This window comes from Bacillus sp. SRB3LM (genome assembly GCF_015712745.1).
Taxonomy (GTDB): domain Bacteria; phylum Bacillota; class Bacilli; order Bacillales; family Bacillaceae_G; genus Bacillus_A; species Bacillus_A thuringiensis_K.
Genome location: NZ_VWVQ01000008.1, coordinates 57,672 through 173,014, shown reverse-complemented (window position 1 = coordinate 173,014; position 115,343 = coordinate 57,672). Strand labels below are relative to the sequence as shown.

Genomic DNA, 115,343 nt, shown 5'->3' with positions numbered 1-115,343 from the left:
TACATAACAATGTTTTTCGTGGCGATATCCTATGGATTAGGGCACGTGTATTCGCATCCTATACTAACTTTTTTAAGCGGAGCATGTATGGCGTTTGCGCTTCTTGTCCACCTTTTCTCAGTTTGGATCGTGAAATTTCAATTAAATATTAGTGAAATAGAAGAAGGCACTTTCTAAGTGGCCTTCTTTTTTTAATAATATTTTCGAAGTTCTTGTAGCAATTTTTCAATTTCGCATTCGGTTTCTTTACATATAGACAGTGTGCGTAGTCTGAAAAATAAGCTACGTAAGAAAGATTTTATATTTCCGTATAAGTACTCATACGATTTAATATGTAATGTTTGTTTTTGGACGGATAATTGAGCTACTAAATCATGAAGGGCTAATATGAGTACTTCTTCTTTTAGACCATTTTGTAGCATTGCGACAATCGGATAAACGAGGCGCTCGTCTTCTTCATATTTGTAATAAATAGAATGGACACAAACTTTGTTTAATAAAGTTTGTAATATTTCTTCGTAATATAAAGTTTCCAGTTTAGGACTACGAATAAGCGCCTCAAATGTATCAGAAGCGTGAGCGATACTATGTGCCCAGCCGTGGTCTTGCACATATCCGCGGAAATCATGCTCGTTGTTCATATATAGAACTAATTGATCTTTTACATGTAAAAGATCAGCCTGTGATAAGAAATTATGGTTTGTATCGGCATCAATAATGAGTGTAATTAATAATGTTGTAAAGGCGCGGGTAAATACCGCATCTTCGTCATCCGAATGAATTTTATACAATAAATATTTGTCACTGATGCTTTCTGATAATAGTTTCTGTAAGTGTGTGTGTGAAATATAGTCCTTCTTGATTAGGTGATAAAAAGTAGAGTAGATAAGTTTATCTCTTAAATAACTATCAGTATCCCCAATATGCTCCAGCATACTGGAACTTAAAGGATCGATATTGAGGACATTATTGATTACGTAATTATTATTACAAATTTCTTCTAACTGTTGTTGTAACATATAAACCTCCTATTTTAGAAAATTCTGTATTTTGATAGTATAATAAGAGGAAGAAATAGACAATAAATAAATGCTTTTGAATGGAGGGGCATGATGAAGAGAGCATTATTCTTTTTCATTAGTATTTTCTTTTTAGGGAGTTGTTCGATTTGGTATGTTACTTTTTCTAGCGAGAGCAAAAGTTGGACGGGACAATATAAGGGCCATATTAAGGACGACAGTGAAGATGGAGTGTTTACGTTTCAGTACAAAGGCGGAGATGGGAATACAGAATTTAAAAATTTAGAGATTGCTATTAATGGAGCCTTTAGCACAATGACACAAACGTCAGAAAGTCATAAAGGAGCAAAGATTGAAATGAAATCATCTTGTGTAAGTTGTGCGCCTTTATCTAAAGATGAACCGATAGAGGTTGTGATTAAATGGGATGATAAGTATGAGGAGAAGATGGTGTTAAATTTGAAATAGCCTAGAGTAAGGAGTTAAAAATGAATAGGCATATGAAAAAATTAATGTTTATAAATGTATTTCTAATCATATTATCAGCGTGCACTACAAAACAAGTAGAGGTAAAAAAAGTACCTGAAGAAGGGTATGTCATAGTAAGAAATGACACGGTATTTTTCGTCAGTGATAAAACGTTTGAAACAAAAATAGAGTTACAAAATTATATAGAACAACAAATGAATAAAGAGTATCCATCACATATAGTTTTGAGCTTTAAGGATAAACGTGCATATAATCAATTAAAAACAGGGGATAAAATAAAATTATGGTCTTCTCAAATGCTTGAAAGTTATCCAGCAAAAATGATTGTAGAGAAATTTGAAATAGTAGAGAAATAGAAAAAGGCAGCAATCAAGCTGCCTTTTTTCTTATTTTACAAATTGTAATTCTTTCGGGAACTTCGTTAAAATTTCTGATCCGTCTTTTGTGATGTAAATATCATCTTCAATACGAACGCCACCTACGTTTGGTACGTAAATACCTGGCTCGATTGTGAAGACCATACCTTCTTTTAATGGAGACTCGTTACTAGCTTTTACATCTGGATATTCGTGTACGCTAATTCCAAGTCCGTGACCAAGGCGGTGCGGGAAGAAGTCACCGTAACCTGCATCTGCGATAACAGAACGAGCAGCATTGTCGATTGCGCCAAGTGTAACACCTGGTTTACATGCTTCAACTGCTTGTAGTTGTCCAGCAAGTACAGTGTTGTAAATACGAGTTTGCTCTTCGGAAATCCCACCGAATGCCACTGTACGTGTAATATCAGAGCAATAACCATCAATGATTACGCCTAAATCAAATAGTACGAAATCGCCGCGTTTCATTTTGTTTGCGCCAGGAATACCGTGTGGAAGAGCTGAGTTCGCACCTGCTAATACCATCGTATCAAATGACATTTTATGTATGCCTTTTGTTTTTAATTCGTGTTCAATAATTGCTAATACTTCTAGCTCGCTGCGGTTTTCTTTAATTGCATTTACACCAACTTCAACAGCATAGTCCGCCATTTTAGCTGCTTCGCGTAAAATAGAAAGCTCTTTTTCATCTTTAATTAAACGAAGTTCACGAACTTTCTCTTCAGCTGATTTGAAAGCTGCATTTGGGAATAGTTTTGTTAATTCTTCGTAGCGTTCTACGTTTAAATGTTCTTTTTCAATTGCAACTGCATTTGCATTGATGCCGCGGTCTTTAATTGCTTTTGCAATCATATCCCATGGTCGATCAGTGTCAGTGAATCCGATAATTTCATGTGCCCAGCCAGCGTTACGAGCTTGACCTTCTTCCATTTTAGGACAAATTAAAATAGGTTCTTTTTCTTGGAATACAAACATACCAAGTAATCTTTCATGTGGTTCACAGTGGAAGTTTGTCATGTAGAAAACGTTCGGTGTAGAAGTTAAGAACGCAGCTTCTATGTTTTTTTCTTTTAGCCATTGCATTAAATTTTCTAATCTAGCATTCATCGATTGGCACCCCCGAGATATTTAATTACAAATATAACTTTAACTCGGAAGAAAGCGTTATGACAAGTAAATAGATGTTAGAAAAGACAGGGGATTCAAAAATCATGTAGAATAAAAAGTGAGAATGTGAATAGGGGAGGAATGTAATAATGAAAGTATCTTATCATGGACATTCAGTTGTGAAAATTGAGGCGAATGGAAAAGTTATTTTAATTGACCCGTTTTTAACAGGTAATCCGAAAACAGATTTAAAAGCTGAAGATGTAAAAGTGGATGCAATTCTTTTATCGCATGGACACGGTGATCATGTTGGAGATACAGTAGAGCTTGCGAAGAAAAATAATGCAGTTGTTGTAGCGCCATTTGAATTAGCAACATTTTTAAGTTGGCAAGGTGTAAATACACACCCGATGCATATTGGTGGTTCACATGAATTTGACTTCGGAAAAGTGAAGTTTACACAAGCATTCCACGGCTCTAGTTATATTGATGAAGAAAATAAGACGATTACATATACAGGTATGCCGGCAGGTATTTTATTTACAGCAGAAGAGAAAACTGTATACCACGCAGGAGATACTGCACTATTCTCTGACATGAAGTTAATTGGGGAATTAAATAAAGTTGATCTAGCATTTTTACCAATTGGTGATAATTTCACAATGGGACCAGAAGATGCTGTACTAGCGGCAAAATGGATTAATGCGAAAACTGTTGTACCGATGCATTACAATACGTTCCCAGTTATTGAACAAGATCCATATCAATTTGTAGAAAAGCTACAAAATTGTACAGGGAAAGTATTAGAAGCTGGAGAAAGTATTACACTATAGAAAAGAAACCCTTCATTTGAAAAGAAAAGTGAAGGGTTTTTTACGTGTGTAGGACAGCTTTTAATGCTTGTATTTGTTTTGGTGATTCTTTTCTTTTGGTAAGTGGTTGTTCAGGTGTTTCATTCAATTCTATTGCAACCTTTTTCCCATCTACGAAAGCTAAAAATACAGCACCTACAACCTCTAAAAATTTTTTCATCATGTGTTCGCTCCTTTGTTTTATTTCTTGTCTTAATTGTATAGGTAATCAAGTGTACGAACTATCGAATGAGATGACGATAGCATTACATTGTTGTAATAGAATGACTGGTGGAATGTAAGAGTCATTTTGTTATAAAAAAAATAGTACAGGTATGCAAAGAGAGAGTGTAACAGTTTTGAAAATATAGTATACTAAAAGTACAACACATGAAGAATTTAGGGAAAAGAAAGTATGGTGAAACCATTTGGCTACCAAGCATAACCAAATTTTAGAACATATTAATAGCCTGCCAGTAGGCCATAAAATTTCTGTAAGACAAATTGCGAAAGATTTGAGTGTAAGTGAAGGGACCGCTTACCGTGCAATTAAAGATGCAGAAAATAAAGGATATGTTAGTACAATTGAACGTGTCGGAACAATTCGAATTGAACAAAAGAAGAAAGAAAATATCGAAAAACTGACATATGCAGAAGTCGTTAACATTGTCGATGGTCAAGTACTTGGGGGCAGAGAAGGACTACATAAAACATTAAATAAATTCGTAATCGGAGCTATGAAATTAGAAGCGATGATGCGCTATACAGAAGCTGGGAATTTACTCATTATTGGTAACCGTACGAATGCACATGAATTAGCGCTAGAAACTGGAGCTGCTGTATTAATTACGGGCGGGTTTGATACGGAAGATCATGTGAAGAAATTAGCAGACGAATTAAAGCTGCCGATTATTTCAAGTAGCTACGATACATTTACGGTTGCAACGTTAATTAACCGTGCAATTTATGACCAACTTATTAAGAAAGAAATTGTACTCGTTGAAGATATTTTAACGCCAATTGAAGAAACGTTATATTTAAGGCCGAGTGATACAGTACAGCAATGGCATGCGTATAACGAAGAGACAATGCACGGAAGATATCCAATCGTCGATGAAAATAACAAAGTGCTAGGAATCGTAACTTCAAAAGATATGATCGGTGTAGCGAAAGAAACACCAATTGATAAAGTAATGACAAAACACCCAATTACAGTGAACGGTAAAATGTCTGTCGCGGCTGCGGCACGTATGATGGTGTGGGAAGGAATTGAATTACTTCCTGTCGTTGAGGAAGGAAATAAGCTGCAAGGTATTATTAGCCGTCAAGATGTACTTCAGGCACTGCAAATGATTCAACGTCAGCCACAAGTTGGAGAAACAATTGATGATATTGTAACGAATCAATTTATGACGCCAAAAGAAGCGAAGAATGAGCATCTATATCAATTTTCGGTGACGCCACAAATGACGAACTCAATCGGAACGTTATCGTACGGTGTATTTGCAACAATTGTGACAGAAGCGACAAATCGCGTCATTCGTGCGCAAAAGAAAAGCGATTTAATTGTTGAAAACTTAACGATTTATTTCGTAAAGCCGGTTCAAATTGATAATGTTGTATCCGTTCATCCGAAAGTATTAGAAATTGGGCGTAAATTTGGTAAGGTCGATGTAGAGGTGCATCATGAAGGTAATGTTGTTGGAAAAGCATTACTTATGGTTCAGTTAATCGATAAATAAAAAGATGGGACAAATCGTTTTGATTTGTTCCATCTTTTTTGCTGTTTTACATTTGAAAGGCATGATTTTAGATGGGAGTTTTAGTGGAATATGTATGGGATGGAGTGGAAAAGTAACGTAATAAAAGACAGAATAGCAATTCAATTCCGTCATATATTGTGTTATGATTATATTGTAAGAAAATGGATTTCTGAAAGGTGGTATGCATTATGTCGTCAGCCGTACTCTTTTTTTGTAGTATCGCACTATTTTACTTTCTTGTAATGATACCGATCCAATATTTATACTTACAAGGTTTACATGAAAAAAAGGAAAAGACAGGATTATCTCAGCGAGAGCTATATGAAAAAATGTCTTTTGGAGAAGAACAATTACATTTTCACGTACAAGGTAACCCATTTAATATACCATCTGCGTTTGTTGCATATATGATTTTGAAAGTTAGGGGACGTAAAAAAGCATCACAATATTGATGCTTTTTTATGTTGCTTCATAGACTTCGGCTTCTTTAACTGCTAATGGTAAGAAATGTTTGTATTGGCGAAATCCATTAAATACACTTGCACTACCAAATAGAATGAATAAAACACCAACGATAATACGAGCGGTTGAAAGTTCTAAAAAGAATTGGTTTATCCCGAAAAATAAAACGAATGAACCGAGTGCCATTGCGGATTTTCCTGAGAGCCAACCTTTTTCCATTGGGCGGTTTGTACGAAAGTATTTTGTTTTGTAAAAGATGTACAACATAAATGAGACGATAATACAGAAGACTAATACTGGCATAATGAACACTCCCATCGCTTTGTGAAAAATAATAGAAAAGAAAAAGAAATATCTAAACTTTCTAACTTTTATTATAAAGCAATTGTTCGCATGTATGAAATACTTTCCGTTATAATGGAGGATAAAGTGAAACTTTAATTAGTGTGGGGATGTTTCCATGCGCTAATGATTAGCCCCATCCATTGGGCTTTTACTGCACGTTAAAGTGAAGAAGTTGATTAAAAAGGAGATTATACATATGCATGAGCAAATTTTAGGAGCAATTAAAGAGTTTGATACAATTATTATTCATCGCCACGTGCGTCCGGATCCAGATGCGTTAGGTTCACAGGGTGGTCTTGGTACAATTCTACAAGAATCGTTTCCAGAGAAAAATATTTATACGATTGGGTACAATGAACCGTCACTAGCATACTTACGAGTAATGGATGATATTGAAGATAGTGTATACGAAAATGCGCTTGTTATTGTTTGTGATACTGCGAATCAAGAACGTGTTGACGATCAACGCTATACAAAAGGGAAGATGTTAATTAAAATTGATCATCATCCAAACGAAGATCCATATGGAGATATTACGTGGGTAGATACGACAGCGAGTTCTACAAGTGAAATGATTTATGAGTTTTATAACTATGGAAAAGATAAGGGGTTAAAAATAACAAAAGAAGCAGCCCGCCTTATTTTAGCAGGAATTGTTGGAGATACAGGTCGTTTCTTATTCCCAAATACGACAGCAAAAACACTTCGTTACGTAAGTGAGCTTGTTGACATGGGTGTGAAATTCACAGATTTATACAATGAAATGTATAAGACAAAAGAAAAAATTGCTCGTTTAAACGGTTATATTTTACAAAACTTTACGATGGTAGAAGAAGGAGCAGCTTACATTAAATTAACGAAAGAAGTACTAGAAGAGTTTGATGTACTTCCTTCTGAAGCATCTGGTGTTGTTGGAGCGCTTGGCAATATTGATGGATTAAAGGCGTGGGTTCTATTTTTAGAGGAAGACGACGTAATTCGTGTTCGTCTTCGTTCAAAAGGACCAGTTATAAACAAATTGGCAATGCAATATAACGGCGGAGGGCATCCGATGGCTTCTGGTGCCAAGGCATCTTCTTGGGAAGAAGCGGATCGTCTTTTTGCTGATTTACGTGAGATTTGTAAATAAGAGACTATATGTTAGAATGAAAAGAAGGAGCGGCGCTAAAGCCCTCCTTCTTTATTTTTCTTTCTCTATAGTTATGCTAATTTCAAGCACTGTATCAAAAGATATTGTATCGACTTTAAAACGGTATAGCCGATCGTAATGTTTGTACGTTTTATTTTCGATTACCTTTTTTAGCAGGTCTTTATTTTTTGCGATACTTTGAATGTTTTTCGTTAAAAGATGCTGGAGATCATTATGGATAGATGTAGTCATATTTTCGAGTGTAAGATTGTCTAAATCGTATTTTTCTCGATTGATAAGTTTTATTTTAATCTCTTGAATGGTTAAGAGTCGTTTATTTTCAGTGTTCAATTTTTCTTGATCTTCGAGAAGGACGTGGAGCTTTGCTTCTTGTTTTTCTATAATTTCTCTTTGTTCTGCTATTTTACTAGCTTGTTCTTCTTGAAAAACACCGTATATGTACAAAAAAATAAACCAGCTCAACACGCCTCCAACAGCAGCACCAGCTAATACTAAATACCATCTTTTTGCTGTATTGGCACTTGGTACTCTCATACATGTTCCTGCGTTAGCCATTTAATAATAATGAGACCTGTTTGCATACCACCAGTTGCGAAAAAAATAAGGAGAATTTGTTTTACGATATCTTTCATATCTCCGCCAAAGAAACTTCTTTCAAAGCTATAAAAGGTATCGAATGTTCCACCGATTGCTGCAACGAGTGCCCAAATTCTTAAATTTTGGGCGAATTGATTAATGTAAGTTAGAGCTGGTTTTCCGATAAGAAACGCACCAAATCCACCAATTAATGAACCGCCAAGTATAACCCCAAAGGCAATAAAATAACTAATAATAAGCAGAGAGAAAAAAGTATGTTCTCTTACATCCATCGTCATTCCCCTTTCTTCTTCATATATATGGACAAAGTATAAGAAGTATGTTTTGATTTCCGCTTTCCTCATCACCTATAATAAAAGTAGTCAAATAGGTAAAGAGAGGGTACAACAGTGAAGTTTGTGCATTTACAATGTCAAACCGTTTTTAGTTTATTAAAAAGTGCTTGTAAAATTGATGAGCTTGTAGTCAGGGCGAAAGAACTCGGTTTTTCATCGCTGGCTATTACGGATGAAAATGTTATGTATGGCGTTATTCCGTTTTATAAAGCATGTAAGAAACATGGTATACAGCCTGTTATTGGATTAACCGCTTCTATTTTTAGTGAAGAAGAAGAAAGGTCTTATCCGCTTGTATTACTTGCTGAGAATGAAATAGGCTACCAAAATTTATTAAAGATTTCTAGCAGTATTATGACAAAGTCCAAAGAAGGTATTCCTAAGAAGTGGCTTGCGCATTATGCGAAAGGATTAATTGCAATTTCACCAGGTAAAGATGGCGAAATTGAGCAATTATTACTAGAAGACAATGAGAGTCAGGCTGAAGAAGTAGCTCGCACATATCAAAATATGTTCGGTCATTTTTATATGAGTTTGCAGCATCATGCGATTCAAGATGAGTTGCTTTTACAAGAGAAACTACCTGAATTTATTAGTAGGGTTAATATTCCAGTCGTTGCAACAAATGATGTGCGCTATATCAATCAAAGTGACGCGCTTGTTCATGAATGTTTACTATCTGTTGAAAGTGGAACGAAAATGACTGATCCAGATAGGCCGAGGCTGAAAACAGATCAGTATTATTTAAAGTCATCGGATGAAATGGAAGCACTATTTTCCCATGCGCCGGAAGCAATCAAAAATACAATAAAAATTGCAGAGCGTTGCCAAGTAGAAATACCGTTCCATGTAAATCAACTTCCGAAGTTTCCTGTTCCGTCTAATGAAACGAGTGATATATACTTGCGTCGTGTTTGTGAAGAAGGTTTGCGGAAACGATATGGTGCTCCGAAAGAAGTGCATATAAAGCGTTTGGATCATGAATTAAATGTTATTTCTCGTATGGGATTTAGTGATTATTTCCTCATCGTATGGGATTTTATGAAGTATGCACATGAAAATCATATTCTAACAGGACCAGGTCGTGGATCGGCAGCTGGTTCACTCGTTTCATACGTATTAGAAATTACAGATATTGATCCAATTGAATACGATCTATTATTTGAAAGGTTTTTAAATCCTGAACGTGTGACGCTTCCTGATATTGATATTGATTTTCCAGACGTAAGACGTGATGAGATGATTCGCTATGTGAAAGATAAATACGGTCAGCTCCGTGTTGCGCAAATTGTAACGTTTGGTACGCTTGCAGCAAAAGCGGCAATTAGAGACATTGCCCGCGTAATGGGGCTTCCGCCGCGAGATATTGATATATTTTCAAAACTTATCCCATCAAAGCTCGGTATAACGTTAAAAGATGCATATGAAGAATCACAATCACTTCGTGAGTTTATACAAGGGAATCTTCTACATGAGCGTGTGTTTGAAATCGCAAAACGTGTAGAAGGTTTACCACGTCATACGTCTATTCATGCGGCTGGTGTTATTATGAGTCAAGAACCGCTAACAGGCAGTGTAGCAATTCAAGAAGGACATAACGATGTTTATGTTACGCAATATCCAGCCGATGTGCTAGAAGAACTTGGGTTGCTTAAGATGGACTTTTTAGGATTACGTAATTTAACGTTACTTGAAAATATTATAAAATTTATCGCGAACAAAACAGGGAAAGAAATCGATATAAGAAACTTACCTCTTCAAGATGAAAAGACGTTCCAATTATTAGGGAGAGGGGATACAACAGGTGTATTCCAGCTTGAGTCAGGTGGTATGCGAAATGTACTTCGCGGGTTAAAACCGAATGAGTTTGAAGATATCGTAGCTGTTAACTCGTTATACAGACCAGGACCGATGGAACAGATACCGACTTTTATTGAATCGAAACATGGAAAAAGAAAAATTGAATATTTACATCCGGATTTAAAGCCAATTTTAGAAAGAACATACGGCGTCATTGTATACCAAGAACAAATTATGCAAATTGCATCGAAGTTAGCAGGTTTTTCGCTCGGAGAAGCAGATTTACTGCGCCGTGCGGTGAGTAAAAAAAATCGTGATATTTTAGATCAGGAACGTAAGCATTTCGTCCAAGGATGTTTGCGAAATGGATACGATGAGACATCCGCAGAGAAAATTTATGATTTAATTGTAAGATTTGCGAATTACGGTTTTAACCGAAGTCACGCTGTAGCTTACAGTATGATTGGATATCAGCTTGCCTATTTGAAAGCGAATTATACGCTGGAATTTATGACGGCATTATTATCAAGCGCAATTGGAAATGAAGATAAGATTGTACAGTATATACGAGAAACGAAGCGGAAAGGTTTTCACGTTTTGCCGCCGTCTCTTCAGAGGAGTGGTTACAACTTCCAAATAGAAGGGAATGCGATACGTTACAGTTTACTTTCGATCCGAAATATTGGAATGGCTACAGTGACGGCATTATTAGAAGAACGAGAGAAAAAAATGTTCGAAGATTTATTTGAGTTTTGTCTCCGTATGCCGTCAAAGTTCGTAACGGAGCGTAATTTAGAAGCTTTCGTCTGGTCGGGATGTTTTGACGATTTTGGTGTTTCGAGAACGAATTTATGGAAAAGTATTAAAGGGGCGTTAGAGTACGCGAATCTCGCACGTGATTTAGGAGATGCTGTTCCAAAATCGAAATATGTACAAGGAGAAGAGTTATCTTTTATTGAACAACTAAATAAAGAGAAGGAAGCACTTGGCTTTTATTTATCAAGTTATCCAACAGCGCAGTATGTGAAGTTAGCAAAAGAATTAGAAATTCCATCTCTCGCTCAGGCGATGCGAAACAAGAAAAAAGTACAAAGAGCGATTGTGTATATAACAAGTGTGAGAGTGATTCGTACGAAAAAGTTTCAAAAGATGGCATTTATTACATTCTGTGATCAAAATGATGAAATGGAAGCGGTCCTCTTCCCGGAAACGTATATACATTTCTCGGATAAGTTGCAAGAAGGAGCAATTGTTTTAGTTGACGGTACGATTGAGCTAAGAAATCATAAGCTGCAATGGATTGTAAATGGACTATATCCGCTAGAGGAAATGGATGTTTATGAAGAAAAGAAAGACGCATCTGTTTACGTGAAATTGCCATCTCAGTATGAGAAAAAGCTTTTAAATCAGGTTACGAAAATATTGTTCGACTATTCAGGTTTTGCGAAAGTACTAATTTATTATGAAAAGGAACATAAAATGGTACAATTATCTCGGAGTTTATCGATTCATCCAAGTGAAGAATGTTTAGGAGCACTTCGTGAAATTGTCGGGGAAGAAAATGTAGTTGTGAAAATATAATGGACAATTTCCCTACACTTCGATTATTATAGTAGTAGTGTTCGTGGTCAGACCACTTGGAGAAATTGATATCAGCAAGAATAATTTGAGGAGAGTGGATAGTTTGTCAACACTTCGTGAAGAAGCACTTCACATGCATAAAGTGCATCAAGGAAAATTAGAAACTGTATCAAAAGTAAAAGTAGAAAATGCAAAAGATTTAAGTCTTGCATATTCTCCAGGGGTTGCAGAACCTTGTAAAGAAATTTATGACGATAAAAGTAAGGTATATGAATATACGATGAAGGGAAATATGGTAGCAGTTGTGACAGATGGAACAGCTGTACTTGGTCTTGGTAACATTGGACCTGAAGCATCTCTTCCAGTAATGGAAGGTAAAGCTGTATTATTCAAGAGCTTTGCTGGTGTAGATGCATTCCCAATTGCCTTAAATACAAACGATGTAGATAAAATTGTTGAAACTGTAAAATTAATGGAGCCAACTTTTGGCGGCGTTAACTTAGAAGATATCGCAGCACCAAACTGCTTCATTATTGAAGAGCGTTTGAAAAAAGAAACAAATATTCCTATCTTCCATGATGATCAACACGGAACAGCTATCGTAACAGTAGCAGGTCTTGTAAATGCACTGAAATTAGTTGGAAAGAAAATGTCTGACATTAAAGTTGTCGCAAATGGCGCAGGTGCAGCAGGTATTGCAATTATTAAACTTTTATATCGCTATGGTGTACGCGACATTATTATGTGTGACCGTAAAGGCGCAATCTATGATGGTCGTCCTACAGGTATGAATCCGGTGAAGGATGAAGTTGCAAAATATACAAATAAGAATCGTATAGAAGGTTCTTTAGCTGATGTTGTACAAGGTGCGGACGTATTCATTGGTGTGTCTGCAGAAGGTGCATTAACAGAAGAGATGGTTCGTACAATGAATGACGATGCGATTATTTTTGCAATGGCGAATCCAGTTCCAGAAATTATGCCAGAATTGGCAAAAGCAGCGGGCGCAGCTGTTGTTGGAACAGGTCGTTCTGACTTCCCGAACCAAGTAAATAATGTACTAGCGTTCCCTGGTATTTTCCGCGGTGCACTTGACGTACATGCGACACAAATTAACGAAGAAATGAAGATGGCAGCTGTACAGGCTATTGCTGAGCTTGTAGCAGAAGATGAGTTAAATGCAGACTATATCATTCCGGCGCCATTTGACGCGCGTGTAGCGCCTCAAGTAGCGGCTTACGTTGCAAAAGCAGCAATGGAGACAGGAGTAGCTCGCCGTCAAGTAGATCCAAATGAGATCGCTGAAAAAACAAAACAATTAGCGCTGATTGGTAAAGAATAAGCGAGGAATTTCCATTGACATCATCAAATACAAAAGTATATCTCGAAATTGTAAAAAAAATCCGTTCCATTATGGAAGAGGATGGTTTGGTAGCAGGGGATCGTTTGCCGTCTGAGCGTGAGTTAAGTTCACGCTTAAACGTAGGACGTTCCTCTGTAAGAGAAGCATTGCGTGCTTTAGAACTGGTAGGATTGATTGAAACGAGACGTGGTGAAGGGACGTTTATTCGAAACTTTTATGATAATGGTCTTGTACAATTAATTGCTCCGTTCTTATTGCAAGATGAGAAAACAATTCGTGATTTATTACAAACGAAACGATTACTTGAGAAAGATATGATTCGAATTGTATGTAATTTACCGAAAGAAATGTTTTCTAAAGTACTAAGTAGATTACACCAAGTACTTGAAGGAAATGAAAGCTCAATCCCAACGCTTCATCAAACGTTCTTTAAAACCCTTATTGAACAAGTCGATAATTATTTACTATATCGCATTTGGATGATCGTAAATGATTACGTAGCAACTCTTTCTTGTAAAGTTTCAAGAGATTCTATCAATATGTATAGAAAGCTTTATGCTACTTTGGAAGAAAAACAAGAAAATGATGCACTAAAAATTTACGATGAATTAGTAGAGAATATACAGTTTCACTCGTAATGTATAAAATTTGTCGAAATGACCATGACACGTTATGACAAACATTCTACCGCATAGCGGTTAAAGTTAAACGTAAAGAGTGAGGTTATTAGACAGATTGAGAAGATAAGGCTAACATCAAACTTTGGTGTTAGCCCCATTTTCTTCTTACGCTAACCTTAGCTCTCAACGAAGGGGGTCAAATTGTGCTAAGAGATTTATTCGTGAAAAAGAAAAAGTACGCTGCAATACCTTCAGAACAAGTACGAAAAGATGTACCAGATGGCGTTATGACAAAATGTCCGGAATGTAAAAAAATCATGTATACGAAAGAACTTCTAAAAAATTTAAAAGTATGTGTGAATTGTGGATATCATCATCCTATGAATGCATGGGAACGTCTTGATAGTATATTGGACGAAGGGTCATTCCGTGAGTATGACAAAGAAATGGTTTCATTAAATCCACTCGAGTTTCCAGGTTATGAAGAGAAACTAGAGAGCGATCGTAAGAAGACTGAATTGAACGAAGCGGTTGTAACTGGTGAAGGAACAATTGATGACATGCTTGTTGTTGTTGCAGTAATGGATTCTCGTTTTCGAATGGGGAGCATGGGCTCTGTGGTAGGAGAAAAAATCGCCCGTGCGGTTGAAAAGGCGTACGACTTACAAGTTCCATTTATTATCTTTACTGCTTCGGGTGGTGCCCGTATGCAAGAAGGTATATTAAGTTTAATGCAAATGGCAAAAACAAGCGTAGCTTTGAAAAAGCATAGTAATGCAGGAGGATTATTTATTTCTGTTATGACTCACCCAACGACGGGCGGGGTTTCAGCGAGTTTCGCTTCACTTGGTGATTATAATCTTGCAGAACCAGGTGCACTTATCGGATTTGCTGGTAGACGTGTAATTGAACAAACGGTGCGTGAGAAACTACCAGAAGATTTCCAAACAGCAGAATTCTTACTAGATCATGGTCAATTAGATGCGGTGGTGCATCGTGATGATATGAGAGAATCACTTCGCAAGATTTTAGAAGTTCATCAAGGAGGGGAAATGGCTGTATGGCAGAGCTAGAATTTGAAAAACCAGTTGTTGAGCTAAGAAATAAGATTCGTGAACTGAAAGACTATACGAAAAACAGCCAGATGGACTTCAGTGAGGAGATTCGTATTTTGGAAGAAAAGCTAGAAAATTTAGAGGAAGATATATACGGCAATCTGAAAGTATGGGACCGTGTTCAAATTGCTCGTCATGCAGAACGACCGACAACGCTCGATTATATTGAGCACTTATTTACTGATTTTTTCGAATGTCATGGAGATCGTCTATTTGGCGATGATGCAGCGATTGTCGGCGGCATTGCGAAATATAAAGGGATGCCTGTAACTGTAATTGGGCATCAGCGCGGAAAAGATACGAAAGAAAATATTCGCCGTAACTTTGGAATGCCTCATCCAGAAGGATATCGAAAAGCATTACGTTTAATGAAGCAGGCGGAAAAGTTCAATCGTCCTATTATTTGTTTTATTGATACAAAAGGAGCTTATCCTGGTAAGGCTGCTGAAGAACGTGGTCAAAGTGAAGCTATCGCTCGCAATTTATTTGAAATGGCAGGTTTAACGGTACCTGTTATTTGTATCGTTATCGGCGAAGGTGGTAGTGGTGGTGCGTTAGGCCTTGGAGTTGGAGATTACATTCATATGCTAGAAAATTCCACTTATTCTGTTATTACACCAGAGGGTGCAGCGGCAATTCTTTGGAAAGATGCAGGAAAAGCAAAGGAAGCTGCAGAGGCAATGAAAATTACAGCAGCAGATTTGAAAGAATTAGGTGTAATTGACGAAATTATTCCAGAAACAAGAGGTGGAGCTCACCGTAATATTTTGAAACAGTCAGAAAATATAGACTTAATGATTCGGAAAACTTTTGAACAATTAAACGGAATTTCGAAAGATGAATTAATCGAAAAACGTTATGAAAAATATATGAAAATTGGGCAAGTTTCGTTTTCAAACGCTTCCATTTGGATAAAATAAGAAAAGCGTGCGTTCCACTTCGCGAATGCACGTTTTTATTATGAAAAGACACATCTTCTCCATTGTATTTTTATATTTTTTCGTGTTATTTTATTATAAGGCAAATAATCTTTATGAGGTGAGTACAAATGAAACGTATTGGTGTATTAACAAGTGGTGGAGATTCACCTGGTATGAATGCTGCCATTCGTGCAGTTGTTCGTAAAGCGATTTTCCATGATATTGAAGTATATGGTATTTACCATGGATACGCTGGATTAATTTCTGGTCACATTGAAAAATTAGAACTTGGTTCTGTTGGCGATATTATCCACCGCGGTGGTACAAAATTATATACAGCAAGATGTCCTGAGTTTAAAGATCCAGAAGTACGACTAAAAGGTATCGAGCAATTAAAGAAACACGGTATCGAAGGACTTGTTGTTATTGGTGGAGATGGTTCTTACCAAGGCGCTAAAAAATTAACTGAACAAGGATTCCCATGTGTTGGTGTACCAGGTACAATCGACAATGATATCCCTGGAACAGACTTCACAATTGGTTTCGATACAGCTTTAAACACTGTTATTGATGCAATTGATAAAATTCGTGACACAGCTACATCTCATGAACGTACATATGTTATCGAAGTAATGGGACGTCATGCTGGTGATATTGCATTATGGGCTGGTTTAGCTGATGGTGCGGAAACAATCTTAATTCCAGAAGAAGAGTATGACATGGATGATGTTATCGCTCGTCTGAAGCGTGGTAGTGAACGTGGTAAAAAACACAGTATTATCGTTGTAGCTGAAGGTGTTGGAAGTGCAATTGACATCGGTAAGCACATTGAAGAAGCAACAAACTTTGATACTCGTGTAACTGTATTAGGTCACGTACAACGTGGTGGATCGCCAAGTGCACAAGACCGTGTATTAGCAAGTCGTCTTGGCGCAAGAGCAGTTGAATTATTGATTGCTGGTAAAGGCGGACGTTGTGTAGGTATTCAAGATAACAAACTTGTTGATCATGACATTATCGAAGCGTTAGCTCAAAAGCATACAATCGATAAAGATATGTATCAATTATCTAAAGAATTATCCATCTAATCGGCGTAATGTCAGATATTTGGGAACGGTTTCATAATTTTCGGAGGTGCAATATGCGTAAAACTAAAATTGTATGTACTATAGGTCCTGCTAGTGAAAGTATTGAAAAATTAGAGCAATTAATCGAAGCAGGTATGAACGTTGCTCGTTTAAACTTCTCTCATGGTAGCCATGAAGAGCACGGAGCTCGTATTAAAAACATTCGTGAAGCTTCAAAGAAAACTGGTAAAACAGTTGGTATCTTACTTGATACAAAAGGTCCAGAAATCCGTACTCACGACTTCGTAGACGGACAAGCTGAGCTTGTAACAGGTGCAGAAGTAGTTCTTTCTACTGAGCAAGTATTAGGTACTGCAGAGAAGTTCTCTGTATCTTATGCTGGTCTTTATGACGATGTAGACCCAGGTTCTCGCATTCTAATCGATGACGGTCTTATCGAACTAGAAGTAATCGAAAAAGCTGACGGAAACATCCGTACAAAAGTTCTTAACAGCGGAACTGTAAAAAATAAAAAAGGTGTTAACGTACCAAACGTAAGCATTAAGCTTCCTGGTATCACTGAAAAAGACGTAAAAGATATCATCTTCGGTATCGAGCAAAAAGTTGATTTCATCGCAGCTTCATTCGTACGTAAAGCGTCTGACGTATTAGAAATCCGTGAATTATTAGAAGAGCATAACGCTCAATACATCCAAATCGTACCAAAAATCGAAAACCAAGAAGGTATCGACAACATCGATTCAATCTTAGAAGTTTCTGACGGTTTAATGGTAGCTCGTGGTGACATGGGTGTGGAAATTCCACCAGAAGAAGTACCATTAGTACAAAAACGTCTAATTAAAAAATGTAACGTGTTAGGTAAACCGGTTATTACTGCAACGCAAATGTTAGATTCTATGCAACGTAACCCACGTCCAACTCGTGCGGAAGCAAGTGACGTAGCTAACGCAATCTTTGATGGTACAGATGCAATCATGCTTTCAGGTGAAACAGCTGCTGGACAATACCCAGTAGAAGCAGTAACAATGATGGCTAACATTGCGGTACGTGTTGAAAAATCATTACAATATGAAGATATGTTCAAAAAACGTATTAAAGAGTTCACTCCAACAATTACAGATGCAATTAGCCAATCTGTTGCGCATACAGCACTTGCTCTTGATGTAGCTGCAATCGTAGCTCCAACAGAAAGTGGATATACTGCAAAAATGATCTCTAAATACCGTCCAAAATCTCCAATCGTAGCTGTAACATCTGACGAGCAAGTAGGACGTCGTCTTGCACTTGTTTGGGGTGTACAAGCATTTATGGCTGAGAAGCGCGCAGCTTCAACTGACGAAATGTTAGATACAGCAATTCAAACAGGTATGGATGCAGGTCTAATCGGACTTGGAGATACTGTAGTGATTACTGCGGGTGTTCCAGTTGCTGAAACTGGTACAACAAACTTAATGAAAATCCACGTTGTTGGTGAAGAAATTGCTAAAGGACAAGGAATCGGTCGTAAAGCTGCAAAAGGTAAAGTAGTTGTAGCAAAAACAGCTGCTGAAGCTGTAGCGAACGTAAACGAAGGTGATATCCTTGTTACAACAAGCACTGATAAAGATATGATTCCTGCAATCGAAAAAGCTGCGGCTTTAGTTGTAGAAGAAGGTGGCTTAACAAGCCATGCAGCTGTTGTAGGCGTATCAATCGGTATTCCTGTTATCGTTGGTGTAAACGGCGTAACAGCAACTTTAAAAAATGGCCAAGAAGTAACAGTTGATGCAGCACGCGGAATTGTTTATAATGGACATGCGGAAGTGCTATAAGTAATACGGAGAGAAGGATCGGAGTCCTTCTCTTTTTTTTTACACAAAAACGAGATAGAATTAGCTTAAAGCGCCTAGAATTGCTTTTAAAAGCTGTTTGTTATGGGTTTTAATATGAAAGGATATCTATATTTCATATGATGTATATAGGCGTTGTGAGGGCATTAAAAGTGAGATGTGAGAGAGGTGTAGAACTATGAAATGGTTACTATTCTTGTTTATTTTAATACCAGCGATTGAGATTACGGTCTTAATTGGATCAAGTCATGTAATAGGTTTATGGTCTACGTTCGCTATGATTGTATTTACAGGTGTTGTAGGTGTGTATTTGGCGAAAAGACAAGGGTTTAAAGTGCTTGGAGAGATTCAATCTAAGTTGAATAGAGGGGAAATGCCAGGTGAGGCGGTACTAGATGGTATTTTTGTATTTGTAGGAGGCGTTCTCTTGGTGCTTCCTGGGTATGTGACAGATGTGCTAGGGTTTATCTGCGTGATTCCTATTACGAGAGCTTTATTGAAGCCTCTTGTTATGAAGTGGATGGAATGGAAATTTAGAAAGAACTCTACTATTATCATTCAGAAATAGCACTTAGATTGTAGAAATCTAAGTGCTATTTCTTGTCTTGTAAGAGGAGAAGAACTTTTTGATTGAAGCTTTGCTTTACCTCGCTATTTGTGGGGGATTTCTACCTCAAAGCTGGGCTGCTTGTAAGTGTCTGATGTGGGGTGAATGATGAGTGGGGATGAACAAAACGTCCGCTTATTATATTTGCTATATAATTTTCGTTTGAACTCTTGTTGTGCTTCGATTAAACTTGTGATTTTTTAGTGCTATTTATTTAGATGAATAAGATGGAGGGGAGTGCTGTTAAATTAAAGTTTTGCTTTTGTATATAAAGGGACGATTGGTGTAAAGAATTCATATAAAAAGGCGTAAATTGTTAGTTGAAGTCTTATTTTATGCTGTTTTGTATATTTATTCATTTACATAAAAAGTAATAAATGTAAATAATAATTATAAAATAAATAGAATAAATATGTAAAAACACCACGAAATATGCGTTTTTTATGCAAAAAAACAAGAGAATTATCTTTTTTGAGTGCAATTCTCTTGTTTTATGTAATGAGTATGAAAAATAAGTACAAGGAATAATCAGTGGGAAATTCCCACTGATTACATGTAAGTTTTTTGTTGTGTATGAATTAGAAACTATTATTTTGAAGGTGAACCTTTAATATATTTCCACAAGTCATGGAAGACATTAGCTTTGTGTAATGTATTAAGTAGTACTAAGGTGACTGGACCGATGATTAACCCTAAAAAGCCAAAAAGTTTAAAGCCGACAAATAGAGCGACGAGTGTTGCTAATGGATCGAGACCGATGTTAGATGAAAGTACTTTCGGCTCCATAATTTGTCTTTGGACAATCACGACGATGTATAAAATGAGAAGACCAATGGCGAATGCGGTATCGCCAGTGAAAAATACGTATATAACCCATGGAACAAAGACTGCGCCTGTTCCTAAATATGGTAGTAAATCTACAACCCCTGTAATAATCGCGATAGTAATGGCGTATGGTACGCGTAATATTAAAAGCCCGATTAGTACAATGACAGTTGTCATAGATACGAGTGTAAGTTGTGCTTTCACAAAACCAAACAAAGCTTTTCTTAAGTCGACAAAAATAGTTTTTCCATAGCCATGTACACGATTCGGTAGCAATTTTCTTGCTTTCTGAGCAAGACGGTGCCAATCGTAACTAATGAAGAAAGTGGCTAATAAAATGAATACAAGGACAGTTAAAGTTGTTGGCAGTGCACTAATGAAATTCGTTAACCCGCTTATAATGGTGGTTAAAAGTTCTTTCATTTGTGTTGTCGCTTCTGTTCCTAAGTTTTGAATGTTTTGTGTAATTGTATAGCGCTGTGGTTCTCCAAGATGATTAAATTTAGAGATTAAATCATCGTAGAGAGGCATAATATGATTAAGTGCAAATTGCTGAGCGAATGTAACGATATCTGGAAACTTTACTGTAACAAGTTGTAGTAAGTATGTTGTGGCAGATATTGCTTCAGTCACAAGATATGTAACAAGTCCAACGATAGCTCCAAATACGAGAATTAAGCTAACGAGTACTGCTAGTGCGCGAGGAAATTGTAGTTTTTGATTAAGGAAATTGACGACAGGATTAATCAAATAAGCAAATGCAAAAGCGATAATAAAAGGATAGATAAGCCCTGATATGTATAGTAATACATAGAACCCAGCTACCGTTGCTACAATGACAAATATGAGTCGTAATATCATATATAGTAAGTTTCGGTTCAAAGATGTATACCTCCCATTCCGATTTGGATTATCCTAATTCGTTCAACTTATAACGAGTGTGCCCCACTGATTAAAGTTTCACTTTACCCCGCATTAACGGGCAGTAAAGCTCCTATCAAAAGTGCGGCTGGATCAAAGGAGTTAGATGGCGATAAACTGCCCGTAAAAGCCCGATTGGTTCAACTAATAATCAGTGGAAAATGCCCCACTGATTAAAGTTTCACTTTATGTTATAGTGGAATGATGGATTTTTCCTGCTTTTTCAGTATGTGAGTGACTGTGAAAGCTTGGTGTTGATGCTTCTACTATATGGTAAAAACTTCATTTTCTCTTCTTTTTATTTTACCTGTTTCTAATTAGAAAAGAAAGAAGAGACGCCCGTTTTTAAAAATGTATACATGCTTAAATTTTGATGGTGAAAGTCTCAGTTTGTCATTTTAAAATACATAAAAAATGAAGTGATTCATGTTGAATAGGCATCGATATAGCATGTATAACGATAGGTTTAAAGGTATTTTTGTTTGGAAATGAGTTCATTATTTTCAGAAAGGAAGTGCAAACATGATTAGTCAGTCAACGTTATTTTTATTCATACTACTTATTATCGGACTTATTGCTAAAAACCAATCGCTTACTGTAGCTATTGGTGTGTTATTTTTATTGAAGTTTACATTTTTAGGAGATAAGGTCTTTCCTTATTTACAAACGAAAGGAATTAATCTAGGTGTAACGGTCATTACAATAGCGGTGCTCGTACCGATTGCGACGGGGGAAATAGGTTTTAAACAACTTGGAGAAGCGGCGAAATCTTATTATGCGTGGATTGCTTTAGCTTCAGGTGTAGCGGTCGCTTTGTTAGCGAAAGGCGGCGTACAATTGTTGACAACGGATCCTCACATTACAACTGCGCTTGTTTTTGGGACAATTATAGCGGTTGCGCTATTTAATGGGGTTGCTGTTGGTCCGTTAATTGGGGCTGGAATTGCCTATGCGGTTATGAGTATTATACAAATGTTTAAATAAGGAATTTTATAGTAATATAAAATTTTTGAATTCTTTCTGTTCACAAAAGTCAGATAATTGTTTATAATAGGATTAGAAACTTTGAAAAGTTACATAACAGCAGAGACTTTACACCAGATAAAATAAAAACAACATAAAACAATTTTATAATGATATTGTTTTATGTTGTTTTTATCATAAAACTCTTCGGAATGTATTTTCCTCACTAACTTGTTGTTTTGAGCGTGAGGATTCGGGGAGACATTCACGCTCATGCTTTCCATGTAGACAATGGACAATAAGAGGGGAACATCGCAACAAATTTGCATGATCGTGCATTTTGCTTGCCTAAAGAGTGAACGGGCGTTCATAATTCATAGGGGGAGCAAATAGATATAAGGAGCAAGGTTGGGAGAATTTTCAGGAAAAGGAGAGAATGTCATGACTGTTATTCGAGGTTTAGAAGGGGTAGTAGCAACAACATCATCTGTGAGCTCTATTATTGATGATACATTAACTTATGTTGGGTATAATATTGATGATTTAGCTGAGAATGCTACGTTTGAAGAAGTAGTGTACTTATTATGGCACCGCAAGCTTCCTAATGAAAAAGAACTAGCGGAATTTAATGAAATTGTATCTGAATACTATAAAGTTCCAGGTGAGATTTTAACATATTTAAAACAAGTAGATTTAAAAGTTGCACATCCGATGTCTGTTTTACGAACTGCAATTTCCATGCTATCATTATACGATGAGAGCGCTGAAATTATGGATGAAAAGTCTAATTATTTGAAAGCGGTTAAATTACAGGCTCAAGTGGGAACTTTAGTTGCTGCTTACGCGAGAATCCGTAAAGGTTTAGATATTGTTGAGCCAAGAAAGGATTTATCATTAGCTGCAAACTTCTTGTACATGTTAAATGATCGCGAGCCAAATGAAGTTGAAATTGAAGCTTTTGATAAGGCGCTTGTACTTCATGCAGACCATGAGTTAAACGCTTCTACATTTACTGCACGTGTTTGCGTAGCTACACTTTCAGATGTATATTCTGGTATTACAGCAGCAATCGGTGCATTAAAAGGTCCTCTTCACGGTGGGGCAAATGAAAATGTAATGAAGATGTTAACTGAGATTGGTGAAGAAGAAAATGTAGAGTCATATATTCATAATGCTCTTCAAAATAAAGTGAAAATCATGGGCTTTGGCCACCGTGTGTATGAGCAGGGTGATCCACGTGCAAAACACTTACGTGAAATGTCTAAGAGATTATGCGTGCTTTTAGGAGAAGAGAAATGGTATAATATGTCTATCAAAATTGAAGACATTGTAACAAAAGAAAAAGGTCTTCCACCAAATGTTGATTTCTATTCAGCTTCTGTATACCATTGTTTAGGAATTGACCATGACTTATTTACACCTATTTTTGCAATTAGCCGTATGTCAGGCTGGTTAGCTCATATTCTAGAACAATATGAAAACAACCGTTTAATTCGTCCGCGTGCTGATTATAATGGACCGACGCATCAATTGTATGTTCCAATTGCACAACGATAAGCGAATAACACTATTTTGATAGTGAAAATACGCTTTCAAAAGTCTGATTTTTTCGGAAAGATGTAATGATTAGAATATTTTAATTTGACTAACGGTTTGAACTGAGGGGTTATTCCCTCAGTTTCATACATATGAAATTTCAAACATGGGGGTTATCACATTGACGACAGGTGAAAAAATTACTGTAACTAATGGTGTTATGAATGTACCAAACAATCCGATTATTCCATTTATCGAGGGAGATGGAATTGGTCCTGATATTTGGGCAGCTGCATCTCGCGTACTAGAAGCAGCAGTTGAAAAAGCTTATGATGGTGAGAAGAAAATCGTTTGGAAAGAAGTGCTTGCAGGGGAAAAAGCATTCAACCAAACAGGCGAGTGGTTACCAGAAGAAACTTTAAACTTAATTCGTGAATATTTAATCGCGATTAAAGGTCCACTTACAACTCCAGTTGGCGGTGGTATTCGTTCTCTAAACGTAGCACTTCGTCAAGAATTAGATTTATATGTATGTCTACGTCCAGTTCGTTATTTTGAAGGTGTTCCTTCACCTGTAAAACGTCCGGAAGATACTGATATGGTTATTTTCCGTGAAAATACAGAAGACATTTATGCTGGAATTGAATATGCACAAGGATCTCCAGAAGCAGAAAAAGTTCTTGCTTTCTTAAAAGAAGCAATGGGTGTTAATAAAATCCGCTTCCCAGAAACATCTGGTATTGGTATTAAGCCGATTTCAGAAGAAGGGACAAAGCGTCTTGTTCGTGCTGCAATTCAATATGCAATTAACGAAAAACGCTCTTCTGTTACATTAGTTCATAAAGGAAACATTATGAAATTTACAGAAGGTGCTTTCAAAAACTGGGGTTACGAAGTAGCGGAACAAGAATTCGGCGACAAAGTATTTACTTGGGCTGAATACGATCGTATTGTTGAAAAAGATGGTAAAGATGCAGCGAATAAAGCGATGGCAGACGCTGAAGTGGCTGGAAAAATCATCGTAAAAGATTCTATTGCAGACATCTTCTTACAACAAATTTTAACTCGTCCACGTGAGTTCGATGTTGTTGCAACAATGAACTTAAATGGTGACTATATCTCTGATGCACTTGCTGCACAAGTAGGTGGAATTGGTATTGCACCTGGTGCAAACATTAACTATGTGACTGGACATGCTATCTTTGAAGCTACACACGGTACAGCTCCAAAATATGCAGGTTTAGATAAAGTAAACCCATCTTCTGTTCTTCTTTCTGGTGTATTATTATTAGAACACTTAGGATGGAACGAAGCTGCGAAATTAGTAACTGCTTCTGTTGAGAAAACAATTGCTTCAAAAGTAGTAACTTATGATTTCGCACGCTTAATGGAAGGTGCAACAGAAGTGAAATGTTCTGAGTTCGCTAATGAACTTATTAAAAACATGGATGTAGCGATAATCAAAAACGCATAATTAAAGCGGGGGGTAAATTATGACAATCAAACGCAAGAAGGTTTCAGTCATCGGTGCGGGATTTACAGGAGCAACAACGGCATTCTTATTAGCACAAAAAGAACTTGCAGATGTTGTATTAGTGGACATTCCACAACTGGAAAATCCAACAAAAGGGAAAGCGTTAGATATGTTAGAAGCGAGCCCAGTACAAGGTTTTGATGCTAACATTATTGGAACATCTGATTACGCAGATACTGCTGATTCTGACGTTGTCGTTATTACAGCAGGTATTGCACGTAAGCCTGGTATGAGCCGTGATGACTTAGTAGCAACAAACTCTAAAATTATGAAAAGTATTACGCGCGACATTGCAAAACATTCACCAAATGCAATTATTGTTGTGTTAACAAATCCAGTTGATGCAATGACATATTCTGTATTTAAAGAAGCAGGATTCCCGAAAGAGCGTGTAATCGGCCAATCGGGTGTATTAGATACAGCTCGTTTCCGTACATTCATCGCACAAGAATTAAATCTTTCTGTAAAAGACATTACAGGATTTGTTCTTGGTGGACACGGTGACGACATGGTACCTCTTGTGCGTTATTCTTATGCAGGCGGTATTCCGTTAGAAACGTTAATTCCGAAAGAGCGTTTAGAAGCAATTGTAGAACGTACACGTAAAGGTGGCGGTGAGATTGTAGGCTTATTAGGAAACGGTAGTGCATATTACGCACCAGCAGCTTCTTTAGTTGAAATGACAGAAGCGATTTTAAAAGATCAACGCCGTGTATTACCAGCTATTGCGTACCTTGAAGGTGAGTATGGTTATAGTGACCTTTACTTAGGGGTACCAGTAATTCTAGGTGGTAACGGAATTGAAAAAATTATTGAATTAGAACTTCTTGCAGATGAAAAAGAAGCGTTAGATCGCTCTGTAGAATCTGTACGTAACGTAATGAAAGTTCTTGTTTAATAATTGAATAGTAGTGAAAAAGATTCGGGATTCCGAATCTTTTTCTACTATTTACCGAATTGTTTTTTTGAAATAATATGAAAACGCTATCATTTGTAATATCCTATAATGAAACTGTAGATTTATACTATACATTGCCCTCATCATAGTAAATTTCGGATAAGGTATCGCTTTTAGTAGGATAATAAGGTGAAAAAATCGGAGGGGGTTGTAACATGTTAAAGAAAAAAGTTCAAATTGGTCGTAAAATGGATGAAATTACAGTAGGAGAGAAATTATCTATCACTGAAAAAATTGAGGATAAAGATTTGTTATTGTACTTAGGGTTAACGAATGATGCCAATCCATTATATATTCAGCATGATTACGCATCCCAAACTCCGTATGAAAAGCCGATTGTACCAAGCATTATGCTAACGGGAATGATTACAACGGCGGTTACGAAATATTTACCGGGTCCAGGAAGTCATATTACGAGAAAGGACCTTACATTCGTGAAACATGTTCACCATTATGAAACGTTACAAATCCACTTTGAAGTTGTGGCTGTTTCTGAGGAGGAACATACAATTGATATGCTTGTATCTGCTCATGATGAAAAAGGAGAAACTGTTGTGAAAGGTTCATTAACAGTAACGCCACCTTTTAAATCAGTCTCTATTATGGAAAAAGCATTAGATAATTTTTAAAAGATGAAAGTATGAATAGCGCTAGCATACCTTTAATAAGGATGATAGCGCTATTTTTAGTTGAAGAATCCTTCTTTGAACCCTTCAGTAAATTCTGAGCACCCCGTTTTAATCGTATCCCAGCTCGGTACGTTAAAAGTAAGGAAACATGTTACTACTAAAGTTAAAATAGGTAGTAATAGTCGCATAATAGAAACTCCTTATCTTTTATATTCGAATTATCAAATTAACAATATTCACTATATTATAATTTAATAATTTAAGTCAATGGAAGGAGTGATTCTTTAAGATGAGGTGGAAAAGAGAAGGTGTGATCTTTGAAACGGTAAGAGAAGCTGAAGTGTGGGCAGACGGGGTTGCGAATGAAATGTACGGGAGAGTATTTGATGGATATGAAACACCAGATTATAAAATAGGGTATGCTCTTTCGTTTTTTATAGCACAAAATCAAGATTTTATAGTTCATACGGAAGTGAGCTTTAAAGAAGAGAGAGCAATCTATAAAGTTTGGCAAAATCCTGTGTAGTTGCAGGTGAAGCGTAATTACGTCTATTTTCTCAATTCTACACAAACGATCTCCATGAATAGACAATTATATTGAGAGGGACCTTATTTTCTAGTATGATGAGAATAACGGGGAAAATACTAGGATGAAGAAGGTTTCAAGTCTATAACTTGGAGGAAAAGAATGAACAATCGTATTTTAGTAGTTGATGATGAGGAATTTATCTTAACTTTAATTGAATTTAATTTACAACAAGCTGGGTTTGAAGTTATAACAGCGATGGATGGAGAAATGGCGCTTCAAAAAGCGACAACAGAACGCCCAGATTTAATTATATTAGATTTAATGCTTCCGAAAATGGATGGTATGGAAGTGTGTAAAGAATTACGATTGCAGCGCGTTATGACGCCGATTTTAATGTTAACGGCAAAAGATGATGAGTTTGATAAGGTGCTAGGCCTTGAACTTGGGGCAGATGATTATATGACGAAGCCATTTAGTCCAAGAGAAGTTGTTGCTCGTGTGAAGGCGATTTTGCGCCGTACGAAATTACAACAAGAAGAACAAGTTGCAGAAGCGCCAGATGAAGATAGCATCACAATTGCAGAACTTAAAATTTTACCGGAGTTTTATGAGGCTTATTTCCAAGGAAGAAAGCTTGAATTAACACCAAAAGAATTTGAACTACTTGTGTATCTTGCGAAAAATAAAAGTCGCGTGTTGACACGTGATCAATTATTAAGTGCTGTATGGAATTACGATTTTGCTGGTGATACACGAATTGTTGATGTTCATATTAGCCATTTGCGCGATAAAATTGAACAAAATACGAAAAAACCGACGTACATTAAAACGATACGTGGTTTAGGATATAAATTAGAGGAGCCAAAAGGGAATGAATAAATTTCGTTCCAGGCTTCTTTTTACATTTGTTTCTCTTATTGTATTTATTTTAGTTGGACTAGGTTTATTACTAGAAACTGTGTTTGAAAACTACTATATAGATCATGCTAAAGAGAGAATGGTAAAAGAGACGGAGTATGTTGCGACGTTAGCAGAAGAGCAAGGTTTTGATAATGTCTTAAAGAATCCATACGTATTTGAAAAGATAGAAGAAAAAATACCAGCTTCTATCGTATTTTTGGATGAAAAAAAGAAAGTTCAATATAGAAAAGGACAAGAATTGACATTTAGTCCAGAGACGATTAAAGAACTTTCTTCGGAAGTGGCAAAACAACGAAGTAAAGTGATTACGAAAGAAACGGATCGAAAGAATGAATTTTATCATGCGGTGTTCGTTCAAGATGTAGAAGGAAAACAAGGATACATTTTGGTGAAAAGCACAATTGAGCCTTTGAAAGATGTTCACCAAAAAACGTGGGGATTATTAATTATCGGATTTGTCATTGCTTGTCTCGTAGTTGTATTTTTAGGTATGAAAATTACAGGGCAATATATTAGGCCAATTGAATCGGTTACGAAAGTTGCAATTGAATTGGCAAAGGGTAATTATAAAGCACGTGCATACGAAAGTCATTCGGATGAAACAGGAATGCTGAGTAAAGCGATTAATATTTTAGCTCGAAATTTACAAGAGATGACACTTGAACAAGAAATGCAGCAAGATCGTCTGCATACGTTAATTGAAAATATGGGAAGCGGAATGATTTTAATTGATAGCCGAGGATATATAAACCTTGTAAACCGCTCTTATAAGGAAACCTTCCACGTAACAGATGAAGAATATTTAGATCGCTTATATTATGAATCGTTTCATCATACAGAAATTATTGAGCTTGTAGAAGAAATCTTTATGACAGAAGTGAAAGTGCGTAAACAAATGTTATTGCCACTTGGAATTGAACGGAAGCATTTCGAAGTATATGGAGCGCCTATTATCGGGACAAACCATGAATGGAAAGGGATTGTTCTCGTATTCCATGATATAACAGAGTTAAAGAAATTAGAACAAATGAGAAAAGACTTTTTAGCGAATGTTTCTCATGAATTAAAGACACCGATTACTTCTATTAAAGGTTTTTCAGAAACACTCTTAGACGGAGCGATGGATAATAAAAAATTCTGCGAACATTTCTTGCACATTATTTTAAAAGAAAGTGAGCGCATGCAAGGATTAATAGAAGATTTATTAGATTTGTCAAAGATCGAACAACAAGGATTTAAATTAAATATGGGAACTGTTGACATGAAGGGGCTGCTTGAAGATATTCATATGGTGCTTGATAATAAAGCGGGAGAGAAAGAAATCTCTTTACAAGTGAATGTATTAAAACGAGCCTCTGTTATTGGAGATCCAAGTCGTTTGAAACAAATCTTTATTAATTTAATTAATAACGCAATCGTATATACACCGGCTGGAGGCGTTGTTTCAGTAGAGTTAGCGGAAGATAAATATAATGCTTATATAAAAGTATCGGATACTGGAATTGGTATTAGTAAAGAGGAAATTCCGCGTATTTTTGAACGTTTCTACCGGGTGGATAAAGCAAGAAGTAGAAATACTGGTGGTACCGGCCTTGGATTGTCGATCGTAAAGCATTTAGTTGAGGCGCATCAAGGTACGATTACAGTAGATAGTGAAGTTGGAGAAGGGACAACGTTTACAGTTGTTTTACCGAAATCAGCAACTGAAAAATAGGATGAAGGATGTTTACAATATATTAACAATGGCTTAATTAAATATTAATAAAGCTCTGTTAATATAATACATGAAAACCCCTTCATCCAAGGAGTAATTTTGGACGAGAATAGTTAAGCTGTTCTCGTCACTTCCCTTTATGCCAATATAAGTCTGTTTTATATATGAAAGAAAATAGCCGTTATTTTTCTTCTCTCTATTAGTCATGTTAATATAGAGAGAGGAAAGGAACGGTTTTTTTCTGTGAAAAAAATCATTTCAAATTTGTATGGGGAGGTTTCAATTTTGGAAAAAAAAGTCGTATTAGTAGATGGTAATAATATCGCGTATCGTGCTTTCTTTGCACTACCGCTTTTAAATAACGACAAAGGTATACATACGAACGCAATTTACGGTTTTACAATGATGTTAATGAGAATATTAGAGGAAGAAAAGCCAACTCATATGTTAGTGGCATTTGATGCAGGCAAAACAACGTTCCGTCATAAAACGTATAGTGAGTATAAAGGAGGACGTCAAAAGACTCCACCTGAATTATCAGAGCAGTTCCCGTTTATTCGTGAGATGCTGGATGCGTTCAATGTACCGCGTTATGAATTAGAAAATTATGAAGCGGATGACATCATGGGAACGTTAGCGAAAGAAGCGAGTGAGCAAGGGGCAAGTGTAAAAGTTATTTCAGGAGATAAAGATTTACTTCAACTCGTTTCTGATAACACGCTTGTATGTATTCCGCGAAAAGGGATTACAGAAGTGGATGAATATACGAAAGAAGCTTTATTTGAAAAATACAGCTTATCACCAAAGCAAATTATCGATATGAAAGGTTTAATGGGAGACCAGTCAGATAATATACCGGGTGTACCAGGAGTTGGTGAAAAAACGGCAATTAAATTGTTAACACAGTTTGGAACGGTTGAAGCGGTGTATGAAAATATAGATCAAGTAAGTGGGAAGAAATTAAAAGAAAAACTGGAAGAAAATAAAGAACAAGCTCTTATGAGTAAGGATCTTGCAACTATTATTACAGATGCGCCGATTACAGTTCATGTGGATGATATGGCGTATAAAGGATATGAAGCAAGTGATGTCATTCCAATGTTCGAGAGTTTAGGATTTACATCTCTTTTAAATAAATTAGGCGTTACGCCAGAAGAAACAGCTCCAGCTGAATTAGATGATATTACATTTGATATTGTGGAAGAAGTTACAGAAGAAATGCTTCAGCAAGATAGTGCGCTTATCGTTGAAGTACAAGAAGATAATTATCATAAAGCAGACATTCAAGGTTTCGGTATTCAAAATGAAAATGGATGTTACTTTATTCAGACAGACATTGCTCTTAAGTCAGATGCTTTTAAAGAGTGGCTTGCAGATGGAGAAATGAGAAAGCATACATTTGATGCGAAGCGTGCAATCGTTGCACTGAAATGGAATGGGATAGATATGCAAGGGATTGACTTCGATCTATTAATCGCTGCTTATTTACTTGACCCGGCTGATACAGATAAAGATTTCCGTACTGTAGCGAAAATGAAAGAAACGCATGCTGTGAAATCAGATGAAGAAGTTTACGGAAAAGGTGCGAAGCGTGCTGTTCCAGAGTTAGAGGTAGTAGCGGAGCATGTGGCTCGTAAAGTGCATGTATTATATGATATAAAGCAAACATTTGTGGAAGAGTTAAAGAAGAATGAGCAATATGAACTGTTTACAGAGTTAGAATTGCCCCTTGCACGTGTATTAGCTGATATGGAAGTAAAGGGTGTAAAAGTTGATACAGATCGTCTTCGTAATATGGGGGAAGAACTTGCGGGTAGATTAAAGGAAATGGAACAGGAAATTTATAAGCTTGCGGGAACAGAATTTAATATTAATTCACCGAAACAGCTTGGTGTTATTTTGTTTGAGAACTTAAACTTACCGGTTATTAAAAAGACGAAAACAGGCTATTCTACGTCAGCTGATGTACTAGATAAGCTTATGAATCACCATGAAATTATTCCAAATATTTTACATTATCGTCAATTAGGGAAGCTAAATTCAACTTACATTGAAGGTTTACTGAAAGTTGTACATGAAGATTCATCTAAAATTCATACGCGCTTTAATCAAGTGTTAACGCAAACAGGTCGATTAAGTTCAACGGATCCGAACTTGCAAAATATCCCGATTCGATTAGAAGAAGGAAGAAAGATTCGTCAGGCATTTGTTCCATCAGAAGAAGGATGGATTATGTATGCAGCTGATTATTCACAAATCGAACTGCGTGTATTAGCTCATATTGCAAATGATAAAGGGCTAGTTGAAGCGTTCCAACATGACATGGATATTCATACGAAAACAGCTATGGATGTATTTGGCGTTGAAAAAGATGAAGTAACTTCAAATATGAGACGACAAGCGAAAGCTGTTAACTTCGGAATTGTGTATGGTATTAGTGATTATGGTCTTTCGCAAAACTTAGGAATTACAAGAAAAGCAGCAGCGGAATTTATTGAAAAGTATTTAGAAAGTTTCCCTGGTGTACAAGAATATATGGAGGACATCGTAAAAGATGCGAAACAAAAAGGATATGTGGCTACATTATTAAATCGTCGCCGTTATATTCCAGAAATTACGAGTCGTAATTTCAACTTGCGTAGCTTCGCTGAACGTACAGCGATGAATACACCAATTCAAGGTACTGCAGCAGATATTATTAAAAAAGCGATGATTATTATGGCAGATCGTTTAGAAGAAGAAGGATTACAAGCGCGTCTTCTTCTGCAAGTACACGATGAATTAATATTTGAAGCACCAAAAGAAGAGATTCAAAAATTAGAGCAGCTTGTACCTGAAGTAATGGAACATGCAATTGAACTTGCAGTTCCGCTGAAAGTTGATTATTCTTACGGTCCAACTTGGTACGACGCAAAATAAGGAAGTGATGAAATGCCTGAATTACCAGAGGTTGAAAACGTCAGACGGACACTTGAAAATCTTGTAACAGGAAAAACGATTGAAGATGTTATTGTTACTTATCCAAAAATAGTGAAAAGACCGGATGATGCAGAAATCTTTAAAGAAACGCTAAAAGGCGAGAAGATTGAAAATATAAAGCGAAGAGGAAAGTTTTTGCTTTTATATGTAACGAATTATGTCATTGTTTCACATTTGCGTATGGAAGGTAAGTTTTTACTACATCAAGAGGATGAGCCAATTGATAAACATACGCACGTCCGTTTCTTATTTACAGATGGAACGGAATTACATTATAAAGATGTGAGAAAGTTTGGTACGATGCATCTCTTTAAGAAAGGTGAAGAAATGAACCAAATGCCTCTTGCTGACTTAGGTCCGGAGCCATTTGATGCTGAAATGACACCGCAGTATTTGCAAGAAAGATTGCAAAAGACAAATCGTAAAATAAAAGTTGTGCTACTGGACCAGCGTCTTTTAGTAGGGCTTGGAAACATATATGTAGATGAAGTTTTATTCCGTTCTCAAATTCATCCGGAACGAGAAGCTTCGTCTTTAACAGTAGAAGAAATTGAGCGAATTTATGAGGCTACCGTTACCACGCTAGGTGAAGCAGTAAAGCGTGGCGGAAGTACAATTCGGACGTATATCAACTCACAAGGGCAAATTGGTTCGTTCCAAGAACTCCTAAATGTATATGGGAAAAAAGGAGAGCCGTGCGTAACTTGTGGCACGATATTAGAAAAAACAGTTGTTGGCGGGCGAGGAACGCATTACTGCCCGATTTGTCAGCCTAGAATATAGAAAAGAGATAACATCGGATAGGCATTTGTCATATACATACAGCAGAGCTATGTATAAGGGAGGAGCTTACCGATGTACCTTTATTTATCTCTTATTTTATTAGCTTTTACATTAAGCTTAGACAGCTGTAGTGTAGGGCTAACATATGGTTTAAGAAGCGTAAGAATACCACTAAGATCAATAATAATTATCGGAATGTGTTCAGCGGCTGTTATGCTTGTTTCAATGGGAATTGGACATATGATCGCGAAAGTATTTTCACCTGTTATCGCAACGCGTATCGGTGGGCTTGTTCTTATTGGAATAGGGATTTGGGTATTATATCAATTTTTTCGAAGTGAGAAAAAAGAAGAACCGAAGCAAGAGGAGAAGGTCTGGAAATTAGAGATTGCCTCGCTAGGGCTAGTGATTCAAATTTTACGGAAACCGACTGTAGCAGATTTTGATAAATCAGGCACCATTTCTGCAGGAGAAGCATTGCTTCTTGGTATCGCTCTTTCTGTAGACTCATTTGGTGCCGGAATTGGTGCATCTTTATTAGGGTATGCACCCGCTATGATGGCGATATTAGTTGCAGTTATGAGTTCTTTGTTTTTATTTATTGGAATGAAACTTGGAACAGTTTTATCGAATATGAAGTGGTTACAAAAATTTACATTCCTGCCTGGAGTATTACTCATTATTATTGGAATTTGGAAAATGTAAGTATGGGCGTGGAACATTAGTTTCGCGCCTTTTATTATGAGGAGGATTATGATGACAGTAGTAATTGGATTAACAGGAGGCATTGCAAGCGGAAAAAGTACAGTATCTCAAATGTTTCGCGAGCTCAGTATACCAGTTATTGATGCAGATATTATTGCACGAGAAGTTGTAGAGCGAGGAAAACCAGCATATAACAAAATAGTAGAAGTATTTGGAACGGAAGTTTTACAAGAAGATGGAGAACTAAATCGTCCAAAAATAGGAAGTGTCGTTTTCTATAATGAAGAAAAACGATTGCAGTTAAATAAAATTGTTCATCCTGCAGTGCGTGAGGAAATGAATAGGAAAAAGGAAATGTACATAGAAGAAGGTATGCAAGCGGTTGTGTTAGATATTCCTCTCTTATTTGAAAGTAAATTAACAAGTCTCGTTGACCGCATTTTAGTTGTAGCGGTTAAGCCGCATACGCAATTAGAGCGTTTAATGAAACGAAATAACTTTTCAGAAGAAGAAGCAACAGTTCGTATTCAATCTCAAATGCCGTTAGAAGAAAAAGTGAAAAATGCAGATGAAGTGATAAATAATGATGGCACAATTATGGGAACGAAAACACAATTGCAGGTAATTTTAAAGAAGTGGAACATTATTGACTAAAAAATTGTGAAATTAATGAAAATGCTTAGTGACATATCTCCTTTTTGTGTTATACTATTATTGGGATTGGAGATAAATAGTATAACGCATTCAAGGGGGATAACATATTATGACTCGTGTGGCAATTAATGGATTTGGACGTATTGGGAGAATGGTATTTCGTCAAGCAATAAAAGAAAGCGCATTCGAAATTGTAGCAATCAATGCAAGCTATCCATCTGAAACGTTAGCACACTTAATTAAATATGATACAGTTCATGGCAAGTTTGACGGAACAGTAGAAGCATTTGAAGATCACTTATTAGTTGATGGAAAAATGATTCGCCTTTTAAACAACCGCGATCCAAAGGAATTGCCTTGGACAGATTTAGGTGTTGAAGTTGTAATTGAAGCAACTGGTAAATTTAATTCAAAAGAAAAAGCAATTCTTCACGTTGAAGCTGGAGCGAAAAAAGTTATTTTAACGGCGCCTGGTAAAAATGAAGATGTAACAATTGTAGTTGGTGTGAACGAAGACCAATTAGATATTACAAAACATACTGTTATTTCAAATGCATCTTGTACAACAAACTGTTTAGCGCCTGTTGTGAAGGTGTTAGATGAGCAGTTTGGAATTGAAAACGGTTTAATGACGACAGTTCACGCTTATACAAATGACCAAAAAAATATTGATAACCCACATAAAGATTTAAGAAGAGCACGTGCTTGCGGACAATCAATCATTCCGACAACGACAGGTGCTGCGAAAGCGCTAGCAAAAGTTCTTCCGCATTTAAACGGAAAACTTCATGGTATGGCACTTCGTGTACCAACACCAAACGTGTCTCTTGTTGACTTAGTAGTAGATGTAAAACGCGATGTGACAGTTGAAGCTATTAACGATGCATTCAAAACTGTTGCAAACGGTGCTTTAAAAGGTATTGTAGAATTCAGCGAAGAGCCTTTAGTATCTATTGACTTTAATACAAATACGCATTCAGCTATTATCGATGGTTTATCTACAATGGTAATGGGTGATCGTAAAGTGAAAGTACTTGCTTGGTATGATAACGAGTGGGGCTACTCTCGTCGTGTTGTAGATCTTGTAACGTTAGTTGTTGAAGAGTTAGCGAAACAAGAAAATGTGCAACACATTTAAGTGAATAAGGGAGGAGAGGGCAAGGCAATATTTGCCCTCTTTTTTTATTTTTTTCTGAAAAGGAAAAAAATTATATGAGTATATTTTAAAAAGTGGACATACCACGAAACGTTGTGATTACTGCATTTGTGAATCGTTTATTTTTTTTAGGGAAAAGTAAAGAGGAAAATATGACAGAAAATCGAAAAAACTGTTGTTGCAAAATGAAAATAAACAAAGTATACTAACACTCGTAAACTTAAGAGCTGAGGTACGTAGTCACTACTTAAAGGGTTAGGACCTCTCTGGACTAACTTTCCCCCGTGGTAGTGGAGCAAGCCAAATTGCAAATTAGTTTTCAATTCGAACAGTTAGAATAAATTTACAAGGGGGAACTGTAGAATGGATACTATGGATACGATGGGTCGTCACGTGATCGCTGAACTTTGGGATTGCGATTTCGACAAGCTTAATGACATGCCGTATATTGAACAATTATTTGTGGATGCAGCACTAAGAGCTGGTGCTGAAGTGCGTGAGGTTGCTTTCCATAAATTTGCACCACAAGGTGTAAGTGGAGTAGTAATTATCTCAGAATCACATTTAACAATTCATAGCTTTCCGGAGCACGGTTACGCGAGTATTGATGTTTATACTTGTGGGGATCGTATTGATCCAAATGTTGCTGCAGAATATATTGCAGAAGGTTTAAACGCGAAAACGCGTGAGAGCATCGAGCTTCCTCGAGGCACTGGTAGCTTCGAAATTAAGCAGAGAGAAACAAAAGCTCTTTAAAAAAGAACATAATTGATTTAAAATGTAAAGAGGTGTATAATGCACCTCTTTTTTAGTTTATAAAAAAGGAAAAATATAACGTAATCGTTAGTTGAATAAATTGGACTCTTGCAAATGAGGTAGTGCTCTCTATATACCATCTTATTTTTAAGGATGAGATGATAAAATGATGCGCTGAAACTTAAAGTGGTAAGAGAGTTAGAATGAGTTATATAATATTGTATATATATTTTAGGTGAAGTGAGTAGAGAAAAATAAAGAGTATAGTGTAAAGGAGTGAATGAATTGCGTTGTCCATCCTGTTCTCATAATGGTACAAGAGTGTTAGATTCGCGTCCGGTAGACGAGGGGCGCTCTATTCGAAGAAGGAGAGAGTGTGAAAGCTGCTTAAGTCGCTTTACGACCTTTGAAAGGGTAGAGGAGTCACCTCTTATCGTTGTAAAAAAAGAAGGCACACGAGAAGAGTTTAATAAAGAAAAGATTTTACGCGGTTTAATTAAAGCGTGTGAAAAAAGACCAGTATCTTTAAGACAATTAGAAGAAGTAACACAAAGCGTGGAACGTGAACTGCGTAATTTAGGTATATCAGAAGTGAAAAGTGATATGATTGGTGAAATTGTTATGGAAGAACTGCGCGATATTGATGATGTTGCTTACGTACGTTTTGCTTCTGTATATCGTCAATTTAAAGATTTAAATGTATTTATTGAAGAATTAAAAGATATACTGCAAAAAGAAAGAGAGTAGAAGTTGTATTTTATTCTCTTTACATACCGTAAGTAATAGGATAAGAGAGCTAGAAGCGCAAGCTAATAGCTCTTTTTCACTAAGAATTTATATAATGAAGATAGAACGAATGAAGTAGAGGATAGATTGGATGAGAGAAAGGAAAAGCAAGAATGGAAAAACAGTCATGGATGGAGCTATTGCCGATTGATCGTTATAAAGTAAGTGCGAAAGGGCTACTGCACAATTACGACCGAAAAGTGTTAACGATGTTGTATCAGCCGTTAATAGGTAGTAGAGCTTTTAGCTTATACATGACACTATGGGGAGAGCTAGAGCAAGATCGTGTATTTGGAAAAGAGAATACGCATCATTCCCTTATGGTGACTATGCAAATGCAACTTCCTGAAATATATGAGGAACGAGTAAAGTTAGAGGCAATTGGGCTATTGAAGGTTTATATTAAGAAAGAAAAAGATATTCGAATGTTCATATATGAGTTGCAACCACCTTTATCTCCGAAGCAGTTTTTTGATGATATTGTTTTAAGTATCTTTTTATATAATCGATTGAGCCGGACAAAATATAATCAAGTAAAGCAATATTTCTTAGAAGAAGAATTTGATTTTGCTTCTTATGAAAATGTTACGCGTTCTTTCAATGATGTGTTTGGTTCGTTTAATCCAGGACAGCTTGAGCATGCGCAAGAAGACCTTCGTATTCCAAAAACGACAACTATGCCAAGTAACGAGAAGGGAGACGCTCCGAAAGTTTGGAATGATTTCTTTGATTTCTCTTTATTTGTAGATGGATTGTCCGCTCTTGTTCCTAAAAAGGCGATTACAGATCAAGTGAGAGACTGCGTTATAACACTTGCTTACGTGTATGGTGTAGATGTGTTATCGATGCAAAATATCGTTCTTGGTGCAGTGACAGAGATGCAAACAATTGATATGGAAAGGCTTAGAAAAGGAGCGCGCGATTGGTATCAATTTGAAAATGGTCAAGCATTACCGGTATTAAGTGAAAGAGTACAGCCTCATGCTGCACGTACGATGAAAGAGAAAGAGCCTTCATCGCAAGAGGAGATGCTAATAAAGCAGCTAGAGGAAATCTCGCCAAAACAACTATTGAAAGAGATTTCTGGTGGTGCAGAGGCAACGAAAGCGGATTTGCAGATCGTTGAAGATGTCATGATTAATCAAAAATTGACACCAGGAGTTGTGAATGTACTTATTTATTACGTTATGCTACGCTCAGATATGAAACTTGCGAAAACGTATGTCGAGAAGATTGCTGGGCATTGGGCACGTAAAAAGGTCGGGACAGTAGCGGAAGCGATGGCGTTAGCGAAAGAAGAGAACCGTCAATATCAAGAGTGGGCTGAGACGAAGAAAAAAGGCCGTATGGTGAAGAAAACGGTGCGGAAAGAAATGGTACCAGATTGGCTTAAGGAAGAAGAGCCGAAAGAACAAGAGAAAGAAACAGTGAAGAAAGATGTAAGTGTAGAAAAAGATGCAAGTACGCTAGAAGATGAACGAAAACGACTAGAAGAAGTGTTAAAAAAATATAAGCGTGATTAATAGAAGAGAATGAACGCTCTTTGAGGTGAGAAAATGGAGCATATTCAAAATTCATTTGCAAAATTAATGGAAAATGAAAACTTTAAAAATAGATATGAAGTATTAAAGGCAGAAGTAATGGCGCATCCGCGTGTGAAAGAATTTATAGACGAACATAAGGGTGAAGTAACGACTTCTATGATTGAGCGCAGTCTTGTGAAGTTATATGAATATATTGGACAAAGTGTAGGTTGCGTGGATTGTCCGGATTTAGGTTCATGTAAAAATATGCTGCAAGGTTACGAGCCAAAGCTTGTTATTCAAGGGAAGATGATTGATATTCAATACGATCGCTGCGTTAGAAAAGTAGCGCATGACGAGAGAAAGAAATATGAAAAACTCGTTCAAAGTGTATATATGCCAACGGATATTTTACAGGCAACTATGGAAAACTTAGACCCTTCTGATTTAAATGCACGTATCGATGCGATTGGTGCAGCGAATGAATTTTTAAGTACATATGAACCAGGTAAAAAAGCACAAGGTTTATATTTGTACGGTAAATTTGGTGTAGGAAAAACGTACCTTTTAGGAGCAATAGCGAACGAGCTTGCTCGAAAGAAAATAAGTTCGATGCTCGTATACTTCCCGGAATTTTTACGTGAAATTAAAAGTTCAATTCAAGATAATTCGATTGGTGAAAAGATTGATGCGGTTAAACGCGTACAAGTTTTAATGTTAGACGATATCGGGGCAGAAGCGATGTCAAGCTTTGTGCGTGACGATGTGCTTGGTGCAATCTTGCAATTCCGTATGTTAGAAAACTTACCGACGTTCTTTACGTCTAATTTTGATTTTAAACAACTGGAACACCATTTAACGTATACGCAGCGTGGTGAGGCTGAAGAAATGAAGGCAGCACGTATTATGGAGCGAATTAAATATTTAGCGAAACCAATTCCAATTGGTGGGAAAAACCGTCGTCATAAGTAAAAGAGCAAGCTGAGAAGCTTGCTCTTTTGTATTATAGTGATATTTTCTTTTCAAATATGAGGTCGAAATATTCAGGTTGTCCAGAACTGCCAATCGTAGGGGCAACAATCTGTACGAACCTCCAGCCATCTCTAGCATGTTCTTGAATAATTTCTTGGTAGTCTTCAGCTGGTTTTGAGCGAGTGCCCCCAATGTAATTCGACTTTTACGAATTTATATTCAATCATTCAGATGCATAATTTTATTGATGAGTAAAGTATACAATAAAAATTCATAGTAGCTTGTATCATTTTTTTCTCCCTCCCTTAATATATATAAAATTAGCAAGCCATATTGAGTGGATTTTCTAACAATAGGAAATGTGATTCTACTAAGAGTGAACTTCACGCGGGACGGACTCTTATAGGATTTGTAACGTATAGATACAGTCCTTTAGAGCGGGGATAAAAGGGGGGACAAAAGTGATTGAAATTTGCTTCGAAGAAAAAAATGATGCTATGCACGTATATAGACAATTGCTGAAAAGAGCGGAAGTATTATATAAGGAAACGAGTGTGTATTTACAGGAACAAAAAGTGGTGATTCACATACCAGTACGTGAATCGAATTATATTGAAAAGATCTTATTGCCAGTAATGGTGTATTTCATTGTGAATGTGAAACAAAATGAGTGGATTTATACGATTTTAAAAGAAAAGTTTTTTTATGAAGAACAAGAAGAGTGTCATCAAATATTGCACATGGCACATGAGATTTTAAAGGGAAGAAGAAAAGGTGTAGCTCAGGATTTAACGCGTAACGCATTTGAGTCATATATTAAGTCTTCTTTAAACAATTGGCTTTGTGATCCGCTCTCATTCTCGTTTTCATCATATATCCGTTTTCGTCTTCGTACATATAGGGAAATGGTGGCTAAACTTGCGGAAGTGGCAATTGATGAATATAAGATGGAGCAAGAATACCAAATGTTCATTGAGACGCTTCGGCAACAAGTAAGCAGCCGTAAATCACGTTTGTCTTGTGTGCATCTTATTTTTGATGAAAGCTTTATCTTTTATGATGATAAAGGTAGACGTTTAAAACAGGAGAAGTTGGTCCAATATATAGATGAGGAATTGTTAAAGCAAAATGATGTATATATTGATACGAAAGTAATTGCGCCGCTTCTTTCTATTTCGCCCAAAAAGATTTATTTATATACGAAAGAACAAGACCATAATATGATTATTACTTTGCGAAATGTGTTCCAAGAACGGGTCCAATTACATGGATTACATGATTTTGAGCGCAATGTGAAAAATTTAAAAAATAAAGGTAACGCCCTTGATTTTCTAAGTTTTTGAGCATATAATTACCTACATAAATGAAATATATTGAAATGTCATGATGAGGACATGAGTAGTTTTCTACGATTTTCAGAGAGGGAAGCCTTAGGGTGTGAGCTTCCTAGTACGGGATTATTACTTACCACCTCTAAACTTTAGCAGTGAACGGTTTTTCTAGTAATTGCTAACGGACAACACCGTTATGTTGAACTTGAGCAATTAACAATTATGTTAATTGGAACAAGGGTGGAACCACGAATTCAACACTCGTCCCTTTTTACGGGATGAGTGTTTTTTATTTTGAGAAAAAGAGGAGTGACCAGTGATGGCAGATGTAGTTAAAATTACTTTCCCTGATGGAGCTGTGAAGGAGTTTCCAAAAGGCGTAACAACTGAAGAAATCGCAGCTTCTATTAGCCCAGGCTTAAAGAAAAAAGCTGTAGCTGGAAAATTAAATGATGAGATGATCGATCTTGTTACACCAATCGAAGAAGATGGTGCAGTTTCTATCATTACATTAGATTCTGAAGATGGCCTATATATTTTACGCCATTCAACAGCCCACCTTTTAGCACAAGCGTTAAAACGTTTATATAAAGATGTTAAGGTTGAGCTTGGCATTGGTCCAGTAATTGAAAATGGCTTCTACTACGATATTGATATGGAAGAAGCAATTACAGTTGAAGACTTCAAGAAAATCGAAAAAGAAATGCAAAAAATCGTGAACGAGAACTTAGAAATCGTTCGTCATGAAGTGCCACGTGCAGAAGCAATTCGTCGCTTTGAAGAAATCGGCGATGAGTTAAAATTAGATTTAATTAACGATCTTCCAGAAGATGCAGTTATTTCAATCTATGAGCAAGGCGAATTCTTCGACCTTTGTCGTGGTGTTCACCTTCCATCTACAGGAAAAATTAAAGTGTTTAAATTATTAAGCGTTGCAGGTGCTTACTGGCGCGGCGATAGCAATAATAAAATGCTACAACGTATTTACGGTACTGCATTCGTTAAGAAAGCAGAATTAGATGAGCACTTACGTATGCTTGAAGAAGCGAAAGAGCGCGATCACCGTAAATTAGGTAAAGAATTAAAACTATTTACTAATAGCCAAAAAGTAGGACAAGGTTTACCACTTTGGTTACCAAAAGGTGCAACAATCCGCCGCATTATCGAGCGTTACATCGTTGATAAAGAAGCAAGCTTAGGCTATGATCACGTATATACTCCAGTACTAGGAAGCAGAGAGCTTTATGAAACTTCTGGTCACTGGAACCACTACCGTGATGGCATGTTCCCATCAATGGAAATGGATAACGAAGAATTAGTTCTTCGTCCAATGAACTGTCCTCATCATATGATGGTTTATAAAAATGATATTCACAGCTACCGTGAATTACCAATCCGTATTGCAGAACTTGGAACAATGCACCGTTATGAAATGTCAGGTGCGTTATCTGGATTGCAACGTGTACGCGGAATGACTTTAAACGATGCGCACATTTTCGTTCGTCCAGATCAAATTAAAGAAGAGTTAAAACGTGTTGTAAACTTAACTCTAGAAGTGTACAAAGATTTCGGTTTAGAGAACTACTCATTCCGTCTATCTTACCGCGACCCAGCAGATACTAAAAAGTATTATGCGGATGATGAGATGTGGGAAAAAGCACAAGGTATGTTAAAAGAAGCTATGGATGAAATGGGTCTTGATTACTATGAAGCTGAAGGTGAAGCGGCATTCTACGGTCCAAAACTTGATGTTCAAGTTCGTACTGCTCTTGGAAAAGACGAAACACTTTCAACTGTACAATTAGACTTCTTACTTCCAGAACGCTTTGAATTATCATACGTTGGTGAAGACGGTAAACAACATCGTCCAGTTGTAATTCACCGTGGTGTTGTATCAACTATGGAACGTTTTGTAGCCTTCTTAATTGAAGAATACAAAGGTGCATTCCCAACATGGTTAGCTCCAGTTCAAGTACAAGTAATTCCAGTTTCTCCGCAAGTACATTTAGACTATGCGAAGAAAGTACAAGACGAATTGCGTCGTGCTGGTATCCGTGTTGAATTAGACACTCGTGAAGAGAAGATCGGTTACAAAATCCGTGAAGCACAAATGCAAAAAATTCCGTACATGCTTGTAGTAGGTGACAATGAAGTAACTGAAAACGGCGTAAACGTACGTAAATATGGTGAACAAAAATCAGAAACAATCGCATTAGATGCTTTTGTTGACATGATTAAAGTAGAAGGGAAACGATAAGAAAAAGCCGCGGTATACCGCGGCTTTTTTATGTAATATACTTGAGAAAAATTAGAAAAAATAACCATGTAACACTTATCATAAAAAAGTATTGCAAGTATGTTAGTTGTTTGTTACAATGTTTCTTGTTGTTAGTAAAACACATCGCGTCTTCTTGACAGACGTCATGTCCTATGATAAACTCATCAAGGATAATAGAATATTGTTTTGTGGAACAAGTAGAAGCACCCGCTTCTCACCTGATGGACGCATTCGCAGTTAACAGGTAAATGTATTTCTTACTTAAGATTTTACAAGTGTGGGTGTCGTATGCCCGCACTTTTTTTGTTCGGGTTCTATGACTACAAAATATGTTCTGAGAAAACCTTGGAGGTGGCTTACTATTAGCAAGGATATGATGATTAACGAGCAAATTCGTGCACGTGAAGTACGTTTAGTTGGCGCAAATGGCGATCAACTTGGAATCAAGTCTCGTAATGACGCTTTAGACTTAGCTGCAAATCTTAATCTTGATTTAGTATTAGTTGCTCCAAATGCGAAACCGCCAGTATGCCGCATTATGGACTACGGTAAATTCCGCTTTGAGCAACAGAAGAAAGAAAAAGAGCAGCGCAAAAATCAAAAAGTAATTAGCATGAAAGAAGTTCGTTTAAGTCCAACAATTGATGAACACGACTTTAACACAAAACTTCGTAATGCTATCAAGTTTTTAGAGAAAGGCGACAAGGTTAAAGCGTCAATTCGCTTTAAAGGACGTGCCATTACTCATAAAGAAATCGGTCAACGTGTTTTAGATCGCTTCTCAGAAGCTTGTGCTGAAGTTAGTACAGTTGAATCTAAGCCTAAAATGGAAGGACGCAGTATGTTCTTAGTTTTAGCACCGAAAAACGATAAGTAATAGATAGAGGAGGAAATACCTATGCCTAAACAAAAAACTCATCGCGGCGCTGCAAAGCGTTTCAAAAAGACTGGATCAGGTAAACTGAAACGTTCTCACGCTTACACAAGCCATTTATTCGCTAACAAATCTACAAAAGCTAAACGTAAACTACGTAAAGCTGGTGTAGTAAGCGCTGGTGACTTCAAACGCATTCGTCAAATGCTTGACAACTTAAAATAAGTTCGGCTGATATATAGAACAATTAGGAGGTAATATTATGCCAAGAGTAAAAGGTGGTACAGTTACTCGTCAACGTCGTAAAAAAGTAATTAAATTAGCAAAAGGTTACTACGGTTCAAAAAATACATTATTCAAGGTTGCTAACCAACAGGTTATGAAATCTCTAATGTATGCATTCCGTGACCGCCGTCAAAAGAAACGTGACTTCCGTAAATTATGGATTACACGTATCAACGCAGCAGCTCGTATGAATGGTCTTTCTTACAGCCGCTTAATGCACGGTCTTAAAAATGCTGGCATCGAAGTTAACCGCAAGATGCTTGCTGACTTAGCTGTTCATGACGAAAAAGCTTTCGCTGAATTAGCAACAGTTGCAAAAAACAACATTAACTAATTAATTAGTTGAAACCTTAGAAGAATTTTCTTCTAAGGTTTTTTTATTTGTATTCAAATAGAAGTTAGAAGTGAAAGAAATTCTAAAGATTAACGGCTATGTCGTTATCAATATGACAAAATCAATATAAAAGTTATAGCAGTATAGAAGAATATACATATGAAGTCAGGAGAATACTCCTGGCTTTTTTCAATTCTGCTCGTTTGGAAAGAAGAGTATCTTTCCTAGCCGAAACGACACTGCTATAATGGAAAGATGATATGGAACTTTCATCAGATGAACAATTTAAGAGTGATGACTGAAACGTATTTGTAAATTAAGGACAAGCTATTTTATAAAGAGGTAGATAGCTGACTTATTCATAAGAACTGAAACATAATAATGAACTTTGAGATGAAACAACATTGTTGCGTAAAATGCGATGTTGGAGGAGGACAATAGAATGGACTTACTACAACTATTTAAATTACAAAAAGAATTAGATGACCGTATTGCAAAAGAACATGACTTACAACCGAAAAAATTGTTAAAAGAAAAAATGTTAGCTCTTCTTGTAGAAATTGGAGAACTTGCAAATGAAACACGTTGTTTTAAATATTGGAGCAACAAACCAGCTTCGGAACGTGAAGTAATATTAGAAGAATACGTAGATGGTTTGCATTTTATTTTATCAATCGGCATTGATTTAGGTATTGATAAAAACTTCCTATTCTATAAATGTGCACAAACGAATAAAACACAAGTGGAAATTTTCTTAGACACATATGCGAAAGTAATTCGTTTTACAGATCAACCATCTATTACAAACTATATTGAATTATTTACGAGCTACCTTCGACTCGGACAAGCACTTGAATTTGAGCAAGAAGAGATTGAAAAAGCATATTTAGATAAAAATGAAGTAAATCATCAGCGTCAAACACAAGGATACTAATTTAATTTTTGAATATTTCAATTTAATTATTGTATAATGAATTGACTGAAGAAAAAGGAGGGTGTTGGCAATGACAAAATTAGACGCGACATTGACAATGCTAAAAGAATTAACGGATGCACGTGGTATTGCTGGTAACGAACGTGAACCACGTGAAGTAATGAAGAAATATATCGAGCCGTTTGCGGACGAACTTTCTACTGATAATTTAGGGAGTTTAGTTGCGAAAAAAGTAGGGGAAGAAAACGGCCCGAAAATTATGGTTGCAGGTCATTTAGATGAAGTTGGATTTATGATTACACAAATCGATGACAAAGGTTTCCTTCGCTTCCAAACGGTTGGTGGCTGGTGGTCACAAGTTATGCTTGCGCAACGCGTGACGATTGTAACGCGTAAAGGAGATGTAACAGGTGTAATTGGTTCAAAACCACCGCACATCTTACCTCCAGAAGCTCGTAAAAAGCCAGTTGAAATTAAAGACATGTTCATCGATATCGGTGCTTCTAGCCAAGAAGAAGCGATGGAGTGGGGCGTACGACCAGGAGATCAAGTTGTACCTTACTTTGAATTCCAAGTGATGAAGAATGAAAAAATGTTACTTGCAAAAGCATGGGATAACCGAATCGGTTGTGCAATTGCAATTGACGTATTAAAACAATTAAAAGATGAAAAGCATCCAAACGTTGTATACGGCGTTGGAACTGTACAAGAAGAAGTCGGTCTTCGTGGCGCAAAAACATCTGCGAATTATATTAAACCAGATATCGCGTTCGCAGTAGATGTTGGTATCGCTGGAGATACACCGGGTGTAACGTCAAAAGAAGCGCAAAGTAAAATGGGCGATGGACCACAAATCATTTTATATGATGCTTCTGTTATTGGACATACAGGTTTACGTGATTTCGTAGTTGATGTTGCTGATGAATTACAAATCCCGTATCAATATGATTCAGTAGCGGGCGGAGGAACGGATGCGGGTGCGATTCACATTGCTGTAAATGGTATTCCTTCTATGGCAATTACAATTGCAACGCGCTATATCCATTCTCATGCGGCAATGTTACACCGTGATGATTATGAAAATGCAGTGAAGTTAATTGTAGAAGTTATTAAACGTCTTGATAAAGAGGCTGTACATAACATTACATTTAATTAATAGAAAAAGCGAAGGAGATTCTCCTTCGCTTTTTTATGTTTTAAAAAGGCCGTTCTAATCCTGCTGCAGTATGAGCGCCTAAAATAATTAAACGAGTTAATTGCATCGCCATAAAATGCGGAGTATATATCATTCCTCTTTTTAACCATGACATAATCATTCCGATGTGAGCCCCTGTAACATAACTAATCAAAATATCACGAGGAACCATAAGATCTTCATCATCTGGTTGTGAAATAGACAAGCTTAATGTTAAATGCACTTGTATTGTTTTCATCATTTTATAAGAGTAGTTTCCGGCAGCTTTATCCCCAAGCATAACGTTATAAAAGTTTACATTTTCTGCGATATGTTCGAATAAAGCCAAAAATGTAGGGTGAGGTGAATCGAATGTAAGTTGAAAATCTTCTTTATTTCTATTTTTCGGTTTAATTACTTCTGCTAGCTTCTCTAACATTTCTTCAATACTTTTGTCTAATAGGTCATATTTATCATGGTAATGGCTATAAAATGTAGCGCGATTTACAGGAGCGCGTTCTGCAATATGTTGAACAGTTACATTTTCAAAGCCTTTTTCGCCTACTAAAGCGACAAAAGCATCCTGAATGAGTTGTCTCGTTCGCTTTACACGTGGATCATTTGTATTTTTAATAGACATTTTTCTTCTCCTCGTTTAATTTTCTATACTTAAACAACATATTGGTATTATATTGTTGTTTAAGCGACATTTCATACGTAAATTGTCGGTTGTAGATTCAAAATAATTATTTATAATTATAAACGATAGTCCTTCAGAAATCAGCACCGCTCGCAGGTAGATAAATTTCGATTTATGCTGCAGATGGTGTGATTTTTTTGTTAAAAGGTTAATATAATTAACAATTAAACAATCTAAACAATAAGGACATAAATAGTTTAGAAAAAAATTATATGCGATATAAGGAGAGGAATGCAATGAATCAGTTTCGAAGAATGGTAATTATCAACATTATCACATTAATTGTACTAGTTGGCGGCGGTATTGGCGGTTATTACTATTACAACCAAACGGAAAATTACTTAAAAACAGACAATGCAAAGATTGATGGAAAGGTAATTCCGGTTGCTTCACCAGTAGCAGGTAAACTAACTGACTGGAAAGCTGAAGTAGGAAAAAATTATAATGAGAACGATAAACTAGGTACTGTTACTGTAGCGGCAGCTAATGGAGAACAAACAGTAGATGTAACAATTCCACAAAATGCAACGGTTGTACAATCAAACGCAACAACAAATGCTTTCGTTGGAGCTGGTAGCCCGATTGCTTACGCATTCGATATGAACAATTTATGGGTAACAGCAAACATTGAAGAAACAGATGTCGATGATGTTCAAAAAGGTCAAGATGTAGATGTGTATGTAGATGCATACCCAGATACAACGTTAACAGGAAAAGTAGAACAAGTTGGCTTAACAACAGCGAATACATTCTCTATGTTGCCATCAAGCAACGCAACAGCGAACTATACGAAAGTAACACAAGTAGTACCAGTTAAAATTTCTTTAGACCATAGCAAATCAGTAAATATTGTTCCTGGCATGAATGTGACAGTTCGTATTCATAAGTAAGGGGGAGATGAGATGTCCTCAATTGTAATTGCAGGATATGCACTATTTTGTATAATCGTCTTCTTCCTTGTAAATCGTCTTTTACGAAAGAAAAAAACGAAAATGGGAGAAGAACAAGTCCCAGCCGTAAGTAAAATAGAAGTAAGTAAAGTTGAAACAGAAGAGAAAGAAATTGAACGAAAGCAAGAATCGGAAATTTCTAATGTAGTTGAGTTAGAAACAGGAAAGCAAGAAGAAGTAAAACAAGAAAAAGAAGTGCCGAAAAAACAAATGTCTACGCCTGTAGAGAATGTGAATGTAAAAGCAGTTGTAGCTGTATTAATTCTCGGCATGTTCGTTTCTATTTTAAACCAAACAATCATTAACGTTGCATTACCTCCGTTAATGAATGAATTTAACGTATCGACTTCAACAGCACAATGGTTAATTACAGGCTTCATGCTTGTAAATGGTATTTTAGTACCGATTAGTGCCTTTTTAGTTTCACGATTTACGTATCGTAAATTATTCGTAGCCGCAATGTTATTCTTTACGGTAGGATCTATCATTTGTGCTACTTCAGGAAACTTTACAATGATGATGACAGGCCGTGTAATTCAAGCAGTTGGTGCGGGTATTTTAATGCCGGTTGGTATGAATATCTTCATGACATTATTCCCGCCTCATAAACGCGGAGCAGCGATGGGGTTACTAGGTGTAGCAATGATTTTAGCACCAGCTATCGGACCAACTGTAACAGGTTGGGTGATTGAAAATTATAGTTGGAATGTAATGTTCTATGCGATGTTTATTATCGGTTTAATTATTACGTTCCTATCTTTAAAATTCTTTACACTAGCTCAGCCAGTGTCTAAAACGAAATTAGATATATTCGGTGTGGTTAGTTCAAGTATTGGACTAGGAAGCTTATTGTACGGATTTAGTGAAGCTGGAAATAATAGTTGGACTAGTGCAGAAGTCATTATTTCACTTGTTATCGGTGTAATTGGTTTAGCGTTATTTATTTGGAGAGAGTTAACAACGGACAATAAAATGCTTGATTTACAAGTATTTAAATATCCAGTATTTACTTTTACTTTAGTAATTAACGCAATCGTAACGATGGCACTATTTGGAGGTATGTTATTACTTCCAGTATATCTGCAAAACATTCGTGGCTTTACGCCAATTGAATCTGGTTTACTACTTCTTCCAGGATCATTAATTATGGGAATCATGGGACCAGTAGCGGGTAAATTATTCGATAAATATGGCATTCGTCCATTAGCGATAATTGGATTGGCAATTACGACGTATGCGACATATGAATTTACAAAATTATCGATGGATACACCGTATAGCGTTATTATGACGGATTATATTATACGTTCAATTGGTATGTCATTCATTATGATGCCAATTATGACAGCTGGTATGAACGCACTGCCGATGAAATTAATTTCTCACGGTACAGCAACGCAAAATACGTCAAGACAAGTAGCTGGTTCAATCGGAACAGCGATTTTAATCACACTTATGACGCAACAAACAACTGCTCACGTAGCAGATTACGGCAATATGTTAACAACATCCAACCCAATTTTAGTTGATAAAGTACACGGCATGGGCCAAAGCTTAGCGGCCTTAGCTGGATCGGCTCAAGCAGGAGATGCGATGAGCACACAACTATTATATGGACAAATTTCAAAGCTATCTGCAATTAACGGTATTAACGATGCCTTCTTAATCGCAACGATACTAGCAGGTATCGCTTGGGTGTTATCGTTCTTCTTACAATCAGGCAATAAACCAAATAGAAAAGCAGGGAATTAATTTCCCTGCTTTTTTGTGCTTTTTTATGCAGTAACATATAAAAGATGATAACCAGTTATGGAGCACAGCCCTGTTATAAACAAAATCGTCCCCATAGAACAAATACTCGATATTTGCCTGCCGCTTATAATAGCTAATAGTCCAGCTAAAGAGAACAGGCACCAATATAAAGTTCCCGAAATTGGAACCACCTCCTGTAAATCTATTCCAGAACCTATACAAACGATAGGAACAACGATAAGCGATATGCTAATTAAACCAGCTATAATAGTAAATGATTTACGACATTTCATACCAGCAATAATTAAAAAAATGCCGACGATGAATTCGCATAACATTAAAGTAAAAGCTAAAATCATCCAAATTAATATTCCGAACATTTCTGTATTACCTCCGATTTGTGGGTTTCGAAAAAAGTTATATATAGAATCAATCACCTACAGACATGAGTACCCAGAAGATAACCCCTAATATTCCAATGGTAAAAATAATGAATCCCATATTACGTATACTTTTAATTTTTGCTTGGAATCCACTTATCCCTGCTAATAATCCAGTTAAAGAGAATAGGACCCAGTAAAGAGCAGTTGGAATGGGGAAGATTGTATCCATATTAATTCCTATACTTAAAAAAACAAAAGGTAGTGTGACAAAGGATAGGCTAAGTAGCCCCATTAAACCAACGAGTAATTTCCGATATTTAATTCCTGTTACTATTAAAAAAATACCACCAGCAATCCCGCATAGTAAGAGAAGTGGCGTGAAAAGCATCCAAATAACACTGAACATATGTAAACTCCTTTATATGAATTAAGTTATATTTTACTACATGAGGTTTATTTTGGATATTATTAATAAATATGTATAAATTGATAGAGATGAGAAGTGATCATACGAATTAATAAAAGAGGTATCGTGAGGATACCTCTTTCTAATTCAAGAATGCCAACAAATTATTCATAATATGAAATAACATAGCTGGAATAATGGATTTTGTTTTTTTACATAAAATAGCCATTAATAATCCCATGAAGAAAGTAATGACCATTACCCCAAGTGAGTATGTATGAGCGATACCGAAGAAGAAGCTTGTTATAATCGCTGCAATCCAAAATGGAAAGCGTTCTGAGAAAAAGCGAAGTATAAAGCCACGGAAAATAAGCTCTTCAAAAATTGGTGTGAGTATTGCAAAGCCGAGAAGTAATAATATTTCATATTGCTTAAAGACATCTAAGTTTAGTGCGGAAGATTGCTGCTTTGTTGCGTCTTGGAACACATAATTTAACAAGATGTAATTGAGTAAAATGTTTATAGCGAAGAAAAGAAGTAAGTATACGTATGTACGCCATTCTTTCAGTGCTTTAAAGTTAAATGATTGTAGTAGTAATTTTTTTGCGGGTTCGAATTTAAAAATGAAGAATAACAACACGGCTAGCTGGAATACAATACTTGCAGTATTTACGATAGATTCATACAGGGCAATTTGTTTTTTATCTGTAAGACCAGCTGTATAAATTGTTAAGGGCATTGCGAGGAACACAGTAATAAGTCCGGTTCCGAAAAAAGCGAATACAACGGAGCTAATAAATTGTCCCCATGACATAGAGTATTTCTGTTCATTAGAAAGTTGTGTAGCGGGTTGCATATGTAGAATCACCTCTTTATATTTGTATATTTAATTATAAGGCATTTTGTTTTCAGGCGTAATATTTAAATATTACATATAAAGGTGTATTTTCCACAAAATAATAAAAGAGGTATCACCCTGTAGTGATGCCTCTTTCTCATTGATAACTATGTTCTGTCTTGTTATTCAATTTTGCTTGCTCTATTTGCAATTCACGCTCTACCAATCGATCTAATTGCTGAATTGCTTTAAGTGCTTTTTCATAAGAAATTGTTCGATAATGATGCGCTCCGCCCGGTTCTTCATCTGCTTCATCTGCCCATTTAATAATATTTTGAAGAGATGTTCTTTCAATTTCTTGTTCCACTAAGAAAGAATCTGTATGAAGAAGAATTGCAATAGAAATTTCTTTTGCTAGTTTTGGATGTTCTCCTAATCTAATAAGTAATTTATGTGCTCTTTCAGCGCCTTTAATTGCATGGATATCATTCTTTTTATATAAGTCATAATCCCATTCGCCGCCTGTGTACCACGTATGATGTCCGATATCATGAAGGAAGCCAGCTTTTGTGGCAGCATCGACTGAGGCGTGATGCTTTTTGGCTAGGTGAAACGCATGGTAAGCGACAGCGATCGCGTGGACCATTCCAGAACGGTTTACGTATTTTTGTGTAATGTGGTGTTTAAAAATTTGTTCAAGCGTAATACGGTGCATAAAACATTCACTCCTTTTATCTTATGGTGTATATGAAGAAAAATCGATCGGTTTAAATGTATTTTGAACATTGTACTCCATCATAGTTCGTTAGTAAAGTAGAAATGTTTAGGAGAAGAAAAAAATTTTCCGCAAAAAAATCACCTTAGCTGATGCAAAGGTGATTTTCAAATTGCTTATTTTTTTAATCCTTGCTCTAGTGTTTCTAACATTTCGTGCTTTTCATTTTCATCAGCGTTTTTCCAAATGACTTCAAATAAAACGCCAAGACCTGGAAGCATTTTTTCTTCACCGCTTTGAATTGCATCGACGATTGTTTCTTGTAATTGATCTTGTGAATTTCCAGATACATTCGCTAATACGGCACCGCGTAAATTAAAACTCATTGCTTTCACCTCTTCTTCAGAATTGAAACTGACGTTAGTTTTTGTTCTTTTTTATGTAAATATGTATGAAAAATAGGCTATAATGATAAGACAAGAAGAGAGGGAAATACATATTATGAAAAACATTGATTCAGTACAAAATCCGCGTGTAAAGCAGTGGAAAAAGCTGCAAACGAAAAAAGAACGCGATAAAAAAGGTTTATTTTTTGTAGAAGGATTCCACTTAGTCGAGGAAGCTTTGAAGACAGGGATTGTAACAGAACTTATCGTTTCAGATCAGACAGACCTTCCGAAAGATTGGACAGTTAATGATGTGGAAATGTATATCGTACCTGAGGCGATTGTAAAAATACTTCGTGAAACAGAAACGACGCAAGGTGTATTTGCTGTTTGTGAGAAGCATGAGAAAGAAGTAGCTCTTACTGATGGGAAATTCCTTTTATTAGATGGCCTGCAAGACCCAGGTAATTTAGGAACAATTATTCGTACAGCTGATGCAGCTGGTATTCACGCCGTTGTGCTTGGAGAAGGTTGTGTTGATGTTTACAATAGTAAAGTACTCCGCTCTACACAAGGCTCTATTTTCCACTTGCCAATTGTAAAAGGGAACTTAGAAGAATGGGTAGACAAGTTAAAAGAAAATAACGTTCCTGTATATGGAACAGCTCTTGAAAATGGAGTTCCGTATGGTGAAGTAACGCCGGCTGGCAGTTTTGCATTAATTGTAGGAAATGAAGGGAACGGCGTACGCCAAGAAATTCTTGCAAAAACGGATCAAAACTTGTATATTCCGATTTACGGCGGGGCAGAATCATTAAATGTTGCGGTTGCAGCAGGGATTTTAACGTATTATTTGCAAAGCCCGGTTGCGAACAAATAAAAAACTTCTTATAATAAGTTGAAGTACATTATATTAAAAGTTAAATAACGAAAAACGTTGATAGAGAAGAGTAACTTACAAAATCGCCATATAGGGAGAGAGTGCCGTAGACTGAAAGCATTCTTATGGTAGACGGAAGTGAATTCACCTCTGGAGTTGACGCCAGGACCATGTATATGTAAAGGCGTTCCGGTCAGAATTGATCGTTATAACTAATGAGTGGGCAGACTTGTTCTGTCAATTTAGGGTGGTACCGCGAATTTACCTCGTCCCTTTTTGGGAGCGAGGTTTTTTTATTTTTAAAATTAGGAGGGTTCCAAAATGGAAGCACGTTTAAAAGAGCTAAAGCAAAAAGCGTTAGAGCTTATTGAAGAAGCGAAAGAGCTAAAGAGCTTAAACGACGTACGCGTAGCGTATTTAGGAAAAAAAGGTCCAATTACAGAAGTATTACGCGGCATGGGAAAATTGTCAGCAGAAGAGCGTCCACGTATGGGAGCATTAGTAAATGAAGTGCGTGAAGCGATTCAAACGCGTTTAGATGACAAAATTAGTAACTTAGAAAAAGCGGTAATCGAAGCGAAATTAGCTACTGAAACAATCGATGTTACACTGCCAGGTCGTCCTGTTGAAACAGGTTGTCACCATCCGTTAACAGCTGTTGTTGAGCAAATTGAAGATGTATTCATCGGTATGGGTTATGAAGTAGCTGAAGGAACAGAAGTAGAAAAAGACTACTACAACTTCGAAGCACTAAACTTACCGAAAGATCACCCAGCGCGTGATATGCAAGATACATTCTACATTACAGAAGAAACGTTACTACGTACACATACATCTTCTGTGCAAGCACGTACGATGGAAAATAATAAAGAAAAAGGCCCGATTAAAATTATTTGTCCTGGTAAAGTGTATCGCCGTGATGACGACGATGCGACGCATTCACATCAGTTCATGCAAATTGAAGGTCTTGTAATTGATAAAAACATTCGTATGAGTGACTTAAAAGGTACACTGCAAGTATTCGTGAAAAAGATGTTCGGTGAAGATCGTGAAATCCGTCTTCGTCCAAGTTTCTTCCCATTCACAGAGCCATCTGTAGAGATGGATATTTCTTGTATGATGTGTCATGGCAAAGGTTGCGGCACTTGTAAAGGAACTGGCTGGATTGAAATTCTAGGCGCAGGTATGGTTCACCCGAACGTACTTGAAATGGCTGGTTATGATTCAAAAGAATATCAAGGTTTCGCATTCGGTATGGGCGCAGAGCGTATCGCAATGTTGAAATACGGAGTAGATGACATTCGTCATTTCTATACAAATGATGTACGTTTCTTACAACAATTCAAACGAGCGTAAGGGAAGGAGAGGATAAATATGTTCGTATCATATCGTTGGTTACAAGAGTATGTAGATATTAAAGATGTAACAGCACAAGAACTAGCAGACAAAATCACGAAAAGTGGTATTGAAGTAGAAGGCGTTGAAGTATTAAATAAAGGTGTAAAAGGTGTTGTAGTTGGTCACGTATTAGAATGTGAAAAACACCCAGAAGCTGATAAATTAAGCAAATGCTTAATCGATATCGGTGAAGAAGAGCCAGTTCAAATTATTTGTGGAGCTCCTAACATTGCAAAAGGTTTAAAAGTACCAGTTGCAAAAGTTGGAGCTGTACTTCCTGGCAACTTCAAAATTAAAAAAGCAAAACTACGTGGTGAAGCTTCTCACGGTATGGTTTGTGCTCTTCAAGAGCTTGGTATTGATGGCAAGTTAGTTTCAAAAGAATACGCAGATGGTATCTTCATCTTCCCAAGTGACGCTGAAGTTGGTGCAGATGCACTTGAAATTTTAAACTTACACGATGAAGTGCTTGAGCTTGGCTTAACACCAAACCGTGCAGATTGCTTAAACATGTTAGGTGTTGCTTACGAAGTAGCTGCTATTTATGGCCGCGAAGTAAAACTTCCAGCTATCGACTTACAAGAAACAGCAGAAAAAACTTCTGATTATATTTCTGTAAGTGTAGAAGCGAAAGAAGAAAACCCATTATACATTGCAAAAATGGTTAAAAACGTAAAGATTGGTCCGTCACCAATGTGGATGCAAACTCGTCTTATGGCAGCTGGCATCCGTCCGATTAGCAACGTAGTTGATATTACAAACTACATTTTAATGGAATACGGTCAACCGTTACATGCATTCGATTACGATAAATTAGGTTCAAAAGAAATCGTTGTTCGTCTTGCAAAAGAAGGCGAAAAAATTGAAACGTTAGATGATCAAGAGCGTACATTACAAAGCCACCACCTTGTAATTACAAACGGCACGAAAGCTTTAGCTGTTGCTGGTGTAATGGGCGGGGCGGATTCTGAAGTTACAAATGAGACAGTAAACGTTCTAATTGAGTCTGCATACTTTGCAGGTCAAACAGTACGTCGTACATCAAAAGACTTAGGCCTTCGTAGTGAATCAAGTGCACGTTTCGAAAAAGGAATCGACCCAACACGTACATTTGAAGCAATTCAACACGCAGCTGCTTTAATGGCGAAATATGCTGGCGGTGAAGCACTTGAAGGTGTAGTAGAAGCTGACAACTTACAAGTACAAGAGCGTACAGTATCTGTTACTGCTGAAAAAGTAAACCGTGTATTAGGTACAAATATTTCTGCGAGTGAAATGGGTACAATGTTCACAAACTTGAAATTCCCATTCACAGAAGTAGAAGGAACATTCCATGTAAATGTACCAGCACGTCGTCCTGATATTACAATTTCAGAAGACTTAGTAGAAGAAGTGGGCCGTTTATACGGTTATGACCATATTCCAGTTACATTACCTTCTGGAACGATGACTCGTGGTAAATTAACATCAGCACAAACGAAACGTCGTAAAGTACGCCGCTTCTTAGAGGGTGCTGGTTTATATGAAGCAATCACGTATTCATTAACAAGCGCTGATAAAGCGAAACAATATATGGTTGAGCCAAACGAAAAGGCGCCTGTAGGTCTTGCACTTCCAATGAGTGAAGAACGTAGCCAACTTCGTTTAAGCTTAGTACCGCAATTACTAGAAGCAGTTTCATACAATGTCGCTCGTAAAAACGACAGCGTTGCTTTATACGAGGTAGGTTCTATCTTCTTACCGACAGAAGAAGGAGAACTTCCGAAAGAAGAACAACATCTTGCAGGTGTTATGACAGGTCTTGCTCTTCACCATGCATGGCAAGGTGAGAAGAAAGTAGTAGACTTCTTCGTTGTGAAAGGTGTACTAGAAGGACTATTCGACGTGCTTGGCGTTTCAAACCAAATCACATATGCACCAGCAAAACGTGAAGGTATGCACCCAGGCCGTACAGCTGACATCGTATTGGATGGCGAAGTAATTGGTTTCATCGGTCAATTGCACCCAGAAGCAGAAAAACAATTAGATGTGAAAAATACATTCGTATTTGAATTATCTCTTGTAAAAGTATTCGGTGCAGACGCTGAAGAAACTTACTACGCAGCAATTCCACGTTTCCCATCTATGACACGTGACATGGCTGTTGTAGTAACAAAAGAAACAAAAGCTGGTGAAATGAAGCAAGTCATTGCTGAAGCTGGCGGAGAACTTCTGAAAGATGTAACATTATTCGACTTATACGAAGGTGAAAAAATGGAAGAAGGCAAGAAATCACTTGCATTCTCTATGACTTACTTCGATGCAGAACGTACATTAACAGACGAAGAAGTAACAGAAGCACATAACCGTGTACTAACAACGGTAGAAGAGAAATTCGGTGCGGAGTTACGTAAGTAATTAGAAAATTGCCGGATTCATTCCGGCAATTTTTTTATTGGATTGGTTGTCGGACACTATCGGTAAGTCGATATATTACAAAAATCGCTCATATATTTTTTGGCACCTTGCATCTTTCTCTCGAATGTAGTACATTAATTTTAGTTTAACAAAATGAAAGACGATGATAAGGAAAAGTAGTATATACTATAATCCAAAGCGAGTCAGGGATGGTGAGAGCCTGATGAGGCGGTATATGTGAAGAACACCTTGGAGTTGCTAACCGAAATTGAATCTTATATTCAAGAGTAGGCTTAGACGGGAATCCGGCCTGTTATAAACCGGGAAGTATGTATTACATACGAGTTAAAGTTGGTCTTTATGACAAATTGGGTGGTACCGCGAAGTTTAACCTTTCGTCCCTTTATGGATGAAAGGTTTTTTTGTATTTAAATATATGAGCAAAGGAGAATTTCACTATGGAAAACACATTAGTAAAAAGTCTGTATAGAGATACAGAAAAGTATGCAGATCAAACAGTACAAGTATCAGGGTGGATTCGTAACTTACGTGATTCAAAAGCATTTGGTTTCATCGAATTAAACGACGGTAGCTTCTTCAAAAGCGTTCAAATCGTTTTCGATACAGAATTAGAGAACTTCAAAGAAATTGCAAAACTTCCACTTAGCTCTTCAGTTAAAGTAGAAGGTAAAGTAATTGCAACGCCTGGAGCGAAGCAACCATTTGAAATTAAAGCAGAAAAAATTGATATCGAGGGCTTATCAGATTCTGATTACCCACTTCAAAAGAAACGTCATACGTTTGAATACTTACGTACAATCGCTCACTTACGTCCAAGAACAAATGCATTCTCTGCAACGTTCCGCGTACGTTCTATCGCAGCATTTGCGATTCACCAATTCTTCCAAGAGCGTGGATTCGTACATGTTCACACACCAATCATCACTGGTAGTGATACAGAAGGTGCTGGCGAAATGTTCCGCGTAACAACGCAAGATTTAAATAACCTACCAAAAGGTGAAGACGGAAAAGTTGATGAGTCAAAAGACTTCTTCGGTAAAGAAACAAACTTAACAGTAAGTGGACAGCTGAACGCTGAAGCTTATGCATTAGCATTCCGTGACGTATACACATTCGGACCTACATTCCGTGCAGAAAACTCAAACACAACTCGCCACGCTGCTGAGTTCTGGATGGTTGAGCCTGAGATTGCATTCGCTGAACTAGGGGACGTAATGAACCTTACAGAAGATATGCTGAAATATGCAATGAAATACGTATTAGAGCATGCACCAGAAGAAATGGAATTCTTCAACAGCTTCGTTGATAAAACAGTTCTTGAGCGCATGAACAACGTAATTAACTCTGACTTCGGTCGCATCACTTATACAGAAGCAATTAAAGTGCTTCAAGAATCAGGTGCTGACTTCAAATACCCAGTAGAATGGGGAATTGACTTACAAACAGAGCACGAAAGATACTTATCAGAAGAAATCTTCAAACGCCCTGTATTCGTAACTGACTATCCAAAAGACATTAAAGCATTCTACATGCGTTTGAATGAAGACGGTAAAACAGTAGCTGCTACTGACCTTCTAGTTCCTGGCATCGGCGAATTAATCGGCGGAAGCCAACGTGAAGAAAGAATGGACGTTTTAGTAGACAGAATTAAAGAATTAGGTATGAACGAAGAGGACTACTGGTGGTACTTAGAACTTAGAAAATACGGCGGTACAAAACACGCTGGATTTGGTCTAGGTTTCGAGCGCTTCCTAATGTACATCACTGGCATGGCTAACATCCGTGACGTAATTCCATTCCCAAGAACTCCAGGTTCTTCTGAATTCTAAAATATGAAAAAAGCGAGAGGATTTCCTCTCGCTTTTTTATTTTGTATAGTTTATTCTCCCGTAGCAAAAAGTAACGCGAAGGGGTGAATATAAATGAGTAAAAAAGTGAAAAAAGATCATTCAAGATCAAGCCTAGGTTCTCCAGAAGTTGAAGGACAAGGAACGACGACACATGAAACAGGTTCTCATAAAGTATCTTCATCAAATAAGAAGCAGAAACGAAGCTAACATAACAAAGGAGAGTCTTAAGGGCTCTCCTTTGTTATGTGTTACATCTTATTATCGTTAATTTCTTTTGTAATCTTATTTATGTCTTTGTCTAATCGATCTAAATAGAAAAACCACAGTAAACTCATGAACACGTAATAGATGGCCATCATGCCAAGATTATCAGATATATTTTCGAATGTGGATTTAGTAGTGAAAAAAGCTCCCCAAATGGTAGAAATAGTGAAGTAAGAAAGTGGGCCTACGAGGTGTACGAAAACATATAATATCTTTTTAACTTTTACAGCGTTCATATGAAAAAACTCCTTTTTCTAATCATACATTCAAGTTCTTCACAGAAGTGTTGTAGTTTTGTTGGATTATGTATTAACAAGCGTGCATCGTGTTTCCCGATAAATCTTCGAATCCGAAAGTTTAATAAGAAAGATCGACCATAACGCTCTATTAAATCGTTGAACGCTGGTTGTTCACTTAGTAGCTGAATGTTTTCTCTAATTTCGAACTGTCTTTCGTGTGGATCGCCTAGTAAAATATTTAGAATCATTTGTAGAAGTAGCAATGTAGATCTCCTCCTATGTTAGAATAATCTGCATATTAAAATTATAACAAAACTATAAGGACAATAGTAGGATGAAACAAAAAACAGGAGTTTGTAGGCTCCTGTTTTTGTCGATACTATTTTAATAAGCGAAGCGCCTTCTCCGTATTAGCGAAATGCAGTTTCACAAACTCAGGTAATCGTTCTTTACCAAGCTTTTGAATTAATTTAGCAGCAGCGATATCAACTTGTTTACTAGCACCTTTTGGAAGTGGCATACCAGCTTTTTTACTTAGTTCGTCAAACTGTTTTACGAATGAGTAGCGAGCTAAAATAGAAGCAGCGGCTACTGCTAAATGGACGCTTTCACCTTTCGTAGCGAAATAAACATTTTCACGCTGTACCTGTTTTTGTTTTGCTAAATATTTATAGTATGTATCAGGTTGTGTGAATTGATCGATTAAGACGCCTTCAGGTTTTGTAGGTGCCATTTTAGCTAATAAGTTTGTAATAGCTTTATTATGTAGCAAGGCTTTTAGCTTACCTTGGTTGTTTCCTTTATCAAATAGCTCGTTATATTTTTCATTATGAAGGACAAGAGAGCTGTAAGGAACAACGTGTAGAAGTTGTTTCGCAATGGTAGTAATTTGATCGTCATTTAAGTTTTTAGAGTCTTTTACACCAAGTTCTTTTAGTAGTGAAATTTGCTTTGCATCCACATATACAGCAACGACTGTCATCGGTCCAAAGAAATCTCCCGTACCAACTTCATCAGACCCTACAATAGACATTGTACTGATGGAAGCAGGCGGCGCATAACGATGGGAATCGACAGGTTTTTTTACAGTTGTTTTTGGTCTTTGAGAGACAGTTTGCCAACGAGAAGCTTCTGCTTCAGCGCGGCCTCCTTGGAACATTACTTTTCCAGATTTATACGCTGTAATCGTGCAAGATGGCACCTTAGCCATAAAGATACCGCCTTGCGGAATTTTCGGGCTAAGCGAATGTTTATATTGTTGTTTCATGTCTTCAATTACTGTAGAATTTGTTTGAATTACGATAGAATTTGACATAATGGTCGCCCCTTTTTTTATATTGTTATTTTTATCATATCGGATTGTTCTTTCTGTTTCCATATTATGAAGGTTCATGGTATGATAAACTTTAGGATTCTGTACGTGATTGGAGGCCGGTGAGTTGTCACAACAAAAGGGAAAGAAAAGTCGAATTAATGTAGAAATCTATGGTCAGCAATATTCAGTTGTTGGCGATGAAAGTACAAGTCATATCCGCATGGTAGCAGCGATTGTGGATGATAAAATGCGCGAACTCAATGCCAAGAATCCTTCGCTTGACACGAGTAGACTAGCGGTATTGACGGCGGTAAACGTCATACACGATTACATAAAATTAAAAGAAGAACATGAGAAATTGAAAGAAAGTATGACAAAAAAAGGAATGGAATAACATGATTGATATTATTATCATTTTACTGCTTGTTATGGGATTTTTCCTCGGCTTACGTAGAGGGTTTATTCTGCAACTTGTAAAGTTAACAAGCTTTATTATCGCATACCTTGTTGCATACTGGTACTGTAAAGATTTAGCGCCAGCACTTGCGAAATTTATTCCGTATCCATTTGATAAAAACGTATCTGTTCCAGAATGGATTGATGCAAATAATATTGAGACAGTATTTTATCAAGCGCTTGCGTTTATCATATTGTTTATTATTACAAAAATAGCACTTTCATTACTTGGTAATTTGTTAAATATGTTTGCAGAAATACCGGTTTTAAAGCAAGTAAATGCGTTTGCCGGGGCAATCCTCGGATTTTTAGAAGTATATATTGTTTTGTTTGTCTTAATTATCATTGGAAACATTCTTCCGATTGAACAAGTACAAACACCATTACAAAAATCATCAATTAGCAAAATAATTGTAGACGATACACCGATTCTATCTGAAAAGGTGAAGGAACTATGGCAGACAGGTAGCAGAGTATAACTTCTCTTTTTTCGGAAAGAGAAGTTTTTTTCTATGAAAGAAAGGCGGGGTAATGATGAAAGTAAATAAAAAACAAGTTATCAAATTATTAGAGACAATCGGGCTTTTTATGGAACTAAAAGGCGCGAATCCATTTAAAATATCTGCATTTCGTAAAGCGGCAGCAGCATTAGAAAGTGACGATCGTAGTCTTTCTGAAATTGAAGATTTCACGAAGATTCCGGGCATCGGAAAAGGAACAGCAGCAGTTATTCAAGAATATATAGAATCGGGAACATCTGAAGTATTACAAGAACTTGAAAAAGAAGTACCAAGTAGCTTATTGCCGTTATTAAAACTACCAGGTCTTGGTGGTAAAAAGGTGGCTAAGTTATATAAAGAGCTAGGCGTTATTGATATGGAGACGTTAAAAGCTGCTTGTGAGGAAAATAAAGTACAAGCTTTAGCTGGTTTCGGTAAGAAGACAGAAGAGAAAATATTAGAAGCAATCGATCAAGTAGGCTCTCGTCCAGAGCGTTTACCAATTGCGATGGTATTGCCTATTGCCGGGGAAATAGAGGAGAAATTGTCGAATATTGCTGAAGTAATTCGTTTCTCTCGCGCTGGTAGTTTGCGCCGCGCGAGAGAAACAGTGAAAGATTTAGATTTTATCATTGCAACGACAGAACCAGCAGCGGTACGTGAGCATTTACTCCAATTCGATAATATGATTGAGGTAATCGCAAGTGGGGATACGAAAGTTTCTGTTCGTCTTCAATATGAATATGATATTTCAATCGATTTCCGCTTAGTAAAACCAGAAGAGTTTATTACAACACTTCACCATTTTACAGGATCAAAAGACCATAACGTAAAAATGCGTCAAATCGCAAAAGATAAAGGCGAGAAAATTAGTGAGTACGGTGTAGAGAACTTAGAAACAGGTGAAGTGAAAACATTTGAGACTGAAGAAGACTTCTTTGCTCATTTCGGTCTGCCATTTATTCCGCCAGAAGTGCGTGAAGATGGAAAAGAAATTGAATTAATTAAAGAGTATCCGAACTTAATTCAGTTTTCCGATATACAAGGTGATTTACATATGCATACAACTTGGAGTGACGGTGCTTTTTCTATTGAAGAAATGGTACAAGCGTGCCGTGCTCGTGGATATAAGTTTATGGCGATTACTGATCACTCGCAATACTTAAAAGTAGCGAATGGTTTAACGAAAGAGCGTCTTCGTGAGCAAGCAAAAGAAATTGAACGTATGAATGAAAAGTATCCAGACATTACAATTTTACGCGGAATTGAAATGGACATTTTACCAGATGCCTCGCTTGATTTTGATGATGAAGTATTAGAAGAATTAGACTATGTCATTGGAGCGATTCACTCTAGCTTCTCACAAGACCGTGAAACGATTATGAAACGTCTACGTACTGCACTTGAGAATAAACATGTTACAATGATTGCCCATCCGACAGGACGTCTTCTCGGGCGTCGTGAGGGTTATGATGTAGATACAGATTTATTAATTGAACTCGCAAAAGAAACAAATACAGTTTTAGAATTAAATGCGAATCCGAACCGTCTAGATTTAAGTGCGAAATTATTAAAACAAGCACAAGATGCTGGTGTGAAAGTAGCGATTAATACGGATGCTCATACGCTTGAAATGTTAGAAGATATGGAAACAGGTGTAGCAGCAGCACGTAAAGGTTGGATTCAAAAAGATAACGTGATTAACACGTGGGATATTGAACGTTTATTAGACTATATTAAACGTAATAAGTAACACAAGGGGGACCTGCAACATGTTAGAAAGAACGTTGCGTGTATTAGAATACAATAAAGTAAAAGAACAATTACTTGAACATACAGCATCTTCACTTGGTCGTGACAAAGTGAAGCATTTAGTGCCGAGCACTGATTTTGAAGAAATTGTAGAAATGCAAGATACAACGGATGAAGCTGCGAAAGTTATTCGTTTAAAAGGTAGTGCACCATTAGGTGGTATTACAGATATTCGCTCCAATGTGAAGCGTGCAAAAATTGGGAGTATGTTAAGTCCAAATGAATTACTTGATATTGCGAATACGATGTATGGTAGTCGTAATATGAAACGTTTCATTGAAGATATGGCTGATAACGGTGTCGAGCTTCCGATTTTAGAAACTCACGTCGCTCAAATTGTATCTTTATATGATTTAGAAAAGAAAATTACAAATTGTATCGGTGACGGCGGTGAAGTAGTCGATAGCGCAAGTGATAAACTGCGTGGTATTCGTACTCAAATTCGTACGGCGGAAAGCCGTATTCGTGAAAAGTTAGAAAATATGACGCGCTCTTCAAACGCACAAAAGATGCTGTCTGACTCGATTGTAACGATTCGTAACGAACGTTACGTAATCCCAGTAAAACAAGAATACCGCGGCGTATATGGCGGTATTGTTCACGATCAATCAGCTTCTGGACAAACGTTATTTATTGAACCGCAAGTCATTGTAGAATTAAATAACGCGCTTCAAGAAGCACGTGTGAAAGAAAAACAAGAAATCGAACGCATCTTATTGATGTTAACAGAAGAAGTGGCAGTAGAAGCCGATATCGTTTTATCAAATGTAGAAGTAGTTGCGAATCTTGATTTCATTTTTGCGAAAGCTTTTTATGCGAAGCGAATTAAAGCAACGAAACCAATTGTAAACAACGAGCGTTACATGGATTTAAGACAAGCTCGCCATCCGCTAATCGATCCAGAAATTATTGTGCCAAATAACATTATGTTAGGTAAAGATTTCACGACAATTGTTATTACAGGACCGAATACAGGTGGTAAAACAGTTACGCTGAAAACAGTTGGTATTTGTGTTTTAATGGCGCAATCTGGTCTTCACATTCCAGTAATGGATGAGTCAGAGATTTGTGTGTTTAAAAATATATTTGCTGATATCGGTGATGAGCAATCGATTGAACAAAGTTTAAGTACGTTCTCCTCACATATGGTGAACATCGTTGATATTTTAGAAAAAGCTGATTTTGAAAGCTTAGTTTTATTCGATGAATTAGGTGCTGGAACAGACCCACAAGAAGGGGCTGCACTAGCCATTTCGATTTTAGATGAAGTATGTAATCGCGGTGCTCGCGTTGTTGCAACGACGCATTATCCAGAATTAAAAGCATACGGATATAACCGTGAGCAAGTTATTAATGCGAGTGTTGAGTTTGATGTAAATACATTAAGTCCAACTTATAAATTATTAATCGGTGTACCAGGCCGTAGTAATGCCTTTGAAATTTCGAAACGTCTTGGATTATCTGATCGCGTCATTGAGCAAGCACGCAATCACATTAGTACAGATACAAATAAAATTGAAAATATGATTGCGAAGTTAGAAGAAAGCCAGAAGAACGCAGAGCGTGACTGGAACGAAGCAGAAGCGCTTCGCAAACAATCTGAAAAACTTCATCGTGAATTACAACGTCAAATTATTGAATTTAACGAAGATCGCGACGAACGATTATTAAAAGCCCAAAAAGAAGGGGAAGAAAAAGTCGAAGCTGCAAAGAAAGAAGCAGAAGGCATTATTCAAGAACTTCGTCAATTGCGTAAAGCACAGCTTGCAAATGTGAAAGACCACGAGCTAATTGAAGCGAAGAGTCGTCTAGAAGGCGCAGCACCAGAGCTTGTTAAGAAACAAAAAGTAAACGTGAAAAACACTGCGCCGAAACAACAGTTACGTGCAGGTGATGAAGTAAAAGTATTAACGTTCGGTCAAAAGGGTCAACTACTTGAAAAAGTAAGCGATACAGAGTGGAGCGTACAAATCGGTATTCTGAAGATGAAAGTAAAAGAATCTAACATGGAATACATTAACACACCGAAGCAAACAGAGAAAAAAGCAGTTGCAACGGTAAAAGGTAGAGACTATCATGTTTCATTAGAACTTGACCTTCGTGGTGAACGATTTGAAAATGCAATGGCGCGCGTTGAGAAATACTTAGACGATGCCCAGCTTGCAAGCTATCCTCGCGTATCAATTATTCACGGTAAGGGGACAGGAGCACTTCGCCAAGGTGTACAAGATTACTTGAAGAAGCATCGCGGCGTGAAAACCTTCCGTTACGGTGACATGGGCGAGGGAGGCCTAGGCGTAACAGTTGTCGAATTAAAATAGAAAACAACGAAACAAAGGGGAAACCATTATATGTTTATGGACAAACTTGCAAAAGTATTGTTAGCTTGTTGCGGAATATTTTTGGTGATTGGGGTTATTTATTTAGTTGTTTTTGCGAAGTGAAAAAGCGTCAATCGTGGCATAATGATATTGCCATAGATTGACGCTTTTAATATATATGAAAAGGAATAGAACATGAAAATCAACCAATACATAAGCGAAGCAAAATCATGCTCCAGACGTGAAACAGATCGCCTCATTAAAGCTGGACGCGTGGCTATTAACGGCGAAATATGTACGCACGGTACACTTGTGAGCGATGGTGATAGGGTAACGATTGATGGGAAAGTTATTGTAAAAGAAGAGAAAGAAAAGGTGTACATCGCCTTCCATAAACCAGTCGGCATTATTTGTACAGCAGCTGATCATATTGAAGATAATATAATTGATTATATTAATTACCCAGAGCGAATCTTTCCAGTTGGACGATTAGATAAAGCATCGGAAGGACTTATTTTATTAACGAATGACGGCGGCATTGCGAATCAAATTTTACATGGTGATCATGAGCACGAGAAGGAATATGTTGTCACAGTCGATAAACCTTTTACGGACTGGTTTATTGATGAGATGTCCAGTGGTGTAAAGATTAAAGATGGAATGACGAAGCCGTGCAAAGTGACAAGAGTCGATCAATCAACATTTCGTATCGTTTTAACGCAAGGAATGAACAGGCAAATTCGTAGAATGAGTCGTGCTTTCGGATTTACTGTAATAAAGCTAAAGCGAGTACGCATTATGAATATAGAGCTAAATGAGCTTGAAGTTGGAAAGTGGCGGAGCGTTACAGCTGAAGAGTTAGAAATTTTAATAGGGCAGTTATAGGGAGGGAAAATTTTCTTCCTATATTTTTTTGTCAGAAAAAATAAAACTATTGATTTTTTAAAAAATAGCCCATATAATAAAAAACAACAAGTTTCGACAAGATATTTTATAAAAGTAATGATGAGGACATGAGTTGTATTTTACGATTCTCAGAGAGGGAAGCCTTAGGCTGTGAGCTTCCTAATACGAAAAGACAAGCTTACCACCTCTAAACTTCAAGAGTGAACTGCATACATGATGCATTGTAATTCTTGGCGGATAAAACCGTTATCAATTTACACGAGCTATAAAATGAGCTTATTTCGTTATAAATTCATTTTATTAGAATAAGGGTGGAACCACGATTTCAACACTCGTCCCTTTGTTAGGGACGGGTGTTTTTTGCGTTCTTTTACGGGGAAGTATGCTTGAAAGAGGATATGTGACGGATTTTGATTCAGAATATTTTGTTAATTCATTATTTTAGGAGGTTAGTAGAAATGAAATCATCTTTAAAGTTTTCAGAGATGTTTGCAATAAGTTTAATGTTATTTGCACTGTTTTTTGGTGCAGGTAATATGATTTTTCCACCAGCGTTAGGGCAAGGTGCTGGAACGGACGTATGGATCGCGCTGTTTGGTTTTATCGTAACAGGCGTTGGACTACCTTTATTAGGAGTAATTGTTATAGCTTTAAAGGGAGATATTAATGAGCTAGCAGGACGTGTACATCCTATATTCGCATTTGTTTTTATCACTGCAATTTATTTATGTTTAGGCGTATTCGTAAGTGTGCCGCGTACAGGAACAGTAGCTTATGAGATGAGTGTTGCACCGTTTTTACCAAGTGAGATAGCTGGTCAGTCATATCCACTTGTTATCTTTACACTTATTTTCTTTGCAGTCACTTTCTATTTAGCTTTAAATCCTTCGAAATTAGTGGGTCGTATTGGTAAGGTGCTAACTCCAATATTATTAGCTGTTATTGCAATTATCGTAGGTAAAGCACTTATTACACCAATTGGAGAATTTGGTGCACCAACAGAAGCGTATAGTGCTCCTCTCTTCAAAGGATTTATTGATGGATATTTAACTTTAGATGGACTTGCAGCACTGGTATTCGGAAATGTTGTAATTCATGCGTTAAAAGAAAAAGGCATTACAAATAAAAACAGTATTGCAAAAGTAACAATCTTTGCAGGATTTATTGCAGCGCTTGGTCTACTACTTGTGTATTTAGCACTTGCTTATCTTGGAGCTTCTAGTGTGTCACTTGGAATGGGTGCAAACGGAGGAATTATTTTAACAAATGTCGTGAATCATTTATTTGGTAGCTACGGAACTTTATTATTAGGGATCGCAATTACAGCAGCATGTTTGACAACTTCTGTAGGTATTGTTGCAGCTTGTGGTGATTACTTCTCTTCCTTATTACCAAAGCTTTCTTATCAAAAAGTCGTTTTCATTTTCTGTGTATTAGCATTTATGGTAGCAAACCTTGGGTTAACTCAGCTAAATGCATTAGCATTACCAATCTTAATCGCAATTTATCCAATTGGAATCGTACTTATCGTATTATCACTTGTTGAAAACTACGTTCGTCTTCCATTAGCGATGTATGTGGGCGGGATTGTAGGAGCATTTGCAATAAGTTTCTTTGATGGATTACACAATGCAAACCTTCAAATTGCAGCGCTAGCACCTATTTTAGATAAGATTCCATTATATAGTGTAGGAATTGGTTGGTTAGTTCCAGGCATAATCGGTATAGGATTTGGTTATATAGTTTCTAAGTTTCAAAAGCAGGAAATTGCTGTAGAGAAATAGAGAAAAGAGACTTTCTATAATAGAAAGTCTCTTTTTTGTAAAAAAAGCCGCATATAGAGAAATTCAGATATTAAAAATTTTATACGTAATATAGTTGACAAAAAATTTATGAGTAGGCTAAGATTGACTTAGTTGTGGAAATATTGGAAGGGAAGTGAGGGAAAAGGGGTTTCTATAACTATAGTGTTGTTATGGGAAGAGGTGAAAGAAGAGGAGAAGAGATAGTTTATTTTTTTTGATTTGCATTGAGAATGATAATCAATAAATACGTTTTATCATTTTTTCTCAGTTTCTATGCCTTCGTATAAGGAATAGGGTGAGATATTATTTTTAATATTTAATGAGAATGATAATCAATAATACTTATGTTACATAAAAGAATGCTAATTAAATAATAGGTAGAAGAGATTATTTTTTTTCTTATAAATTGAGAATAATTATCATTTTCAAAAAGTGAAATAAAAGATAACCAAGGAGGAAACAAGAAAAATGAAAAAGGTTTCTGTATTACCTGCTTTTATTATAACGTTCGTATGTATGTTAGCTTTTCTTGTAATGCCATACGGGAATGTATCAGCAAAACTAGCTGATGGTACTTACGATATTAATTACGTAATTCAAAAAGCGGAAAATGATTCAGCTTCAATGGCAAATGACTATTTTGAAAAGCCGGCAAAATTAATAGTGAAAAACGGTGAGATGAGAGTACAAGTTCCGATGAATCATAGTGCTTGGATTACAGAATTTAAAGCACCAGAGAACGGGAATTTTGTTGATGCGAAAGTTGTTAGTAAAGATGAATCGGCAGATAAAAGAACAGTAGAGTTTAAAGTAGATGATTTATCCAAACCGGCAGCTGTAAAAATTCATGTTGTTGTACCAAATGCAAACTATGACCACCACTACACAATTCGTTTTGCTTTTGATGCAAATGTAAAAGCTGTAGGTGGCGATAACGGGGTAGCTGCTACAACAAAAAATAATGATCAAGCGAAAACAGATACACAAGTAAAAGAAGAGAAAACAAAAGTAGAGAGTAAGGAAATAGCTAAAGAAGTGAACAAAGAAACAAAAAATGAAAATGGAAAAGCTGAAAAAACAGATAACCCAAAAACAGGCGATGAAGCACGTATTGGATTGTTTGTAGCGTTAATTCTTATTTCAGGTGCTTTCTTAATTCGTAAAGTGAAGTTGAGTAAATAAATCTTTTGAAGGGTGATGAATATATGTTTAAACAATTTAAAATGATTATTGCCGTATTTGCTGTTTTATTTACGTTTATCGCAACACTAGGTTTACAAGATGCAAAAGCTGCTACAAAACTAGCTGATGGAAAATATAATATTGCTTTTACTGTATGGAAAGGCGATAAAGATGAATCGTCTAGAATGAATAGTTATTTTGAAAGCCCAGCAACATTAACAGTTAAAAATGGAAAACAATATGTTTCATTTAAAGTGAAAGATAGTGCTTCTATTAAAAGTTTCCAAGTAGAAAAAGATGGTCAATTTGTAGAAACAAACGTGTTAAGTGAAAACAAAAAAGATAATACTAGAGTAGTAGAATTTGAAGTTGCTGACTTGTCAAAAAAACTAAATGGAAAGGTGAAAATTAATATTCCAATTATTAATTATAATGCTTCATATGATATTCGCTTTGTATTTGATGGGAGCAGTATTAAATAATTTTCAAAAGGGAGAGTCGTTCCATTGAACAGGTATACAAAAATTATTGTTGCTATGTTTTTAATGATATTTACATTCGTATCAACATTACAACCACTTGCAGTTCAAGCAGCTACCAAGTTGGCTGACGGTGAATATTCAATTGGCTTCAAAGTTTTAAAAGATACATCAGATGAAGAATCGATGATGAATCAATATTCAGTAAGCCCAGGGACTTTAAAAGTGAAGGATGGGAAAAAGAAAGTATCCTTTACATTAACAAATAGTTCATGGATTACGAAGTTTGAAACAGAAAAAGCAGGTAAGCTAGTTGCGACAAATGTAATTAGTGAAAATAAAGAAAAAGATACAAGAGTAGTAGAATTTGATGTAGAAGATGTAGAGAAGGTATTAAATGCAAAAGTAAAAGTAGATATTGATTTTTTAAATTATCATCATGAGTACGACGTTCGTATTGCATTTGATCAAAATAGTATTACACCAATTCATGTGGAACAACCAAATGAAAAAGAGGACCCAGCTAATAAGCCAGATCCAAATGAAAAACCGGATCCAGGTCAGAAGCCCGACCAAAAGCCTGACCCAGATCAACAACCAAATTCTAACACAATTACAGATGGTGCGTACAGCATTCCATTTAAAGTGTTAAAAGATCAAACAGATGAAGAATCTAAGATGAATACTTACATGGTAAATCCAGGAGTATTAAAAGTAGAAAACGGTAAGAAAAAAGCAATTGTAACATTGAAAAGTAGCTCATTAATTAAAAATTTCCAAACGGAAAAAGATGGCACATTTGTTGATGCAAAAGTAGTAAGTGAGAATAAGGAAAAAGATACAAGAGTAGTAGAGTTTGAAGTAAACGATTTATCTGAAAAACTAAATACAAAAGTATTTATCGAAATGGCATCAAGAAATTATAAGCAAACGCATGATGTACAACTTTTATTTGAACAAGATAAACTTGAACAAATTAAAAATGAAGAGAAACAACCAGAAGTAGAAAAACCAGAAGTAGAAAAACCAGAAGCAGAAAAACCAGAAGTAGAAAAACCAGAAGTAGAAAAACCAGAAGTAGAAAAACCAGATGAAAATAAAAAAACAGATGCTGAGACAATTAAAGATGGTGAATACAGCATCAATTTCAAAGCATTAAAAGATCAAACAGATGAAATTTCAATGATGAACACATATACAAAAAGTCCAGGTGTGCTAAAAGTAAAAGATGGTAAGAAGTATGTATCATTTACGTTAACGAACAGTTCTTGGATTACAAAATTTGAATTTGAGAAAAATGGTTCGTTTGTTGATGCAAATGTAATAAGTGAAGATAAAAAAGCTGATTCACGCGTAGTGGAAGTAGAAGTACCAGATTTATCGAAAAAGTTAAATGCAAAAGTAAAAGTAGATATCGATTCAATGAATTATCACCATTTTTACGATATTCAATTTGCATTTGATAAAGGTAGCATTAAGCCGTTAGATAACCAAGGCGGAAATGACAACCAAGGTGGAAACGACAACCAAGGCGTGAATGACAACCAAGGTGGAAACGACAACCAAGGCGGGAATGACAACCAAGATGAAAATAATAAACCGAGAGTAATAGTTGATCCGAAAAATTTAGTAGATGGCCAATATGATATTACATTTAAAGTATTAAAAGATAAAACAGATGAGATTTCAAAGATGCATGACTATGTTGTAAATCCAGCGAAATTAATCGTAAAAGATGGTAAAAAATATATTGAGATGACGCTGAAAAATAGTGCGTGGATTACGAAATTCCAAACGGAAAACAATGAACTATTCGCTGATGCGAAAGTAGTAAGCGAAGATAAAAATGCAAATACACGAGTAGTACAGTTTGAAGTAGAAGATCTATTTAAAAAATTAAACGCAAAAGTAAAGGTAGACATCGATGAGATGAACTACCATCATTTCTACGATGTGCAAATTCAATTTGATACAAATAATATCGGCGCGTTAGGAACTCTTAAAGAGGAACCGAAAAATGAACCGAAAAATCCAGTGACTACACCGAAAGTAGATAATGTAAAAACAGTAGGTACTCCTGATTTTAACCGAAATGCAGATGGTCAGAAGAAAAAAGAAGATACAAAAAATGATTCAAAAAAAGAGAAAAACTCAAAAACTGCAGATACAGCACAACTTGGTTTATACATGGTGTTACTGCTAGGTTCACTTGCTTTACTAGTTCGTAAATATAGAGCAGGTAGATTGTAATTTTTGGAGTCTTGATGCATATTCGCGTGCATCAAGACTTGTTTCATATTGTATGGAAAGGAGTTGTGATTGAGAGTGAAGAAAATTGTAAGTGTACTAATGGCTATCATTTTGTTAATGAGTATAGCCGGGTGCTCATCACCAAAAAAAGAATCAGCAAAGCAGGTAAAGAGTGAAAGTAAAGAGCGCGTCGTTGCAACAACAGTGGCTGTTACTGAAATTATGGATGCGTTAGAAGTAGATTTAGTCGGCGTTCCAACAAGTTCTAAAACTTTACCGAAGCGATATAAAGGTTTACCTGAAGTTGGGAATCCAATGAGTCCAGATATGGAAAAGGTAAAGTCATTAAAGCCTTCAGAAGTGTTATCTGTGACAACACTTGAATATGAATTAAAGCCAGTTTTTGATGGTGTGGGTATGAAAGCAAACTTTTTAGATTTAACGAGTTTGAAAAATATGCAAAGTTCTATTAGCGATTTAGGTAAGAAATATGGGCGTGAAAAACAGGCCGAAGCAGTAGTAACTAAATTAGATAAAAAGGTTTCTAGCATTCAAAAAGAAGTAAAAGGAAAGAAAGAACCGACAGTGCTTATTTTATTAGGTGTGCCTGGAAGTTATTTAGTAGCAACAGAGCATTCTTATATTGGAGATTTAGTGAAACAACTAGGTGGTAAAAATATTGTGCAAGGTGAACAAGTAGAATATTTAGCTTCTAATACAGAGTATTTAAAGAAAGCTGATCCAGATATTATTTTACGAGCAGCTCATGGTATGCCTGATGAAGTTGTAAAAATGTTTGATAAAGAATTTAAAACAAATGATATTTGGAAACACTTTGCTGCGGTTAAAAATAACCGTGTTTACGATTTAGAAGAGCGTTTATTTGGAACGACAGGCAATTTAGCAGCAATTGAAGCGTTAGATGAATTGAAAAAAATGATGTATCCGTGATGCATTTTAATATAAAGGAAGAGTAGAATGAATAAAAAAACTTGGAGTTTCCTCATTGTTACTGCATTGCTTATTGTTATGACATCATTGTCAGCGATGAAAGGGAGTTTAGAAGTAGGTATTGTTGAACTTGTACAAGGGATATTTACAGGTGGAAATGAAGATGTTGAAGTCATTAAAGATTTACGTTTTCCGCGTATTATTATTGCGTTGTTCACTGGAGCGGCTCTTGCTGTTTCAGGTGTGCTTTTTCAAGCTGTTATGAAAAATCCACTCGCCGATGCTGGGGTAATCGGTATATCTTCAGGAGCTAGTTTTATGACACTTATTATTATTACGTTGTTCCCGCAATTCTTTTTCTGGACACCCGTATTCGCCTTTTTAGGTGGTGCGCTTGCATGTTATCTCGTTTATTCGTTTTCATGGAAATCAGGATTAAGCCCGCTTCGCATTATTTTAATTGGTATTGCCATTAATGCAATGTTTACTGGGTTAAATGAATCATTCGTTACGATTTGTGGGTATTTTATTAAGAGTATTAAGCAAACGACGACTTCTAACATAACAATGAAGACGTGGGGCGATGTAGAAATAATGGTGACTTATGGAACGGTTGGTCTTATTCTTGCTCTGTTCGTAGGAGCTTGGTGTAACTTATTATCGCTACAAGATAAGACTGCGAAAAACTTAGGCTTGCACGTGACGAGAGTTCGTCTTATTATTTCTGCCATTGCAGTACTCTTAGCGGCAGTATCAACAGCGATTGCAGGTGTTATTGCTTTTGTAGGATTACTAGTTCCACATATTTCAAGACAATTAGTCGGTTCAGACCATAAAGTATTAATTCCATTTTCTGCTCTTGCAGGGGCGTTATTAATTTTGACGGCAGATACGATTGGAAGGTTAATTGTGCCACCTAACGAAATTCCAGCAGCAACAATTATGGCGGTTATTGGTGGTCCATTCTTAATATTCTTGCTTAGAAAGAGTGATAAAGTTCATGGAAATTAAAAATGTAACCTTTTCATACGATAACGTAACAAATCGATTAAAGTCTGTTAGTAGTGAAATAGAAATTGGAAAAATTACAACAATCATTGGACCGAATGGATGTGGGAAATCAACATTACTTAGTGTCATGTCTAGAAACCACGCTCCTAGCAGTGGAGAAGTAATACTTGATGGAAAAGCGATTAGTGAATATAAACCGAAAGAGTTTGCTAGAAAGCTAGCGGTTGTCCATCAACAAAATGAGGCTCCAGCAGATATTACAGTGGAAAAGCTAATAAGCTTCGGGCGTATGCCATATAAAAATATATTCTCTCCGCAAACAGATGAAGATAGAGAAGCGATTGAGCGTGCACTAGTATGTACGAATTTACAAAGTAAGCGTGATAAGCCAATTTATGCTTTATCTGGTGGAGAGAGGCAGCGAGTTTGGATCGCAATGACATTAGCTCAAAATACACCAATGCTCTTCTTAGATGAGCCGACCACATATTTAGATATTTACTATCAGCTAGAAATATTAGAGTTAGTGAAAGAGTTAAATGAAGTTCATGGACTAACGATTGTAATGGTATTACATGATATTAATCAAGCCATTCGTTATAGCGACCATATTATCGTTATGAAAGATGGAGAAATCATTACGAAAGGTAACCCTAATGATGTAATAACAGAAGAAATGGTTAAAGCAATATATGGTGTAGATGTCATTGTAAAGCAGGATGAAGATACCGGATTGTACATGGTACCTATGGGAATCTAAAGGCTGAGCATAATCCGTTTTGAGGTGATAATTTGAATAGTAAGAAAGGACGGAAAAAGAATTCTTTTTTTCAACGCATACTTACAATTGTGTTTTTAGGAATCTTTTTCTATTCAATGTATGAGTTGGGCGGGATTTTCATGGATTATTATGAAAATCGTAAAGTAATGGCTGAGGCACAACATATTTACAAAAGAAGTCCAATGGAAGAAAAATCAGAAGATGGAGAGGTACGTAAACAGTTTCAGGATCTCCAGAAAATTAATCCAGAGATAGTCGGATGGATTACGATGGATGATACACAAATTAATTATCCAATCGTTCAAGCAAAAGATAATGATTACTATTTATTTCGTAATTATAAAGGTGAAGATATGAGAGCGGGAAGCATTTTTATGGACCATCGTAATGATGTGAAATCTCAAAATCGAAATACGATTTTATATGGCCATCGTATGAAAGACGGTTCTATGTTTGGTAGTTTAAAAAAGATGTTGGATGAAGACTTTTTTATGTCTCATCGTAAATTATATTACGATACATTATTTGAAGGATACGACGTGGAAGTTTTTTCAGTATACACGACAACAACGGACTTTTATTACATTGAAACGGATTTTGAAAATGATGCAGCATATACATCGTTCTTAAAGGAAATTCAAGAAAAATCACTGTACAAAACGGATACGGAATTGACGGCTAATGATGAAATCGTAACACTTTCTACTTGTGATTATGCGCTTGATCCAGAGGCTGGGAGGCTAGTTGTACATGCAAAATTAGTAAAAAGAAATTAAAGAAAAAAGTATAGAATATGAGAAGTGATAGATAACGCTTCTCATATTCTATACTTTAAAAAAGGACTGTTTTTACTGTGCTGCGGCCATTGGCATACGTACAACTTTTACATCATAGTAAGCAATTTTATTATCAAGAATATATTCTGGCATTCCGCCTTGATGTGAGTGAGCATCTTTAAATGCAGCGCTCTTTGTCCAACCTTGGAAATCTTCTTTTGCATTCCAGCGAGTGCTAATTGTTACTTCATCATAATCAACTGTATTTTGCGTTAAAAGAACTTCTAGACCTAAAAAGCCTGGCATCGTTTCAACTTTACCTACTTTATTAAAACGCTCAATTAATTTATGTCCATTTCCCTTTGTAATTTTAGCTGTATTTGTAACAATAATCATGTTTATTCCTCCTATAAATGTAGCTATATTTTCAAGAACTCATATACATTAAATGATAATGAAAATCATTATCATTGTCAATGGTAATCTTAGTTTATGATAATATTTTTTATCCCGCTATTTGCCGGTCAGTAAGACCCCCACCTCAAAATTCAGCGAAAGCAAAGAAGTTAGGTGAGGGCTGATTAAAGTTTCCCTTTATGTAAGTACAGTGTTCTTTTTTTGAATGGGTTGACTATATATTTAACTTGGTTATATATTATGTAAATAGAATTGATTGAAAATATATAGAAGCAAAGTATGGTTTATACTTTGCTGTCGCAATACTATGAATAAGGAGGGTATTATGGTTGAATCACTTTTACTTAGTATCGTTATTATTATTACGTTAGGTATTGCTTCACAATGGACTGCATGGCGCTTCCAGCTTCCTGCCATTGTTGTTATGGCAGTTGCTGGATTATTAATTGGTCCAGTTTTCGGTATTATTAATCCAAAAGAGGTGCTTGGAGATGTTTTTAGTCCACTCGTATCACTCTCTGTTGCAATTATATTGTTTGAGGGTAGTTTAAGTTTAGATATACGTGAACTGAGGGGACTATCAAAACCAGTATTTCGTATCGTTACGTTTGGTGCGTTTATCGCGTGGATTGCTGGCTCACTTGCAGCTCATTACGTCGCTGGATTAGATTGGGCGGTTGCATTTATTATTGGAGGACTTTTTATTGTGACAGGTCCAACGGTAATTATTCCGTTGTTACGCCAAGCACGATTAAAACCAAGAACAGCTGCAATTTTAAAATGGGAAGGGATTATTGTTGATCCATTTGGAGCTTTACTTGCTGTATTTGCCTTTCAAATTGTAAATTTCTTAACGAAAGATAATGTACAATTACATACGTTGCTGTATTTCTTTGCAGGTTCATTATTTGCAATGGTGCTCGGTTATGTATTTAGTATTTTTATGAGTTATATGATTTTAAAGGGAAAAGTACCAGAATATTTAAAAGCACCAATTTTGTTAGTTACGGTATTATTATGCTTCGGCATTGCGGATGAAGTGATGCATGAAACAGGTATGCTAGCTGTAACCGTAATGGGGATTACGCTTGCACGGATGAAGAAATATATTTCTTCTATCGGTGATATTCGTCATTTTAACGAAAATATTTCAGTACTACTAACGTCGACTGTTTTTATTATATTAACAGCATCGCTTCCAAGAACAACTATTATGGAGATTTTCAGCTGGCCTATTATAAGTTTTGTACTTATGATGTTGTTTGTTGTACGTCCTTTATCGATTTGGATATCGACAATTGGAACAGAGTTAACAAAAGCAGAACGGGCGCTAGTTGGCTGGATTGCACCGCGAGGTATCGTTGCATTAACGGTTTCAAGTTACTTTGCGACGGAGTTATTACAAGAAGGTTATAAAGATGCTTCTATATTAACAGCACTTACATTTGCACTCGTTATTACGACCGTGTGTGCTCACGGATTTTCAATTGGATTTTTAGCGAAGAAATTAGGATTGGCAAATACGGAGCCACCAGGAATCTTAATTTCAGGTGCGAGTACATTCTCATCTGCTTTTGCATTGCACTGTAAAGAGATGGGTGTTCCGAGCTTAATTGTAGATGAATCTGAAGAACATTTGCAATGTGCAAAGGTGAAAGGGCTTAATACATATAATGGCCAAGTACTCTCTGAACAGTTACAATTTGAAGTTGATATGAATCAGTATGAATACTTAATTGCAGTTACAGATACGGATTCTTATAATGTATTAGTTGCAAATACATACGTACCGCAGTTTGGACATCATAATACATTTTTACTTCCAATCCATGATGTGGAAAAGATTGAACAAGAACGCATTTCTCTTTCAAAAAAAGCTCATTTACTGTTTGGTCAAAATGAAATTTATGAAGAGTTAAATAGAAAAATTGAAGATGGTTATATTTTTAAAACGATACAAGTTGCAGAAGAACAAAAAATTAATAAAGAAGAAAGCGATTCAGAGGATTTAATATTATTTATTCGCCATCGAGATGGTAGTCTTACTTTTTCAACATTGTATAAATATATAGCTGTTATGCCAGGTGATGAGCTAGTTGTACTAGCAAAGCAATAATATGGTATAGTGAAACGGGGCTGTTTTTTCAGGCTCGTTTTTAAATGCTTCCTGTAGAGAAAGCATGCAAATGGAAAGGAAGTTATTATATGCGATCAGAAGTAACTGTAAAAATAAAACCGAAATTTATAAAAGAAATTAAAAGTGGATATCCGCTTATTTTAAAAGATGCGATTCAAAATTTAAATGATGTTCGTGAAGAAGGAACAATCATCAAAGTAGTAGATGAGAAGAACAACTTTGTCGGAAAAGGTTATTATGGAAAACAAAATAAAGGATATGGCTGGATTTTAACGAGAAAAGAGAGTGAACAAATTAATCAATCTTTCTTTGAAAGTAAAATCAAATCTGCCTTACATAAACGAAAGCAATTTTACAAATCAAGTGATACGACAGCATTCCGTGTGGTGAATGGTGAAGGTGATGGTCTTGGAGGACTAATTATCGATTATTATGGTGGCTACTACGTAGTAAGTTGGTATAGTGAAGGGATTTACACTTTCAGAGATGAGATTATAGCTGCTCTTCAAAAAGTAGCAAACTTTAAAGGTATTTATGAGAAAAAGCGTTTTGATACGAAAGGGAAATATATTGAGGGTGATGATTTCGTAGCAGGAGAGCGCGGCGAGTTCCCACTTATCGTAAAAGAGAACGGTGTAAACTTTGCGGTTTATTTAAATGATGGGGCAATGGTTGGGGTATTTTTAGATCAACGTAACGTTCGAAAACAAATTCGTGATAAATATGCAAAGGGAAGAACAGTGTTAAATATGTTCTCTTATACAGGTGCTTTCTCTGTATTTGCAGCGCTTGGCGGAGCGAGTAAAACGACGAGTGTTGACCTTGCAAATCGTAGTTTAAGTAAAACGATTGAGCAGTTTAGTGTAAATGAAGTTGATTATGAAGCGCAAGATATTATTGTAGAAGATGTATTTCTTTACTTCAAATATGCAGCGAAGAAAAAAATGAAATTTGATATGGTCGTACTTGATCCTCCAAGCTTTGCACGCTCAAAAAAATATACATTTAGTGCAGCGAAAGATTATAAAAACTTATTAAAAGAAACAATTGCCATTACAGAAAATAACGGAATTATCGTTGCTTCTACAAATTGTAGCGCATTCGATATGAAAAAGTTTAAAGGCTTTATCGATACAGCATTTAAAGAAATGAATGGCAAATATAAAATATTAGAAGAACATTCTTTACCAGAAGATTTCCGTACCATTGATCAATTTAAAGAAGGAGACTACTTAAAAGTAGTTTTCATCGAGAAAATTAAAGGTTAATAAAGAAAAGGAGCTCGAGTTTACTTGAGCTCCTTTTCTTATTGAACGATATTTTGTACTCTACCGACTTGCCCGTCCTGCAATCGTACTTTAATGCCATGCGGATGGGAAGGGGAGTTTGTTAAAATATCTTTTACAATTCCACGTGTTAATTTGCCTGTTCGTTGATCTTGTTTTAATACAATATCAACTTCAAGACCGGGCGCGATATTAGAACGTTTTTGTCCGTTCATTTACACACCTGTACGTCTACGTTGGTTGTTTGTTTTCTTTGTTTGTTGGTTTTGCAATTTTTTCGTTTCTTGGCTTTGATTTTTTGCATTTTGACCATTTCCATTTCCTTGCTTTTTCTTTGCAAGTTGTTCGCGCATTAAATCAGCTAAGCTTACTTTTTTGTTTTCTGACATGATAAGTCTCCTTTATATAAAGTTAATTATGAACAATCATAGTGAATTTCATCATATCATTGTTAAGGAAGGAAGGGAAGTTGGTTTGAAAATTCATATATTTGTTTCAAGTCTGTAGTAGTTAGGATACAATTGAGTTGTTAACGTTTGTAAAAAGGGGATAGACATATGTCACATCATATTTTATTAGTTGAAGATGATATCTCAATTCAAGAGATGGTGGAAAAGTATTTGATAAAAGAGGGCTTTCAAGTAACAATTGCGTCTGATGGAGAAGAAGGCGTGAACACATATTTAAAAGGTTCATTTGATTTGATTATCCTCGACATTATGATGCCAAAGCTAGATGGCTTAGAGGTTGTACGAATTATTCGAGAAAAAAGTGCTGTTCCGATTTTAATGATGTCGGCAAAAGATACAGATGTTGATAAAGCTGTTGGATTAGGACTTGGAGCAGATGATTACATTTGCAAGCCATTTTCTATGATTGAATTAGCTGCACGTGTAAAGGCAGGTATTCGAAGATCTACGAAATATTCGACTACAGAAGAAACAGAAAAGATGATTCAAATTGGCGATTTAACAATCGATCCAATTAATTTTACCGTAGAAAAAAACGGGAAGCCTCTCAAACTTACTTTAAAAGAATTTGAGATTTTAAAACTGTTCGTAAAGAATCAAAATCGTGTATTTACAAAATCGCAAATATATACGTTAGTTTGGAACGAAGAGTATTATGGAGATGATAACGTTATTAATGTTCATATGAGGAGATTGCGTGAGAAAATCGAAAGTGATCCATCTAATCCAGAATATATTAAAACGTTATGGGGCATCGGCTATAAGTTGGAAGTGATGTAATATGGTCAATTTGTTAATAAGTATTATTTTTATATTGTTATGTGTCATTTACATACAATATAAAATGAGAAAAAATAGTAGTAAAAATTTACGATACACATATGAAAAGTTGGAAAGTATTGTAAATGTACAAACAGGCGAGAAGTTACTCGTTATGACAGATGATCTAGAATTGCAAAAATTATTAGTGGCAATTAATCAATTATTAGATGCAAAACAGAAAACGAATGCAGATCATGCAAAAGTAGAAATTTCGATGAGAAAAATGCTTTCAAATATTTCACATGATTTAAAGACGCCGCTAACAGTTATTCTTGGATATACAGAAATGTTAAATAAGGATAAAACGATGAATAAAGAAGAACAGCAAATATTACTTGAAAAGGTGCATGTGAAAACACTAGAAGTAATGGAACTGATTCATAAGTTTTTTGATTTAGCAAAACTAGAATCTGGTGACAAGGCAATCGAGATGACAAAAGTAAATATGAATGAAGTTTGTCGTGAGAAGATTTTATCTTTTTATGATTTAGTGACGGCGAAAGGGTTTCAAGTTCATATTGATATACCAGAAAGAAATATATATGCACTTGGAAATGTAGAAGTATTAGGTAGAGTATTGAACAATTTAATATCAAATGCAATTACATATGGAGACGATGGAAAGATACTGGGTATGACGTTAAGAGATGATGAAACGAATGTGTATATAGACGTATGGGATAAAGGAAAAGGGATTGATGAATCTCATATTGATAAAGTGTTTGAGCGTATGTACACACTTGAAGATTCGAGAAATAGATTGTACCAAGGAAGCGGTTTAGGGTTAACGATTACGAAAAGACTGGTGGAAGCGATGGATGGAAAAATTCATCTTTCTAGTAAGCCGTATGAAAAAACAATTTTTACAGTTGCATTAAAAAAGATGCAGTTTTAGCTTGTAGAGAAGTAGATTCTACAAGCTTTTTTTCAGCGTAAGGAATTTGTAAGAAACGGGTAAGAAAAAAGAGATTTCCGTTGTCTATTATAAAAATATAAAGTAGTGCGAAAGGGGAAAGTGACATGACCTATATATTAAAAACGAATCAGTTAACGAAAGTGTTTAAAGGGAAAGAAGTTATTTCTAGCGTTAACATGCATGTGAAAAAAGGAGAGATATACGGTTTCTTAGGACCGAATGGTGCTGGTAAAACAACGATTATGAAAATGATTACAAATTTAATAAAACCGACGAGCGGTGAGATTGAAATTTTCGGTGAGAAGTTAACAGACACATCTTATGAAGTATTAAAAAGAATGGGGACAATTATTGAATATCCAATCTTTTATGATAAATTAACGGCGAAAGAAAACTTAGAATTACATTGTGAATATATGGGCTATTACGATAAAAATGAAATTGACCATGCATTACATTTAGTGAAACTGCAAGGGATAGATAATAAAAAAGTAAAAGATTTTTCATTGGGAATGAAACAACGACTTGGTATTGCAAGGGCAATCGTAACAAAGCCAGAACTGCTCATTTTAGATGAACCAATTAACGGTTTAGATCCAATTGGTATTAAAGAGTTACGAGACTTATTTAAAATGCTCTGCAAAGAATATGGCATTACATTATTAGTTTCTAGTCATATTTTAGGTGAGATGGAACTAATGGCGGATACAATTGGTGTAATTCAAAATGGAAAACTAATAAAAGAAGTTTCAATGAAGAGTATTAACGGAAAACAAACAGAGTACATTGAAATTACTGTTCCTGATGTGAAGCGTGCAGCTTATATTTTAGAAGATAAACTTGCCATAAAAAATTATAAAATAATGAGCGGAAATATGATTCGTGTGTATGATACGGCAGTGTCTCAGCAAGCCATTTCAAAAGCACTTATTATGAACGATGTGGAAATTGAAAGTATTAATAAGAAACATAGTTCCTTAGAAGAATATTTCTTAAATGTAATGGATGGAGAAGGCATTCATGCTTAATGGATTGTTAGTAAATCTAGTAAGTGGATTGGTCGTAATGTTCATAAGTGGGATTTTATATTATAGGAAACCAGGGCGGAAATGGTTGTTAATTCTACTAATGATAGGAATGTTAAGCTTCGTTACTGCTGGAATTAGAATGTTAGCAGCGTAGAGACAGGTATATAAAGAATGGAGGCGTGGTTTATATGTTTAAATTAATGAAGCTCGAATGGAAGAAACATCAATTATCTAGTTACTTTAAAAGTGTAGCAATTTGTATTATAGCAATTTTCGCTGTAGTAAGCCTTATGGCATGGGGAATGAAAGCCGAGGGAGACGTACTCTTCTTTGACTTCACACAGAATATGGCTTTAGTAAATATTTTTATTAGGATAACATTCATTATTTTTAGTTCGGTCATTTTATCACGTTTAGTAATTGATGAGTATAAGAATAAAACGATACAACTATCATTTATGTATCCGCTTCAAAGGAAAATGCTAATGAGTGCGAAATTAACAATTGTTTTTTGTTTTTGTTTTGTGAGCACGATTATCGCTACTTTCATTATTAGCTTGCTCGTATATTTTGTGAGTCCAATGATGGGACTGATTGAAACACCTGCTACGATAGGTGAAATAATAGCTATCGTTCCAGGTACTTTTATAAGTGCATTTATGATATCTGGTATAAGTTTAATTCCTTTATTTTTTGGAATGAGAAAGAAATCGACACCGACAACGATTACTTCGGCAGTAATAATTGGCATGCTGATTAGTGGTAACTATGGTCCTGGAAACGGTCAAGTAAGTATGTTTGATTTTATAGCTATCCCAATCGTGCTCTGTTTATTAGGAATTTTCATTAGTTATCTATCGTTTCGTAAAATCGACAAGATCGATGTGGCGTGAAGCAAGCCTAAAACAACAACGAACTGGGGTATGACTGGTGAAAAAAATAATAGTAATTGCAATATTATTCATTACAATTGCTAGTGCGGTTTTTGGTTTTAAGATATTTCAGGGGAAGGATTTTAAGAAAGAAAAGTCTTTTGAGATAAATAATATAAAAGAAATAGAAGTAGACAATGAAAACTGGGATATTGAATTTAAAAGTACAGACGCTAATAAAATAGTAATTTCCGCTCAAGGTGAACAAGTAGATAAAGAGATAGATCCCGTCAAGATAGAAAATGAAGAAAATAAAATTGTGATTAAGCAAAAACAAAAGGCAGCCAAATTTTTTAATGGTTTTACGTTTAGAAAGAAAAATAGTATATGTATAGCTATTCCGAAGAAAGAGATAGATAAAATTGTATTAAATAATAAATCGGGTGATGTGAAAATAAACGATATAGTAGTAAAAAGCATTGTGACAAAAGGGAAATCTGGGGATGGAATGATTGTAGGACTATCAGCGGAGAAAGGTGAATTCATATCGCAAAGTGGAGAGGTAGTTGTAAAAGATAGTTCAGTACAAGAATTAAATATAAAGTCTGCGACTGGTGATAACTATATAACAAATGTAAGTAACTCAAATATGAACATCACTTCAACATCTGGGGAAGTCTTACTGAAAGATATGACAGAAGGAAAATCATTATTTGTAGAAACAAAATCAGGGGATATTGGCGTACGGTATAAAGGTGTCCCGGCATCATTGAAGCTTATGGCTAAAAGTAATTCGGCTGACGTAATAGTGGATTTAAAAGGACTTAAGAAAGATAAAAATACAGAAAAAATAAAAGTAGGAACGATTGGTGATGCAAAAAATGAAGCGAAGATTTTAAGTGAAACAGGAGTCATTTATATTGATTAAATCTTAGGAGGAAGGAGGACACTATCATGCTACATTTAATGAAGCTAGAATTGAAAAAGTTTAAGCTTGGTTGGTACGTGAAGAGAGCAATTATTGCAAATGTTGTTATACTGGCATTAATGATCTTTGTGAGCATCATCGCTCAAGTAGAAGGTGATGCAGAAATAAGGAATCCAGAGACGATATTGTTAATGGCTAGCACAATAGTAAGAGCAACGTTTATTATTTTTGGTAGTGTATTAATCGCAAGGTTAATAATTGGCGAATATAAAAACAAAACAATACTACTTATGTTTTCTTATCCTATTAACCGAAAGAAAATGATGGCTAGTAAGTTGACTATTACAGCGATAGTAACATTTATAACAGTTATTGTATCTAACATTTTAGTAGTAGGAGTTTTCTTTGGGATAGATAGTTATTTTTCAATTCTTCCTAATTCATTCACAGTAGATCAATTGATGCAAGAAGGAATAAAACTAGTTCCTTTAGCCATTGCAACTGCGGGAATGAGTTTAATCCCATTATATTTCGGAATGCGTAAACGTTCCGTGCCAACTACAATTGTTTCATCTCTTATCGTTGTCTCAATTGCAATGAATGGCAACCCAGAGTTTTCTATAGCAACTTTTCTTCCCCTTCAACTAGCATTGGCGACAATTGGAGTTGTGATTGCATATTACGGCATTAAAAATATAGAGAAGGAAGATATAACTGTATGATAAGAATATGTGAAAAAGAGTTGGCGTTACACCAACTCTTTTTTGTATATGTACGCTTCGTTACTACTCTATAAATTTAGAGTGTGTGCTTAAATACTTTTGCACTTCTGGAGAAATGTTAAAGTTATTAGGATTTTTATATTCGATAGTAAACTCGCCGTCGGTACTTGTTTCAAAGGAGATTGCATAGCTATTCATTTTAGCATCGTAAGAAGTATTTTTGACTTCTGCATTTAGGTTAAAATATTTTGTAATATACTCTTTTGATTCCGTAATTGCTGCTTGTTTTCCCCAAGGGGTACCATAATAGGTGAAATAAAGAGATACACTAATAACTCCAATAAGAGAAGTTAGTAAAATAGTTCCCATAACTATTTTTTTATTTTTTGTATTCAATTTGGTTACTCCTCTTCATAATATGTATTTATTTTAACCTATCTTTTCCATAAAACAATCATTTAGTAAAAAATAGTTTCACATGAAACAAGTTACAGAAAAAGACCAGATGTGTAAACACCTTGTCTTTTTTGTTGTTACATTTTAGGAGCTTCCATTCCAGCCGCAGCCCATTCTTCTTTTGAAGGACCATATATGCCAGGGACTGTTAAGGCAGCTTGTCGCATTAAAACTGTCATTTGCCCGCGGTGATGATTTTGATGATTAATAAGTGTCATTAAAAATATAGAATTCGGCATAGGACGACCAAAGAAGTCGTTAATAGTAGCTAAGTCTTTATCAGTCCATTTATTTTGAAGTGTTTCAACGAAAGCCGCGTTCACTTTACGGTATTCATCTGCAATTGTTTTTGCAGAAGTTGGAACAGGATAATCTTTTGTTTCTCCTTCAAACTTTAGCCCTGTGCCAGATAGTATAACAGGAATTGCCGTCACGATATGCCAAGCAACCCTGCCTAACGTCCAGTGCCCAGGTGCGATTTCTTGTGACAAAGATTCATCTGTTAATGCATCGAGCATCTTTTGAGTAGACTCAGCCTCGTATGTCCATGATTGCAAGAAGCCTTTAAGTGTTTGATACATTGTTATCCCCCCTAGTTATGTTCATAGGTTAAATTCGTGAAAAAAAGATAGTTTCCTTTAGGCTTATGAGAATGAATTAAAAAAGAGGCTTCTCACATAAGAAGCCTCTTTTTTAATTAACCTTCTTCCCGCTCTGCCTCATCAACCATAAGAAATAAGGTGCTCCAAGTACAGCAACGACAAGTCCAGAAGGAATTTCTTTTGGGTATGCAATTGTTCGGCCGAGTAAGTCAGCGATGGCAAGAAGGATTGCTCCAAACAGTGCTGAGCAAACGAATAGTCTTTGATGATTTATACCAACAACAATTCTTGCTAAGTGAGGTGCGACAAGGCCTAGAAAGGCAATCGTACCGACAGCAGCGATATTTACTGATGCAAGTAGTGTCGCTAGCACAATTAGAGCAAGCCGTGTTTTATTTACTGGTTGCCCAAGTCCAGTTGCTAAATCGTCTCCAAGTACGAGAACGTCAAGTTGTTTTATTAAGAAAAAGATAATGAATACAAGAATTAGAGATGGATATAGAATGATATTTTCTAAGTGATTCCACCCTCTTGCATACGTGCTGCCAGATAACCATGTTAAAGCAGCGGCAACATTCAAATTGGCTCTAACGATAAAGATTTGAATAATTGCTGAGCCAAGTGCAGAAATACCAATTCCTATTAAAGCAAGAGCTGTTGGGCTAAACCCTGATTTCCATGAGAAGAAGAGGACAATTCCTACTGCAAGTAGTCCTCCGATAAATGCACCAATTGGTAGGAAGAAACCAGGAAGTGCAGGAAAGACATACATAATAGTTAAAGCACCGACACCAGCTCCCGATGAAATACCAATAATAGAAGGATCGGCAAGTGGGTTTCGTAATATAGCTTGGAAAACAAGCCCACTTATTGCAAGGCATGCGCCAGCAATAGCAGCAACGAGCATTCTTGGTAAACGAAGATTTATCATCATGTTTTTGTCAAATTGTGTTAATTGACCTGATATAACATTTGTAATGCTTTCGATATAAGTGTTACTACCGATTGTAACACCAAGAGCAATTGTCACAATACAAAGTGTGATAGAAATAAGGATTACCTTTTTATAAGAGTAATAGCGGGAACTAGCTCCAGCTGCATTCGCACCGTTATCATTCATATATTGTTTCGACTTCATCATTCGATACACTAAGTAAATAAGCCAAGGAGATCCAATCATTGCTGTGACTGCCCCAACAGGAAGTTCTGCACCGGTTGGATCTATTAATCTACCGACAACATCTGCTCCAAGCAATAATACTGCCCCCCATAAGAAAGAAGAGAGAAGAAGAGTAAAGTGTTGACGGTATCCGATAAGGCGCATTAAATGAGGTGCAACTAAGCCGACAAAGCCAATTGGTCCAACAACAGTAACAATTACTGCTGTTAAAAAGATTGCAGCAATGAAGGCGATAAGACGTGTTACTGCTGTTTTTTCACCAAGAGAAATAGCAACATCATCACCAAGTAAGAGAATGTTGAGTTTACGAGACATAAATAGTAAAACTAGGAAAGAAATAATGATAAATGGAAAAGCAAATTGAACGCCATCCCAGTTATTTTGAATAAGAGAGCCAGCTCCCCATAAAAATAAACCAGCTGTTTCATTTTCATAGAAAAGCTGCATCGTTCCGGTAAAGGCAGAAAGCATTAATGTAACGACCATACCAGCTAATGCCATTCTAAGTGGGGTTCCCTTTTTTCCACCAGAAATACGGTATACAAATAAAGCAGTAATAGCACCGCCGATAAATGTGAACAGAAGAGAATTAATTTGTAAACCTTTCGGTAAGAAAATTGTAGCCGCTACTAGAAAGAAATATGCGCCAGAGTGAATACCCATTGTACTGGATTCAGCGAGTAGATTTTTCGTTAACGTTTGTAAAATAACCCCTGATGCAGCAAGAGCGCCTCCAGCTAAAATGGCAATTACAGCTCTAGGTAATCGAAGCATGATTAAAGTTTGATGTTCTAGCGATTGGTTCGGTGAGATAAGAGCATCAATAATCATACTATAGGAAATGTTTGCTTGACCTTGTCCGATATGAATAAAGAAAAGGAGGAGCAAGAGAGCTGCTCCTCCTCCGAATACAAGACTTGCTCGAAGTGTATGTTTTAGGCTATTCATCGTGTAATCACTTCTTCGCTGTCATGACATCTGCTACTTGTGTTGCTAAAGATGTTGCAGACTCAGGACCACCGAAAATCCAAGTGTCGCCTTTTAATTTATACATTTTGTTTTCTTTTTTGAACTTTAATTCTTCCCAAGCAGGGTTGCCTTTTAGTTGCGTGTCAAAAATGTTATCTTCATCCGCTACAATGTAAATGAAGTTTGAATCTTGTACACTTTGTAATGATTCTACAGTTGTTTGTTTGAAACCATCTGGCTCAGATTTCCCTGCTTCAAAAGTATTTGTTAAACCTAATTTTTTTGTAACTTGTAAAGCTAAAGAATTGTCAGTTAAGATACGGAATGTTGGTACGTTTTTAGCAGTAAATGCTTGTGCCATTGCTATGTTTTTATCTTTTAAGTCTGCTTTCTCAATTTTTGCTTTTGCATTAGCAAATGCTTTATCCATATCAGCTAATACTTTTTTACCTTCTTCTTCTTTCCCAACTGCTTTTGCAATTTGTTTAAATGTTTCTGTCATTTCAGCAAAGTGATCGTTATTACTTGTTGATGGATCAAACATAACTGTTGGTGCAATTTGCTCTAATTCATTTTTAATTGCTTTACCACGGAATGAAGCTGTGATAATTAAGTCTGGTTTTAAACGGCTAATTTCTTCTAAGTTTGGTTGTTGACGTGTCCCTACATCTACAACATCTTTACTCGGTTTTGTTTTTGTATTTACCCATTTATTATAATTCTTAATGTCTGCCATCCCTACTGGCTGAACACCAAGTGCTAATAAGTCTTCTGAATATACCCACTCAAGTACAACTACTTTTTTCGCTGGTTTATCTAACTTCGTTTCCCCTTCAGCGTGTTTAATTGTTATAGCTTGATTTTTATTGTCCGGTTTTGTTTCTTTTTTCTCCTCTTTTTGCTGTCCGCATCCAACAGCGAATAGAAGAACTACTATGAAAATACTGAGAATTTTCTTCATCTTCTGCCCCCAAATTAAGTGTTTTTTGTAACTAGCACCACAAGTGAAAATGGTTATCAATTACAACACCAAAATCATACTATGAGGGTATTTTAAGTGTCAATATATTTTTAAAATTTTGACGAAAAATAACAGATTATACGGATTTTTATATGTTACAGTCGCTATTTATGAAGAATAAGCCTCTTTACTAAAAATATTGGCAAATGTGGAAAGTTTAAATGGGAACTTGGCTGTGTACGAAAGTGTAATGTGTATGGTTAATAATCTGTGGAGATGAGGCGAAAGTACAAGCAAAAGGAGAGTGAATCGCATGTAATAATTACTAGAATGTATGGAAGAAATCTGTGTTTTATCCCCGACTAGGCAAAGTATTTCTTTGTCATTTAGATAGGTGTTTTTTAATTCGGTGATTGCGCTAAAAAGATCGAATGTAAAGGAAGTGATCAACATGTCTTCATGGAGCAATAACATAAATGGATATTGTGGGTGTAATAATCAAAATGGTGTACATGTTGATTCATGCTGTTTTAGTTGCGATGGGACAGTCCCTAAAGTTGGTCCAACAGGTCCGACGGGGGCAACAGGAGCGACAGGCGACACAGGTCCAACGGGAGCAACAGGCGATACAGGTCCGACGGGGGCAACAGGAGCGACAGGCGACACAGGTCCAACGGGAGCAACAGGCGATACAGGTCCGACGGGGGCAACAGGAGCAACAGGCCCAACGGGAGCGACAGGAATAACAGGAGCAACAGGAATAACAGGAGTAACAGGCCCAACGGGAGCGACAGGAGCAACAGGAATAACAGGAGCAACGGGTCCAACGGGAGCGACAGGTTCAACCGGAGTAACGGGAGTAACAGGCTCAACAGGAGCAACAGGCACAAGTATAACGGCAACGTACGCATTTGCAAATAATACGTCGGGTACAGCAATATCGGTACTACTAGGTGGAACAAATGTCCCGCTTCCAAACAATCAGAATATCGGTCCGGGTATCACAGTGTCTGCGGGGAACACAGTATTTACGGCTGCAAATGCAGGGAATTATTATATTTCATATTCAATTAATATAACGGCTTCATTATTAGTTAGTTCACGAATTACAATTAATGGGGCACCGCTTGCTGGGACTATTAATTCTCCTGCATTAGCAACGACATCATTTAGTGCGACAATTATTACGACTCTTGCGGCGGGGAGTGCAATTAGTTTGCAATTATTTGGTTTGTTAGCTGTTGCAACATTATCAACAACTACTCCAGGAGCAGTGTTAACGATAATAAGATTGAGCTAAACCATAACTCTCTTACTCTTTTAAGATTAGGAGAGTTTCTACATATAATAAGAAGTTAATGAAGTAAAGCATAGTTATAAAAAAGTCAGAATATTATGATTGTAACGCTATGGTGACTATAATATAATGAAAATAACCATCATGAATGAACATTCATTTATCCCGCTATTTGTGGGCAGTAAGATCCCGCCTTAAAATTCAGCGAAAGTAAAGAAGTTAGCTGGGTGATTAACTGTCCGTAAAAGCCCGATTGGTGTGGGCTAATAATCAGTGGGGCTGAACAAAACCTCCACTGATTAAAGTTTCACTTTATTTTTTATGTATTTGAAGGGGGAATGAAGGTGGAAAAACCATGGTTGAAAAGTTATCCAGAGGAAATTCCTAGTACGATTTCTTATGATATTCAGCCGCTTCATAGATATGTAGAACAGATGGCTTCTCGCTACCCAGAAAAGAAAGCGCTTCACTTTTTAGGGAAGGATATTACGTTTTCGGACTTCCATGATAAGGTAAAGAGGTTTGCAAATTATCTTCAAAAGCTCGGTGTGGAAAAGGGTGATCGAGTTGCTATTATGTTGCCGAATTGTCCGCAAGCTGTAATTGGTTATTACGGTACATTACTTGCGGGAGGTATCGTAGTACAAACAAATCCACTGTATACAGAAAGAGAATTAGAATATCAGCTTCATGACTCGGGAGCAAAAGTAATTCTTTGTCTCGATTTAGTGTTTCCAAGAGTAACGAATGTTCAATCTGCTACAAAAATTGAGCATATTATCGTAACTCGTATTGCGGACTTTTTACCATTCCCTAAAAATCTATTGTATCCATTTGTGCAGAAAAAACAGTCGAATTTAGTTGTGAAAGTATCAGAGAGTGAAACGATTCATCTTTGGAATTCAGTAGAAAAAGAAGTGGATACGGATGTTGAGGTGCCTTGTGATCCTGAAAATGATTTAGCTCTTTTACAGTACACAGGAGGAACAACTGGATTTCCGAAAGGCGTTATGTTAACGCATAAAAACCTCGTCTCTAACACGTTAATGGGAGTTCAATGGTTATATAATTGCAAAGAAGGAGAAGAAGTCGTTCTTGGGGTTCTTCCATTTTTCCACGTGTACGGCATGACGGCTGTTATGAATTTGAGTGTTATGCAAGGATACAAAATGGTCCTTATTCCAAAGTTTGATATGAAAATGGTCTTTGAAGCGATTAAGAAGCATAAAGTGACACTATTTCCAGGGGCACCAACTATTTATATCGCTCTTTTAAATAGCCCACTTTTAAAAGAATACGATATTTCTTCTATTCGTGCTTGTATTAGTGGATCAGCACCACTGCCAGTAGAAGTACAGGAAAAGTTCGAAACAGTTACAGGTGGTAAACTAGTAGAGGGATATGGTTTAACAGAATCCTCTCCGGTTACACATAGTAATTTTTTATGGGAAAAGCGAGTGCCAGGTAGCATTGGAGTTCCGTGGCCAGATACAGAAGCAATCATTATGTCACTTGAAACTGGTGAGGAATTACCGCCAGGAGAAATAGGGGAAATTGTAGTGAAAGGTCCTCAAATTATGAAAGGGTACTGGAATAAGCCAGAGGAAACAGCGGCTGTATTGCAAGATGGCTGGCTCCATACAGGTGATGTTGGCTACATGGATGAGGATGGATTCTTCTATGTAAAAGATCGCAAGAAAGATATGATTGTCGCGAGTGGATTTAATGTGTATCCTCGTGAAGTTGAAGAAGTATTATATGAGCATGAAAAAGTGCAAGAAGTAGTGACAATTGGAGTTCCAGATCCGTACCGAGGAGAGACAGTTAAAGCATTTGTTGTGTTAAAAGAAGGTACGGAGTGCTCTGAGGAAGAATTAAATCAGTTTGCACGTAAATATTTAGCGGCTTATAAAGTGCCGAAAGTATATGAGTTTAGAGATGAATTGCCGAAAACGACAGTAGGGAAAATTTTACGACGTGTTCTAATAGATGAAGAGAAGAGAAAGAATGAGGATGAGCAAACGGGCTAAGGCCCTTTCTTTTTGAAAAAATAGGATTGACACTTTTCTAAATAGTCAGTATTATAAGAATATGAATGACTATTCATTCAGTCATCTTCTTGAAGGGGACAGTAAAGTGAAGAAAAATAGACCGAAATACAATCAAATTATTGATGCGGCAGTCATTGTGATTGCGGAAAATGGGTACCACCAAGCGCAAGTTTCTAAAATCGCAAAGCAAGCTGGGGTAGCTGATGGCACGATTTATTTATATTTTAAAAATAAAGAAGATATATTAATATCCTTATTCCAAGAGAAGATGGGAGAATTTGTCGAAACAATTCGTCAAAAAACAGCAGGAATTGAAAGCGCTGTATCGAAGTTATTCATGTTGGTAGAAACGCACTTCTTGCTGTTGTCGCAAAATGATCCTCTTGCTATCGTTACGCAATTAGAGCTGAGGCAGTCCAATCAAGACTTGCGCCTTAAAATAAATGAAGTATTAAAAGGCTACTTACAAGTTATGGATGAGATTTTAGAGACTGGTATAAAACAAGGTGAATTTCAAGCAGATTTAAATGTTCGCGTGGCAAGACAAATGATCTTTGGAACAGTAGATGAAGTTGTGACCAATTGGGTAATGAGCGATCATAAGTATGATCTGGTCGCACTTTCAAAAACGGTACACGGGCTACTTATTGCAGCTTGTGGCTATCGTCAATAATGGGAGGGATCATGTTGAAATTCCTATCTGTAAGAGTTGAAGATCATATCGCGGTGGCGACGTTAAATCACGCACCAGCAAATGCGATGTCTTCACAAGTTATGCATGACGTTACTGAATTAATTGATCAAGTGGAAAAGGATGATAACATTCGTGTTGTTGTTATTCACGGTGAAGGACGTTTCTTCTCAGCGGGAGCAGATATTAAAGAATTTACATCTGTTACTGAAGCGAAGCAAGCAACAGAATTAGCACAGCTTGGACAAGTTACGTTTGAGCGTGTTGAAAAATGTTCAAAACCAGTTATTGCGGCAATTCATGGAGCGGCACTGGGCGGCGGCCTTGAGTTTGCTATGTCTTGCCACATGCGCTTTGCAACTGAAAGTGCAAAACTTGGTTTACCCGAATTAACACTTGGATTAATTCCTGGCTTTGCAGGTACACAGCGCTTACCACGTTATGTTGGGAAAGCGAAAGCTTGTGAAATGATGTTAACAAGTACACCAATTACTGGTGCAGAAGCGTTAAAGTGGGGACTTGTTAACGGATTGTTCTCTGAAGAATCACTTTTAGATGATACGCTTAAAGTCGCAAAACAAATTGCTGGAAAAAGTCCAGCAACAACTCGTGCTGTACTAGAATTATTGCAAACGACAAAATCGTCTCATTACTATGAAGGTGTACAACGTGAATCACAGATTTTTGGTGAAGTATTTACGAGTGAAGATGGAAGAGAAGGTGTAGCTGCATTTTTAGAAAAGCGTAAACCTTCATTTAGTGGCAGGTAGTTCAATTATTTTTTGATATAAATTAACAGAAAATTAAAATTGATAGAATCTTTCTGAAAAACAAGGGGGTAAATGGAATGAACATCTACGTACTCATGAAACGAACATTTGATACAGAAGAAAAAATCGTAATTAAAAACGGTGCAATTTACGATGGCGAAGCGGAATTCATCATCAACCCTTACGATGAATATGCAATTGAAGAAGCAATTCAAGTAAGAGACGCACAAGGTGGAGAAGTTACAGTTGTAACAGTCGGTGGCGAAGATAGTGAGAAAGAACTTCGTACTGCATTAGCAATGGGCTGTGATAAAGCGGTATTAATTAATATTGAAGATGATGTAGAAAATGGTGACCAATTCACGACAGCAAAAGTGCTTGCTGAATATTTAAAAGATAAAGATGCAGATTTAATTTTAGGCGGAAACGTTGCAATTGATGGTGCATCTGGACAAGTAGGACCACGCGTAGCTGAAGCGTTAAATATTCCGTATGTAACGACAATTACAAAACTTGAAATTGACGGTACAAATGTGAAGATTGAGCGTGATGTTGAAGGGGATACAGAAGTGATTGCAACTTCATTACCAGTTTTAGTAACAGCACAACAAGGTTTAAATGAACCGCGTTATCCATCGCTTCCAGGTATTATGAAAGCGAAGAAAAAGCCACTAGAAGAATTAGAATTAGATGATTTAGATTTAGAAGATGATGATGTGGAAGCAAAGACAAAAACAATTGAAATCTATTTGCCTCCTAAGAAAGATGCAGGAAAAGTGTTACAAGGCGAGCTGCAAGATCAAGTAAAAGAACTTGTATCGTTGCTCCATACAGAAGCGAAAGTAATCTAATAAAATACGAAATTATATATGCAGGAGGGAAAATCTATGGCTCGTAAAGTATTAGTAATGGGTGAAGTTCGTGATGGATCGCTACGTAACGTTTCGTTTGAAGCGGTAGCAGCAGCAAAAACAATTGCAGAAGGCGGTGAAGTAGTAGGTCTTCTAATTGGAGACAGCGTTGCCTCTTTTGCAAAAGAATTGATTCATTACGGTGCAGATCGCGTTGTGACAGTTGAAAATGATAAATTAAAATCATATACATCTGATGGTTATGCACAAGCGTTTTTAGCTGTACATGCTGAAGAAAATCCAGAAGGTATTGTCTTTGGACATACAGCACTTGGTAAAGATTTATCACCAAAATTAGCAGCGAAGCTTGAAGCTGGTTTAGTTTCTGACGTAACTGCTTTAGAGGTTGAAGGTGGAAATGTTATCTTCACTCGTCCAATTTACTCTGGTAAAGCATTCGAGAAGAAGATTGTAACAGACGGCATCTTATTTGCGACAGTGCGTCCAAATAACATTGCAACTCTGGAAAAAGATGAGTCTCGCAGCGGTGACGTATCTTCTATTACAGTTGATGTGAAAGATTTACGTACAATCATTCAAGATGTTGTCCGTAAAACAGCAGAAGGTGTGGATCTTTCTGAAGCAAAAGTTATTATCGCTGGCGGACGTGGTGTGAAGAGTGAAGAAGGCTTTAAGCCATTAAAAGAGTTAGCAGACGTACTAGGCGGCGCTGTTGGGGCATCTCGTGGTGCTTGTGACGCTGAATACTGTGATTACTCATTACAAATTGGTCAAACTGGTAAAGTTGTTACGCCAGACTTATACATTGCATGTGGTATTTCTGGTGCGATTCAGCATTTAGCAGGTATGTCTAACTCAAAAATAATCGTTGCGATTAATAAAGATCCAGAAGCAAGTATCTTTAAAGTAGCTGACTATGGTATTGTCGGTGACTTATTCGAAGTTGTACCTCTTTTAACAGAAGAGTTTAAAAAGTTAAAAGTACATTCATGATTTAAGTACCCTTGAGTTCCAAGTGAAGTACCCCTATATATAGAAAAAGGTGAGAGATCCCCTGTCTCTCATCTTTTTAGTATTTAATCCGTATTTTTATATAGTATAAAGGAACATTTTTTTGTTACAATACATAACGATACATATTATTCGCCACGTATATAAGTTAATGATATACTCTTGGTAGAATATACTTGAAGGAGGAAATAAAATGGCAATTGTAAACGCAAATGACCAAAGCTTCGCAGCTGAAACTAGCGAAGGTGTTGTATTATTAGATTTCTGGGCACCTTGGTGTGGACCTTGTAAAATGATCGCTCCTGTATTAGAGGAAATCGATGCAGAACTAGGCGAAAAAGTAAAAGTAGTAAAAGTAGACGTTGATGAAAACCAAGAAACTGCTCGTCAATTCGAAGTAATGAGTATTCCAGCTCTTTTCGTATTAAAAGACGGTAAAGTAGTTGATCAAGCGTTAGGTTACAAACCGAAAGAAGCGTTAGTAGAATTAGTTTCTAAACACTTCTAAAATAAAGGGGCTACCATTTGGTAGCTTTTTTTATTTTCTTTTTTACAGTCTTTCCGTTACAATAAAAGAACGTATGTTGGGTGTTTGGGCATAGTATGTTTTCAAGGGGAAATAAAAATGCTAAGTATGTAGAAATGGAGGGAGACGAGTGCACGAACATTTGAAAGAGAAGTTGGCCATTTTACCAGATCAACCTGGTTGTTATTTGATGAAAGATAAGCAAGGAACGGTTATATATGTCGGAAAGGCAAAAGTGCTTAAAAATCGTGTGCGCTCGTACTTTACTGGTTCACATGATGGGAAAACACTGCGGCTTGTAGGAGAAATTGTTGATTTTGAATATATTGTAACCTCTTCGAATTTAGAAGCGCTTATTTTAGAGTTAAATCTAATTAAAAAATATGATCCGAAATATAATATTCAATTAAAAGATGATAAAACATATCCCTTTATTAAAATTACGGCGGAGAAGCAACCGCGCTTACTCATTACTCGAAACGTAAAAAAGGATAAAGGGAAATATTTTGGTCCTTATCCAAATGCACAATCTGCTCATGAAACGAAAAAACTGCTAGATCGTATGTATCCACTTCGGAAATGCACGAATATGCCAGATAAAGTTTGTTTGTATTATCATATGGGTCAATGTTTAGCACCTTGTGTGAAAGAAGTGACGGAAGAACAAAATAAAGAAATTGTAGATGAAATTATTAAGTTTTTAAATGGTGGACATAAAGAAGTTCGTTCAGAATTAGAAACAAAAATGTATGAGGCCTCAGAGAAACTAGAGTTTGAACGTGCAAAAGAGTTGCGTGATCAAATTGCTCATATTGATGCGATTATGGAAAAACAAAAGATGATTATGAGTGACTTAGTGGATCGTGATGTGTTTGGATATGCAGTGGATAAAGGATGGATGTGTGTTCAAGTTTTCTTTGTTCGAAAAGGAAAGCTAATTGAACGCGATGTTTCTATGTTTCCAATTTACGATGAACCAGAAGAGGGTTTTTTAACTTTTATCGGCCAATTTTATGAAAACAGTAGTCATTTTAAGCCGAAGGAAATTGTCGTTCCAGGAAGTATAGACTCGGAATTAGTAGAGCGGTTTTTAGAAGTAGAAGCAACACAGCCGAAACGTGGTAAGAAAAAAGACCTTGTAGAATTAGCAAATAAAAATGCGAAGATTGCTCTTGAAGAGAAGTTCTACTTAATTGAACGTGATGAAGAACGAACGATTAAAGCGGTAGATCATTTAGGGAAGCAGCTTGGGATTGAAACACCGTATCGTATTGAAGCGTTTGATAACTCAAATATTCAAGGAACAAATCCCGTTTCTGCAATGATTGCTTTTATCGATGGGAAACCGGCGAAGAAAGAGTATCGAAAATATAAAATTAAAACGGTTCAAGGACCAGACGATTATGAGTCTATGAGGGAAGTTGTGAGGCGCCGTTATACAAGGGCGCTTAAAGAAAATTCACCTTTACCTGATTTGATTATTATTGATGGAGGAAAAGGCCATCTAGCGGCTGCAAGTGATATTTTAGAGAATGAGCTCGGATTATATATTCCGATGGCAGGTCTTGTAAAAGATGATAAACATAAAACCTCCCATTTAATTATTGGGGATCCACCGGAACCTGTGATGCTTGAGAGAAATAGCCAAGAATTTTATTTATTGCAGCGTATTCAAGATGAGGTGCATCGATTTGCGATTACATTCCATCGTCAATTACATGGGAAATCTGTCATTCAATCAGCGTTGGATGATATTCCAGGAATCGGTGATAAACGGAAAAAGGTATTGTTAAAACATTTTGGTTCATTAAAGAAGATGAAAGAAGCTTCTATAGAGGAATTTGTCGAAGCGGGTATGCCAAAAAATGTCGCGGAGACGATTTATACGTATTTAACAGATAAGAAGACGTTGTAGTTTACAACGTCTTCTGTTTTTTGATATAATTTCTGAAGATTTAAAATAAACACATCTGAATGAAAATACAAAAAAGTCAACTAAACTGATATGTCTAGTTGACTGTAGGTAATGCTTACACTTCAATGAGATCTTTTATATCCCATTTTACAAGAAATGTAATAGAGTCAGAACGTTTTTTCTTTTCTTCGTATGACTCTGCAACGACGTTCCGTTGCTTTTGGATTTGTTCAGCGATGAATCCGGCTTCTAGTTGATAAGAAGAATGTCGTTTTTGTTTTTGACGTTCTGCAATGAGTGTACCTTTAAGTTGGAACTGCATTTCACGACGCTTATGTTCAACAATGCTTAAAGTGCCCCAGCCAGCCTTTTCAAAGAACTGAATGACTTCTTCAATTGTTTCTAGCGGATATTTTCTTGCAAGGTTTCTACCAGACCAGTATAAAATACCATCTAAATCGTTGCCGATTAAATCAGGTAGTAATTCTTCACGTAGCAATTCATAAGCGAAGGCGTTCAATGAAACATCTTCTAAAGATGTTGTATCGATTGTATTTTTGCTCACAATATTCCCCTCTTTCTATAGGGATTATTATATAACATTTCACATTTATAAAAACAGATTTTTCTTTAGGAAAATCTGAATATATAAGAAGAAAAAAAGAATTGGCAAATTATATGCAAATTATGTATACGTTTTCTTGACGCTTCGACAAAAATAGGAGTAAAATGAACTTGGTATCAAATTATGCTGAAATATTTCGAATAATTTTTTCAGTTTTTCTTATGCCAATAGTGAAAAAACATTATTGTTGTAAACTAATCTGAAAACAGCAGTCAAACATTCAAGGGGGGTAATGGGGACATGAAAGGCCGCGAGTATACGTTTCGTAAGTGGCACTCATTAATGGGGGTCATCCCGGTTGGTGTCTTTTTGACGCAACATTTAATTGTAAACAACTTTGCAACACGAGGAGCAGAGGCTTTTAACAAAGCTGCAGGCTTTATGGAGCTCCTTCCATTCCGGTATGCGCTAGAAATTTTCATCATCTTTTTACCGATACTGTACCATGCTATATATGGCTTATATATTGCATTTACAGCTAAGAACAATGCGGTTTCTTACGGTTATTTCCGTAACTGGATGTTCGTCTTCCAAAGAATTTCAGGTATCGTTACGCTGATCTTCATTTCTTGGCACGTCTGGGAAACTCGTATTCAAGCAATGTTAGGTAAAGAGGTAAACTATGATATGATGGCAGATATTTTAAACAATCCAGCTATGTTTGCATTCTACTTAGTTGGTGTTGTTTCAACAATTTTCCACTTTGCAAATGGACTATGGACATTCTGCATCAGCTGGGGAATTACAGTATCTCCACGTTCACAAAGAATCTCTACTTATGTAACATTAGCTATTTTCTTAGGTTTATCTTATGTAGGTGTGAGTGCATTATTAGCGTTCATCGATCCACAGCTAGCAAACCAGTAAGGAGTGGGAGAGCATGAAAGGGAAACTTATAGTAGTCGGCGGTGGCTTGGCTGGCTTAATGGCAACGATTAAAGCGGCAGAAGCAGGAGTAAATGTTGAACTGTTTTCTTTAGTACCAGTAAAACGTTCACATTCTGTATGTGCTCAGGGCGGAATTAACGGTGCCGTAAATACGAAAGGTGAAGGGGATTCTCCATGGATCCACTTTGACGATACAATTTATGGTGGGGACTTCTTAGCGAACCAACCACCAGTTAAAGCAATGTGTGAAGCAGCACCTGGTATCATTCATTTAATGGACCGTATGGGTGTTATGTTTAACCGTACGGAAGAAGGACTTCTTGATTTCCGTCGATTTGGTGGAACGCAACATCACCGTACAGCATTTGCTGGTGCAACAACTGGACAGCAATTACTTTACGCATTAGATGAGCAAGTACGTCGTCACGAAGTAGCAGGACTTGTAACGAAATATGAAGGTTGGGATTTCTTACGAGCTGTTGTTGATGATGAAGGTGTGTGCCGAGGAATCGTTGCACAAGACTTACAAACTATGGAGATTAGAAGTTTCGGAGCAGATGCCGTGATTATGGCAACAGGGGGCCCTGGTATCATTTTCGGAAAATCAACAAACTCCATTATCAATACAGGTACAGCAGCTTCTGCTGTATATCAACAAGGCGCATACTATGCAAACGGTGAGTTCATTCAAATTCACCCAACGGCAATTCCTGGAGACGATAAATTACGTCTTATGAGTGAATCTGCACGTGGTGAAGGTGGACGTGTTTGGACATATAAAGATGGTAAACCATGGTACTTCTTAGAAGAAAAATATCCGGCTTACGGAAACCTTGTACCTCGTGACATCGCAACACGTGAAATCTTTGATGTTTGCGTAGAGCAAAAACTAGGTATTAACGGTGAAAACATGGTGTATTTAGATCTTTCTCATAAAGATCCAAAAGAACTAGATATTAAACTAGGTGGAATTATTGAAATCTATGAGAAATTTACAGGGGATGATCCTCGTAAACTACCAATGAAAATCTTCCCAGCTGTTCACTATTCAATGGGCGGACTATGGGTTGATTATAAACAGATGACAAATATTCCAGGTTTATTTGCAGCAGGTGAATGTGATTATTCTATGCACGGAGGTAACCGTCTTGGTGCGAACTCACTATTATCAGCAATTTATGGTGGTATGGTAGCGGGACCAAACGCAATTGAATATATGAAAGGTCTTTCTAAATCATCGGATGCTGTTTCATCTACTGTATATGAACAAAATGAATTAATCGAAACAGAGAAATTTAACAATATTTTAACGATGGATGGTAACGAAAATGCGTATGTTCTTCATAAAGAGCTTGGAGAATGGATGACAGATAACGTTACAGTAGTTCGTGAAAATAAAAAATTATTAGAAACAGATGCGAAAATTGAAGAATTAATGGCTCGTTACAAACGTATTAACATTAACGATACAGCAAGATGGAGTAACCAAGGTGCTTCATTTACACGCCAACTTGCAAATATGTTTGAGTTAGCACGTGTTATTACAATTGGCGCATATAACCGTAATGAGAGCCGTGGGGCGCATTACAAACCTGAATTCCCAAATCGTGATGATGCAAACTTCTTAAAAACTACGATGGCAAAATTTGAGGGAGAAGGAAATGCACCAGCATTCCATTACGAAGACGTTGATATTTCATTAATTAAACCGCGTAAACGTGATTATTCTTCAAAACACGATGTAGCTGCTAAGGGTGAAGAGAAGGGGGATAAACAACATGTCTGAGAAAACAATCCGCCTCATCATTACGAGACAAGACGGGCCAGATGCGCAAGCGTTTGACCAAGAGTTTGAAATTCCATATCGTCCGAATATGAATATTATCTCAGCACTTATGGAAATCCGTCGTAATCCTGTTGATTCAAAAGGGAACCAAACAACTCCGATTGCATGGGATATGAACTGCTTAGAGGAAGTATGTGGTGCATGTTCGATGGTGATTAACGGAAAACCACGTCAATCATGTACGGCACTTATCGATCAATTAGAGCAACCAATTCGCTTAAAACCGATGAAGACATTCCCGGTTGTACGTGACTTGCAAGTTGATCGTAGTCGCATGTTTAATGCTCTAAAACGCGTTAAAGCGTGGATTCCAATTGATGGTACGTATGACCTAGGGCCAGGACCAAGAATGCCTGAGAAAAAGCGTCAATGGGCTTATGAGCTTTCAAAATGTATGACATGTGGTGTTTGCTTAGAATCATGTCCAAACGTAAACAGTAAGTCTGACTTTATTGGACCAGCACCGTTATCACAAGCTCGCTTATTCAACTCACATCCAACGGGTGAAATGCATAAAGCAGATCGCTTACGTGCAATTATGGGAGATGGAGGACTAGCAAACTGTGGTAACTCTCAAAACTGTGTGCAATCATGTCCGAAGGGTATTCCTTTAACAACTTCAATTGCGGCATTAAACCGTGATACAACAATTCAATCGTTCAAAGATTTCTTTGGTAGCGATAATAACTATTAATAAATATTGCCTCTTCATATCGAAGAGGCAATATTTATAACTGTATTTTTCTGTTTATTCTGTTTATTTAAAGGTGAAAAGGAGAGATAACAATGAAGAGGATTTCTTATATTGAAGACTTTGAGCAATGGGAAAGTGGTTTTTCGTTTTACAACCCTGTAAAGGTTCGTTTTGGTGAAGTAGATATGTTTGGACATGTAAATAATGTCGTTGCTTTTACTTATTTTGAAGAAGCTCGTATTGCGTTGTTTAAAGAACTTGGATTTATGCAAGAGTGGACACATGCATCATCAGAAACGATGATCGTTGTTGCGGATTTACAATGTAATTTTATTAAGCAAATATATTTTGATGAACAGCTGAAGGTGTATGTAAAGGCAGGATCGGTCGGGAATTCTTCTTTAGATTTACATTATATGGTGAAGAATGCAGCAGGAGAGGTTTGTTTAGTAGGTCGTGGAATGATGGTTCAAGCGTCGAAAAAAACAGGAAGAGGCGAACCATGGCCTGAAGAATGGAAGAAGAAATTAATACAATAATAGAGTGAAAGAAAAATAAGAGAGCAATTTGCTCTCTTATTTTTTGTCTTCCATCGCTTCTTCTAATGTTAAGTGATGTTTATATAGGTATGTAGCGTATGGATTACCAACGTAGCGTAAGTGCCATGGTTCATATGCATATTCTGTTGTATCTGTTTTATCTTCTAAGTAACGAATGACAAAGCCGAATTCATGAGCGTGTTCTGCGACCCATTTTCCTTCTGCTGTCTCCCCGAAGATAGGCTCTAATTGAAATTTAGCTGATTTTGAACTAATATCCATTGCTAAACCCGTTTGGTGTTCACTTGTACCAGGAATTGCGCTTACCGAATTAGCTTCGGCTTTTCCTTGACGTCTAACGTATGTATCATGCAACGATTTTTGGCGTTTGTATGAACGATAACCAGATACAGCTGTAAGATCAAGCCCTTCTTTTTTCGCAGCTTTAAACATGTTTTCAAGTGCCTCTGCAGCATCTTTTCGCAGCAATGTTTTTTCTTTATCTTTTGGACTAATAAATGGTACATTTGGTCTCGTTAAGTCTTCAGGAATGTATCCATCTGGTAGTTTTCGATGTTTATTAATTAAGACAAGATTAGATTTTGGATTTGTTACAACTGAAAAGTCATTGTCTATTTTCTTTGCATTATGATCAGCTTTTGGAAAAGCAGGAATCTCTTCTTTTTTATGGTTATTATGCTTTTGACTTTCGACAGCTTTTGCTTCATTATTTAGTGGTGTTTTAGAACCAAAGTAAGCGAAAGATGTGATACCGATTACAATAGTAGTGGCAGAAATAATTATTATCTTTTTCATGATGCCTTGTAATCACAGTCCCTTCTTCATAAAATGTGTAATGTTTTTTTTATTATAAATCTAGTTTGTTGGAAAAGGAATATAAGAGTCATAACGTAATAGAAATGCAAAGAAAATGTCAGAAAATGTGTGAATTTGTAGTATTTTTTTATATAATTCATTTCTTATCTTTCATGAAATGCATTTTTTATGTAATATATATACATAAGAAGATGTAGCGATTATCGAGAATAGAGAACTTCTTGTATAGACTAGGAGTGAATGGGAATGGATTTTGCAACAATTATTGGACTTATTTTAGGATTTGTAGCAGTGGTAGTAGGGATGGTCGTCAAGGGCGCTGACATAACAGCCTTATTAAATCCTGCCGCAGCATTAATTATTTTTATCGGTACATTTGCTGCAGTATGTATTGCATTTCCGATGAATCAACTAAAAAGGGTTCCAAAACTATTTAAAGTTCTTTTTGGTTCAAATAAAAAGGATTTAAGTTATGAACAGTTGCTAGAATTATTTGTTCATTGGACATCTGAAAGTAGAAAATACGGTATTTTGTCTTTAGAGCAACAATTAGACAAAATTCAAGATGAATTTCTTTTGCGCGGTATGAAATTTGTGATTGATGGCGTATCCGCAGAAGATTTAGAGCAGATTTTGGAATCTGAATTAGAGGCAATTGAAGAAAGACATGCAAAGGGAGCTGCTATTTTTTCACAAGCTGGTACGTATGCACCGACATTAGGAGTTTTAGGTGCTGTTATCGGTCTTGTAGCTGCGCTTGGTAACTTAACTGATATTGAAAAGTTAGGTCATGCTATTTCGGGTGCGTTTATTGCAACGATTTTTGGTATTTTTTCAGGTTATGTATTATGGCATCCATTTGCAAATAAGTTAAAGCAAAAATCTTCAGCTGAAATTGAGAAAAAACGTTTAATCATTGATTGTTTATTAATGTTACAAGAAGGTACATATCCGTTTATTATGAAGAACCGCATTTTAGGTGCACTTTCTGCAACTGAGCGTAAAAAGCTAGAAAAAGGAGCAGAAAAAAATGCGGAGTAAGAAAAATAGAAGAGGTAAAAAGAAAAAACATGATGAGCATATCGATGAAACGTGGTTAATCCCATATTCTGATATGTTAACGTTGTTATTTGCATTGTTTATCGTTTTATTCGCAATGAGTAGTATAGATGCTGCGAAGTTTAAACAGATGGCAGTTGCTTTTCGAAGTGAATTAGCTGGGGGAACAGGTAACAAAGAATTTTTAAGTGATCAAAAGCCAAATGATGAAAAAGAATTATCAGCAAGTAGCCTTGAGGCAGAACAAGCAAAAAAACAAGAAGAAGCTAGAGCTAAAGAAAAAAAAGAGATGGATGAATTGAAAGCATTACAAAAAAAGATTGATCAATATATTAATGAAAAACAATTATCCTCTTCTTTTCAAACTAAATTAACTGAAAAGGGATTAATGGTGACAATATTAGAAAATATACTGTTTGATTCGGGGAAAGCAGATGTGAAATTAGAATCTTTAGGGATTGCAAAAGAGATGTCTAGCTTACTTGTTTCAGCGTCACCTCGTGAAATTACAGTATCGGGTCATACAGATAATGTCCCTATTGCCAATGCGCAGTTTGCGTCGAATTGGGAATTAAGTACGCAGCGGGCAGTTAATTTTATGCAAGTATTACTGCAAAATAAAGAATTACAACCAGAAAAATTTAGTGCGATTGGATACGGAGAATACCGTTCAATTGCTCCAAACGATACACAAGAAGGAAAGGCAAAGAATAGACGTGTGGAAGTATTTATCTTGCCTTTAACAGAGAAAGTAAAATAAAAGAGGATGGCGAATGCCATCCTCTTTTATTTTACTTCAAATGATTTTAAGTTGTCGCGACGGATTTTATCTTTTTCTGCATCTGATTTTTTGAAATCATAATCATATAAAGCGCCTTCCCAATCGCCATACATTGGATTCGGGAAAATAATGAATTTCTCACCAAATTGTGCTTTTGAATCTGCTACTGTTTGGTTACGATCTTTTACAGATTTTCCATCAAAACCTGTGAAATCAGATAAGTTATCACCGAAGAATAAGACAATATCATGAGTTTGAGAAACGAGTTCACGGCGTTTTTCTTTTCCTTTTTCTTTCGGATCTTGTAGTAATATATGTTCTTTCGTTGCTTGAGGAGCACCTACACGCTCAAGATTTTTAATTGTTGCATCTAGTTGATTCGTTTTACGATTTGAGATGTAGTAAATATCTACACCTTTAGACTCTGTATATTTTAAGAAATCAATTGCGCCTGGAAGGGCTTCAGCCTCAGCTTTGCTAATCCAATCATCCCATTTGTAAGGATAGCCTTTGCCTGTTTTTACGCTCATTGCTTGATGAGGACTGTTATCTAAAACAGTTTCGTCTAAATCAAGCACGATAGCAGGTTTTTTCTCTGTCCCTTTTGCAAGAATTGCATCAAGCTTTAATTGACCAATGTTGTACCCTTGGTAGTAAAGTGCTTTCGCTTCACCGGCTGTTTGATACCATAAATCAGCCATTAATTGTTGTTCTGTTAATTTTACTTTCTCTTCTTTTGCCACTGTTTTCTCTGGTGTTCCTGAACATGCTACAAGTGATGTAGATAGAACCGCTACAGATAATAAAGTGGTAATGCCCCTCTTCATCTTCATATGTATCCTCCTTGATGTTAGAAAATCATTTTATATTATATATTAAAATATAATATTTTTATATGAACATTTGCATATTGTCTTTTGTATATATAGTAGTATGTCCTATATTAGAAAGATGAGCAAAATAATAATAGTTATTTTGACAAGTTTTATTGTCGTAATGACAATTATAATTGACAAAAAGAAATTTGTTATTTACAATTTTAACTAAATAGAACAAATGATGGATTAATGACGATGTTTACATATAAGAGGATGAAGCGTGGTGCTATATTTTGTCTTGAATAAACATAGTCTTTGAAAGAGAGTACGAATGATACTAAAGGGGAGGCTTTATACTTGAGTTTACAAATTCAAAACTTAACGAAACAATTTGGGGAATCAAAAGCAGTTAACGGTTTGCAAATTTCGTTACCAAAAGGTGAAGTACTAGGGTTACTTGGACGAAATGGTGCAGGGAAAACAACAACAATCAAAATGCTTCTCGGATTATTAACGCCTAATGAAGGTTCGATTACATGGGATGGAAAAGCATTTGGAAATAGTGGTGTAACAATTGGGTATTTACCAGAAGAAAGAGGTTTATATACAAAAAGTAGAGTAATAGATCAGCTGCGATATTTTGGTCGATTAGAAGGAATGTCGAAGAAAGAAGTGGATCACGCTATTGATCACTGGTTAGAGCGTTTAGCGATACCAGAATATAAATTTAAAACGGCTGGAGAGCTTTCAAAAGGGAATCAGCAAAAAATCCAATTAATTGCTGCTCTTCTTCATAATCCGGAACTTCTCATTTTAGATGAACCATTCAGCGGCCTTGATCCAGTTAATGCTGGGATGTTATCTAGTATTATTGAAGAACAAGTACAGAGCGGAAAGACGATTATTTTATCAAGTCATCGTATGGAACAAGTAGAGGCTTTTTGCCAACATGTATGTATTTTGAAAAAAGGTGAAGCAGTCGTAAAAGGACAGCTAAGTGATATTAAGAAAGAATACGGTTTCCGTAATTTAACGATTGAAGATACAGTAGAGAATGAAAAGGGATTAGAAGCTATACATGTATCGTATGAAAAACAACAAGGCCTTCTTTATGTGAAAGTACAAGACGATGCGGAAGCTCTCAAGATTTTGCAACAGTTGCAAGAGCAAGGTGTTAGCTTACGACAATTCAAAATGTTAGAGCCGACGTTAAACGAAATCTTTGTAGAGAGGGCGAAATAACGATGCGTAAATTTTCTCACGTATTTTCATTTTATTTTAGGGAAGCATTTTTATCTAAAAAATCATTAATTACGAGTGCGATTTTATTTTTAGTTGTGTTTGGGATTTTTGCATTTAATCATTTTACTTCAGGCGATGATAAAAATAAGGATAAAGATAAAATTGCAGTTGTAGTAGAGAGTTCCACATATAAAGTTCAAAAGGATGAGCTAAATAAGCTATTGCCATCAGCAAAAATAACAATTGGTTCAAAGGATGATTTTGATAAACTGCATAAGCAAGTAGAAGAAGGTGATTTAGATGGTCTATTCCATGTGACGGAAAAGGGTGGGGCTCCATCGATTACATATATGTATAATGGATTTCCAAGCCAAGCAACTTCTGCAATTATGGCAGGATATTTAAAGCAACAATATACGATGGTGACGATTGCCAAAAATAATGTTTCACCAGAAATTGCACAGCAATTACAAACAGAAATTCAAGTAAAGCAAGAAGCGATAAAAGATCGTACATCTTCTTTCGGAATTGCCTATTTCTTTACATTTGCTTTATATATGTTTATTGTAGCGTTCGGAAATACAATCGCAATGAATATTGCATCTGAAAAGGCGTCACGTGTAATGGAAGTAATGCTTCCGAAAGTGAAGCCTCTTACGATGATGTATGCGAAAATTTTAGCGGTTGTTTCAACGGCGTTATTGCAACTTGTCATATTGGCGTGTGGTTATCTTATTCCATATTTGTTAGGTTGGGTCGATTTAGAAAGTGCCTCACTATTTGGTATTCCAATTGACTTTACGAAATTAGATGCAAAGGTTATCAGCATGTTTCTTGTTTATTTCATTACGGGATATTTACTTTATGCGATGATGTATGCTGCTGCTGGAGCTGTTGTGTCTAAGACGGAGGATTTACAAGCTGTATCTTTCCCGGTAATGATTTTAATTATGGCTGCATTCTTTATTAGTATTAAATCATTAAGTGATCCGAATAGTACTATCGTTGTTGTAAGTTCTTACGTTCCATTTTTTACACCGATGGTTACCTTCTCACGTATTGTAGCTGGTGAAGCAGGTATGCTAGAAATTACGATAACATTAGCAGTCTTATTGGCGACAATTGCGGTATTAAATGCTGTTACAAGCCGCATTTACGTAAACGGGGTAATGAATTACTCAGATAAAGTGAAATTTAAAGATTTAGCGAAATTTATAAAGCGTCAATAATGAGAGAAAAGCATGATTTCCTATTGAAATCATGCTTTTTCTTTATGTATAAATTAAAAATAGTATATAATAATAAGAGTCGTCTTTTAATAGAATGAATAAAAAGGAGGGTGTGCAGATGGGGATTAGTAGTCGTTTTACAGTAGGTGTTCATATGCTGACATTACTTGCGATAGATCGAAACTCTCGCTGTACCTCTGAATGGATTGCCGGTAGTGTGAATACAAATCCAGTTGTGATTCGTCGCATTACAGGAATGTTGAAGAGAGCAGGACTTGTTGATGTACAAGCTGGTAAAGGTGGTACGACACTTGCTCGAGATTTAGAAGAAATTACATTACTTGATGTATATAAAGCAGTGGAAGTTGTAGAAGAAGGACAGCTATTTTCCTTCCATGAAAATCCCAACATTGAATGTCCAGTAGGAGCTAATATTCAATCAGTATTAGAAATTATTTTAATGCAAGCGCAAGAAGCGATGGAAAACGTACTTGCAAATGTAACGGTAGATCAATTAGTTACAAATTTAAAGTCTAAAATGAAAGAATAAAAAAAGCGAGCTTCCTCATAATGAGGGCTCGCCTTTTTTTATTCAGAAATATTGAAAATTCTATTTTTCAGTATTTAAAATGAATTTACCTACGATAGCTGCGAAGATACCACCAAGAATTGGTGCTACGATGAATACCCATAGTTGAGAAAGTGCTTCTCCACCAACAAATAAAGCTGGTGCGATACTACGAGCTGGGTTAACAGATGTTCCAGTTAACGGAATTCCTAATAAGTGAATTAAAACTAATGTGAAACCAATTACTAGTCCAGCTAAAGAAGAACTTCCTTTTTTACCTGTTACAGCAACGATAACTAAAATAAATACGAAAGTTAAAATGAACTCAACTAAAAATGCTCCAGATAAACCAAGAGTTCCGAAACCATTTTGTCCTAAATTATCTAAAGGTGTTTTAGCAGATTTTAAAATTGTTACTAACGTTGCAGTTCCTAATAAACCACCTAAAATTTGAGCTAATACATAATAACAAAGTTCCATAGCGTTCATTCGTTTGTTGATGAACATAGCTACTGATACTGCTGGGTTAATGTGACATCCAGAAATTGTTCCGATGCTATATGCCATAGCTACAATAGATAGACCGAAAGCCATAGCGATTCCTAATGTTCCAATTCCTTCAATTCCGCCGCCAGTGACAGCTACTCCAGTTCCGAATAATACAAGTACAAATGTACCAATAAATTCAGCGATTGCTTTTTTTAACATAATTTACCTCCTATTAATGCGCATGAAACGTATTATAACATAAGTTTTAGTATAAGCAGCCAATGAAATACTATTCTGATAAGGCGAAATAGGGGGACAATAAAAAAGAGTATGGTTCATCTCTATAGAACCATACCCTTTTTTTATGCCGATTTTTTCTGTTTAACGACTGGAACAGAACGGTTTAAAATACTATTTGCAACCATTCCTAACATGATAATAATCATTCCGATGAGAGAAAGTCCTCCAGGGAGTGAACCATTTAAGAAAATGATTTCTCCAAGTACGGTAAAGACCATCGTTCCAGCTTGTGTTGCTTCAACAGCTCCAAGTAGAGCGAGGTTATCTTTTGCTAAGTCAGTAGCAAAGAAAAATGTCATCGTTGCAATAACGCCGGAACATAATGCTAACAAAAATCCTTGAAGCATTTGGTTGGATGTTGGAATGCCAGTAGTAGAAAATCCGTATATACCAAGCAAGATTGTTATAGGAAGACTTCCAATTGCCATTCCTAATACACGTTGGAACGTATCAAGGCGTCCACCAACAAGCTCCATCATTTTTCGGTTACCGAACGGATATAAGAAAGCGGCTAATACGACAGGTAAAAAACCTGAAATGAACTGAGTCATTGTAATATGGCCTGCGGCAGTTGCTTGCATACAAATTACACCAAGTAAAATAAATAATGCAACATATAAGCTACGAAGTGGAATTTTTCCACGTACAAGTTTCGTACCTGATTTTGTTTCTATTTTCACGAAAAATAGTGGTGATAGTAGTAAACCAGCTAAAATCGTAACTTGCCAAGTTCCAGCAACGAGCCAAGCTGGAGAAAAGACAGCTGCAAAACTTAATAAAGAATAAAAACCAATACCGGCAACAGAACCCCATCCGATCCATGCCAATGGATGTTTTTTTAACTCTTCCCATAATCCCCTAAAGTTTTTGCGAAATAAAACGATAAGGAATAAAATAGGAAGAGCAAATAAAAAACGGAAGGAAGCTGTCCAAGCCCAGCTCGTTCCAGATACATTCATTGCTCTATTGATAATAAAGGTTGCAGAAAAAAAGGCCGATGATAAAAGGCCTAATAAAATTGCGCGCATGAAGTATAGCACTCCTTTCGAAAATAAATAATTATGTATAGTATGATATACTTTTTGTGAATAAAAGTAAACTATTTTATACTTTAAGGTGGTTTTATATATGAAAGAAAATGAAGATATGCAAACGAAAGAAGTCATTCAACAAGTTGGACAGTTATTGAGACAAATTCGAAATGAACAGAAATTAAGTTTAGAAGAATTAGCTCATAAAACAGGAGTTAGTAAATTAACATTAGGAAAGATCGAAAGAGGGGAAACAAATCCGACGCTAGCTGTCATTTGGAAAATAACGAAAGGGTTATCAATTCCTTTATCCAGATTAATGGTTGTTGGAGAACCTGTAGCTGTTGCGCGCTGTGGAGAAGGATTTGCAGTAGATGAAGGGCAAGCGTGGCATTTAGAAACGATGTTCCGTTATACGAAAGAAACAGGGATGGAAATGCACCGTGCTTGTTTACGATCAAATAGTATATATGAACCAGAAGCTCATCATGAAGGTGCGATTGAGCTTGTAACGGTAATGAAAGGGAAAGTATCGATTCAAGTAGAAAGCGATGTATACGAATTAAATGAGTTTGATTCCATTCAATTTGAAGCGAATAAGAAGCATATTTATAAAAATGAAGAAGAAGAAGTGGCAGTATTACATTTAACGATGAAATATTCTTCATGAAAAAATCACCTATAGGATTCTATAGGTGATTTGCTCTTCTTAAGTATGTGAAATGATGCCGTTAGTACGAACGTGGCATAAGTAATAAACAAATGAAATAAACTAAAAATCCTGTCCCAAAACATAAAACAGCAATAATCCAAATGATACGAATAAGAGTAGAGCTAATATCAAAATATTCTCCTAAACCACCACATATACCAAATAGCATTTTATCAGTTTCAGATTTACATAACTTTTTTGACATATTCCAATCAACTCCTTTTTATATCAAACTGCATACTTTTATTCTATATGGAAATTTATGAGAAGACTATGGGGTTGTATTACATTTTTTTGTGAGAAGCGATCGTATTAATTGTCTTAATTTTCAGTGGATATTAAACTTGTAGTTATGAGTTGATTTTTAATAAAGGGTGGGGAAATAGAGATGACAGTATATTGGTTGAATAACGTAATGCTTGAATCAGGATATACATATGAAGAAGAGAGAATTTCACAAACAGAAACAGAATTATGCAGTTTACTTATTGAAGATGGTCGAATTAAAAAAATTATAAAAGGGATTATTCAAGAGGAAGATATAGTAACTTTTGATGCTAAGCACTTATTAATGTTGCCAGCTTTCAAAGAGATGCACATTCACATTGATAAAACATATTATAGTGGCCCATGGAAAGCTTGTATGCCAGCAGAAAGTATTTTTACACGTTTTAATGAAGAAGAAAAAATTTTACCAAAGCAATTAGCGACTGCCCAAAATAGAGCGGAAAATATGCTAGAGTTACTACTGCAAAATGGTGCAACGAATATTAGAACGCATTGTAATGTCGATCCGATTATTGGGCTTGGTAATTTGGAGGCGACGTTAGCGGCATTAGAAACATATAAAAATCGAGTGTCTAGTAGAATTGTTGCGTTTCCGCAACATGGATTATTGCGCAGTGATTCTGTGCAACTCGTGAAAGATGCGATGCGTATGGGTGCTCATCTAGTTGGAGGGGTAGATCCAGCTACAGTGGATAATGACATTGAAAAGTCATTACATACAATTATGGATATCGCAGTAGAATTTAATGCGGATGTTGATATTCATTTGCACGATGCGAATAATCTTGGAACGTTTACGATGAAGAGATTGGCAAGTTTAACAGAAGAAGCAGGATGGCAAGGCCGTGTAACGATTAGTCATGCAATTGGACTTGGTGGTGTTACTGATAAAGAGGCTGAGGAAGTGGCAGAAAGACTCGCAAATGTAAATATTGATATTACTTCAACAGTGCCAATTGGTAAACAAGTAATCCCAATTCCGTTATTAGATAAAAAAGGTGTTAAGGTTTCATTAGGAAATGATAGCATTACAGATCACTGGTCACCGTTTGGAACAGGTGATATGCTTCAAAAGGCGAATCGATTAGCAGAGCGTTTTGGGTGGAGTGACGAAGGGTCTTTAGGAAAAGCACTCCGCTTTATTACAGGAGGAAAAGAAACGTTAAATAATGAAGGAAAGCGAGTATGGCCGAATGTAGGGGATGAAGCGAGCTTTGTTTTGACGAATGCGACATGCGCTGCTGAAGCAGTAGCGCGTCAAACAGAAAAACGTTTAGTCGTGTATAAAGGAAATATTGTTGT

At 36.3% G+C, this 115,343-nt stretch carries 117 protein-coding genes, 1 pseudogene and 5 other annotated features (2 of these 123 cut by a window edge); of the genes and pseudogenes, 87 read left to right on the top strand and 31 right to left on the bottom strand.

Going from position 1 to position 115,343, the window contains the following annotated elements; translation table 11 throughout:
* Positions 1–177: the 3' portion of a hypothetical protein gene (locus tag F3I02_RS07750; protein WP_001248905.1), read on the top strand. It extends 30 nt beyond the left edge of the window; 177 of the gene's 207 nt are visible here — the last part of the coding sequence; its start codon lies off the left edge, out of view; the stop codon is at positions 175–177.
* A gap of 14 nt (positions 178–191) precedes the next feature.
* Here the strand turns inward: F3I02_RS07750 and F3I02_RS07745 are convergent, their stop codons facing one another.
* Positions 192–1,019 (bottom strand): DUF2785 domain-containing protein, encoded by an 828-nt coding sequence (locus F3I02_RS07745; protein WP_196477792.1) that lies wholly within the window; start codon positions 1,017–1,019, stop codon positions 192–194.
* A 93-nt stretch (positions 1,020–1,112) separates the two neighbouring features.
* On the opposite strand from F3I02_RS07745, the gene F3I02_RS07740 reads away from it, so the two are divergent.
* Positions 1,113–1,487: a hypothetical protein gene (locus tag F3I02_RS07740; RefSeq protein WP_000816729.1), complete on the top strand. Its 375-nt coding sequence runs from the start codon at positions 1,113–1,115 to the stop codon at positions 1,485–1,487.
* 20 nt (positions 1,488–1,507) lie between these two features.
* Positions 1,508–1,864, top strand: a complete 357-nt coding sequence (locus F3I02_RS07735) for a DUF3221 domain-containing protein (RefSeq protein WP_001079381.1) — start codon at positions 1,508–1,510, stop codon at positions 1,862–1,864.
* 30 nt (positions 1,865–1,894) lie between these two features.
* Here the strand turns inward: F3I02_RS07735 and pepQ are convergent, their stop codons facing one another.
* Positions 1,895–2,992 carry a Xaa-Pro dipeptidase gene (gene pepQ, locus F3I02_RS07730; protein WP_000994016.1) on the bottom strand — a complete coding sequence of 366 codons (1,098 nt, stop codon included), beginning with the start codon at positions 2,990–2,992 and terminating at the stop codon, positions 1,895–1,897.
* A gap of 149 nt (positions 2,993–3,141) precedes the next feature.
* Between pepQ and F3I02_RS07725 the strand changes: the two genes are divergently transcribed.
* Positions 3,142–3,825, top strand: a complete 684-nt coding sequence (locus F3I02_RS07725; protein ID WP_000868924.1) for a metal-dependent hydrolase — start codon at positions 3,142–3,144, stop codon at positions 3,823–3,825.
* A 40-nt stretch (positions 3,826–3,865) separates the two neighbouring features.
* Here the strand turns inward: F3I02_RS07725 and F3I02_RS07720 are convergent, their stop codons facing one another.
* Positions 3,866–4,027 (bottom strand): hypothetical protein, encoded by a 162-nt coding sequence (locus F3I02_RS07720; RefSeq protein WP_061884660.1) that lies wholly within the window; start codon positions 4,025–4,027, stop codon positions 3,866–3,868.
* Positions 4,028–4,271: 244 nt separating this feature from the next.
* Here F3I02_RS07720 and F3I02_RS07715 point away from each other — a divergent pair, with 244 nt between their 5' ends.
* Together F3I02_RS07715 and F3I02_RS07710 are read left to right on the top strand one after the other, a co-directional pair.
* On the top strand, positions 4,272–5,585 hold the full coding sequence (locus F3I02_RS07715) for a CBS domain-containing protein (protein ID WP_000201573.1): 1,314 nt from the start codon (positions 4,272–4,274) through the stop codon (positions 5,583–5,585).
* A gap of 209 nt (positions 5,586–5,794) precedes the next feature.
* On the top strand, positions 5,795–6,058 hold the full coding sequence (locus F3I02_RS07710; RefSeq protein ID WP_000093043.1) for a DUF3949 domain-containing protein: 264 nt from the start codon (positions 5,795–5,797) through the stop codon (positions 6,056–6,058).
* Positions 6,059–6,065: 7 nt separating this feature from the next.
* Here F3I02_RS07710 and F3I02_RS07705 read toward each other — a convergent pair whose 3' ends face one another.
* Positions 6,066–6,371 carry a YtpI family protein gene (locus F3I02_RS07705; protein WP_001144757.1) on the bottom strand — a complete coding sequence of 102 codons (306 nt, stop codon included), beginning with the start codon at positions 6,369–6,371 and terminating at the stop codon, positions 6,066–6,068.
* Positions 6,372–6,609: 238 nt separating this feature from the next.
* On the opposite strand from F3I02_RS07705, the gene F3I02_RS07700 reads away from it, so the two are divergent.
* Positions 6,610–7,542: a DHH family phosphoesterase gene (locus F3I02_RS07700; protein ID WP_000545130.1), complete on the top strand. Its 933-nt coding sequence runs from the start codon at positions 6,610–6,612 to the stop codon at positions 7,540–7,542.
* A gap of 51 nt (positions 7,543–7,593) precedes the next feature.
* Here F3I02_RS07700 and ytrI read toward each other — a convergent pair whose 3' ends face one another.
* Together ytrI and F3I02_RS07690 are read right to left on the bottom strand one after the other, a co-directional pair.
* Complete coding sequence (gene ytrI, locus F3I02_RS07695; RefSeq protein WP_001265736.1) at positions 7,594–8,097, bottom strand: sporulation membrane protein YtrI; 504 nt, start codon at positions 8,095–8,097, stop codon at positions 7,594–7,596.
* Positions 8,094–8,507, bottom strand: a complete 414-nt coding sequence (locus F3I02_RS07690; protein WP_002005839.1) for a YtrH family sporulation protein — start codon at positions 8,505–8,507, stop codon at positions 8,094–8,096. The genes ytrI and F3I02_RS07690 overlap by 4 nt, the downstream gene beginning before the upstream one ends.
* Before the next feature lie 42 nt (positions 8,508–8,549).
* Between F3I02_RS07690 and dnaE the strand changes: the two genes are divergently transcribed.
* From dnaE to F3I02_RS07650, 8 genes are all read left to right on the top strand, one after another.
* The gene (dnaE, locus tag F3I02_RS07685; RefSeq protein ID WP_196477791.1) at positions 8,550–11,876 is read left to right on the top strand and encodes a DNA polymerase III subunit alpha; all 3,327 of its coding nucleotides are present in this window, start codon (positions 8,550–8,552) and stop codon (positions 11,874–11,876) included.
* A gap of 133 nt (positions 11,877–12,009) precedes the next feature.
* The gene (ystJ, locus tag F3I02_RS07680; protein ID WP_161508111.1) at positions 12,010–13,218 is read left to right on the top strand and encodes an NADP-dependent malic enzyme; all 1,209 of its coding nucleotides are present in this window, start codon (positions 12,010–12,012) and stop codon (positions 13,216–13,218) included.
* 14 nt (positions 13,219–13,232) lie between these two features.
* Positions 13,233–13,877: a FadR/GntR family transcriptional regulator gene (locus tag F3I02_RS07675; protein ID WP_000204432.1), complete on the top strand. Its 645-nt coding sequence runs from the start codon at positions 13,233–13,235 to the stop codon at positions 13,875–13,877.
* Positions 13,878–14,062: 185 nt separating this feature from the next.
* Positions 14,063–14,932 carry an acetyl-CoA carboxylase, carboxyltransferase subunit beta gene (gene accD / locus F3I02_RS07670; protein WP_000942856.1) on the top strand — a complete coding sequence of 290 codons (870 nt, stop codon included), beginning with the start codon at positions 14,063–14,065 and terminating at the stop codon, positions 14,930–14,932.
* The gene (gene accA / locus F3I02_RS07665; protein WP_000818809.1) at positions 14,920–15,894 is read left to right on the top strand and encodes an acetyl-CoA carboxylase carboxyl transferase subunit alpha; all 975 of its coding nucleotides are present in this window, start codon (positions 14,920–14,922) and stop codon (positions 15,892–15,894) included. The genes accD and accA overlap by 13 nt, the downstream gene beginning before the upstream one ends.
* A gap of 128 nt (positions 15,895–16,022) precedes the next feature.
* A complete protein-coding gene (pfkA, locus tag F3I02_RS07660) occupies positions 16,023–16,982 on the top strand; it encodes a 6-phosphofructokinase (RefSeq protein ID WP_000821157.1) in 960 nt (319 codons plus the stop codon).
* 53 nt (positions 16,983–17,035) lie between these two features.
* Positions 17,036–18,793 (top strand): pyruvate kinase, encoded by a 1,758-nt coding sequence (gene pyk, locus F3I02_RS07655; RefSeq protein WP_001232673.1) that lies wholly within the window; start codon positions 17,036–17,038, stop codon positions 18,791–18,793.
* A gap of 196 nt (positions 18,794–18,989) precedes the next feature.
* Entirely contained in the window at positions 18,990–19,379 is a 390-nt protein-coding gene (locus F3I02_RS07650; protein ID WP_196477790.1) for an FxsA family protein, read from the top strand.
* Positions 19,380–20,006: 627 nt separating this feature from the next.
* Here F3I02_RS07650 and ytvI read toward each other — a convergent pair.
* Positions 20,007–21,125: a sporulation integral membrane protein YtvI gene (gene ytvI, locus F3I02_RS07645; RefSeq protein WP_001081382.1), complete on the bottom strand. Its 1,119-nt coding sequence runs from the start codon at positions 21,123–21,125 to the stop codon at positions 20,007–20,009.
* Positions 21,126–21,686: 561 nt separating this feature from the next.
* Here ytvI and F3I02_RS07640 point away from each other — a divergent pair.
* The 5 genes from F3I02_RS07640 (at position 21,687) to F3I02_RS07620 (ending at position 26,784) form a co-directional block, all read left to right on the top strand.
* Entirely contained in the window at positions 21,687–22,148 is a 462-nt protein-coding gene (locus tag F3I02_RS07640) for a DUF441 domain-containing protein (RefSeq protein WP_000625507.1), read from the top strand.
* Between the two features lie 387 nt (positions 22,149–22,535).
* Complete coding sequence (gene citZ / locus F3I02_RS07635) at positions 22,536–23,684, top strand: citrate synthase (RefSeq protein ID WP_142237972.1); 1,149 nt, start codon at positions 22,536–22,538, stop codon at positions 23,682–23,684.
* A 160-nt stretch (positions 23,685–23,844) separates the two neighbouring features.
* A complete protein-coding gene (gene icd / locus F3I02_RS07630; protein WP_000206898.1) occupies positions 23,845–25,137 on the top strand; it encodes an NADP-dependent isocitrate dehydrogenase in 1,293 nt (430 codons plus the stop codon).
* A gap of 19 nt (positions 25,138–25,156) precedes the next feature.
* Positions 25,157–26,095, top strand: a complete 939-nt coding sequence (gene mdh / locus F3I02_RS07625) for a malate dehydrogenase (RefSeq protein WP_000153232.1) — start codon at positions 25,157–25,159, stop codon at positions 26,093–26,095.
* A 215-nt stretch (positions 26,096–26,310) separates the two neighbouring features.
* Positions 26,311–26,784, top strand: a complete 474-nt coding sequence (locus F3I02_RS07620) for a MaoC family dehydratase (protein ID WP_000914180.1) — start codon at positions 26,311–26,313, stop codon at positions 26,782–26,784.
* A gap of 56 nt (positions 26,785–26,840) precedes the next feature.
* Here the strand turns inward: F3I02_RS07620 and F3I02_RS34360 are convergent, their stop codons facing one another.
* Positions 26,841–26,972 (bottom strand): hypothetical protein, encoded by a 132-nt coding sequence (locus F3I02_RS34360; protein WP_269061758.1) that lies wholly within the window; start codon positions 26,970–26,972, stop codon positions 26,841–26,843.
* Positions 26,973–27,073: 101 nt separating this feature from the next.
* Here F3I02_RS34360 and F3I02_RS07615 point away from each other — a divergent pair, with 101 nt between their 5' ends.
* The 12 genes from F3I02_RS07615 to dnaI all read left to right on the top strand — a co-directional run bounded on the left by F3I02_RS07615 (position 27,074) and on the right by dnaI (position 40,262).
* Positions 27,074–27,310 (top strand): hypothetical protein, encoded by a 237-nt coding sequence (locus F3I02_RS07615; protein WP_001267387.1) that lies wholly within the window; start codon positions 27,074–27,076, stop codon positions 27,308–27,310.
* A gap of 162 nt (positions 27,311–27,472) precedes the next feature.
* Positions 27,473–28,192 (top strand): two-component system response regulator PhoP, encoded by a 720-nt coding sequence (gene phoP / locus F3I02_RS07610; protein WP_001065220.1) that lies wholly within the window; start codon positions 27,473–27,475, stop codon positions 28,190–28,192.
* Entirely contained in the window at positions 28,185–29,948 is a 1,764-nt protein-coding gene (phoR, locus tag F3I02_RS07605) for a sensory box histidine kinase PhoR (protein ID WP_001032105.1), read from the top strand. The genes phoP and phoR overlap by 8 nt, the downstream gene beginning before the upstream one ends.
* A 285-nt stretch (positions 29,949–30,233) precedes the next feature.
* Entirely contained in the window at positions 30,234–32,867 is a 2,634-nt protein-coding gene (gene polA / locus F3I02_RS07600; RefSeq protein ID WP_000412800.1) for a DNA polymerase I, read from the top strand.
* A gap of 12 nt (positions 32,868–32,879) precedes the next feature.
* Positions 32,880–33,710, top strand: coding sequence for a DNA-formamidopyrimidine glycosylase (gene mutM / locus F3I02_RS07595; protein WP_001114495.1), 831 nt, complete (start codon positions 32,880–32,882; stop codon positions 33,708–33,710).
* Between the two features lie 72 nt (positions 33,711–33,782).
* Positions 33,783–34,415, top strand: coding sequence for a sporulation membrane protein YtaF (ytaF, locus tag F3I02_RS07590; RefSeq protein WP_000281744.1), 633 nt, complete (start codon positions 33,783–33,785; stop codon positions 34,413–34,415).
* Between the two features lie 51 nt (positions 34,416–34,466).
* On the top strand, positions 34,467–35,069 hold the full coding sequence (gene coaE / locus F3I02_RS07585; protein ID WP_000219322.1) for a dephospho-CoA kinase: 603 nt from the start codon (positions 34,467–34,469) through the stop codon (positions 35,067–35,069).
* A gap of 109 nt (positions 35,070–35,178) precedes the next feature.
* On the top strand, positions 35,179–36,207 hold the full coding sequence (locus tag F3I02_RS07580; RefSeq protein WP_000198974.1) for a glyceraldehyde-3-phosphate dehydrogenase: 1,029 nt from the start codon (positions 35,179–35,181) through the stop codon (positions 36,205–36,207).
* Between the two features lie 390 nt (positions 36,208–36,597).
* On the top strand, positions 36,598–36,981 hold the full coding sequence (speD, locus tag F3I02_RS07575; RefSeq protein ID WP_002003660.1) for an adenosylmethionine decarboxylase: 384 nt from the start codon (positions 36,598–36,600) through the stop codon (positions 36,979–36,981).
* Between the two features lie 285 nt (positions 36,982–37,266).
* On the top strand, positions 37,267–37,728 hold the full coding sequence (gene nrdR / locus F3I02_RS07570; protein ID WP_001203687.1) for a transcriptional regulator NrdR: 462 nt from the start codon (positions 37,267–37,269) through the stop codon (positions 37,726–37,728).
* 152 nt (positions 37,729–37,880) lie between these two features.
* The gene (locus tag F3I02_RS07565) at positions 37,881–39,290 is read left to right on the top strand and encodes a replication initiation and membrane attachment family protein (RefSeq protein WP_196477789.1); all 1,410 of its coding nucleotides are present in this window, start codon (positions 37,881–37,883) and stop codon (positions 39,288–39,290) included.
* Positions 39,291–39,323: 33 nt separating this feature from the next.
* A complete protein-coding gene (gene dnaI, locus F3I02_RS07560; RefSeq protein ID WP_000400104.1) occupies positions 39,324–40,262 on the top strand; it encodes a primosomal protein DnaI in 939 nt (312 codons plus the stop codon).
* 31 nt (positions 40,263–40,293) lie between these two features.
* On the opposite strand, the pseudogene F3I02_RS07555 reads toward dnaI, so the two are convergent.
* A pseudogene (locus F3I02_RS07555) lies at positions 40,294–40,489 on the bottom strand (DUF4177 domain-containing protein).
* Between the two features lie 234 nt (positions 40,490–40,723).
* Between F3I02_RS07555 and ytxC the strand changes: the two are divergent.
* From ytxC to F3I02_RS07520, 7 genes are all read left to right on the top strand, one after another.
* Positions 40,724–41,605, top strand: coding sequence for a putative sporulation protein YtxC (gene ytxC / locus F3I02_RS07550; RefSeq protein ID WP_000569629.1), 882 nt, complete (start codon positions 40,724–40,726; stop codon positions 41,603–41,605).
* Between the two features lie 31 nt (positions 41,606–41,636).
* Positions 41,637–41,865, top strand: a binding site (T-box leader).
* Between the two features lie 47 nt (positions 41,866–41,912).
* A complete protein-coding gene (gene thrS / locus F3I02_RS07545; RefSeq protein WP_000786083.1) occupies positions 41,913–43,850 on the top strand; it encodes a threonine--tRNA ligase in 1,938 nt (645 codons plus the stop codon).
* Positions 43,851–44,060: 210 nt separating this feature from the next.
* Positions 44,061–44,181: a sequence feature (ribosomal protein L20 leader region), on the top strand.
* A gap of 63 nt (positions 44,182–44,244) precedes the next feature.
* Positions 44,245–44,748, top strand: a complete 504-nt coding sequence (gene infC, locus F3I02_RS07540; protein ID WP_000973215.1) for a translation initiation factor IF-3 — start codon at positions 44,245–44,247, stop codon at positions 44,746–44,748.
* A gap of 21 nt (positions 44,749–44,769) precedes the next feature.
* Entirely contained in the window at positions 44,770–44,970 is a 201-nt protein-coding gene (gene rpmI / locus F3I02_RS07535) for a 50S ribosomal protein L35 (RefSeq protein ID WP_001125945.1), read from the top strand.
* A 37-nt stretch (positions 44,971–45,007) separates the two neighbouring features.
* Entirely contained in the window at positions 45,008–45,364 is a 357-nt protein-coding gene (gene rplT, locus F3I02_RS07530) for a 50S ribosomal protein L20 (RefSeq protein WP_001138362.1), read from the top strand.
* A gap of 442 nt (positions 45,365–45,806) precedes the next feature.
* Positions 45,807–46,298, top strand: coding sequence for a dUTP diphosphatase (locus F3I02_RS07525; RefSeq protein WP_000365050.1), 492 nt, complete (start codon positions 45,807–45,809; stop codon positions 46,296–46,298).
* Between the two features lie 70 nt (positions 46,299–46,368).
* Positions 46,369–47,454, top strand: coding sequence for a M42 family metallopeptidase (locus F3I02_RS07520; RefSeq protein WP_000163555.1), 1,086 nt, complete (start codon positions 46,369–46,371; stop codon positions 47,452–47,454).
* 40 nt (positions 47,455–47,494) lie between these two features.
* On the opposite strand, the gene F3I02_RS07515 is transcribed toward F3I02_RS07520, so the two are convergent.
* The gene (locus F3I02_RS07515) at positions 47,495–48,112 is read right to left on the bottom strand and encodes a TetR/AcrR family transcriptional regulator (RefSeq protein WP_000023661.1); all 618 of its coding nucleotides are present in this window, start codon (positions 48,110–48,112) and stop codon (positions 47,495–47,497) included.
* Positions 48,113–48,408: 296 nt separating this feature from the next.
* On the opposite strand from F3I02_RS07515, the gene F3I02_RS07510 reads away from it, so the two are divergent.
* Together F3I02_RS07510 and F3I02_RS07505 are read left to right on the top strand one after the other, a co-directional pair.
* Positions 48,409–49,062 carry an HlyD family secretion protein gene (locus F3I02_RS07510; RefSeq protein WP_001071419.1) on the top strand — a complete coding sequence of 218 codons (654 nt, stop codon included), beginning with the start codon at positions 48,409–48,411 and terminating at the stop codon, positions 49,060–49,062.
* 12 nt (positions 49,063–49,074) lie between these two features.
* Entirely contained in the window at positions 49,075–50,874 is a 1,800-nt protein-coding gene (locus F3I02_RS07505; protein WP_000095299.1) for a DHA2 family efflux MFS transporter permease subunit, read from the top strand.
* 23 nt (positions 50,875–50,897) lie between these two features.
* Here F3I02_RS07505 and F3I02_RS07500 read toward each other — a convergent pair whose 3' ends face one another.
* The 5 genes from F3I02_RS07500 to sspI all read right to left on the bottom strand — a co-directional run bounded on the left by F3I02_RS07500 (position 50,898) and on the right by sspI (position 53,602).
* A complete protein-coding gene (locus F3I02_RS07500; RefSeq protein WP_196477788.1) occupies positions 50,898–51,254 on the bottom strand; it encodes an ammonia permease in 357 nt (118 codons plus the stop codon).
* 49 nt (positions 51,255–51,303) lie between these two features.
* Positions 51,304–51,663 carry a DNA-binding protein gene (locus F3I02_RS07495; RefSeq protein ID WP_196477787.1) on the bottom strand — a complete coding sequence of 120 codons (360 nt, stop codon included), beginning with the start codon at positions 51,661–51,663 and terminating at the stop codon, positions 51,304–51,306.
* 142 nt (positions 51,664–51,805) lie between these two features.
* Positions 51,806–52,519: a CPBP family intramembrane glutamic endopeptidase gene (locus F3I02_RS07490; protein WP_074593626.1), complete on the bottom strand. Its 714-nt coding sequence runs from the start codon at positions 52,517–52,519 to the stop codon at positions 51,806–51,808.
* A gap of 139 nt (positions 52,520–52,658) precedes the next feature.
* Positions 52,659–53,216 (bottom strand): HD domain-containing protein, encoded by a 558-nt coding sequence (locus tag F3I02_RS07485; RefSeq protein ID WP_000554786.1) that lies wholly within the window; start codon positions 53,214–53,216, stop codon positions 52,659–52,661.
* 176 nt (positions 53,217–53,392) lie between these two features.
* Complete coding sequence (gene sspI, locus F3I02_RS07480) at positions 53,393–53,602, bottom strand: small acid-soluble spore protein SspI (protein WP_000009509.1); 210 nt, start codon at positions 53,600–53,602, stop codon at positions 53,393–53,395.
* 82 nt (positions 53,603–53,684) lie between these two features.
* Between sspI and F3I02_RS07475 the strand changes: the two genes are divergently transcribed.
* The 5 genes from F3I02_RS07475 (at position 53,685) to F3I02_RS07455 (ending at position 60,355) form a co-directional block, all read left to right on the top strand.
* Positions 53,685–54,482 (top strand): TrmH family RNA methyltransferase, encoded by a 798-nt coding sequence (locus F3I02_RS07475; RefSeq protein ID WP_002026395.1) that lies wholly within the window; start codon positions 53,685–53,687, stop codon positions 54,480–54,482.
* Between the two features lie 48 nt (positions 54,483–54,530).
* Positions 54,531–54,759: a binding site (T-box leader), on the top strand.
* Between the two features lie 44 nt (positions 54,760–54,803).
* Positions 54,804–55,838 carry a phenylalanine--tRNA ligase subunit alpha gene (gene pheS / locus F3I02_RS07470; protein WP_000388226.1) on the top strand — a complete coding sequence of 345 codons (1,035 nt, stop codon included), beginning with the start codon at positions 54,804–54,806 and terminating at the stop codon, positions 55,836–55,838.
* An 18-nt stretch (positions 55,839–55,856) separates the two neighbouring features.
* Entirely contained in the window at positions 55,857–58,277 is a 2,421-nt protein-coding gene (gene pheT, locus F3I02_RS07465; RefSeq protein ID WP_074593625.1) for a phenylalanine--tRNA ligase subunit beta, read from the top strand.
* A gap of 154 nt (positions 58,278–58,431) precedes the next feature.
* Positions 58,432–58,683, top strand: a binding site (T-box leader).
* A gap of 52 nt (positions 58,684–58,735) precedes the next feature.
* A complete protein-coding gene (gene asnS / locus F3I02_RS07460) occupies positions 58,736–60,127 on the top strand; it encodes an asparagine--tRNA ligase (RefSeq protein WP_000432177.1) in 1,392 nt (463 codons plus the stop codon).
* A gap of 93 nt (positions 60,128–60,220) precedes the next feature.
* Positions 60,221–60,355 (top strand): YuzL family protein, encoded by a 135-nt coding sequence (locus F3I02_RS07455; RefSeq protein ID WP_000039594.1) that lies wholly within the window; start codon positions 60,221–60,223, stop codon positions 60,353–60,355.
* 41 nt (positions 60,356–60,396) lie between these two features.
* On the opposite strand, the gene F3I02_RS07450 is transcribed toward F3I02_RS07455, so the two are convergent.
* From F3I02_RS07450 to rnhC, 3 genes are all read right to left on the bottom strand, one after another.
* Positions 60,397–60,648 (bottom strand): hypothetical protein, encoded by a 252-nt coding sequence (locus F3I02_RS07450; protein ID WP_000994744.1) that lies wholly within the window; start codon positions 60,646–60,648, stop codon positions 60,397–60,399.
* The gene (locus F3I02_RS07445; protein ID WP_000925538.1) at positions 60,645–60,914 is read right to left on the bottom strand and encodes a hypothetical protein; all 270 of its coding nucleotides are present in this window, start codon (positions 60,912–60,914) and stop codon (positions 60,645–60,647) included. Before F3I02_RS07445 ends, F3I02_RS07450 begins: the two co-directional genes overlap by 4 nt.
* A gap of 116 nt (positions 60,915–61,030) precedes the next feature.
* Positions 61,031–61,966 carry a ribonuclease HIII gene (gene rnhC, locus F3I02_RS07440; RefSeq protein WP_196477786.1) on the bottom strand — a complete coding sequence of 312 codons (936 nt, stop codon included), beginning with the start codon at positions 61,964–61,966 and terminating at the stop codon, positions 61,031–61,033.
* 124 nt (positions 61,967–62,090) lie between these two features.
* Here rnhC and zapA point away from each other — a divergent pair, with 124 nt between their 5' ends.
* The 13 genes from zapA to srtB all read left to right on the top strand — a co-directional run bounded on the left by zapA (position 62,091) and on the right by srtB (position 77,196).
* Entirely contained in the window at positions 62,091–62,360 is a 270-nt protein-coding gene (gene zapA / locus F3I02_RS07435; protein WP_000082701.1) for a cell division protein ZapA, read from the top strand.
* Position 62,361: 1 nt separating this feature from the next.
* Positions 62,362–62,901: a CvpA family protein gene (locus F3I02_RS07430; RefSeq protein WP_000565412.1), complete on the top strand. Its 540-nt coding sequence runs from the start codon at positions 62,362–62,364 to the stop codon at positions 62,899–62,901.
* Between the two features lie 55 nt (positions 62,902–62,956).
* Positions 62,957–64,675, top strand: a complete 1,719-nt coding sequence (polX, locus tag F3I02_RS07425) for a DNA polymerase/3'-5' exonuclease PolX (RefSeq protein WP_000867512.1) — start codon at positions 62,957–62,959, stop codon at positions 64,673–64,675.
* Positions 64,676–64,694: 19 nt separating this feature from the next.
* Positions 64,695–67,055, top strand: a complete 2,361-nt coding sequence (locus F3I02_RS07420) for an endonuclease MutS2 (protein WP_000893715.1) — start codon at positions 64,695–64,697, stop codon at positions 67,053–67,055.
* A 195-nt stretch (positions 67,056–67,250) separates the two neighbouring features.
* The gene (locus F3I02_RS07415) at positions 67,251–67,940 is read left to right on the top strand and encodes a 23S rRNA pseudouridine(2604) synthase RluF (RefSeq protein WP_000700748.1); all 690 of its coding nucleotides are present in this window, start codon (positions 67,251–67,253) and stop codon (positions 67,938–67,940) included.
* Between the two features lie 108 nt (positions 67,941–68,048).
* Positions 68,049–68,304: a binding site (T-box leader), on the top strand.
* Positions 68,305–68,419: 115 nt separating this feature from the next.
* Entirely contained in the window at positions 68,420–69,745 is a 1,326-nt protein-coding gene (brnQ6, locus tag F3I02_RS07410) for a branched-chain amino acid transport system II carrier protein BrnQ6 (RefSeq protein WP_131251150.1), read from the top strand.
* Positions 69,746–70,234: 489 nt separating this feature from the next.
* Complete coding sequence (gene isdC, locus F3I02_RS07405) at positions 70,235–70,948, top strand: heme uptake protein IsdC (protein ID WP_131251148.1); 714 nt, start codon at positions 70,235–70,237, stop codon at positions 70,946–70,948.
* 23 nt (positions 70,949–70,971) lie between these two features.
* Positions 70,972–71,430, top strand: coding sequence for an NEAT domain-containing protein (locus F3I02_RS07400; protein WP_000476163.1), 459 nt, complete (start codon positions 70,972–70,974; stop codon positions 71,428–71,430).
* Between the two features lie 24 nt (positions 71,431–71,454).
* Positions 71,455–73,677 (top strand): NEAT domain-containing protein, encoded by a 2,223-nt coding sequence (locus F3I02_RS07395; RefSeq protein WP_196477785.1) that lies wholly within the window; start codon positions 71,455–71,457, stop codon positions 73,675–73,677.
* A 69-nt stretch (positions 73,678–73,746) separates the two neighbouring features.
* Complete coding sequence (gene isdE, locus F3I02_RS07390; RefSeq protein WP_002164197.1) at positions 73,747–74,628, top strand: heme ABC transporter substrate-binding protein IsdE; 882 nt, start codon at positions 73,747–73,749, stop codon at positions 74,626–74,628.
* 27 nt (positions 74,629–74,655) lie between these two features.
* Positions 74,656–75,639, top strand: a complete 984-nt coding sequence (locus F3I02_RS07385; protein ID WP_001036834.1) for a FecCD family ABC transporter permease — start codon at positions 74,656–74,658, stop codon at positions 75,637–75,639.
* Positions 75,629–76,399, top strand: coding sequence for an ABC transporter ATP-binding protein (locus F3I02_RS07380; RefSeq protein ID WP_000403761.1), 771 nt, complete (start codon positions 75,629–75,631; stop codon positions 76,397–76,399). Before F3I02_RS07385 ends, F3I02_RS07380 begins: the two co-directional genes overlap by 11 nt.
* Positions 76,400–76,431: 32 nt before the next feature.
* The gene (gene srtB / locus F3I02_RS07375) at positions 76,432–77,196 is read left to right on the top strand and encodes a class B sortase (protein ID WP_001086122.1); all 765 of its coding nucleotides are present in this window, start codon (positions 76,432–76,434) and stop codon (positions 77,194–77,196) included.
* A gap of 72 nt (positions 77,197–77,268) precedes the next feature.
* Here the strand turns inward: srtB and isdG are convergent, their stop codons facing one another.
* Positions 77,269–77,592: a heme oxygenase gene (gene isdG / locus F3I02_RS07370; protein ID WP_000587818.1), complete on the bottom strand. Its 324-nt coding sequence runs from the start codon at positions 77,590–77,592 to the stop codon at positions 77,269–77,271.
* 346 nt (positions 77,593–77,938) lie between these two features.
* Here isdG and F3I02_RS07365 point away from each other — a divergent pair, with 346 nt between their 5' ends.
* Together F3I02_RS07365 and F3I02_RS07360 are read left to right on the top strand one after the other, a co-directional pair.
* The gene (locus F3I02_RS07365) at positions 77,939–79,729 is read left to right on the top strand and encodes a cation:proton antiporter (protein ID WP_196477784.1); all 1,791 of its coding nucleotides are present in this window, start codon (positions 77,939–77,941) and stop codon (positions 79,727–79,729) included.
* Between the two features lie 89 nt (positions 79,730–79,818).
* Positions 79,819–81,018, top strand: a complete 1,200-nt coding sequence (locus F3I02_RS07360) for a class I SAM-dependent rRNA methyltransferase (RefSeq protein ID WP_001255969.1) — start codon at positions 79,819–79,821, stop codon at positions 81,016–81,018.
* A 38-nt stretch (positions 81,019–81,056) separates the two neighbouring features.
* Here the strand turns inward: F3I02_RS07360 and F3I02_RS07355 are convergent, their stop codons facing one another.
* Together F3I02_RS07355 and F3I02_RS07350 are read right to left on the bottom strand one after the other, a co-directional pair.
* Positions 81,057–81,251, bottom strand: a complete 195-nt coding sequence (locus tag F3I02_RS07355) for a YwbE family protein (protein WP_001014310.1) — start codon at positions 81,249–81,251, stop codon at positions 81,057–81,059.
* Positions 81,252–81,425, bottom strand: a complete 174-nt coding sequence (locus F3I02_RS07350; RefSeq protein ID WP_001293578.1) for a hypothetical protein — start codon at positions 81,423–81,425, stop codon at positions 81,252–81,254.
* 168 nt (positions 81,426–81,593) lie between these two features.
* On the opposite strand from F3I02_RS07350, the gene F3I02_RS07345 reads away from it, so the two are divergent.
* From F3I02_RS07345 to F3I02_RS07315, 7 genes are all read left to right on the top strand, one after another.
* On the top strand, positions 81,594–82,286 hold the full coding sequence (locus F3I02_RS07345; protein ID WP_000018036.1) for a response regulator transcription factor: 693 nt from the start codon (positions 81,594–81,596) through the stop codon (positions 82,284–82,286).
* Between the two features lies 1 nt (position 82,287).
* On the top strand, positions 82,288–83,223 hold the full coding sequence (locus F3I02_RS07340) for a HAMP domain-containing histidine kinase (protein ID WP_089148240.1): 936 nt from the start codon (positions 82,288–82,290) through the stop codon (positions 83,221–83,223).
* Between the two features lie 125 nt (positions 83,224–83,348).
* Positions 83,349–84,272 (top strand): ABC transporter ATP-binding protein, encoded by a 924-nt coding sequence (locus F3I02_RS07335; protein WP_000221091.1) that lies wholly within the window; start codon positions 83,349–83,351, stop codon positions 84,270–84,272.
* Positions 84,265–84,426, top strand: coding sequence for a hypothetical protein (locus tag F3I02_RS07330; protein ID WP_000931778.1), 162 nt, complete (start codon positions 84,265–84,267; stop codon positions 84,424–84,426). The genes F3I02_RS07335 and F3I02_RS07330 overlap by 8 nt, the downstream gene beginning before the upstream one ends.
* A 34-nt stretch (positions 84,427–84,460) precedes the next feature.
* A complete protein-coding gene (locus F3I02_RS07325; protein ID WP_000475557.1) occupies positions 84,461–85,165 on the top strand; it encodes an ABC transporter permease in 705 nt (234 codons plus the stop codon).
* Between the two features lie 37 nt (positions 85,166–85,202).
* Complete coding sequence (locus tag F3I02_RS07320) at positions 85,203–86,072, top strand: DUF4097 family beta strand repeat-containing protein (protein WP_000720986.1); 870 nt, start codon at positions 85,203–85,205, stop codon at positions 86,070–86,072.
* Between the two features lie 26 nt (positions 86,073–86,098).
* Positions 86,099–86,794, top strand: coding sequence for an ABC transporter permease (locus tag F3I02_RS07315; RefSeq protein ID WP_131251142.1), 696 nt, complete (start codon positions 86,099–86,101; stop codon positions 86,792–86,794).
* A gap of 63 nt (positions 86,795–86,857) precedes the next feature.
* Here the strand turns inward: F3I02_RS07315 and F3I02_RS07310 are convergent, their stop codons facing one another.
* The 4 genes from F3I02_RS07310 to F3I02_RS07295 form a co-directional block, all read right to left on the bottom strand.
* Positions 86,858–87,190 (bottom strand): YfjL-like protein, encoded by a 333-nt coding sequence (locus F3I02_RS07310; RefSeq protein WP_001093310.1) that lies wholly within the window; start codon positions 87,188–87,190, stop codon positions 86,858–86,860.
* 137 nt (positions 87,191–87,327) lie between these two features.
* Entirely contained in the window at positions 87,328–87,831 is a 504-nt protein-coding gene (locus F3I02_RS07305; RefSeq protein WP_000285030.1) for a DinB family protein, read from the bottom strand.
* A 112-nt stretch (positions 87,832–87,943) separates the two neighbouring features.
* On the bottom strand, positions 87,944–89,980 hold the full coding sequence (gene fhuB / locus F3I02_RS07300) for a Fe(3+)-hydroxamate ABC transporter permease FhuB (protein ID WP_196477783.1): 2,037 nt from the start codon (positions 89,978–89,980) through the stop codon (positions 87,944–87,946).
* Between the two features lie 7 nt (positions 89,981–89,987).
* Positions 89,988–90,962, bottom strand: coding sequence for an ABC transporter substrate-binding protein (locus F3I02_RS07295; protein ID WP_196477782.1), 975 nt, complete (start codon positions 90,960–90,962; stop codon positions 89,988–89,990).
* A 451-nt stretch (positions 90,963–91,413) separates the two neighbouring features.
* On the opposite strand from F3I02_RS07295, the gene F3I02_RS07290 reads away from it, so the two are divergent.
* The 8 genes from F3I02_RS07290 (at position 91,414) to uvrC (ending at position 100,095) form a co-directional block, all read left to right on the top strand.
* On the top strand, positions 91,414–92,262 hold the full coding sequence (locus F3I02_RS07290) for a BclA C-terminal domain-containing protein (RefSeq protein WP_196477781.1): 849 nt from the start codon (positions 91,414–91,416) through the stop codon (positions 92,260–92,262).
* Between the two features lie 341 nt (positions 92,263–92,603).
* Entirely contained in the window at positions 92,604–94,289 is a 1,686-nt protein-coding gene (locus F3I02_RS07285) for a long-chain-fatty-acid--CoA ligase (RefSeq protein WP_000414740.1), read from the top strand.
* Between the two features lie 106 nt (positions 94,290–94,395).
* Positions 94,396–94,983, top strand: a complete 588-nt coding sequence (locus tag F3I02_RS07280) for a fatty acid metabolism transcriptional regulator FadR (RefSeq protein WP_000742223.1) — start codon at positions 94,396–94,398, stop codon at positions 94,981–94,983.
* A gap of 11 nt (positions 94,984–94,994) precedes the next feature.
* Positions 94,995–95,771 (top strand): enoyl-CoA hydratase, encoded by a 777-nt coding sequence (locus F3I02_RS07275; RefSeq protein ID WP_000911292.1) that lies wholly within the window; start codon positions 94,995–94,997, stop codon positions 95,769–95,771.
* 77 nt (positions 95,772–95,848) lie between these two features.
* Entirely contained in the window at positions 95,849–96,622 is a 774-nt protein-coding gene (gene etfB / locus F3I02_RS07270) for an electron transfer flavoprotein subunit beta (RefSeq protein ID WP_001029027.1), read from the top strand.
* A 36-nt stretch (positions 96,623–96,658) separates the two neighbouring features.
* A complete protein-coding gene (etfA, locus tag F3I02_RS07265; protein ID WP_000101942.1) occupies positions 96,659–97,636 on the top strand; it encodes an electron transfer flavoprotein subunit alpha in 978 nt (325 codons plus the stop codon).
* Positions 97,637–97,847: 211 nt separating this feature from the next.
* A complete protein-coding gene (trxA, locus tag F3I02_RS07260; protein ID WP_001018943.1) occupies positions 97,848–98,162 on the top strand; it encodes a thioredoxin in 315 nt (104 codons plus the stop codon).
* A gap of 148 nt (positions 98,163–98,310) precedes the next feature.
* Positions 98,311–100,095, top strand: a complete 1,785-nt coding sequence (gene uvrC / locus F3I02_RS07255; protein WP_000544299.1) for an excinuclease ABC subunit C — start codon at positions 98,311–98,313, stop codon at positions 100,093–100,095.
* Between the two features lie 115 nt (positions 100,096–100,210).
* Here uvrC and F3I02_RS07250 read toward each other — a convergent pair whose 3' ends face one another.
* Positions 100,211–100,660, bottom strand: coding sequence for a YslB family protein (locus F3I02_RS07250; protein ID WP_000042226.1), 450 nt, complete (start codon positions 100,658–100,660; stop codon positions 100,211–100,213).
* Between the two features lie 300 nt (positions 100,661–100,960).
* Here F3I02_RS07250 and sdhC point away from each other — a divergent pair, with 300 nt between their 5' ends.
* The 4 genes from sdhC (at position 100,961) to F3I02_RS07230 (ending at position 104,687) form a co-directional block, all read left to right on the top strand.
* Positions 100,961–101,587, top strand: a complete 627-nt coding sequence (gene sdhC, locus F3I02_RS07245; RefSeq protein WP_000678354.1) for a succinate dehydrogenase cytochrome B558 — start codon at positions 100,961–100,963, stop codon at positions 101,585–101,587.
* A gap of 13 nt (positions 101,588–101,600) precedes the next feature.
* On the top strand, positions 101,601–103,394 hold the full coding sequence (gene sdhA / locus F3I02_RS07240) for a succinate dehydrogenase flavoprotein subunit (RefSeq protein WP_000676750.1): 1,794 nt from the start codon (positions 101,601–101,603) through the stop codon (positions 103,392–103,394).
* Entirely contained in the window at positions 103,387–104,148 is a 762-nt protein-coding gene (gene sdhB / locus F3I02_RS07235; RefSeq protein ID WP_001291827.1) for a succinate dehydrogenase iron-sulfur subunit, read from the top strand. Before sdhA ends, sdhB begins: the two co-directional genes overlap by 8 nt.
* A gap of 92 nt (positions 104,149–104,240) precedes the next feature.
* Positions 104,241–104,687, top strand: coding sequence for an acyl-CoA thioesterase (locus F3I02_RS07230; protein WP_000822733.1), 447 nt, complete (start codon positions 104,241–104,243; stop codon positions 104,685–104,687).
* A 36-nt stretch (positions 104,688–104,723) separates the two neighbouring features.
* Here the strand turns inward: F3I02_RS07230 and F3I02_RS07225 are convergent, their stop codons facing one another.
* Entirely contained in the window at positions 104,724–105,503 is a 780-nt protein-coding gene (locus F3I02_RS07225) for a M15 family metallopeptidase (RefSeq protein WP_000720203.1), read from the bottom strand.
* Positions 105,504–105,770: 267 nt separating this feature from the next.
* Here F3I02_RS07225 and motA point away from each other — a divergent pair, with 267 nt between their 5' ends.
* Both motA and motB read left to right on the top strand, forming a co-directional pair.
* Complete coding sequence (gene motA / locus F3I02_RS07220) at positions 105,771–106,565, top strand: flagellar motor stator protein MotA (protein ID WP_000344853.1); 795 nt, start codon at positions 105,771–105,773, stop codon at positions 106,563–106,565.
* On the top strand, positions 106,555–107,343 hold the full coding sequence (gene motB, locus F3I02_RS07215; RefSeq protein WP_001256734.1) for a flagellar motor protein MotB: 789 nt from the start codon (positions 106,555–106,557) through the stop codon (positions 107,341–107,343). The genes motA and motB overlap by 11 nt, the downstream gene beginning before the upstream one ends.
* A 26-nt stretch (positions 107,344–107,369) precedes the next feature.
* On the opposite strand, the gene F3I02_RS07210 is transcribed toward motB, so the two are convergent.
* Positions 107,370–108,197 (bottom strand): 5'-nucleotidase, lipoprotein e(P4) family, encoded by an 828-nt coding sequence (locus F3I02_RS07210; protein WP_000782758.1) that lies wholly within the window; start codon positions 108,195–108,197, stop codon positions 107,370–107,372.
* 342 nt (positions 108,198–108,539) lie between these two features.
* On the opposite strand from F3I02_RS07210, the gene F3I02_RS07205 reads away from it, so the two are divergent.
* From F3I02_RS07205 to F3I02_RS07195, 3 genes are all read left to right on the top strand, one after another.
* On the top strand, positions 108,540–109,424 hold the full coding sequence (locus tag F3I02_RS07205; protein WP_000058121.1) for an ABC transporter ATP-binding protein: 885 nt from the start codon (positions 108,540–108,542) through the stop codon (positions 109,422–109,424).
* 2 nt (positions 109,425–109,426) lie between these two features.
* Positions 109,427–110,653: an ABC transporter permease gene (locus F3I02_RS07200; RefSeq protein ID WP_001224980.1), complete on the top strand. Its 1,227-nt coding sequence runs from the start codon at positions 109,427–109,429 to the stop codon at positions 110,651–110,653.
* A 118-nt stretch (positions 110,654–110,771) separates the two neighbouring features.
* On the top strand, positions 110,772–111,203 hold the full coding sequence (locus F3I02_RS07195; protein ID WP_000512998.1) for an Rrf2 family transcriptional regulator: 432 nt from the start codon (positions 110,772–110,774) through the stop codon (positions 111,201–111,203).
* Positions 111,204–111,263: 60 nt separating this feature from the next.
* Here F3I02_RS07195 and F3I02_RS07190 read toward each other — a convergent pair whose 3' ends face one another.
* Positions 111,264–111,929, bottom strand: coding sequence for an aquaporin (locus tag F3I02_RS07190; protein WP_000913213.1), 666 nt, complete (start codon positions 111,927–111,929; stop codon positions 111,264–111,266).
* Positions 111,930–112,072: 143 nt separating this feature from the next.
* Positions 112,073–113,038, bottom strand: a complete 966-nt coding sequence (locus tag F3I02_RS07185; RefSeq protein WP_001201630.1) for a DMT family transporter — start codon at positions 113,036–113,038, stop codon at positions 112,073–112,075.
* Positions 113,039–113,138: 100 nt separating this feature from the next.
* Between F3I02_RS07185 and F3I02_RS07180 the strand changes: the two genes are divergently transcribed.
* Positions 113,139–113,711: a helix-turn-helix domain-containing protein gene (locus tag F3I02_RS07180; protein WP_074594244.1), complete on the top strand. Its 573-nt coding sequence runs from the start codon at positions 113,139–113,141 to the stop codon at positions 113,709–113,711.
* Between the two features lie 61 nt (positions 113,712–113,772).
* Here the strand turns inward: F3I02_RS07180 and F3I02_RS07175 are convergent, their stop codons facing one another.
* Entirely contained in the window at positions 113,773–113,958 is a 186-nt protein-coding gene (locus F3I02_RS07175) for a PspC domain-containing protein (RefSeq protein ID WP_000038409.1), read from the bottom strand.
* Between the two features lie 183 nt (positions 113,959–114,141).
* Between F3I02_RS07175 and F3I02_RS07170 the strand changes: the two genes are divergently transcribed.
* A protein-coding gene (locus F3I02_RS07170; protein ID WP_000219552.1) for an amidohydrolase family protein crosses the window boundary here: on the top strand, positions 114,142–115,343 show its 5' portion. 40 nt of this gene lie beyond the right edge of the window; 1,202 of the gene's 1,242 nt are visible here — the first part of the coding sequence; it begins with the start codon at positions 114,142–114,144; its stop codon lies beyond the right edge, outside the window.

Excerpts from the sequence above, each read along its gene's own strand:
- F3I02_RS07745 (WP_196477792.1), bottom strand. The coding sequence starts at position 1,019 with ATGTTACAACAACAGTTAGAAGAAATTTGTAATAATAATTACGTAATC.
- F3I02_RS07740 (WP_000816729.1), top strand. The coding sequence starts at position 1,113 with ATGAAGAGAGCATTATTCTTTTTCATTAGTATTTTCTTTTTAGGGAGT.
- F3I02_RS07735 (WP_001079381.1), top strand. The coding sequence starts at position 1,508 with ATGAATAGGCATATGAAAAAATTAATGTTTATAAATGTATTTCTAATC.
- pepQ (WP_000994016.1), bottom strand. The coding sequence starts at position 2,992 with ATGAATGCTAGATTAGAAAATTTAATGCAATGGCTAAAAGAAAAAAAC.
- F3I02_RS07725 (WP_000868924.1), top strand. The coding sequence starts at position 3,142 with ATGAAAGTATCTTATCATGGACATTCAGTTGTGAAAATTGAGGCGAAT.
- F3I02_RS07720 (WP_061884660.1), bottom strand. The coding sequence starts at position 4,027 with ATGATGAAAAAATTTTTAGAGGTTGTAGGTGCTGTATTTTTAGCTTTC.
- F3I02_RS07710 (WP_000093043.1), top strand. The coding sequence starts at position 5,795 with ATGTCGTCAGCCGTACTCTTTTTTTGTAGTATCGCACTATTTTACTTT.
- F3I02_RS07705 (WP_001144757.1), bottom strand. The coding sequence starts at position 6,371 with ATGCCAGTATTAGTCTTCTGTATTATCGTCTCATTTATGTTGTACATC.
- F3I02_RS07700 (WP_000545130.1), top strand. The coding sequence starts at position 6,610 with ATGCATGAGCAAATTTTAGGAGCAATTAAAGAGTTTGATACAATTATT.
- ytrI (WP_001265736.1), bottom strand. The coding sequence starts at position 8,097 with ATGAGAGTACCAAGTGCCAATACAGCAAAAAGATGGTATTTAGTATTA.
- ystJ (WP_161508111.1), top strand. The coding sequence starts at position 12,010 with ATGCATAAAGTGCATCAAGGAAAATTAGAAACTGTATCAAAAGTAAAA.
- accA (WP_000818809.1), top strand. The coding sequence starts at position 14,920 with ATGGCAGAGCTAGAATTTGAAAAACCAGTTGTTGAGCTAAGAAATAAG.
- pfkA (WP_000821157.1), top strand. The coding sequence starts at position 16,023 with ATGAAACGTATTGGTGTATTAACAAGTGGTGGAGATTCACCTGGTATG.
- pyk (WP_001232673.1), top strand. The coding sequence starts at position 17,036 with ATGCGTAAAACTAAAATTGTATGTACTATAGGTCCTGCTAGTGAAAGT.
- F3I02_RS07650 (WP_196477790.1), top strand. The coding sequence starts at position 18,990 with ATGAAATGGTTACTATTCTTGTTTATTTTAATACCAGCGATTGAGATT.
- F3I02_RS07640 (WP_000625507.1), top strand. The coding sequence starts at position 21,687 with ATGATTAGTCAGTCAACGTTATTTTTATTCATACTACTTATTATCGGA.
- mdh (WP_000153232.1), top strand. The coding sequence starts at position 25,157 with ATGACAATCAAACGCAAGAAGGTTTCAGTCATCGGTGCGGGATTTACA.
- F3I02_RS07620 (WP_000914180.1), top strand. The coding sequence starts at position 26,311 with ATGTTAAAGAAAAAAGTTCAAATTGGTCGTAAAATGGATGAAATTACA.
- F3I02_RS34360 (WP_269061758.1), bottom strand. The coding sequence starts at position 26,972 with ATGCGACTATTACTACCTATTTTAACTTTAGTAGTAACATGTTTCCTT.
- F3I02_RS07615 (WP_001267387.1), top strand. The coding sequence starts at position 27,074 with ATGAGGTGGAAAAGAGAAGGTGTGATCTTTGAAACGGTAAGAGAAGCT.
- phoP (WP_001065220.1), top strand. The coding sequence starts at position 27,473 with ATGAACAATCGTATTTTAGTAGTTGATGATGAGGAATTTATCTTAACT.
- phoR (WP_001032105.1), top strand. The coding sequence starts at position 28,185 with ATGAATAAATTTCGTTCCAGGCTTCTTTTTACATTTGTTTCTCTTATT.
- mutM (WP_001114495.1), top strand. The coding sequence starts at position 32,880 with ATGCCTGAATTACCAGAGGTTGAAAACGTCAGACGGACACTTGAAAAT.
- ytaF (WP_000281744.1), top strand. The coding sequence starts at position 33,783 with ATGTACCTTTATTTATCTCTTATTTTATTAGCTTTTACATTAAGCTTA.
- coaE (WP_000219322.1), top strand. The coding sequence starts at position 34,467 with ATGACAGTAGTAATTGGATTAACAGGAGGCATTGCAAGCGGAAAAAGT.
- F3I02_RS07580 (WP_000198974.1), top strand. The coding sequence starts at position 35,179 with ATGACTCGTGTGGCAATTAATGGATTTGGACGTATTGGGAGAATGGTA.
- speD (WP_002003660.1), top strand. The coding sequence starts at position 36,598 with ATGGATACGATGGGTCGTCACGTGATCGCTGAACTTTGGGATTGCGAT.
- F3I02_RS07565 (WP_196477789.1), top strand. The coding sequence starts at position 37,881 with ATGGAAAAACAGTCATGGATGGAGCTATTGCCGATTGATCGTTATAAA.
- dnaI (WP_000400104.1), top strand. The coding sequence starts at position 39,324 with ATGGAGCATATTCAAAATTCATTTGCAAAATTAATGGAAAATGAAAAC.
- thrS (WP_000786083.1), top strand. The coding sequence starts at position 41,913 with ATGGCAGATGTAGTTAAAATTACTTTCCCTGATGGAGCTGTGAAGGAG.
- infC (WP_000973215.1), top strand. The coding sequence starts at position 44,245 with ATGATGATTAACGAGCAAATTCGTGCACGTGAAGTACGTTTAGTTGGC.
- rpmI (WP_001125945.1), top strand. The coding sequence starts at position 44,770 with ATGCCTAAACAAAAAACTCATCGCGGCGCTGCAAAGCGTTTCAAAAAG.
- rplT (WP_001138362.1), top strand. The coding sequence starts at position 45,008 with ATGCCAAGAGTAAAAGGTGGTACAGTTACTCGTCAACGTCGTAAAAAA.
- F3I02_RS07525 (WP_000365050.1), top strand. The coding sequence starts at position 45,807 with ATGGACTTACTACAACTATTTAAATTACAAAAAGAATTAGATGACCGT.
- F3I02_RS07520 (WP_000163555.1), top strand. The coding sequence starts at position 46,369 with ATGACAAAATTAGACGCGACATTGACAATGCTAAAAGAATTAACGGAT.
- F3I02_RS07515 (WP_000023661.1), bottom strand. The coding sequence starts at position 48,112 with ATGTCTATTAAAAATACAAATGATCCACGTGTAAAGCGAACGAGACAA.
- F3I02_RS07510 (WP_001071419.1), top strand. The coding sequence starts at position 48,409 with ATGAATCAGTTTCGAAGAATGGTAATTATCAACATTATCACATTAATT.
- F3I02_RS07505 (WP_000095299.1), top strand. The coding sequence starts at position 49,075 with ATGTCCTCAATTGTAATTGCAGGATATGCACTATTTTGTATAATCGTC.
- F3I02_RS07500 (WP_196477788.1), bottom strand. The coding sequence starts at position 51,254 with ATGTTCGGAATATTAATTTGGATGATTTTAGCTTTTACTTTAATGTTA.
- F3I02_RS07495 (WP_196477787.1), bottom strand. The coding sequence starts at position 51,663 with ATGTTCAGTGTTATTTGGATGCTTTTCACGCCACTTCTCTTACTATGC.
- F3I02_RS07490 (WP_074593626.1), bottom strand. The coding sequence starts at position 52,519 with ATGCAACCCGCTACACAACTTTCTAATGAACAGAAATACTCTATGTCA.
- F3I02_RS07485 (WP_000554786.1), bottom strand. The coding sequence starts at position 53,216 with ATGCACCGTATTACGCTTGAACAAATTTTTAAACACCACATTACACAA.
- sspI (WP_000009509.1), bottom strand. The coding sequence starts at position 53,602 with ATGAGTTTTAATTTACGCGGTGCCGTATTAGCGAATGTATCTGGAAAT.
- F3I02_RS07475 (WP_002026395.1), top strand. The coding sequence starts at position 53,685 with ATGATAAGACAAGAAGAGAGGGAAATACATATTATGAAAAACATTGAT.
- pheS (WP_000388226.1), top strand. The coding sequence starts at position 54,804 with ATGGAAGCACGTTTAAAAGAGCTAAAGCAAAAAGCGTTAGAGCTTATT.
- pheT (WP_074593625.1), top strand. The coding sequence starts at position 55,857 with ATGTTCGTATCATATCGTTGGTTACAAGAGTATGTAGATATTAAAGAT.
- asnS (WP_000432177.1), top strand. The coding sequence starts at position 58,736 with ATGGAAAACACATTAGTAAAAAGTCTGTATAGAGATACAGAAAAGTAT.
- F3I02_RS07455 (WP_000039594.1), top strand. The coding sequence starts at position 60,221 with ATGAGTAAAAAAGTGAAAAAAGATCATTCAAGATCAAGCCTAGGTTCT.
- F3I02_RS07450 (WP_000994744.1), bottom strand. The coding sequence starts at position 60,648 with ATGAACGCTGTAAAAGTTAAAAAGATATTATATGTTTTCGTACACCTC.
- rnhC (WP_196477786.1), bottom strand. The coding sequence starts at position 61,966 with ATGTCAAATTCTATCGTAATTCAAACAAATTCTACAGTAATTGAAGAC.
- F3I02_RS07430 (WP_000565412.1), top strand. The coding sequence starts at position 62,362 with ATGATTGATATTATTATCATTTTACTGCTTGTTATGGGATTTTTCCTC.
- polX (WP_000867512.1), top strand. The coding sequence starts at position 62,957 with ATGAAAGTAAATAAAAAACAAGTTATCAAATTATTAGAGACAATCGGG.
- F3I02_RS07420 (WP_000893715.1), top strand. The coding sequence starts at position 64,695 with ATGTTAGAAAGAACGTTGCGTGTATTAGAATACAATAAAGTAAAAGAA.
- F3I02_RS07415 (WP_000700748.1), top strand. The coding sequence starts at position 67,251 with ATGAAAATCAACCAATACATAAGCGAAGCAAAATCATGCTCCAGACGT.
- brnQ6 (WP_131251150.1), top strand. The coding sequence starts at position 68,420 with ATGAAATCATCTTTAAAGTTTTCAGAGATGTTTGCAATAAGTTTAATG.
- isdC (WP_131251148.1), top strand. The coding sequence starts at position 70,235 with ATGAAAAAGGTTTCTGTATTACCTGCTTTTATTATAACGTTCGTATGT.
- F3I02_RS07400 (WP_000476163.1), top strand. The coding sequence starts at position 70,972 with ATGTTTAAACAATTTAAAATGATTATTGCCGTATTTGCTGTTTTATTT.
- F3I02_RS07385 (WP_001036834.1), top strand. The coding sequence starts at position 74,656 with ATGAATAAAAAAACTTGGAGTTTCCTCATTGTTACTGCATTGCTTATT.
- F3I02_RS07380 (WP_000403761.1), top strand. The coding sequence starts at position 75,629 with ATGGAAATTAAAAATGTAACCTTTTCATACGATAACGTAACAAATCGA.
- isdG (WP_000587818.1), bottom strand. The coding sequence starts at position 77,592 with ATGATTATTGTTACAAATACAGCTAAAATTACAAAGGGAAATGGACAT.
- F3I02_RS07365 (WP_196477784.1), top strand. The coding sequence starts at position 77,939 with ATGGTTGAATCACTTTTACTTAGTATCGTTATTATTATTACGTTAGGT.
- F3I02_RS07360 (WP_001255969.1), top strand. The coding sequence starts at position 79,819 with ATGCGATCAGAAGTAACTGTAAAAATAAAACCGAAATTTATAAAAGAA.
- F3I02_RS07355 (WP_001014310.1), bottom strand. The coding sequence starts at position 81,251 with ATGAACGGACAAAAACGTTCTAATATCGCGCCCGGTCTTGAAGTTGAT.
- F3I02_RS07350 (WP_001293578.1), bottom strand. The coding sequence starts at position 81,425 with ATGTCAGAAAACAAAAAAGTAAGCTTAGCTGATTTAATGCGCGAACAA.
- F3I02_RS07345 (WP_000018036.1), top strand. The coding sequence starts at position 81,594 with ATGTCACATCATATTTTATTAGTTGAAGATGATATCTCAATTCAAGAG.
- F3I02_RS07340 (WP_089148240.1), top strand. The coding sequence starts at position 82,288 with ATGGTCAATTTGTTAATAAGTATTATTTTTATATTGTTATGTGTCATT.
- F3I02_RS07335 (WP_000221091.1), top strand. The coding sequence starts at position 83,349 with ATGACCTATATATTAAAAACGAATCAGTTAACGAAAGTGTTTAAAGGG.
- F3I02_RS07330 (WP_000931778.1), top strand. The coding sequence starts at position 84,265 with ATGCTTAATGGATTGTTAGTAAATCTAGTAAGTGGATTGGTCGTAATG.
- F3I02_RS07325 (WP_000475557.1), top strand. The coding sequence starts at position 84,461 with ATGTTTAAATTAATGAAGCTCGAATGGAAGAAACATCAATTATCTAGT.
- F3I02_RS07315 (WP_131251142.1), top strand. The coding sequence starts at position 86,099 with ATGCTACATTTAATGAAGCTAGAATTGAAAAAGTTTAAGCTTGGTTGG.
- F3I02_RS07305 (WP_000285030.1), bottom strand. The coding sequence starts at position 87,831 with ATGTATCAAACACTTAAAGGCTTCTTGCAATCATGGACATACGAGGCT.
- fhuB (WP_196477783.1), bottom strand. The coding sequence starts at position 89,980 with ATGAATAGCCTAAAACATACACTTCGAGCAAGTCTTGTATTCGGAGGA.
- F3I02_RS07295 (WP_196477782.1), bottom strand. The coding sequence starts at position 90,962 with ATGAAGAAAATTCTCAGTATTTTCATAGTAGTTCTTCTATTCGCTGTT.
- F3I02_RS07290 (WP_196477781.1), top strand. The coding sequence starts at position 91,414 with ATGTCTTCATGGAGCAATAACATAAATGGATATTGTGGGTGTAATAAT.
- F3I02_RS07275 (WP_000911292.1), top strand. The coding sequence starts at position 94,995 with ATGTTGAAATTCCTATCTGTAAGAGTTGAAGATCATATCGCGGTGGCG.
- etfB (WP_001029027.1), top strand. The coding sequence starts at position 95,849 with ATGAACATCTACGTACTCATGAAACGAACATTTGATACAGAAGAAAAA.
- etfA (WP_000101942.1), top strand. The coding sequence starts at position 96,659 with ATGGCTCGTAAAGTATTAGTAATGGGTGAAGTTCGTGATGGATCGCTA.
- trxA (WP_001018943.1), top strand. The coding sequence starts at position 97,848 with ATGGCAATTGTAAACGCAAATGACCAAAGCTTCGCAGCTGAAACTAGC.
- sdhC (WP_000678354.1), top strand. The coding sequence starts at position 100,961 with ATGAAAGGCCGCGAGTATACGTTTCGTAAGTGGCACTCATTAATGGGG.
- sdhA (WP_000676750.1), top strand. The coding sequence starts at position 101,601 with ATGAAAGGGAAACTTATAGTAGTCGGCGGTGGCTTGGCTGGCTTAATG.
- sdhB (WP_001291827.1), top strand. The coding sequence starts at position 103,387 with ATGTCTGAGAAAACAATCCGCCTCATCATTACGAGACAAGACGGGCCA.
- F3I02_RS07230 (WP_000822733.1), top strand. The coding sequence starts at position 104,241 with ATGAAGAGGATTTCTTATATTGAAGACTTTGAGCAATGGGAAAGTGGT.
- F3I02_RS07225 (WP_000720203.1), bottom strand. The coding sequence starts at position 105,503 with ATGAAAAAGATAATAATTATTTCTGCCACTACTATTGTAATCGGTATC.
- motA (WP_000344853.1), top strand. The coding sequence starts at position 105,771 with ATGGATTTTGCAACAATTATTGGACTTATTTTAGGATTTGTAGCAGTG.
- motB (WP_001256734.1), top strand. The coding sequence starts at position 106,555 with ATGCGGAGTAAGAAAAATAGAAGAGGTAAAAAGAAAAAACATGATGAG.
- F3I02_RS07210 (WP_000782758.1), bottom strand. The coding sequence starts at position 108,197 with ATGAAGATGAAGAGGGGCATTACCACTTTATTATCTGTAGCGGTTCTA.
- F3I02_RS07200 (WP_001224980.1), top strand. The coding sequence starts at position 109,427 with ATGCGTAAATTTTCTCACGTATTTTCATTTTATTTTAGGGAAGCATTT.
- F3I02_RS07195 (WP_000512998.1), top strand. The coding sequence starts at position 110,772 with ATGGGGATTAGTAGTCGTTTTACAGTAGGTGTTCATATGCTGACATTA.
- F3I02_RS07190 (WP_000913213.1), bottom strand. The coding sequence starts at position 111,929 with ATGTTAAAAAAAGCAATCGCTGAATTTATTGGTACATTTGTACTTGTA.
- F3I02_RS07185 (WP_001201630.1), bottom strand. The coding sequence starts at position 113,038 with ATGCGCGCAATTTTATTAGGCCTTTTATCATCGGCCTTTTTTTCTGCA.
- F3I02_RS07180 (WP_074594244.1), top strand. The coding sequence starts at position 113,139 with ATGAAAGAAAATGAAGATATGCAAACGAAAGAAGTCATTCAACAAGTT.
- F3I02_RS07175 (WP_000038409.1), bottom strand. The coding sequence starts at position 113,958 with ATGTCAAAAAAGTTATGTAAATCTGAAACTGATAAAATGCTATTTGGT.